The organism is Ktedonobacteraceae bacterium (assembly GCA_035653615.1).
Taxonomy (GTDB): Bacteria; Chloroflexota; Ktedonobacteria; order Ktedonobacterales; family Ktedonobacteraceae; genus DASRBN01.
This window is the reverse complement of sequence record DASRBN010000031.1, coordinates 115,343-230,685: the sequence shown is the minus strand read 5'-3', so window position 1 is coordinate 230,685 and position 115,343 is coordinate 115,343. Positions and strand designations below refer to the sequence as shown.

Annotated in this window: 98 protein-coding genes and 1 tRNA gene (2 of these 99 running past the window's edge); 42 read left to right on the top strand and 57 right to left on the bottom strand. The window is 52.5% G+C overall.

Translation table 11 applies throughout. The annotated features are described in order from the left end of the window. On the top strand, positions 1-1,311 hold the final stretch of the coding sequence (locus VFA09_17375) for an FtsX-like permease family protein (protein ID HZU69050.1). 4,935 nt of this gene lie to the left of the window's left edge; the window shows 1,311 of its 6,246 coding nt (coding positions 4,936-6,246); the start codon falls outside the window, past its left edge; it ends in the stop codon at positions 1,309-1,311. A 138-nt stretch (positions 1,312-1,449) separates the two neighbouring features. On the opposite strand, the gene VFA09_17370 is transcribed toward VFA09_17375, so the two are convergent. Beyond that, positions 1,450-1,788: a transglycosylase gene (locus VFA09_17370; GenBank protein HZU69049.1), complete on the bottom strand. Its 339-nt coding sequence runs from the start codon at positions 1,786-1,788 to the stop codon at positions 1,450-1,452. Between the two features lie 96 nt (positions 1,789-1,884). Next, positions 1,885-2,712 (bottom strand): phosphatase PAP2 family protein, encoded by an 828-nt coding sequence (locus tag VFA09_17365; GenBank protein HZU69048.1) that lies wholly within the window; start codon positions 2,710-2,712, stop codon positions 1,885-1,887. A gap of 159 nt (positions 2,713-2,871) precedes the next feature. On the opposite strand from VFA09_17365, the gene VFA09_17360 reads away from it, so the two are divergent. Continuing rightward, positions 2,872-3,315, top strand: a complete 444-nt coding sequence (locus VFA09_17360; protein HZU69047.1) for an SRPBCC family protein — start codon at positions 2,872-2,874, stop codon at positions 3,313-3,315. 1 nt (position 3,316) lies between these two features. Here the strand turns inward: VFA09_17360 and VFA09_17355 are convergent, their stop codons facing one another. Continuing rightward, the gene (locus VFA09_17355) at positions 3,317-3,931 is read right to left on the bottom strand and encodes a hypothetical protein (protein ID HZU69046.1); all 615 of its coding nucleotides are present in this window, start codon (positions 3,929-3,931) and stop codon (positions 3,317-3,319) included. Positions 3,932-4,012: 81 nt separating this feature from the next. Between VFA09_17355 and VFA09_17350 the strand changes: the two genes are divergently transcribed. Together VFA09_17350 and VFA09_17345 are read left to right on the top strand one after the other, a co-directional pair. After that, a complete protein-coding gene (locus VFA09_17350; GenBank protein HZU69045.1) occupies positions 4,013-4,621 on the top strand; it encodes an alpha/beta hydrolase in 609 nt (202 codons plus the stop codon). A gap of 120 nt (positions 4,622-4,741) precedes the next feature. After that, positions 4,742-6,043, top strand: a complete 1,302-nt coding sequence (locus tag VFA09_17345; GenBank protein ID HZU69044.1) for an MFS transporter — start codon at positions 4,742-4,744, stop codon at positions 6,041-6,043. 184 nt (positions 6,044-6,227) lie between these two features. Here the strand turns inward: VFA09_17345 and VFA09_17340 are convergent, their stop codons facing one another. Further along, positions 6,228-7,202 carry an alpha/beta hydrolase gene (locus tag VFA09_17340; protein ID HZU69043.1) on the bottom strand — a complete coding sequence of 325 codons (975 nt, stop codon included), beginning with the start codon at positions 7,200-7,202 and terminating at the stop codon, positions 6,228-6,230. A gap of 252 nt (positions 7,203-7,454) precedes the next feature. After that, on the bottom strand, positions 7,455-8,918 hold the full coding sequence (locus VFA09_17335) for an ISKra4 family transposase (GenBank protein HZU69042.1): 1,464 nt from the start codon (positions 8,916-8,918) through the stop codon (positions 7,455-7,457). 219 nt (positions 8,919-9,137) lie between these two features. On the opposite strand from VFA09_17335, the gene VFA09_17330 reads away from it, so the two are divergent. Continuing rightward, the gene (locus tag VFA09_17330; GenBank protein ID HZU69041.1) at positions 9,138-9,593 is read left to right on the top strand and encodes an SRPBCC domain-containing protein; all 456 of its coding nucleotides are present in this window, start codon (positions 9,138-9,140) and stop codon (positions 9,591-9,593) included. Positions 9,594-9,611: 18 nt separating this feature from the next. Here VFA09_17330 and VFA09_17325 read toward each other — a convergent pair whose 3' ends face one another. Then, the gene (locus tag VFA09_17325) at positions 9,612-10,904 is read right to left on the bottom strand and encodes an MFS transporter (GenBank protein HZU69040.1); all 1,293 of its coding nucleotides are present in this window, start codon (positions 10,902-10,904) and stop codon (positions 9,612-9,614) included. Between the two features lie 128 nt (positions 10,905-11,032). On the opposite strand from VFA09_17325, the gene VFA09_17320 reads away from it, so the two are divergent. Beyond that, the gene (locus VFA09_17320) at positions 11,033-11,932 is read left to right on the top strand and encodes a LysR family transcriptional regulator (protein HZU69039.1); all 900 of its coding nucleotides are present in this window, start codon (positions 11,033-11,035) and stop codon (positions 11,930-11,932) included. A 172-nt stretch (positions 11,933-12,104) separates the two neighbouring features. Then, a complete protein-coding gene (locus VFA09_17315) occupies positions 12,105-12,329 on the top strand; it encodes a DUF433 domain-containing protein (protein ID HZU69038.1) in 225 nt (74 codons plus the stop codon). A 435-nt stretch (positions 12,330-12,764) separates the two neighbouring features. Here VFA09_17315 and VFA09_17310 read toward each other — a convergent pair whose 3' ends face one another. Both VFA09_17310 and VFA09_17305 read right to left on the bottom strand, forming a co-directional pair. Then, positions 12,765-15,323 (bottom strand): polynucleotide kinase-phosphatase, encoded by a 2,559-nt coding sequence (locus tag VFA09_17310; protein HZU69037.1) that lies wholly within the window; start codon positions 15,321-15,323, stop codon positions 12,765-12,767. Positions 15,324-15,401: 78 nt separating this feature from the next. After that, complete coding sequence (locus tag VFA09_17305) at positions 15,402-16,409, bottom strand: 3' terminal RNA ribose 2'-O-methyltransferase Hen1 (protein HZU69036.1); 1,008 nt, start codon at positions 16,407-16,409, stop codon at positions 15,402-15,404. 333 nt (positions 16,410-16,742) lie between these two features. On the opposite strand from VFA09_17305, the gene VFA09_17300 reads away from it, so the two are divergent. Beyond that, positions 16,743-19,292, top strand: a complete 2,550-nt coding sequence (locus VFA09_17300) for a DNA methyltransferase (GenBank protein ID HZU69035.1) — start codon at positions 16,743-16,745, stop codon at positions 19,290-19,292. 106 nt (positions 19,293-19,398) lie between these two features. Here VFA09_17300 and VFA09_17295 read toward each other — a convergent pair whose 3' ends face one another. From VFA09_17295 to VFA09_17285, 3 genes are read right to left on the bottom strand one after another with little or no spacing between them, the layout of a single operon-like run. Then, entirely contained in the window at positions 19,399-20,343 is a 945-nt protein-coding gene (locus VFA09_17295) for a Rieske 2Fe-2S domain-containing protein (GenBank protein HZU69034.1), read from the bottom strand. A gap of 49 nt (positions 20,344-20,392) precedes the next feature. Beyond that, a complete protein-coding gene (locus tag VFA09_17290; GenBank protein HZU69033.1) occupies positions 20,393-21,334 on the bottom strand; it encodes a methyltransferase domain-containing protein in 942 nt (313 codons plus the stop codon). A 2-nt stretch (positions 21,335-21,336) separates the two neighbouring features. Continuing rightward, positions 21,337-22,644, bottom strand: coding sequence for an amidase (locus tag VFA09_17285; GenBank protein HZU69032.1), 1,308 nt, complete (start codon positions 22,642-22,644; stop codon positions 21,337-21,339). 521 nt (positions 22,645-23,165) lie between these two features. Here VFA09_17285 and VFA09_17280 point away from each other — a divergent pair. Next, positions 23,166-24,140 (top strand): polyprenyl synthetase family protein, encoded by a 975-nt coding sequence (locus tag VFA09_17280; GenBank protein ID HZU69031.1) that lies wholly within the window; start codon positions 23,166-23,168, stop codon positions 24,138-24,140. Positions 24,141-24,153: 13 nt separating this feature from the next. Here the strand turns inward: VFA09_17280 and VFA09_17275 are convergent, their stop codons facing one another. The 4 genes from VFA09_17275 to hpnH are packed head-to-tail and all read right to left on the bottom strand — an operon-like array spanning position 24,154 to position 27,810. Beyond that, on the bottom strand, positions 24,154-24,975 hold the full coding sequence (locus tag VFA09_17275; GenBank protein HZU69030.1) for a phytoene/squalene synthase family protein: 822 nt from the start codon (positions 24,973-24,975) through the stop codon (positions 24,154-24,156). Between the two features lie 23 nt (positions 24,976-24,998). Next, positions 24,999-25,670: a hypothetical protein gene (locus tag VFA09_17270; GenBank protein HZU69029.1), complete on the bottom strand. Its 672-nt coding sequence runs from the start codon at positions 25,668-25,670 to the stop codon at positions 24,999-25,001. A gap of 19 nt (positions 25,671-25,689) precedes the next feature. Beyond that, entirely contained in the window at positions 25,690-26,736 is a 1,047-nt protein-coding gene (locus tag VFA09_17265) for an NAD-dependent epimerase/dehydratase family protein (protein HZU69028.1), read from the bottom strand. A 33-nt stretch (positions 26,737-26,769) separates the two neighbouring features. Then, positions 26,770-27,810: an adenosyl-hopene transferase HpnH gene (gene hpnH / locus VFA09_17260; protein ID HZU69027.1), complete on the bottom strand. Its 1,041-nt coding sequence runs from the start codon at positions 27,808-27,810 to the stop codon at positions 26,770-26,772. Between the two features lie 316 nt (positions 27,811-28,126). Here hpnH and shc point away from each other — a divergent pair, with 316 nt between their 5' ends. Together shc and VFA09_17250 are read left to right on the top strand one after the other, a co-directional pair. Continuing rightward, positions 28,127-30,037 (top strand): squalene--hopene cyclase, encoded by a 1,911-nt coding sequence (shc, locus tag VFA09_17255; protein ID HZU69026.1) that lies wholly within the window; start codon positions 28,127-28,129, stop codon positions 30,035-30,037. Positions 30,038-30,297: 260 nt separating this feature from the next. Further along, complete coding sequence (locus VFA09_17250) at positions 30,298-31,062, top strand: Sir2 family NAD-dependent protein deacetylase (protein HZU69025.1); 765 nt, start codon at positions 30,298-30,300, stop codon at positions 31,060-31,062. Here VFA09_17250 and VFA09_17245 read toward each other — a convergent pair. The 5 genes from VFA09_17245 to VFA09_17225 form a co-directional block, all read right to left on the bottom strand. Further along, the gene (locus VFA09_17245; protein HZU69024.1) at positions 31,052-31,693 is read right to left on the bottom strand and encodes a DUF1684 domain-containing protein; all 642 of its coding nucleotides are present in this window, start codon (positions 31,691-31,693) and stop codon (positions 31,052-31,054) included. The genes VFA09_17250 and VFA09_17245 overlap by 11 nt on opposite strands. 60 nt (positions 31,694-31,753) lie before the next feature. Then, positions 31,754-32,200, bottom strand: coding sequence for an OsmC family peroxiredoxin (locus VFA09_17240; protein ID HZU69023.1), 447 nt, complete (start codon positions 32,198-32,200; stop codon positions 31,754-31,756). Positions 32,201-32,387: 187 nt separating this feature from the next. Beyond that, on the bottom strand, positions 32,388-32,597 hold the full coding sequence (locus VFA09_17235; protein HZU69022.1) for a hypothetical protein: 210 nt from the start codon (positions 32,595-32,597) through the stop codon (positions 32,388-32,390). Between the two features lie 117 nt (positions 32,598-32,714). Further along, on the bottom strand, positions 32,715-33,149 hold the full coding sequence (locus tag VFA09_17230; GenBank protein ID HZU69021.1) for a response regulator: 435 nt from the start codon (positions 33,147-33,149) through the stop codon (positions 32,715-32,717). 59 nt (positions 33,150-33,208) lie between these two features. Then, a complete protein-coding gene (locus tag VFA09_17225) occupies positions 33,209-33,346 on the bottom strand; it encodes a hypothetical protein (protein HZU69020.1) in 138 nt (45 codons plus the stop codon). Between the two features lie 273 nt (positions 33,347-33,619). On the opposite strand from VFA09_17225, the gene VFA09_17220 reads away from it, so the two are divergent. Then, positions 33,620-34,453 carry an alpha/beta hydrolase gene (locus VFA09_17220; protein ID HZU69019.1) on the top strand — a complete coding sequence of 278 codons (834 nt, stop codon included), beginning with the start codon at positions 33,620-33,622 and terminating at the stop codon, positions 34,451-34,453. A gap of 154 nt (positions 34,454-34,607) precedes the next feature. Here VFA09_17220 and VFA09_17215 read toward each other — a convergent pair whose 3' ends face one another. The 3 genes from VFA09_17215 to VFA09_17205 all read right to left on the bottom strand — a co-directional run bounded on the left by VFA09_17215 (position 34,608) and on the right by VFA09_17205 (position 36,956). After that, positions 34,608-35,423 (bottom strand): hypothetical protein, encoded by an 816-nt coding sequence (locus tag VFA09_17215; protein ID HZU69018.1) that lies wholly within the window; start codon positions 35,421-35,423, stop codon positions 34,608-34,610. A 71-nt stretch (positions 35,424-35,494) separates the two neighbouring features. Further along, entirely contained in the window at positions 35,495-36,388 is an 894-nt protein-coding gene (locus tag VFA09_17210) for a hypothetical protein (protein ID HZU69017.1), read from the bottom strand. Continuing rightward, the gene (locus VFA09_17205; GenBank protein ID HZU69016.1) at positions 36,360-36,956 is read right to left on the bottom strand and encodes an HD domain-containing protein; all 597 of its coding nucleotides are present in this window, start codon (positions 36,954-36,956) and stop codon (positions 36,360-36,362) included. The genes VFA09_17210 and VFA09_17205 overlap by 29 nt, the downstream gene beginning before the upstream one ends. 170 nt (positions 36,957-37,126) lie before the next feature. Here VFA09_17205 and VFA09_17200 point away from each other — a divergent pair, with 170 nt between their 5' ends. The 4 genes from VFA09_17200 (at position 37,127) to VFA09_17185 (ending at position 41,391) form a co-directional block, all read left to right on the top strand. Further along, positions 37,127-37,588: a VOC family protein gene (locus tag VFA09_17200; GenBank protein HZU69015.1), complete on the top strand. Its 462-nt coding sequence runs from the start codon at positions 37,127-37,129 to the stop codon at positions 37,586-37,588. Positions 37,589-38,050: 462 nt separating this feature from the next. Further along, positions 38,051-38,695 carry a beta-phosphoglucomutase gene (gene pgmB, locus VFA09_17195; protein ID HZU69014.1) on the top strand — a complete coding sequence of 215 codons (645 nt, stop codon included), beginning with the start codon at positions 38,051-38,053 and terminating at the stop codon, positions 38,693-38,695. Between the two features lie 28 nt (positions 38,696-38,723). Next, positions 38,724-40,964, top strand: coding sequence for a hypothetical protein (locus VFA09_17190; GenBank protein HZU69013.1), 2,241 nt, complete (start codon positions 38,724-38,726; stop codon positions 40,962-40,964). A 350-nt stretch (positions 40,965-41,314) separates the two neighbouring features. Beyond that, a tRNA-Glu gene (locus tag VFA09_17185) sits at positions 41,315-41,391 on the top strand. 55 nt (positions 41,392-41,446) lie between these two features. On the opposite strand, the gene VFA09_17180 is transcribed toward VFA09_17185, so the two are convergent. Next, complete coding sequence (locus VFA09_17180) at positions 41,447-43,693, bottom strand: GAF domain-containing sensor histidine kinase (protein ID HZU69012.1); 2,247 nt, start codon at positions 43,691-43,693, stop codon at positions 41,447-41,449. 677 nt (positions 43,694-44,370) lie between these two features. On the opposite strand from VFA09_17180, the gene VFA09_17175 reads away from it, so the two are divergent. From VFA09_17175 to VFA09_17150, 6 genes are all read left to right on the top strand, one after another. Further along, entirely contained in the window at positions 44,371-44,757 is a 387-nt protein-coding gene (locus VFA09_17175; protein ID HZU69011.1) for a plastocyanin/azurin family copper-binding protein, read from the top strand. Between the two features lie 187 nt (positions 44,758-44,944). Continuing rightward, complete coding sequence (locus tag VFA09_17170) at positions 44,945-45,712, top strand: hypothetical protein (GenBank protein ID HZU69010.1); 768 nt, start codon at positions 44,945-44,947, stop codon at positions 45,710-45,712. Between the two features lie 118 nt (positions 45,713-45,830). After that, positions 45,831-47,429: an aldehyde dehydrogenase family protein gene (locus tag VFA09_17165; GenBank protein ID HZU69009.1), complete on the top strand. Its 1,599-nt coding sequence runs from the start codon at positions 45,831-45,833 to the stop codon at positions 47,427-47,429. Positions 47,430-47,513: 84 nt separating this feature from the next. Beyond that, a complete protein-coding gene (locus VFA09_17160) occupies positions 47,514-48,173 on the top strand; it encodes a LysE family transporter (protein ID HZU69008.1) in 660 nt (219 codons plus the stop codon). Further along, the gene (locus VFA09_17155) at positions 48,170-48,466 is read left to right on the top strand and encodes a prolyl oligopeptidase family serine peptidase (GenBank protein HZU69007.1); all 297 of its coding nucleotides are present in this window, start codon (positions 48,170-48,172) and stop codon (positions 48,464-48,466) included. Before VFA09_17160 ends, VFA09_17155 begins: the two co-directional genes overlap by 4 nt. Positions 48,467-48,635: 169 nt before the next feature. Next, on the top strand, positions 48,636-49,646 hold the full coding sequence (locus tag VFA09_17150) for a hypothetical protein (GenBank protein HZU69006.1): 1,011 nt from the start codon (positions 48,636-48,638) through the stop codon (positions 49,644-49,646). A 160-nt stretch (positions 49,647-49,806) separates the two neighbouring features. Here VFA09_17150 and VFA09_17145 read toward each other — a convergent pair whose 3' ends face one another. Then, on the bottom strand, positions 49,807-50,490 hold the full coding sequence (locus VFA09_17145) for a GNAT family N-acetyltransferase (protein ID HZU69005.1): 684 nt from the start codon (positions 50,488-50,490) through the stop codon (positions 49,807-49,809). A 466-nt stretch (positions 50,491-50,956) separates the two neighbouring features. On the opposite strand from VFA09_17145, the gene zwf reads away from it, so the two are divergent. After that, positions 50,957-52,543: a glucose-6-phosphate dehydrogenase gene (gene zwf, locus VFA09_17140; protein ID HZU69004.1), complete on the top strand. Its 1,587-nt coding sequence runs from the start codon at positions 50,957-50,959 to the stop codon at positions 52,541-52,543. 187 nt (positions 52,544-52,730) lie between these two features. On the opposite strand, the gene VFA09_17135 is transcribed toward zwf, so the two are convergent. Continuing rightward, on the bottom strand, positions 52,731-52,895 hold the full coding sequence (locus VFA09_17135) for a hypothetical protein (protein ID HZU69003.1): 165 nt from the start codon (positions 52,893-52,895) through the stop codon (positions 52,731-52,733). Positions 52,896-53,221: 326 nt separating this feature from the next. Between VFA09_17135 and VFA09_17130 the strand changes: the two genes are divergently transcribed. Next, a complete protein-coding gene (locus tag VFA09_17130; GenBank protein ID HZU69002.1) occupies positions 53,222-54,595 on the top strand; it encodes a PQQ-binding-like beta-propeller repeat protein in 1,374 nt (457 codons plus the stop codon). Between the two features lie 16 nt (positions 54,596-54,611). On the opposite strand, the gene VFA09_17125 is transcribed toward VFA09_17130, so the two are convergent. Further along, positions 54,612-55,553, bottom strand: a complete 942-nt coding sequence (locus VFA09_17125) for an ATP-binding protein (GenBank protein ID HZU69001.1) — start codon at positions 55,551-55,553, stop codon at positions 54,612-54,614. 134 nt (positions 55,554-55,687) lie between these two features. On the opposite strand from VFA09_17125, the gene VFA09_17120 reads away from it, so the two are divergent. After that, the gene (locus VFA09_17120) at positions 55,688-56,077 is read left to right on the top strand and encodes a metalloregulator ArsR/SmtB family transcription factor (protein HZU69000.1); all 390 of its coding nucleotides are present in this window, start codon (positions 55,688-55,690) and stop codon (positions 56,075-56,077) included. 305 nt (positions 56,078-56,382) lie between these two features. On the opposite strand, the gene VFA09_17115 is transcribed toward VFA09_17120, so the two are convergent. After that, the gene (locus VFA09_17115; protein ID HZU68999.1) at positions 56,383-56,790 is read right to left on the bottom strand and encodes a metalloregulator ArsR/SmtB family transcription factor; all 408 of its coding nucleotides are present in this window, start codon (positions 56,788-56,790) and stop codon (positions 56,383-56,385) included. A gap of 165 nt (positions 56,791-56,955) precedes the next feature. Then, positions 56,956-57,360, bottom strand: a complete 405-nt coding sequence (locus VFA09_17110; protein ID HZU68998.1) for a response regulator — start codon at positions 57,358-57,360, stop codon at positions 56,956-56,958. A gap of 152 nt (positions 57,361-57,512) precedes the next feature. Here VFA09_17110 and VFA09_17105 point away from each other — a divergent pair, with 152 nt between their 5' ends. Both VFA09_17105 and VFA09_17100 read left to right on the top strand, forming a co-directional pair. Beyond that, positions 57,513-58,586, top strand: coding sequence for an alpha/beta hydrolase (locus VFA09_17105; protein HZU68997.1), 1,074 nt, complete (start codon positions 57,513-57,515; stop codon positions 58,584-58,586). Between the two features lie 12 nt (positions 58,587-58,598). Beyond that, entirely contained in the window at positions 58,599-59,594 is a 996-nt protein-coding gene (locus VFA09_17100) for an LLM class flavin-dependent oxidoreductase (GenBank protein HZU68996.1), read from the top strand. A 77-nt stretch (positions 59,595-59,671) separates the two neighbouring features. On the opposite strand, the gene VFA09_17095 is transcribed toward VFA09_17100, so the two are convergent. The 6 genes from VFA09_17095 to VFA09_17070 form a co-directional block, all read right to left on the bottom strand. Next, positions 59,672-59,926 (bottom strand): CsbD family protein, encoded by a 255-nt coding sequence (locus VFA09_17095; GenBank protein HZU68995.1) that lies wholly within the window; start codon positions 59,924-59,926, stop codon positions 59,672-59,674. A 222-nt stretch (positions 59,927-60,148) separates the two neighbouring features. After that, positions 60,149-61,945, bottom strand: coding sequence for an oligoendopeptidase F (gene pepF, locus VFA09_17090; protein HZU68994.1), 1,797 nt, complete (start codon positions 61,943-61,945; stop codon positions 60,149-60,151). A 292-nt stretch (positions 61,946-62,237) separates the two neighbouring features. Beyond that, positions 62,238-63,185 carry a glycosyltransferase gene (locus tag VFA09_17085; protein ID HZU68993.1) on the bottom strand — a complete coding sequence of 316 codons (948 nt, stop codon included), beginning with the start codon at positions 63,183-63,185 and terminating at the stop codon, positions 62,238-62,240. Positions 63,186-63,255: 70 nt separating this feature from the next. Next, positions 63,256-64,920, bottom strand: a complete 1,665-nt coding sequence (gene ggt, locus VFA09_17080; GenBank protein ID HZU68992.1) for a gamma-glutamyltransferase — start codon at positions 64,918-64,920, stop codon at positions 63,256-63,258. Between the two features lie 129 nt (positions 64,921-65,049). Continuing rightward, complete coding sequence (locus VFA09_17075; protein HZU68991.1) at positions 65,050-66,114, bottom strand: mannose-1-phosphate guanylyltransferase; 1,065 nt, start codon at positions 66,112-66,114, stop codon at positions 65,050-65,052. A gap of 315 nt (positions 66,115-66,429) precedes the next feature. Continuing rightward, positions 66,430-67,824, bottom strand: coding sequence for a bifunctional UDP-sugar hydrolase/5'-nucleotidase (locus VFA09_17070; GenBank protein ID HZU68990.1), 1,395 nt, complete (start codon positions 67,822-67,824; stop codon positions 66,430-66,432). 301 nt (positions 67,825-68,125) lie between these two features. Between VFA09_17070 and VFA09_17065 the strand changes: the two genes are divergently transcribed. The 5 genes from VFA09_17065 (at position 68,126) to murJ (ending at position 74,460) form a co-directional block, all read left to right on the top strand. Then, positions 68,126-69,022, top strand: coding sequence for a DUF2232 domain-containing protein (locus tag VFA09_17065; GenBank protein ID HZU68989.1), 897 nt, complete (start codon positions 68,126-68,128; stop codon positions 69,020-69,022). Then, entirely contained in the window at positions 69,019-69,870 is an 852-nt protein-coding gene (locus VFA09_17060; protein HZU68988.1) for an energy-coupling factor transporter ATPase, read from the top strand. Before VFA09_17065 ends, VFA09_17060 begins: the two co-directional genes overlap by 4 nt. Then, on the top strand, positions 69,867-70,760 hold the full coding sequence (locus VFA09_17055; GenBank protein HZU68987.1) for an energy-coupling factor transporter ATPase: 894 nt from the start codon (positions 69,867-69,869) through the stop codon (positions 70,758-70,760). Before VFA09_17060 ends, VFA09_17055 begins: the two co-directional genes overlap by 4 nt. Positions 70,761-70,766: 6 nt before the next feature. Then, positions 70,767-71,804: an energy-coupling factor transporter transmembrane component T gene (locus VFA09_17050; GenBank protein ID HZU68986.1), complete on the top strand. Its 1,038-nt coding sequence runs from the start codon at positions 70,767-70,769 to the stop codon at positions 71,802-71,804. A gap of 193 nt (positions 71,805-71,997) precedes the next feature. Beyond that, positions 71,998-74,460 (top strand): murein biosynthesis integral membrane protein MurJ, encoded by a 2,463-nt coding sequence (gene murJ / locus VFA09_17045; GenBank protein ID HZU68985.1) that lies wholly within the window; start codon positions 71,998-72,000, stop codon positions 74,458-74,460. Positions 74,461-74,574: 114 nt separating this feature from the next. On the opposite strand, the gene VFA09_17040 is transcribed toward murJ, so the two are convergent. The 3 genes from VFA09_17040 to VFA09_17030 all read right to left on the bottom strand — a co-directional run bounded on the left by VFA09_17040 (position 74,575) and on the right by VFA09_17030 (position 76,493). Next, entirely contained in the window at positions 74,575-74,976 is a 402-nt protein-coding gene (locus VFA09_17040) for a nuclear transport factor 2 family protein (GenBank protein HZU68984.1), read from the bottom strand. 111 nt (positions 74,977-75,087) lie between these two features. Beyond that, the gene (locus VFA09_17035; GenBank protein HZU68983.1) at positions 75,088-75,897 is read right to left on the bottom strand and encodes a glucose 1-dehydrogenase; all 810 of its coding nucleotides are present in this window, start codon (positions 75,895-75,897) and stop codon (positions 75,088-75,090) included. 170 nt (positions 75,898-76,067) lie between these two features. Next, positions 76,068-76,493 (bottom strand): hypothetical protein, encoded by a 426-nt coding sequence (locus VFA09_17030; protein ID HZU68982.1) that lies wholly within the window; start codon positions 76,491-76,493, stop codon positions 76,068-76,070. A 410-nt stretch (positions 76,494-76,903) separates the two neighbouring features. Between VFA09_17030 and VFA09_17025 the strand changes: the two genes are divergently transcribed. From VFA09_17025 to VFA09_17010, 4 genes are all read left to right on the top strand, one after another. After that, positions 76,904-79,222: a TIM-barrel domain-containing protein gene (locus VFA09_17025; protein ID HZU68981.1), complete on the top strand. Its 2,319-nt coding sequence runs from the start codon at positions 76,904-76,906 to the stop codon at positions 79,220-79,222. Positions 79,223-79,534: 312 nt separating this feature from the next. Next, the gene (locus VFA09_17020) at positions 79,535-80,362 is read left to right on the top strand and encodes a sulfite exporter TauE/SafE family protein (protein ID HZU68980.1); all 828 of its coding nucleotides are present in this window, start codon (positions 79,535-79,537) and stop codon (positions 80,360-80,362) included. 226 nt (positions 80,363-80,588) lie between these two features. Beyond that, the gene (locus VFA09_17015; GenBank protein ID HZU68979.1) at positions 80,589-81,491 is read left to right on the top strand and encodes a transglutaminase-like domain-containing protein; all 903 of its coding nucleotides are present in this window, start codon (positions 80,589-80,591) and stop codon (positions 81,489-81,491) included. A 229-nt stretch (positions 81,492-81,720) separates the two neighbouring features. Continuing rightward, positions 81,721-82,998, top strand: a complete 1,278-nt coding sequence (locus VFA09_17010) for a choice-of-anchor P family protein (protein ID HZU68978.1) — start codon at positions 81,721-81,723, stop codon at positions 82,996-82,998. Positions 82,999-83,189: 191 nt separating this feature from the next. Here the strand turns inward: VFA09_17010 and VFA09_17005 are convergent, their stop codons facing one another. Together VFA09_17005 and VFA09_17000 are read right to left on the bottom strand one after the other, a co-directional pair. After that, positions 83,190-84,458, bottom strand: coding sequence for a glycosyltransferase (locus tag VFA09_17005; protein HZU68977.1), 1,269 nt, complete (start codon positions 84,456-84,458; stop codon positions 83,190-83,192). A gap of 67 nt (positions 84,459-84,525) precedes the next feature. Beyond that, a complete protein-coding gene (locus tag VFA09_17000; protein ID HZU68976.1) occupies positions 84,526-85,368 on the bottom strand; it encodes a class I SAM-dependent methyltransferase in 843 nt (280 codons plus the stop codon). A 162-nt stretch (positions 85,369-85,530) separates the two neighbouring features. Between VFA09_17000 and asnB the strand changes: the two genes are divergently transcribed. The 3 genes from asnB (at position 85,531) to VFA09_16985 (ending at position 90,567) form a co-directional block, all read left to right on the top strand. Then, positions 85,531-87,426, top strand: coding sequence for an asparagine synthase (glutamine-hydrolyzing) (asnB, locus tag VFA09_16995; protein ID HZU68975.1), 1,896 nt, complete (start codon positions 85,531-85,533; stop codon positions 87,424-87,426). Further along, complete coding sequence (locus VFA09_16990) at positions 87,423-88,160, top strand: methyltransferase domain-containing protein (GenBank protein ID HZU68974.1); 738 nt, start codon at positions 87,423-87,425, stop codon at positions 88,158-88,160. Before asnB ends, VFA09_16990 begins: the two co-directional genes overlap by 4 nt. A 406-nt stretch (positions 88,161-88,566) precedes the next feature. Continuing rightward, positions 88,567-90,567: a hypothetical protein gene (locus VFA09_16985; protein ID HZU68973.1), complete on the top strand. Its 2,001-nt coding sequence runs from the start codon at positions 88,567-88,569 to the stop codon at positions 90,565-90,567. 10 nt (positions 90,568-90,577) lie between these two features. Here VFA09_16985 and VFA09_16980 read toward each other — a convergent pair whose 3' ends face one another. The 17 genes from VFA09_16980 to VFA09_16900 form a co-directional block, all read right to left on the bottom strand. Further along, a complete protein-coding gene (locus VFA09_16980) occupies positions 90,578-91,567 on the bottom strand; it encodes a glycosyltransferase family 4 protein (protein ID HZU68972.1) in 990 nt (329 codons plus the stop codon). A gap of 235 nt (positions 91,568-91,802) precedes the next feature. Continuing rightward, positions 91,803-92,747 (bottom strand): FkbM family methyltransferase, encoded by a 945-nt coding sequence (locus tag VFA09_16975; GenBank protein ID HZU68971.1) that lies wholly within the window; start codon positions 92,745-92,747, stop codon positions 91,803-91,805. Positions 92,748-92,797: 50 nt separating this feature from the next. Beyond that, a complete protein-coding gene (locus VFA09_16970) occupies positions 92,798-94,534 on the bottom strand; it encodes a polysaccharide biosynthesis C-terminal domain-containing protein (protein HZU68970.1) in 1,737 nt (578 codons plus the stop codon). Then, positions 94,531-96,762 carry a D-glucuronyl C5-epimerase family protein gene (locus VFA09_16965; protein ID HZU68969.1) on the bottom strand — a complete coding sequence of 744 codons (2,232 nt, stop codon included), beginning with the start codon at positions 96,760-96,762 and terminating at the stop codon, positions 94,531-94,533. The genes VFA09_16970 and VFA09_16965 overlap by 4 nt, the downstream gene beginning before the upstream one ends. Before the next feature lie 24 nt (positions 96,763-96,786). Next, on the bottom strand, positions 96,787-98,139 hold the full coding sequence (locus tag VFA09_16960; protein ID HZU68968.1) for an O-antigen ligase family protein: 1,353 nt from the start codon (positions 98,137-98,139) through the stop codon (positions 96,787-96,789). A 156-nt stretch (positions 98,140-98,295) separates the two neighbouring features. Continuing rightward, positions 98,296-99,006 (bottom strand): CpsB/CapC family capsule biosynthesis tyrosine phosphatase, encoded by a 711-nt coding sequence (locus VFA09_16955; protein ID HZU68967.1) that lies wholly within the window; start codon positions 99,004-99,006, stop codon positions 98,296-98,298. A gap of 62 nt (positions 99,007-99,068) precedes the next feature. Then, positions 99,069-101,141 (bottom strand): DUF4012 domain-containing protein, encoded by a 2,073-nt coding sequence (locus tag VFA09_16950; protein HZU68966.1) that lies wholly within the window; start codon positions 101,139-101,141, stop codon positions 99,069-99,071. Between the two features lie 12 nt (positions 101,142-101,153). Then, positions 101,154-102,884, bottom strand: a complete 1,731-nt coding sequence (locus tag VFA09_16945) for a Wzz/FepE/Etk N-terminal domain-containing protein (GenBank protein HZU68965.1) — start codon at positions 102,882-102,884, stop codon at positions 101,154-101,156. 57 nt (positions 102,885-102,941) lie between these two features. Further along, on the bottom strand, positions 102,942-104,126 hold the full coding sequence (locus tag VFA09_16940) for an SDR family NAD(P)-dependent oxidoreductase (GenBank protein ID HZU68964.1): 1,185 nt from the start codon (positions 104,124-104,126) through the stop codon (positions 102,942-102,944). A 24-nt stretch (positions 104,127-104,150) separates the two neighbouring features. After that, complete coding sequence (locus tag VFA09_16935) at positions 104,151-105,326, bottom strand: DegT/DnrJ/EryC1/StrS family aminotransferase (GenBank protein HZU68963.1); 1,176 nt, start codon at positions 105,324-105,326, stop codon at positions 104,151-104,153. A 40-nt stretch (positions 105,327-105,366) separates the two neighbouring features. Then, positions 105,367-106,074, bottom strand: a complete 708-nt coding sequence (locus tag VFA09_16930) for a sugar transferase (protein HZU68962.1) — start codon at positions 106,072-106,074, stop codon at positions 105,367-105,369. 93 nt (positions 106,075-106,167) lie between these two features. Beyond that, a complete protein-coding gene (locus VFA09_16925; protein ID HZU68961.1) occupies positions 106,168-107,457 on the bottom strand; it encodes a glycosyltransferase family 4 protein in 1,290 nt (429 codons plus the stop codon). 43 nt (positions 107,458-107,500) lie between these two features. Then, entirely contained in the window at positions 107,501-108,550 is a 1,050-nt protein-coding gene (gene wecB, locus VFA09_16920; protein ID HZU68960.1) for a UDP-N-acetylglucosamine 2-epimerase (non-hydrolyzing), read from the bottom strand. Further along, positions 108,550-109,977 (bottom strand): nucleotide sugar dehydrogenase, encoded by a 1,428-nt coding sequence (locus tag VFA09_16915; GenBank protein HZU68959.1) that lies wholly within the window; start codon positions 109,975-109,977, stop codon positions 108,550-108,552. Before VFA09_16915 ends, wecB begins: the two co-directional genes overlap by 1 nt. Then, positions 109,974-111,011, bottom strand: coding sequence for a Gfo/Idh/MocA family oxidoreductase (locus VFA09_16910; GenBank protein ID HZU68958.1), 1,038 nt, complete (start codon positions 111,009-111,011; stop codon positions 109,974-109,976). The genes VFA09_16915 and VFA09_16910 overlap by 4 nt, the downstream gene beginning before the upstream one ends. After that, complete coding sequence (locus VFA09_16905; protein HZU68957.1) at positions 111,002-112,117, bottom strand: DegT/DnrJ/EryC1/StrS family aminotransferase; 1,116 nt, start codon at positions 112,115-112,117, stop codon at positions 111,002-111,004. Before VFA09_16905 ends, VFA09_16910 begins: the two co-directional genes overlap by 10 nt. A gap of 159 nt (positions 112,118-112,276) precedes the next feature. Continuing rightward, complete coding sequence (locus VFA09_16900; GenBank protein ID HZU68956.1) at positions 112,277-112,873, bottom strand: acyltransferase; 597 nt, start codon at positions 112,871-112,873, stop codon at positions 112,277-112,279. 194 nt (positions 112,874-113,067) lie between these two features. Between VFA09_16900 and VFA09_16895 the strand changes: the two genes are divergently transcribed. The 3 genes from VFA09_16895 to VFA09_16885 form a co-directional block, all read left to right on the top strand. Next, complete coding sequence (locus tag VFA09_16895; GenBank protein HZU68955.1) at positions 113,068-113,409, top strand: DUF2171 domain-containing protein; 342 nt, start codon at positions 113,068-113,070, stop codon at positions 113,407-113,409. A gap of 501 nt (positions 113,410-113,910) precedes the next feature. Beyond that, the gene (locus VFA09_16890) at positions 113,911-115,014 is read left to right on the top strand and encodes a sigma-70 family RNA polymerase sigma factor (GenBank protein HZU68954.1); all 1,104 of its coding nucleotides are present in this window, start codon (positions 113,911-113,913) and stop codon (positions 115,012-115,014) included. Between the two features lie 159 nt (positions 115,015-115,173). Next, on the top strand, positions 115,174-115,343 hold the 5' end (the start) of the coding sequence (locus VFA09_16885) for a zinc ribbon domain-containing protein (GenBank protein HZU68953.1). 832 nt of this gene lie beyond the right edge of the window; the window shows 170 of its 1,002 coding nt (coding positions 1-170); its start codon is at positions 115,174-115,176; the stop codon falls past the right edge of the window.

Here is a 115,343-nt window from a genome sequence, read left to right as displayed (position 1 = left end):
CGTTCCCCACGCTACACCCTGCGCACAATCTTGTTACCCGCATTCGCTATTGCCTTCGTTATTTTCACCCTGATATTCAACGCATCGCAGGCACAACGCGTCATCGATATCGCCAGCTACGAAGTAGGAGCCGATTTTAGCGGCGATATTCCTCCCGACGCCAATAATTTGACCCTGCAAGATGAAATGGCCGTCTACCATGCTATTCCAGGTGTTACCTCGGTAACCCTCGGGTATACGACGCAGGGTTTTGTCGCCGGATCATATCCATCCATACCCGTACAGGTTATGGCGGTAGATGCCGCTACCTATGCACGCACGGCCATCTGGAATCCACAAAACTCTTCGCAACCACTTACTGCGCTCATGAAACAACTACTCACGTTACGTAGTCAGAGCGCCCATAGCAATATCATTCCTGTCATTGTCGATGCAGCTGCGGCCAGCAGGCTGCACCTGAATCTCGGATCTCTGCTAAACGTGGTCATCAATAATCAGACATTCAATCCTATGTATTGCCAGGTCGTGGCACTGGTACAGCATATTCCGTCCATCAATAATAGCGCCGGTACCAGCAACGATACATCGCCGATCGGCGTGTTGATGGATTACCAGACATACTTCACGACGTATGGGAAGAGTAGCAAGCAGTTAGGCTCATACGCGCCGCCGGTTCCTCCCGCGCCTCCAACACCATTTAATCACATCTGGCTGCGCGTTTCAGATAGCCCGGCGGCAATCGCGCCGGTTCGAGCAGCATTGCAGACAAAGTACCTCTACCTCAATAATCTGCTTGACAGGCACGCCATCATCGACGCATTGAACAATGACCCATTGTCTCGCAATCTGACCGCCTTCTTCATCCTCGGCACAATTACCACGCTGCTGCTGGCCTTGCTGGGAGACTTTCTTGCATCGTGGCTTAGCGTGCGCACCCGCCTGCACCAGTTTGTCGTGTTCCGCTCGCTAGGAGCAGACCCCAGGCAGGTCATCGGCATGCTAACATGGGAACAAGGCATCGTGCATACAGCGGCAATACTACTTGGGGGGATTTTTGGCGCAATCTTTGCCATTATAGCCATCCCTGCCCTGATTGTAGTCAACATTCCTGCCGGCGCCTCGTCCGGCAATGTGAGCAGCGCCCAGTTTTACATACTACAGCAGGTTTTACCTCCACACATTATCATTCCCTCGTCATTGAGCGTTATTCTCATTGCCTTGCTTGTCATTGTCATCGTTGTCCTATCAGCGATGATCCGGGTGAGCTTACGACCGGCGCCTGGCCGTCTATTACGAGTGAGTGAGGATTAATGTGATGGCGATAACGTTGGCAGCTAATTCTCAGCATCAACGTTATCGCCACCAGGACGAAAGCAAAAGGGATTGTATCCCGTAGGAACAGCTGCTTGTCCCTGCCCGCGGCCGTTATCGTCCTCAGGACGCCGGAAACTAAAGCCAGCGCCTGCGCGGACGGCGCACATAGCCACCGCGCCTATAGTAATAGCGAGAATAGTAGCGGTGGGCGTGGTGATAGGCAAAAGCGCTCCAGATGAAGACCAGAATTGCGGCGGCAATAATGGATGTGATCAAGGGAACGCCGTTCAGGGTTGGCTCCCCGACGATATGGACATGAAAGACTCCCACCACCAGGAAAATGGCAATAAAGCCCAGCACGATCGCTCCCACCAGACCAAATGGCGTGCGCCGCCGGGCGATCAATTCGCCAACAAAACCAACAATTGCAGCAATAATAAGCCAGATAATCAGATCTCCAATTGTGATCACCATAGAAATTGCTCCTCCTCTCAATAGCTAAAACCCTCATGAGTTTTACTACACACTACCTACACGTAACACAAGCATTTTCATATACAAAACACGTCTTTATTTCGTGGCCTGATAAGCCTGCTGATGCTTCTCCGCTTCCTTCCTTCTAAGGCGATATTGTATCCAATCGAAAGTGTGATTATACAAAAAGATCAGCAATGAGAGGAAAATGGCCCCAGAGAGATAGCCACCCAGTACATCGGTTAACCAGTGAGAACCCTCTAGAATGCGCGAATAACCTATGACAGCGATGATAACGAATGCTACAAGTTGGAACGGAATCAGTATCCAGCGATAGCGCCAGTGACGAACCGGGGGTGTGAAGCTGAGGTACAATAGCATGCCATAGAAGACCAGATCATTCTCAGCGTGACCGGATGGAAAGCTATGATACGGTTCCGGCATATAGACATGAATGAGCGGCGAGCTGGGACGGGGTCGTCCTACAAGCAGACTGGCCAGGCCGTTGAGACCATCCATGACACCGGTCCCTACAGAGACAAAGATGCCGGCCATAAACCAGCGCACCGCTGCTTTGCCCAGACGCCAGGCAATAATGCCAATCAGCATCAGGATCACAAACCATGATATGTACTCAATAAGGGAGACAAGTGGATCATTCATCAGGCTCGCAAAGGTAAGCACAGCCATAAAGCCCGCCCACAAATGGAGATGCTGGACGGTGATAGTAGTTTGCAGGTCAAAGGGCCACGGCGCGGGATGAAAATGGACGATGACGCAGGCAATAACAAAAACCACAACAGCAATGCCCCAGAGCGCGTACTGGAACACGCGCCAGTTATGCTGATCCCGGTATGCTCTGCTACGAGGGATGGTAGCCGGGGCATTGGATTGCAATCCCCTGGGATTAGTCGTGCTCGACATGATTTCTCCTCCAATCGTATGTTCTGCTTGCTTTATGTAAATACACGTGCGGATTAGCTTAGCAGGATACAAAGAGGATGTAATCCACAACCAATCTGCTTTCCGTACAGCTTATATGATGATAAAACAGCGAGCTAAGGCGGAAAGGAGCTTATCACGATGACACGCATTTACACTCCTATCTTCATACCCTTGCCTGTGGAAACAGTTTTTAACTACGTAACAGACCCGGGCAACTGGCCCCAATGGCACCCCTCATCACTCGGCGTAAGCGGCGCGACAGGTCACTCCCTGGAAATAGGCGAGCAGGTCACAGAAGAATTTCTTGTGGCAGGCAGGCACGGGAAAGCCACCTGGACGGTACGCGAGCGCGTCTTCCCCCGGCTCTGGCGTATCGAAGGAATTATCTCAGGCAGCGATAGTGGGGGCACTGTGAAATACAGCCTTCGCCCGCAGGACGGCGGCACCTTCTTCGAACGAGAGTTCTTTTACTCGATGAGTAGTCCACTGAGTGCTCTGCTCAATCTTCTCATCATCCGCCGCCGCGTCCTGGCCGAATCGAAGCTGGCGGTGCGCCAGCTCAAACAGGTTCTACTGCAATAGATTATTCTTTGGAGCGCGCCCTCACGACAAGGTACCCTAACCCTCCAACAGTGGCAGCGAGTACGGCTGCGCCAATAAGAAGTGGCGATCCCATCGTAGTCGTTGGCTGTGGCGGAGCTGGAATAAGGGCCTTTTCTTGAGGGCTGGACGCGTGACGGCGCGCAATTTCAAGCTTCAGACTCTCCTCTCCTTTTGCCATTGCCCAGCGGTGATTAGCGGAAAAAATCGGTTTGATCAGGAAAGAGAAGTAACGTAAAAGTGGCTTCTCAGCTTTAATCTTCCAGTCATACACAACATTCACCCAGGGGCCATCTTGTTCAAATGTCCAGATACCGCGCCCATCAAAATCACCCCATGCAACTAAGGTAAAGCCATCCTCACGTACCTCTGTGACACGAAAGTCCCAGCTCAGCGTATAGGGTAACCAGCCCTTCGTGTAAAGGCTGACTACTTTACCCAATCCACGCTCATCACCTGGTTCGAATACCTTCACATCCAGGTAAACTGACGGCCACCACCGCACGAGGTCGGCAGCATCAGCTAAAATCTCCGAGACTTCCTTTATCGTACTCCGCACGCGCCATTTTGTAATAAAGTGATAATTGTTGCTGGCCATTGTAAGCTCCTCCTTCTCATTAAACCAATTCATCTTCTATGGTCGAGATATACATAGCTTACGGAAGAAAAGAAATTTGGGATTACTCCTGGTTTTGGTCTGACTCCCCGTCCCGATTGGATGCGCGACATGAGCGACTACGTCCTCTATTTCCGCGATCTGCTTGACACGCTCGAACTTTCGCAGGTCTACCTGGTTGGTCACTCACTGGGCGGGTGGATGACTGCCGAAGTAGCGGTCTGGTATCCTGAACGAGTTGCAAAGCTGGTGCTTGCTAACGCGGCAGGTATTCGCGTCAAAGGCTATCCCATTGCTGACCTCTTCGCTATGAACGCGCAGGAATTGCTGATGGCTTGCTTCGACGATTTCGCGGCAGCCACTCCACTCATTCCTCCAGAAATCACGCCTGACTACATGGTTGAACAGTTCCGGCAAATGACCACGCTGGCTTCACTGGCCTGGAATCCGAGTTATGACCCGAAGCTGGAACGCCGTCTGGAGCGCATCACCTGTCCCACACTCGTCCTGTGGGGCGAAAACGACCGCCTGATACCCCCGATTTATGGCGATGTCTTTCACGAACGGATTGCAGGATCACAACTGGTCAAACTCTTCGGCACAGGTCATATGCCCATGTTTGAGCAGCCGGATGAATGGAGCAACGTCATTAGCGATTTCTTACGGCAATAAACGCCAGTCGACAAGCGAAATCAGGAGCAATTGCATGAATAAGCTGACCTTTCACTACTTTCACTTGATGCCCTGGCCGTATCTGCCGCCGGATTTTGACGAGAAATACGACTCGGATGGGTGACGCTCCCCAACTCCATCTACGACCCGGAAAAGGGACATGAACTCTACAACCGCTATTTTGACGAGATCGAACGCGCCGACAAGCTGGGCTGGGACAGCGTGATCGTTAACGAGCATCACCAGAACGCTTACGGCACCATGCCCTCGCCCAATATCATGGCCGCCGTTTTGACACAGCGCGTCAAACGAGCGAAAATCGGCATTGTGGGCAATGCGCTGCCTTTGCACGATGACCCGCTGCGTGTTGCTGAAGAAATCGCCATGCTCTGGGTACTGGGCTTCGTCGAAGGCATCATCCTGGTGGCAACGCCCGCGATGGTGCGCGATTTTTCGCCGCGCCTGGGACGGGCTACCGCGATGGCTTTCTGGACCATCGGCCCGGTTGGTGGCAGCCTGCTGGCAACAACAGTAGCGAGTACCACTATCGGCATGTTTGGAAACTGGCAATCTCAATACATCATCGCGGGCATCGTGGGATTGATAGTGGCAATCGTTTGCTTTTTCAATATGCGTGACCTCTCGCCTGCCCTGCGCGCCCAGATTATGATTTCCTTACAGGAGAAAGCGTTACTGGAAGCACGGGCGCAGGGTATCGACGTCGATAACGCGCTGAAACACCCCTGGAGGCAGATGCTGCGGCCTCGCATCATCCTGAGTGCGCTCGGCGTCAGCTTCTTCCTGATGCTCTACTACGCGACGGTCAGCTATTTCCCAACATACTTTAATGCCATCTTCCACTATTCGCTGCCACTGGCAAACGGTCTGCTCGGCATCTATTGGGCGGTCGATATCCTTTCCTCTATTGTCGGCGGCATACTCTCCGACAAATTCGAGGTACGCAAGCCCTTTATGTTGATCGGCACGCTCGGCAACTTGATCGCCACGTTGATCTTCATCAGCCGCGTTGGTCAGCCGACCAGTCCGGTCTTTATGGGTATCCTGCTTGGCCTCTCAGGCCTGTTCGGTCCAGTTGCCTACGTCGGTTGGATGGCAGGTTATACGGAGACGGTTGAAGATGTGAACCCGGCGCTGGTGGCGACAGGTATCGCGGTCTGGGGTTCGCTGATTCGCCTGTTTGTGGTGGTGTACACCATCGCCTTTGGTATGGTCGTTGTCAACATCCTGGATGGCGGGCAATGGGCAATCTGGTGGTGGGCCTGCGTCGGCAGCATGCTGGCCTTCATCCCAACCATTTTCCTGGCCTCCGGCTACTGGAATCCTGTCCGCGCCCGCTCCACCAACGAAGCAAAACTGCGCGCGGAAGGTCTCAGCCTGGAATCGAGCGCCGAACCCGCGTAATAATGTCTTGCCTGTCATGCTGAGCGCAGCGAAGCATCTCTGGTCGCGACACACGAATCACTCGGCACCAGAGATGCTTCGCTGCGCTCAGCATGACAGGGGGACATGGCCGATTTTGCAGGTCAAACATAAATCAATATTGCTCGCTGGTGTTTTTTATATGTTGGCAAACTATTCCGCTATCTCATCTTTCCGCAAACACCAGTGATTTGATGGCATTAATCACTAATTCTGGCTGGTCGAGCTGAATGTAATGGCCGCTCTTCTCAGCAATGATCTGCTGACTTTGCGGAGAAAGGGTACATAAATCGCGTTGCAGTTCGTGCCAGTTGTCTGCCGCCTCTTGATCTCCAAAATCGGTCTCGGCACGTTGAGAGAGAATGGTAACGGGAAAGGAGAAGCCATCTCTACTTGCTCGTACTTGAGCCATGCTTTCCTCCATAGAGGCATAAGCGCGAGCAGTAATGTGCAAAAAACGTGTTTGCGAGAAAAAGCTTTTGAGGCGAGGTAGCACCTCCGGTGGGTAGGCAAGTTGTCCCACGGGAGTGAGTCCGGCGGAGAGCAACAGTCGCATCATGCCGAAAGGGGTAAGCCAACTGAAAAGCTCCATCTGCCGCCGCTCTTTTTCCGCAAGCCGCGCAAGGTCCGGCTGAACGCGGTATAAGTCCTCATGGGTGCTATCTAACAGAACGAGACCAACGACCTCCTGAGGATAACAGGTGGCATAGAGACGAACCAGTAGTCCGCCAAAGGAATGCCCAACCAGGACATAAGGAGCAGGAGTATCCGATTTGACCAGCAAGGTATGCAGTTGCTCAACCAGGTCTTGAGCTGTGTACCCGTGAGGCCCCGTATCGCTATAGCCAAAGCCAGCCCGGTCATACGAACAGACCTGCGTGAATTGAGCTATTTCGGACTGGACCTTTGACCAGTCGAGATATGTCGAGGGTAGGCCACCTTCCAGCACTACCGATGGCCTCCCAGTAGCTTCGCCCATGCAGTAAAGGTGCAGGCGGTACCCTCCCACGTCGATAAGTTGGCCAGGCGGAACAAAGCGGCGGCGATCAAGGACCTGCGCTACTTGCTGATACAGCAGACCAACGAGAGGCACACCGAGACCTATAGCACCCAATAACTTGAAGATGGAACTCCTATTCATCGGTCTATCCTTCCTCGACTTCGGAGCAAATAAAAGAGGCTGACTGGTTTCGTCGCTCCTGAGAAGTCTCTTTGTTCTCATCCCCTAGTGTACTATGTTCCCTTCTTGTTTACCATCGTAAAAACGCCTCACTGACGTTTTGTTCTTTTTTAGGCATATGAGTACGCGGGAAGAAGATTGCTTTCTTTGTGACACACATATTGAAGATAGCGCTGCCTGCGTAGCGCGGGTGTAGGAATTAGTTGTAGGCAATCAGGCAAGTGCATGAGAGCGTCGTTGCCAGAAAGCATCAAAAGAGCCATTGAGGACGGCGGTGCGCAAGGGTAAGAGGGCATCGAGACCCTGTGGGGTCCAGCGCATGCCCGAACGCTTCGTGCGGGTGCTCACGACGCTCTTGCACGCCGCCTCAGCAATGCCACTGCCGATCTGCATCCCCTGGGCTCGGAAGGCTGGATAGCGCATGCGCTCGGCAGTGCTGCTAAAGTAGCCGATGGCCTGTTCGGGAACACTCTTGGACTGTCCGGCGGGCGGAGCAATCGGCGGGAAGGCCGTGATAGCTTTGACGAGGACCTCGATCTGCCCATGCACGAGCCAGTGGCAGCCTTGCTTGGCCCAGGCGGCGCCCTGAGAGGTGCCGCGACCAAAGACGGCATGGGCCACCTCCCAGACGTGCTGCTGGGCGTGCCAGAGATCCACAATCTGCACCGCACCGGGAAAATGCTCTTCCACCAGCCGCCAGAGCCAGCGCGCTCCGTCCCCCAGCACGACGACCTGGCTGGCATGCAGCAAGCCCCCTTGCACGGCTACGGCGTAGAGGTGGCGACCAAAGTCGCCGAGGGCCGTGCGCTGGGCCACATAGTGCAAGCTGCCTGCTTGCGGCTCGTCCACGTAGACCCCAGGAACCAACTCCGATTGCTCACGTCCGCGTTGGCCGACAAAGACGGCCCCCACTTTGATCTCGCGGTAGACATCCCCGCCTCGCTGCTGCTCCTGCGGCTCCAGCGGCACACTGCCCCGCCGCAGGCGGGCCATCACTCCATCCAGTTCGATGTAGAGCCGCTTGATGCTTCCGCTGGCTGGCTCCTCGCCTCCTCGCAGCGCGCTGGGCTTCTCAGCAGCCTCTTTCCACAAGGCTTCGACCTGTTCCTGCTCCAGCATGGCGAGCGCCTCCCCCACTGGCTGCATCAGCGCGAGGGCTTCTCGTGCCGACATCTGCCAGGGGAACAGTCGACTGAACGTCGTTGCCGCTTCCTGCAAGGTGAGCGAGGCACACAGGTAGCTCACCGCCTCCTGCACCCCGGCACTGGTGCGCCGCTCTTGGATGCCCCACACTGCATCGGCAGGAGCCTCCCCGTGACTACAGCCTGCCTCCCCATCGTCCACGGACTCCCTTGCCACGTGCAGACACTGGTAATAGCCTCGCTGGATAGTGATTGGCCCAAGCAGCGTCAGCACCTGCTTAGGCCGACGGCTCACCAACCGCTGCTGATGCCCACATGCTCCTTCTCGACGGGCCTGACTCGGCACGTGCGCGATTTGGGCCTGCATGATCTGCTCCAACACTTTGCGTCCCAGGGCAAACATGCTGCTGAGTACCTGCTGTTCCACTCCTTTGAGGTCTCCCACCTCCAGGTGCTCTACTCCCGCCAGTAAGTGTCTTACCTCCGCTTCCGCTTGCTGCATCAGTGTCATTTGTAACGCCTCATTCGTTTCCATTCCAGGGGTCTCCTCTCGGCTTGTTGATTTTTGTAGAGGATACCCCTTTTTCGCTCGTTTGCCTACAACTATTTCCTACACCCTCCTGGCAACATTCACTTGACATAGAACACAAATTCCAGTATAGTCAGTTTAACAAAACACGGCCATCGGCATTAATCCAATATATTCATCACATGTCGGAAACACTACCATTTTATCGCTCGAGGAGAAGCCTCTATGAACACTATCATTACCCATTCCGCCCGGCTGCACTGCAACACTCATCACGCCTTCGAAATGTTTACCTTGAACCAGAATCTTGAATCGTGGCTGACAAATTACGCTGAGGTCGAACCTGTCGCGGGAGGCAAATATGAACTCTACTGGGATACAGCCAACAAAACGCGTAACAATACCCGCGGCTGCAAGATCACAGCCATCGAGCCGGATAAATATCTCTGCTTTGAATGGAAAGGCCCCTCGGAGTTCGATGGTTTCATGAATAACGCCGACCCTCTCACCCATGTAACAGTTTTCTTCATTCCTTGCGACGAGGTCTTAACAGCCTGCACCGATGTCTACCTTGTTCACTCCGGCTGGGGCAACTCGCCCGAATGGGAAAAAGCCAGGAACTACTTCGTGCGCGCGTGGGATATAGCATTTGACCAGCTTGAAGCGAGAATAAACGGTTAAGAGGCCATGAGAAGCTTCTCAAGTGGTAACATCGTCTGTTATCCTAACCCCAGTGAAAGATATTTCTTCTTGCTCTTTGTGCGTTAACTTGACAGATGTCTCAGCGAATCCAAATCTTGCCAGCCCTGCTATACCAACTGCCGCCATGATAGACGCGCAAAGAGCAATTCCTATAGGAACCTCTACAATAGTAAAGAGCGGAACGGCTAATAACAAACCTAGCGAAACACCCGCACTTTCAAGCATCATCAGCAAGCTATAGACCTTTCCTATCTGATTGGATGGCAGATCAGTCTGTATCATCGTTAACAACATAATATCGCCCATGGGGCCACCAATTGCTGCCAGCGCCGAACCCAACAATGCTACCGGCAGAGAAGGCGCGAAAGCCAGCAAGAAAAATCCGATGCCCAGAACCAGCTTCCCTATGAAAATCGTCATAACCCGGCGATGGATGGTCAAACTACCAATGACAAGATTGCTTAGAACATTGCCTACTCCATAAGCGCCGACAATCAGACCATAGGCACCAACATTGCCGCCCAGCACGCGCGCAGCTAATAATGGGACGCCGACGGTAAAGCCGGTACTCCAGGCAACGCTGATAATGGCAAGACTTACGAATATCCATGGCAGGGAACGATGAACGCGTACCAGGCGCATCGCTCCCCCAATCTCCTGTAATACGCCCCTGATACCATTTCCTATCTCCCGATTCCGCTCAGGCTTCCAGGCAAAGTGCCGCCCCAACGAAAATACTGCCAGCGCGGAGATGACAAAACTGATCGCGTCCAGCGTAAAGAAATGGGCGAGGGGCAAGAAAATGATCAATACGCCGGCAAGGCTGGGGCCGAGGGCGCGAGCCAGCCGCCGCGTTATATCCATCAGCCCGTTGGTAGCCTGCAATATCTGCGGGTCTCCGGCCAGCGCGGGAAGACTGGCCTGAAGTGCTGGATCGAATAAGGCTCCCAGTCCGCCCACAATGACTGCCACCACAACCAGGTGCCATAGCTGCAAAGCTCCGGTCAATGCCAGGATAGGCAATATTCCAACAGCCAGGGCACGCAGCATATCCACCGTCATCATCGTTGTGCGGCGATTCCAGCGATCCGCATAGACACCTCCAAACAGGCCAAAGAGTAGCATCGAACCTGTTTCCGCCGCCGCGACAATCCCTGCCGCACTCCCCGCTACCTTGACCGCGATCCACATCACCGCAATCAAATAGAAAAAATCACCCATCGCTGAGAGTACCTGGCTCGACCAGAGAATGGCGAGGTGACGTAAGCGCAGCACTTTTAGAAAACTCATGATCTCTCCCTGCTCCTTTTGTCCTGGCATAGAGCCTTATCTAAAGTGTAAAGGAGGAACGGACATAGTTCAAGCTGATAGCTGCTATAATTGCTATTGAATTTTTCTATGGATGAAAGGAGCGAACAATGGATATAGATCAGCTACAAGCCTACGAACGTATTGTGCGCGACGGCAGCTTCAGCCGGGCAGCGCGTGCATTGAATATCACGCAGCCCACAATCAGCGCACGTATTCAAGCGTTGGAGCAAGAGGTAGGAGGCAAACTTTTCACCCGCGCAGGACGGAAGGTAGCGCTCACTGAAAGGGGCGAGAGCTTCTTGCCATATGCTCGCCGCGCCCTGGAAGTGCTAGCAGAAGGAGTCGAGGCAGCGCAATTGACTCAGGAGGGCAAACGAGGCCGTGTGACGGTCGGGACTATCGAATCGCTGGCAGGAGGTTTCCTGGCGTCCTCCATCGCGAGCTTCCACGATACTCATCCTAAAGTGGATTTCTTTGTGCGAACAGGCCATAGCGACCAGGTAGTGGAAATGCTCTACGATGGCGTAGTGAAGCTCGGTTTGATCAGCTGGCCTCTTTTCAATCCCGATTTGATACCACTCCTGCACTTCCGTGAGCCGCTTATACTGGTCGCGCCGGCAGGCAGTTCTCTGATAGGGCGCGGAACGGTAACGCTAACGGAGGCACAACGAGCAAAAGGCCACCTGCTGAAAGTGCAATGGCAATGGGGGCCACCTGTGAATATAACATTGTTGCGCATTACCGAGCAGATGAGTCCAATGGTGGAGCTGCCTTTTGAAACTGTACGTCATCTATTGCTCGATGGAATCGGAGCGGCATTCCTCACCCGCGCATTGGTGGCGGAGGATTTGAAGTCAGGACGGCTGGTCGAGGTTGAAGTGGCCGATCTGCCCCCAGCTTACAGGGAAAGCGCCCTGGTCTACCTGGCACATCGAGGACCTCTCAACGCAGTGCTGGCCGACTTTGTAGAGGTGATGCGGGAGGAGGCCGGGGAACTATGTTATTAGCGATAGACACATCCGTTAGAGTTAGAAAGGAAGCACAGACAAGAACCTCCCTGGCAATGGAGGTCCCGTAGGATATAATAGAATCGTCTGGTTCGACACGAGGCCCGGATACGGAAGTTGACTAGGCTCTATATTCTTCTAGAAGTACCGCCTGGCGAAAGGAGTAATACCTATGTTACAACAGCAGCCGGATAGAAGAGTCCTATCTCCCGGTATCGTTTCTGACACTCAAATCAATGGGGGGAAGGCAATCGTGGAAGGGACACGTGTTCCTGTGAAAATCATTCTTGTTGATCTCTCTCAGGGAATGTCAGTACAGGAAATTTGTGAGGAATATGATCTGACAGAAGAGCAGATCAAGAATGCGCTAAACTATGCAGCAGCTTTAGTTCCATAGGGAGAAAAGAAAGGTATGGTACCTCCTCCCAGGGCATTTCTCCTTGATGAGAATATGCCTAAACGTGCGGCAAACGCACTGCGAATCGCAGGTTATACTGCCGTCCGTGTTATATGAGGTAGGATTACGGGCAAAGAAGGATCCAGCTATTTTTGCCTACGCTTGCCGCCATGGTCTTATCATCATCACACGAGATGCTGATTTTCTTACTTCCCAGTACCGGCCTCCTCATCCGGGTCTCATTCTCCTTTCCCTACCGGGAGTACCGGGACGCGCTGTCGTCGATCCTCTCATGGTAGCCATCACTATACTTCGAGATCAAGACCTCTCAAACACAGTCTATCTTATTGATCAGAGTGGACTCAAAAGGGTGGGCTGAGAGGTTTTGTTTTGCCACCCCTATTTCTACCTATGTATCGCTCATTAACTTATCCATTACAGCCGTGGGTCAACAGGCTCACTTTCAAGCGCCAGCACGCCAAAAACGCACTCATGCACTCGGCGCAGGGGTTCTCCGCGCACAAAACGCTCCAGGGCCTCAACGCCAAGGGAAAACTCGCGCAAGGCTAGCGAACGTTTCGCGCCTAATCCGCGTTTGCGCAGTTGTTCCAGATTCTGGGGAATGCTGTACTCAGGCCCATAGATGATGCGGAGGTATTCCGGCCCGCGGCATTTGAGGGTGGGCTGTACGATTCCTCGTTTTCCTCTTATGATGAAATCCAGCGGCTTGACCACCATTCCTTCGCCGCCGCGCCCGGTCAGCTCCCGCCACCAGGCAATGCCCTCTTCAATGCTTGCCGCATCGGTGACATCCACAATTTTGAATGGCGTAGCGAGCAGCAGCGCTTCATCAGCACGGCAGATCTCGGCAAGCGTCTCCATATGCCAGGCGTGATCCTTGTTCGTATAAACTTTGCCCTGAGTCGCCAGCAGGTGAAACGGGGCAAGTTTGAGGTCGGTCACAGCATGTACGGGCCAGCAATACTGTCGATAGGCATGAACATACTGTGTGACGAGCTTTTGCTTGTTGCGATAGGTCGCCAGCAATTCCTCAACATCGCGGCCCTGTTCTGCCGCCAGTTCGAGGCTCGCCACCGCACCAGCGATCGCGGCACGAGCGGCAGCGCCGACGGAGGCATACTGCTGGAGCAGCAGCGCCTGGGCCTTAACCGACCAGGGCATCAGTTCGCAGTCCATGCACACCCATCCGGTTGAAAACCGCTTCCAGAAATCAACGGCATCCAGAGCAGAACGAACTCGTGCAAGCATCTCCACTTCGAGTGTCGCATCGTCGAAGAAACGCCTACCGGTACGGGTATAGCAAATTCCGATGCCTTCACCCGTTACACCGAAATGCTTGCGCGCGGCCTCCTCATCTCGGCAGACGATCACCACCGCGCGCGAACCCATATGCTTCTCTTCGCAAACAACTTTCGGCACCCCTTCATGACGATAATAGGCAAACGCCTCCGCCGGATGTTCGAGCAATCCAGGCTCACTGCTCGTCTCGGAAGGAGACATCGTTGGAGGAAGATAGATGAGCCACCTGGGATTTGCCGCGAACCGGCTCATGACCTCCAGGGCAGCAATAGCATTCTCCTCCTGAATGGTGATATGCTGCTGCAAGCGCGTCGAAATGATGCGTTTGCCGGATACATCCTCCATATCCAGCACATCATCGTTCTGTTGTTGCGCCGTAAGAATAGGTGCTTGATCTACAACGGAGAGAAACGGTTTTGCCGACTCCCAATAGACACGGGCAGCAGGAACAGACACCAATTCTCTTTCAGGATAGCGCAGCGCCGTCAGTTTGCCGCCGAAGACACAGCCGGTGTCAATATTGATAGTGTTATTCAGCCACTCGGCCTCCGGTACCGGTGTATGACCATAGACAACCATTGCTTTGCCACGATATTCAGCCGCCCAATTGTAGCGAATGGGCATGCCAAATTCGTCGGTTTCGCCTGTCGTTTCACCATAAAGAGCAAATTCGCGTACTGCGCGGGAAGCGCGTCCCTGCATCGATTCCTTCAAACCGGCGTGAGCGACAACCAGCTTCCCATTATCAAGCACGTAATGGCTGACCAGGCCATCGATAAACCGCGCAACCCTCTCGCGAAACTCCGCCGGCTCCTTCTCCAACTGTTCGATAGAGGCGGCAAGGCCATGTGTGAGTTTTACATCTCTGCCCTTGAGCTTGCGTAACAATTTCACGTCGTGATTGCCCGGTATACAAAGCGCATCGCCAGCCTCTACCATGTCCATGACCAGGCGCAGTACTCCAGGGATATCTGGCCCGCGATCAACCAGGTCGCCCAGGAATAGAGCTTTCCGGTTCGCAGGATGATGCACATAGAATTTTTGCTCGTCTTCCCGCATCTCATAACCAAGTTGCTTCAATAGCGTCTGTAGTTCATCGAAGCACCCATGGACATCACCGATAATATCGAAAGGACCATGTTCATGCTTCAAATTGCTCCATAATGGTTGTCGCACAATCTTGACGCTATCAATCTGCTCCGGTGAGGAAAGGACAAAGACATTGCTGAAACCCTCACGTTCCAGGCCATGCAGAGAACGCCGCAACTGCATCGTCTGCTGGCGCACAACATGCGGCCCAAAATCGCGGTCAGAGCGATACCGGTTACGCTCCTGGCACAGTTTCTCAGGCAGGTTAAACACGATTGCTACAGGCAAACAATGATACTCGCGAGCCAGCGCAAGCAAAGGTTTACGGGCCTCCTGCTGAACGTTCGTCGCATCAATCACTGTCAATTTTCCGGCACCCAATCGCTTAGCGGCAACGAAGTGCAGCACCTCAAAGGCATCCTTTGTGGCACTCTGGTCATTTTCGTCATCCGAGACCAGGCCTCTACAAAAATCCGATGAGAGGATCTCGGTGCTTTTAAAGTGTTTATGGGCAAAAGTTGACTTGCCGGAACCTGAAGGCCCGATGAGGATCATCAGTGAAAGCTCAGGAATCGTAATGTTCATGACAGGTAACGCATCCTTAACCACAATAGCAGATCATTTAAGATTTCTTTGTCCAACCAGCTTATCTTTTAGCATGTATCAATTGACTATCTCACGCGAGAAAATCGCCATCTGCGAAGGCGCACCAACCAGCGAATCCTCTGACCCTACAGGAAGGAAACGCACAGAATAATTGAACCGTTCTGCAACTGTATTCGCCCATGCCTGAAATTCCTGGCGCGTCCATTCGAAACGATGATCCTTGTGGCGAAACTGGCCGGTGGGCAATGTCTCAAACTTGACATTATATTCCGAGTTGGGCGTCGTTATTATCACCGTTGCGGGTCGGGCAAATTTTTCCGCCGTATCCTCATCAGGAGCATCCTCAGCCGTTAAGCGTGCGATGGCATCGCGCGCCAAACTGCGCTTGTGCTTCAGATAGCGATAGGCGATCTGTTCGCGTTCCGGGTGAGTTTCTAGCCATCCCTTGCCCCGGCGCAACAATTTTTCGACCTCATCATCCCCTATCCAATAGTGCTTGTCATCATCCAGCACCGGAACAAGCACATAGAGATGCGTCAAAAGATCACGCAAACGACAACTGGCTTCCAGGGTGACCGTGTAATAAATGCTCATGCCCCATTCAGGATAGATTTCATCCAGCATATGAGGCATGGCGGTTACCGTATAACCCAATGGTTCAAAGAGACGCTTGAGGAGGCCTTCTCCACCACGACATGGCAAGACGGCAATCTTCGCCCGCAAAGGAATGTCCATTTCGGCCAGTCCCTGGCGAGCTGCACTATGCCCATTCAGAGCCGTTCCATAGACCTGCGCAATGGCGACACTGAGAAACGAGGAAGCCACATAAGGGCGGTCATTGACATACTGCTCCAGCGAAGCCGCGCCATGCGAACCGCATACTAACTGCACCGGATCGACATCCAGCAGCAATGCCGCAGTACAGCATTCGTCACTGACCTCTGGATAGAATACATGAGCCTTGCCGAACGAAAGCGCGAATGATTGCACTCTAGCCGGATTTTTATGCAGCAAGTAACCCAGATCAGTAGCCGGTTGATAAGTTGTGGTGATCGTCAGTAACATATATCTCCCCAGGAGGCTTTGTCGTGGAGGCATTGTAACATTGCTGGGTTCTATTTACAATACATCGCCTCTGCCTCCTACTTTTCCCCGTGGTGATTCCCCAGCAGTCCGTCGGCTCAGCTGCATGAAAGGGGCGAGAGATGCTTCGCTGCACTCAGCATGACATGCCCCGCCCTGTCATGCTGAGTGCAGCGAAGCATCTCTCGCCCACTTATAGGGAAACACCAGTTTTCCCCGCCTTGACGCCCTTGTTACAATTAGCTCGGCATCTTAGCACAAATATCTCTCTATTTTTGATGGCTATAGGAAATTTTTGGACCGAATGCGGTTGATATGAGCGGATCAGTATATTTTCCTCCTGGCGTAGTCCGCCTTCCCAGGCGTTTCTCAAAACTTTTCAAAAGCGAGTATAGCGCTTTTCACCAATCCATTCAGGGCTTTGCTTCTGAGAGCGACCGAGCACAGTATGCGTCCCTGATGCTGATCCGGCTCATGTTCGTCTACTTCTTACAAAAGAAAAGCTTGCTGGATCGCGATACTAACTATCTGCGCAATCAATTGCTTTCGATGCACGAGAATAGTCAGGAAAATGCCTCTTTCTATCGCCATTTTCTTCTACGTTTTTTCCATCATGAATTGACCGGCAATGAGCGTCCAGGATCAAGAGATACACTTCCTGCCAGCATCCCAGCGCTCAATAGTAATCTGTTCGATGTACCCGAATTAGAGCGCCGCAACGCCAATATCGATATACCCAACGCGGCTTTCGCCAGGCTCTTTGCTTTCCTCGATACGTTTGAGTGGCAGATCGAGGAATCTCCTACCTGCTCCGGCAATGCGATCACCCCAGGTATGCTCAGCTATATCTTTGAAAAGCTCATCAGCCAGAAAGAACTGGGCGCTTATTATACGCAAACGGATATATCTGAATATATCGCCAGGAATACTATTCTTCCTTTCCTCTTGCATGCCGCAGAAAAAAAGTTCCCCGATGCTTCTCATGCTGGTGGATGTATCTGGCAATTGCTTGGCAATGATCCAGACCGTTACATCTATCCCGCGCTCAAAAAAGGACACGAATTTCCTTTACCGGAGAGTGCCTCTGGGCAGACCGGGTGGAACACACCGGCAAGCGAGCCATTTGCGCTGCCCGGTGAGACCTGGCATGAAGTCATCGCCCGCCGCAAGCATTACGAGCAACTTCATTGTATGCTGGAGTCCGGCCAGGTGCGCTCTATAGACGAGTTGGTGACAAATAATCTCAATATTGCCCAATTTGCGCAGGATATCATTGAACATTGCGAGCAACCGGCGTTATTGTTAGCTTTTTACGAAAACCTGGCCCAGCTCACCGTGCTTGATCCGACCTGCGGTTCTGGAGCTTTCCTGCTGGCGGCACTTTCTGTCCTTGAGCCGCTCTATGATGCCTGCCTCTCCCGGATGGAGGCTATGCTGAGTGCTTGCGACCCGCAAACTGGGCCAGGGAAATCCGCTCATCCAACAGTGAACGAACCTCAACGCTCCGTCTTCCGCGTCATACTCAAGCAGATGCGGTTCTATCCCAACCGGCGCTACTTCATCCTCAAATCCATCATCACCAACAACCTGTATGGAGTAGATATCATGCAGGAGGCGGTTGAGCTCTGTAAACTGCGCCTGCTGCTCAAACTCCTATCTCAAATTGAGCGGGATGAAGCTGTGGAGTCACTTACGGCTATCGATTTCAATATCCATACCGGCAATATTCTGGCCGATCATAGCAATGAAACAGGCATACTTGTCGGGTACGAGCGAGATCCAGAGCGATTATCATGGTTCACCGAATTCTACAGCATCATGCAAAACGGCGGATTCGATGTAATTATCGGCAACCCACCTTACGTGGAGTATGAGACTGTCAGCGCCTCATATAAAGTGAACGACTATCGAACCGTATCGACCGGCAACCTTTACGCGCTCACCATCGAAAGATGCTCCGCGCTACTGGCGCGAGATGGCCGCTTTGGCATGATCGTTCCATCCTCAGCAACCTGCACCAGCGGCTATTTGCCATTGCAGAAAATCCTGCTGGAGCAAGCATCGCTGCATATCTCCTCATTCAGCGACCAGCGCGGCAAGCTCTTCGATATTCCTCATCCACGGCTCTGCATCATTCTCTACACGAAATCTGCCCATCCGAAACGCGTCTACTCCACGCCCTACATAAAATTGGGACGCGAACTGCGCGAATCGCTCTTTCAACGGCTGGCCTACATCGAAGTCACCGACCTGGTGAGGCCGGGTATTATTCCGCGTTATGGCTCCTCTATTGAACGCACTCTGCATATGAAGATACATAGCCAGGCACGCCGGTTGGGCGATTATGTCGTGAAAGCAGGCAGCAACATAGTTTATTACACGCGCAAAATGAGCTGGTATGTCCAGGTAACCCCTTTTATCCCTCAAATCCTCGATGAACACGGCCATGTCCGCCATCCCTCGGAACTGAAGACGCTCGTCTTCGCATCATCTGAACACGCCAATATTGCCTTCGTCTCCCTCAACTCGAATCTGTTCTACTGGTTCGTCACAACCGGGAGTGATTGCCGCAATCTGAACATGCGCGAGGTGCTGGGATTACCGCTTGACATCGAAAGGATGGAGCATACTATCCGGAGCGATTTATCTAAGCTAGCGATTGATCTCGCCCAGGATTTGCAAGCTCATTCGGAGTACCGGAAGATGAATTTTAAGGATGTGGGGAGGCTCACTATCCAATGCATCTTTCCGGGCAAGTCTAAGCCTATCATTGATGAGGTTGATCGTGTGCTGGCACGACATTATGAATTTACGGATGAGGAGTTGAATTTCATTATCAATTACGATGGGAAGTACCGGAACTAAGCTTGTAGCGCTATTTCGCACAGGCTCAGAAAAGACTGGCTAGCCGGTGAGGCATGAGAAGCGCAAGCTGTTTCTTGCATTGTGCCCCTCATGCCTCATCAATTTTTTAAGCGTGATCCAGCCGCCTCAACTCAATTTTGCCATTGCGGACGCGCAAGGCGAAGTTTGCCTCAGCATACACGGCTGGGCCAGTAACTACGGCCCCATCGCTCATTCTGAAACACGAACCATGCCAGGGACATTGCACGACGCCATCTTTAACCGTGCCCTCGTCGAGTGGACCGCCCATGTGCGTGCAGGTGGCACCGATGGCATAGATCGTACTGCCCTGCTTCAAGAGAACGGCAGGAATACCGGCGACATCGACACGCGTCAGTTTGCCTTCGACCAGGTCTTTCTCGTCCATAACGGCGACGTAATCATCGGAGCCGCCTTCAAAAGCAACATGATTTACTCCCACGGCCTTGGCAAAGCTGAGTTCGCCGCCTAAATAGGCCGAGAACAGCGAGGTCAAATAGGCTGTCGTCGAAAGAGCTATTCCAGTACGGCGACTGCCGGTCAGTCGCGAAACCCAGGAGCCAACATTCAACGCAGTAATGCCAAGATTGAGCAACCCATGCATCATACCTACACGGCGGTCGGCACCAATCTGGTCGCTCCAATCAGCAGCACCTGTTACCGCCGAACCCACTGCCCCCAACAGACCCAACACCAGCGTTGCATCCGCCCCGCGCGCAATCCCTTCATCCTCATCAAATAACCAGAGAAGATCAAGCAGCATTGTAGCTGACCAGGAACCAATGGGCACATCGGTGAAAACAGGATGTAACGCGTGCCCCAACCATGTTCCATTCAGTATATCTTTGATCTTGCGATTGGGTTCGCCCGGTTGCCCAAAGAGTTGCAATAGCCAGTTCTGGAGAGGGTCAGCTACCTTGTCGAGCCAGCTTTGATTCTCAACAAACTCGCTGACGGCATGTCGAAGCGGTGGATTAGCGGGCGGTGTATCGGCCCAACTTTTTGTTTCACCTGAGACGACTTCTGAAGACATCGATCCCATTCCTTTCTCAACGAACGGGCAAGGCGGGTCGTCTTGCCCGTTACTCGACAGTAAGCCAACAATAATCACACGGCGGATTCAGGCCCAATACAGAAAATGGAACCCCTGGCTGCCGTCGTTCCAGTATATAATTAGCGACCTGCTCATTACCAGCATAGAAGCGCCTGGCACAGCGCAACGCGCTCTCTAATGAGCGGAACTGCACGTACATTTCCCCCTGTACCGGCAATGTGATATGCTCAAACCCGTGCCGTGCCAACCACTCATAATCCTCGACACGCGGCCAGATAATCACAATTTTGCCCCCGCACTTCGTCACTCGCCGCATCTCGGCCAGTCCTGCCTCACCCCCTTCTGCCGGATCGGCAGTAAATGCCGAACAGGAGAGTGCCGTATCGACGCTTTCATTTTCCAGAGGAAGTTCCTCGAAGCTCCCATGCAAAGGAATGATGCGCCCGGCCTCCGCACCTTTCGCCAGCTTCTTTTGCAAAATTCGTAACAGGCCAGGTGAAGGCTCCACGGCATAAACCTTGCTGGCGCCATAACGAACGCACTCGAACGAGGCTCTTCCACTGCCTGCTCCTGCATCCAACACAATCTTATCACGAATATCAGGCTCTAATTGTTTAAAGATGCCCGGGTGCAGGTGCTCACCCTCCGTAAGTTCATTATATAACTCAGGCGTCTTCCAGTAAGTCAGTTCCCAAAAGAGTTTGTCCAGTACATCGTGACGAGCCGCCTCTACCTGATGTTGTGAATACGGTCGGCGCAGCGCTTGTAGAAAATCTGATCGCCGCGCTGATAGCATTATATGCTTGATGCGCTCTACCAGCTTATCCGGCGCACCTTGAAGGGCGATTGCCAGCGTTTCGATTGAGAGACCGAAGCCATTGCAGCCAAGTATGCCCCGCATTGTTTCGTCATCAAAGACCAGCAAGTCTTCCATGGAAAAAGGATTTGCAAACAGAACATTGCTCGTCATAATTAAGCGTCCTTCAGTATTTCACCCAGCTTTCCCGCCCAGGTCAGCACACGTTCATCGTTCATGTAAGCTCCTACGCATTGGAAACCCAGGGGCAGGCCGTTCTCCGCCCGTCCTGCCGGCAACGAGATGGCAGGCAATCCAGCATGTGTCCAGGGCAAGTTCATGATAGAGCTACCTGTTGTGGTAATTCCCTCCGGCGCCGGCCCGGGAGCGGAGGGGCATACCCATAGATCAATCTCATTTTGCTGCATCACTCGCTCCAATTCTTGCCGCAACAACAGGCGACCGGCCCTGCATTCCGCCAGCTCCTCAGCGCTCACTCCCTGTCCCTCACGAATAGCCTCCGCTGTTCGCCGACCATAAAGGGGCGCATATCTCGCGAACCAGTCCGCATGTACCTGAGACATCTCGGCTGCAACCATGCGCATGTGCCGGGCATTAATGGCCTCGATATCTTGCATGACAGTGACTCGCCGTACAAGGTAGCCCGTGGATGTGAGAAGAGATAGCTGCTTCTCGAAAGCCGCTAATCCCTCGGGCGACGCCTGGGCAAGATAAGGACCATCAGGCACGCCAAGGACCGGTAATGTGGCGGATTCAGGAACGCTTACCGCTTGCCAATCCTTGCAAAGCAATGAGGCAACCAGCATTGCGCCTGCGACATCCTGCGTAAAAAATCCCACCGTATCTACCGATTCCGCGCACTTAATCAGGCCGAGTGTAGAAATACGGCCAAAACTGGGTTTAAAGCCGATAACCCCACAAAACGCCGCCGGGCGAATAGTCGAACCAATCGTCTGAGTGCCAAGAGCCAGCGGACAGAAGCCCGCCGCGACAGCAGCAGCGGAACCACTGCTCGATCCACCAGGGCTGTACTCTAAGTTATACGGATTGCGCGTCGGTCCAGGTTCAAAATACGCAAACTCTGTAGAGACTGTCTTGCCCAAAATCAAGGCCCCAGCATGGCGTAGTGTCTGAACACACTCGGCCTCGGGACCGGCAAATAATTCTGGAGGAAGTTTTGACCCGGCGCGGGTTAGGAAGCCATCAACACGAAACATATCCTTGATGCCCACCGGAATGCCGTAAAGAGGAGGACGGTTGGTAGGATCTGGAAAGCGCGCCTGCAATGCCCGGGCATCGGCCAGCAATCGCGAGCGACGTTCTGGTTCAGGCAATAGCGCGTGAATACGCGGTTCAACGGCATCAATGCGATCGCAAATTTCATCGATATAGGCTTGCAAACTCACCCGATCGGTGCGCAGCGCAGCAGCGATTTCAGCCAGTGGCGCAGGAGCAATCAACATAGCAACCCCTCTCAAGCTGTGCAAGTAAGTGCGTTGATAATTCCGTCTATAAGGATACACTAAGGATGGAAGCAATAGCAAAAAGCAGAAAATAAAGAGACTGGGCACCTCTTGTCATTTCCCCTTATTTCTTGGTATAGTAACTTATAGAAGGCCTGGCACCAGGGTTGCCTTCAACGTCGAACGCAAGCAGAGCGTCTATCTGGAGCATGGGGTGGTAGATGCTCAAACAAGGACCGGCAGCCAATATTTTTTCATGGAAGCCATAGTATAGCCCCTACTATATTGTCCTTTCAAGATAGGATCACTTTATTACGAGGGAAGAAAAAGGAGTGAGGGACATAGATGCAAGGGCCGACCGTCTCTCTTAGCCTATGAATGTATCTTATAGTAGCATAAACAGAGTCTTTCAGCGTTACCAGCAGGAGATCCTTCAGGAGCTTCGCCGGGCACTTCTCAGCCCAGACACAACTCATCCAGAAACAATCAATCACGATATCCTTGCAAATGTCTACGGACAAATGCAATATCATCTTGGTTGGGTCGATCAGCGGTTTCATCATTTAGATGACCACGCGGGCAAATTGATACGCCCTAATCTTCTGCTACTCAGTTACGAACTGGCCTGGGCGCAGGAACAGCATTCTTCGACCAATCTCCCTGCATTGTCTCTGCGACCGGCGCTTCCCGCCGCCGCGGTAATAGAACTGGCGCATAATTTTACGCTGCTGCATGATGATATTGAAGATGGAGATGTCGAGCGTCGCCACCGCCCCACAGTCTGGGCCATATGGGGAATACCCCAGGCAATCCTTGCTGGAGATGCTATGTTCGCGCTGTCTCGCCTCCATATCTGGAAGGTATTGGATGAGGGAGTAGAGCCTGCAACAGCCCTAAATCTGGCGAAACTATTTGATACAACTTTACTCAAGCTGACAGAAGGTCAATATCTTGATATGTCCTTTGAACGGCAGTTGCAGGTTTCTCTCACAAGCTATGAGGAGATGATCTGCCGCAAAACAGCCTTATTGATGCGCTGTGCGACGGAGATGGGGGCTATACTCGGAACCCGCAACCAGGAGGTCATCGAGTGCCTGGCTCGCTTTGGCCAGGCATTGGGGTTTGCATTTCAGGTGCGAGATGATATGCTCGGAGTCTGGGCTACCGAGGAAGAATCTGGCAAACTGCCACTCGGCGATATCTACCGGCGCAAGAAAAGCCTGCCCATCCTGCATGCTTTCCACCACGCGCAGCCCGACGATCAGCAGGCAATCACAAAGATATATGACCAGGATGAACCGATCACACAGGAACAGGCACAAGAGATTCTAGCCATTTTTGAACGAACACAGACCCGCGAGTATTGCAAGCAATTTCTTGCGCAACATTGTCAGGAGGCACGAAAGGCACTTGCTCTGGTGGCCGCTGACAACGAGCTTGCCAATCGTGCCCGCTCTGACCTCGAAGCAATCATCGATTTTATTCAGGAGAACTGAATGGTTCCCATGCTTATTGAACTACCGGCCTCCCCTCGTAGCATTGAGCCACGATCTCAAGTACGGCTTTGCGGCTAAGCTTGCCATCACCTCTAGCCATAGAATCCAGGGTCGCATAGGCCAGGGCAAGCGGAAGCCTGCAAAATTCTAACACGGGTCCGGCAGGAAGCGCATCAGTATAAGTATCGGCCAGAGCCAGATTGCGCCGCGCGTAAGCATCCATGTCCCCGGTACGCCAACCGGCGGGGAAAAAGTCTACACCACGCTTCATGTCTTCTTCGTGGTTGCGCAGGATATTGACGGCCTGCAAGCCACGCCCGAATCCAACGGCATGCATACGATTTGTCTGCGTCCCGTTGTACCAGCCCCACAGATCCGATAGTAACAGGCCCACCGAGCCGGCGACCCCAAACGTGTAACGGTCCAGGTCTGCCTCCGTTTGAATCGTCCAACCACTTTCCGCCCAGTGCGCCATGCGGTCCGCCATGGTTGCCGTAGCCTCCCATATGCGCGGGGCAATGGTCAGGGGTGCGAGCATTGCCCATTCAGCGATGCGAAGCGTTACCTCTGGAAGCTCCCGTTGGTAGTGGCCAAATGCTATTTCAAAATCGCCAGCAGTAAAGGTTGTTTGCAATATCCGGCTGATGGAGTGCAATACCGTTGCCTTCGCCTGATTATCCAGGTCAGGATGGTCTTCTACTTCATCGATAGCGCGAAGGCATAAATAGCCCGACATGACCGCATCCTGCAACCCGGCGGGTAAGTGACTTATAGGGATAAAGAATGTCCTGCTGGTTTCTCTCAACATATCCAGTGCATTTTCACCACTACTCACTGTACTAGCTCCTTTACTAAACTTTATTCAGCAAACGTATTGCCCGGCTCATCGCAAAGCGCAACTTTCAGCACACGCGCTGCTCTCAGCGCATACCTGGGAGCCGCCCAGCTGAGCCAGAACAACTCTTTCCAGAGCTTCGGCTGCAGCATTGCCTTTGTTGGCCGCAGCCAGTCCGAGGAAATGCCACGCTCCGGTGCATCCAGTACAACACGGATTGTTGCCACTCGCAGGTTCCTTCCCGCGAGCAGGCCCGTCTCCATATCGGCAGCCACGAAGCCCTTCTGAGACCATGTGTTACGGTCGCTGCCAAGAATCATGGACGGGGCGGTTAGCAGCGGCCCACTATCAGGTTGAAAGTGCAACGTGCGTGCGGCTTTCAGCAGTGCCTTTACAAGAGCGGGATCGCAGCGCATACTACTCCCATCGGCAAGCCCGATCCAGTCTGGTATCAGAACAGTCCCAGGAGGGATGCCAGGCGCAAGCGCTCCTGCCAGTCCAGACACAACCACGATGGAACCCTCGAGCGCACCTTTCCATCGCATCAAGCGCACACCCGACCAGCTAGCTCGAGCAGGTGGAAGTACGCTACGTACTGCCCAATACTCAAGAAATGTGGGGGCAAGAATTTCGGCACGATACCTGGCAGATGACGATGAGACAGGCTCGCTATGTGCTGCGGAACGATGCTCCAAGCAAATACCCCTATTCTTGTTACGTGGCATATCCGTTATCGCTATACCATCGCACGGCCCGTTCCAGGGCCGCGGTCACGGATGTCGCCTCATAACCAAGCTCAGATTGAGCCTTGACGCAACTGACGTACATATGATGACGAGCCATGCGCACACCTTCTAGAGGAATGAGCGGCGCGGCCATGCCACCTTTTCCGCCACGTAAAAGTTTGCAACGGAATTCGTCCGCCCAGCCCAGTGAAAGTGCCAGGTGATAGGGAATGCGAGCCGTTGGAGCAGGGCGACCGCAAATCTTAGCCAGGCGTTCCCACAGTTGCGATAAAGTGAGATTCTCACCGCCTACCAGATAGCGTTCCCGTGGACGACCCCGCTGCAACGCCAGCACATGTGCCCTCGCCACATCTTCCACCGCCACCACATTCATTCCACCACCCAATGTGGCAAAAATGCGCCCGCGCATAAAGTCCACGATCATCTTGCCCGTCGGTGTAGGCTTCCAATCTCCCGGACCAACAGGCGCCGTCGGCAAGACAAGTACGACCGGCACCTGGGCAGCTAGCGCTACTCGCGCCTGCTCCAGCTTAGAACGATGGTACGCTGAGGCATCCGTTTCAACATCCCAATCATCCTCGGTCGCGGGACGCCCATTATGACTCGGCCCAACGGTGGACGAACTTGAAGTGACAACCGCACGTTCCACCCCTGCCAGGTGGGCAGCTTCAAGCAGCCCGGCACAGCCAACCACATTTGTTTCAAACATCTTGCGGTGCATGCCCGGCAGGAAGGAGTAAAGGGCAGCGACGTGTACGAGATAGCGGCAGCCGTTCATATGCTGGATAAGCTCACCAGGGCGTTCGATATCACCCACGATAGCCGTACAGCCCTCTAGCGGGGGCAGCGGCCTGGAACCCGGACGTACCAGCGCGCGCACGCGATATTGAGCCACCAGTAACGCGCGAAGGACATGACTGCCTACAAAGCCACTGGCTCCCGTCAAGAAGACCTCTTCTCCCGCGCCGCTCACTTCCTGTAACTGCTCAGCCATCAGTTTTGTATTGCCATTCATCTAAATTCTTGCAAACTTACGCAATCCACGTGACTACTTTTTGTGAAAGCTCGTTTGCAGGCCATCACGTAGCACATCAACTGTAGCGCGTATCGTCTCGCGGGGCGAATTCGTGGTAGCTATCACCGCGGTTGGCTCATAGCCGCAGTGCGCCATGCAATTGGCGCACCGGGGGTCCCTGCCGCGTCCATAATTTTCCCACGGCGTGGTCTCGATCAGTTCCTGGTAAGAGCTAACATATCCATCCGCCATCAGATAACAGGGTCGCTGCCAGCCCAGTACCGAGTAGCTGGGAATACCCCAGGCGGTGCAGGCAAAATCAACTTTGCCCTCCAGAAAGTCCAGGAAGAGCGGGGAGTGGTTTAGACGCCACTTCTTGCGCCTGCCATCCGCGAAGGCCTGGCGAAAGATCTCACGCGTCCGCGCAACACCGAGAAAATGTTCCTGATCGGGAGCTTTCTCGTAGGCATAGCCGGGCGAAATTTGCATCGCATCTACCTGCAAGTCGTCGTTCAGGAAATCAAGTACGTCACGGATGCTGCGCGCATCGTCCTGGGTAAAAAATGTGGTGTTGGTGGTCACGCGAAATCCCCGGCGCTTGGCTTCCTTGATTGCCGCAATCGCCTTATCGAATACGCCTTGCCTGGCAACCGATTCGTCATGGCGCTCCCTCAAGCCATCGATGTGAACCGACCAGGAAAAATACGGCGAAGGTTTAAACAGATCGAGCTTCTTGCCCATGAGGATGGCGTTGGTACACAGGTAGACAAAGCGCTTGCGCTCTATCAACGCCGCCGCGATTTGATCGATCTCGCGATGGATCAGCGGCTCTCCCCCGGCGATAGAAACGATTGGCGCGCCGCACTCCTCAACCGCGTCGATACACTGCTGCACCGACAGCCGCCGCGCCAGGATGTCCTGTGGGTGCTGTATCTTACCGCAGCCCGCGCAGGCCAGGTTGCACTGGTAGAGCGGTTCAAGCTGTAACACCAGCGGAAACTTCTCGCGACCCTTCAAACGCTGCTTGATAATATACGCCCCAATTCGTAGATTTTGTCGTAACGTGACCGCCATAGCTCGCTCCTATCTCCTTTGTGAATAAACAATAACGCTGCCTGAGACGACAACTTGCCATTCCACGTATTGCTCAAAATGGCATAAAGTTACCACATCTCACGCTTTCTGGCTTTTCCACTGACCCCATGGGAAGAGAAAATATATTCTCTTTCCTGCTATAATAAAAAATGAAGCAAGACTTGTAAATAACCTATCATACGCAATCAGGGTATGCAACCTGATCAGCACATAAGCGGTAGAGATGATTGCCTTCTATATACGTATGATAGATGAACAATGTTAATGGATGGTAAAAGCACGAAGGACCTGATAGATGGAAAAGCATGTGCTGAGCAAGGAAAACGAATCTCAGTTGCAGCAAGCACTTGATCGCGCCGTACAGTGGCTTTTAGACCACCAGGATGCCGAGGGCTGGTGGTGCGGCGAACTGGAGACAAACGTGACGATGACGGCAGAACACGTCCTGCTGCTGCGCTTTCTGGAATTAGAAACCAACCTGGATCGGATCAGAGAGGGAGCCATCCGGCATATTTTGCACAATCAACGTGCTGATGGCTCGTGGGCGCTTTATTTCGATGGACCCGCGGACCTGAGCACGACAATCGAAGCCTATGTCGCGCTCAAAGTCCTGGGAGTCGATCCCGCTAATGAAGCGATGCGGCGGGCGCTGGCAATCATACATCAACTGGGGGGTGTAGCGAAGGCCAGAGTCTTCACCAAAATCTGGCTGGCGCTATTCGGCGAGTATCCCTGGTCCGGAATCCCGACGATGCCGCCGGAGTTGATCTACCTACCGCCAAATGTGCCGTTCAACCTCTACGACTTCGCTTGCTGGGCGCGCGGGACTATTGCTCCGCTGCTGATCGTGATCTCTCGTCGCCCGGTAAAACCGTTGGGCTGCAGTGTGCCCGAACTGGTCGTTCCGGGAACTGAGGGCATGCTGACACGCGTCCCGGGGTCAGGAATCTTCTGGTGGGCCGATAAGCTCCTTAAACTTTACGAGACATCGCCATGGAAGCCTGGTCGGAAACGCGCCAGGCGCATGGTGGTCGATTGGATCGTAGAACGCCAGGAGGCGGATGGAAGCTGGGGTGGTATCCAACCGCCCTGGGTCTATTCGCTGATTGCCCTGTACCTGGAGGGCATGGATGTCGATTCCCCGGTCATGCGCAAAGGAATCGAGGGACACGAGGTTTTCTCACTGGAAGACGAGACGGGGTGGCGTTTTCAAGCCTGTATGTCTCCGGTCTGGGATACTGCCTGGGCAATGCTGGCTCTACGCCACGCCGGTATCCAGCGCGATCATCCTGCTATGAGGCGCGCGGTCCAGTGGCTCCTGCAGGAGCAGATTTTCACGGGTGGTGATTGGCAGGTGCGTTGCGGCAAGTTGCCATGTGGTGGCTGGGCATTTGAATTTGATAATGATATTTATCCCGATATCGACGACACGGCGGTTGTCGTGCTGGCACTGCTCGAAGCAGGTGAAGAGGCAATCGTGCGGAATCCGGTGGAGCGCGCGGTTCAGTGGGTGCTGGTTACGCGGTCGAGCAATGGAGCGTGGGGAGCATTCGACAAGGACAATACGCGAGCGATTGTCTACAAGTTGCCATTCGCCGACTTTGGAGCACTGCTGGACCCGCCCACTGAAGATGTTACGGCTCACGTACTGGAAATGCTGGCGCACGTAGATGCCCAGGACAAGGAGCTTATCATACGAAAAGCCCTCAAATACTTGCGCCGCACGCAGCGCCCGGATGGCTCCTGGTTTGGACGCTGGGGCGTTAATTACATTTATGGAACATGGTGCGTCATCTCGGCGCTCGCCGCATTGCGCGATACTGGATATAGCGTGCAGGACATGATCGATAGGGGCTGTGCCTGGCTGCTGAAACACCAGAACGATGATGGCGGCTGGGGCGAATCCTGCTACTCGTATGTAGACAGCTCATTCGCGGGTATTGGGAAAAGCACAGCATCGCAAACGGCCTGGGCCATCATCTCTCTACAACTGGCCGGATTGGGCCGGCATACAGCCTGCCAGCGCGGACTGGACTATCTGCGCGCTACACAGCAGGCAGACGGCACATGGGAAGAACGCGAGTTCACTGGTACCGGTTTCCCGCGCGATTTCTACATCAATTACCACCTCTACAGGCACGTGTTCCCGACGATGGCGCTGGCGGGAGCGTGCAATACGGATGAGAGGAATCATCGTCCTTTATAGGAAAGGCTCAGAATATCCGTTCTTCTTTGACTGAGATACCAGTTCGATACATCAGAAAGATGAAGTTTGCACCTCAGTATAGTCGTTTCCCCTAAAGGCAGTTCTTGAAAAACTTCTCCTTTAGGGGAAACAATCATTATCGAGCAACCGGTTGAAAAGGATGATATTTTGAACCTTGCGCAATTTTCCAGCATCACAGTATACTATCGGCATATATTGTTATTCCTATTTGTTTGAAACACAGGTCATCATTCATCATCATGCTAAGTCTTCAGGAACAGCTTCAGGATGCAATCGAACTGATGCAGGCGGCAAGGCGCATCGTTGCGCTGACAGGCGCGGGCATCAGCACCGAGTCAGGCATCCCTGATTTTCGCAGCCCTGGCTCCATCTGGCAGCAAGAGTCGCCCGTCAGCTATTTTGACTTTTTGCATAAGCCGGAGGCACGGCAAAAATACTGGCAAACGCGCCGCAGTCTCTCGGGACAGGTCGCAGCAGCACAGCCAAATGCAGCCCACAAAGCGCTGGCCGAACTCGAACGCCGCGGTATCTTGCTTGGCATCATCACTCAGAATTTCGACGGGCTGCACTTCGATGCAGGCAACCAGCCTGAGCGCATCGTTGAATTGCATGGGACATCACGAGAGGCCGCATGTACCCTGTGCGGTCGTCGCTCCTCCATCAAAGAGCTGCAGCAACGAGTCGACGCGGGCGAGATCGATCCGCGCTGCTCCGAATGCGGAGGATTCCTCAAGGCGGCGACGATCTTATTTGGGCAGAAGGTTCCAGAGCAAGCATTGACTCGCGCGAAGGAGATGGCAACATCCTGCGATCTTTTTCTGGTCGTCGGTTCGTCGCTCAAAGTCACACCCGCCGCGGCACTACCAAGGCTGGCACTGAGCCGCGATGTGCCTTTCATCATCATTAATTTGCAGCCGACACCGCTGGATGATTACGCGGACGTAGTTATTCACGAACAAGCAGGGCTGGTTCTTCCACAAATCGTGGCCGGCCTCAGTGTTTGAAATTCATCTCGCCCGCGCGAATTGGGATGTTGAGCCGGTTTTCCAGGGGAGCTAATGGACAGACCCATCTATCGTTATAGGCGCACGAGGGATTGTAGGCGTAGTTAAAGTCAAGCACGATACGTTCTAATCCGGTGCTGCCTGGCGCGGGCAAAAAATCGCTGCCCTTAATGGTGTCAAAGAGATAACGGCCACCACCATAGCTTTCAGCAGGACAGCTAGCATCACGAAAAGGCAGGAATAGGCCACCACCATAGATGTTCAGCCAGTAGAAAGCCAGGACAACATCCTGATTCTCTACTGTGAAATGGAGGCGGCCTACCCTTGTCATCGTCATCGACTCCTCGGCATCCATGGGCACAGTTAATTGCACCGGTTCTACGTTAGTATCGACCCCGGCAATTACACATAGCGCCGGATTGTAGGGGAAATAGCGCAGACCCTGGAAATTGCGGCGCTGCTCCTCGCTTAATGCCGATTGTGGATGATGCGCGAAGAGATCATCTTTGGCCTCATGAAAACGTTTCCAGACACCGGCAGCATCCTCACCGGCCAGCAGCGCCTGCGCCCTTGCCCGGTACATCGCGGCAACACGCGTGCGATAATCATAAAGGTACAGGTAGTCTGACATCTTTTCCCCTCCTGGCGCAATGCATGCCCCCTCTACAACATTGCTTGCTCGAAGACCGTTTTAGCTTTCGAGGTGAGCATTGAGCCGAATCTGTACATTATTGCGTAACGCATTCGATACGGGGCAACCTTGTTCAGCCTGCTGAGCGGCCTTTTCAAAACTCGCCTCGTCCATGCCTGGAACCTTACCCTTCACATCCAGGTTCATAGTCGTGATCTTGAATCCGCCCTCGACCTGCTCGAACGTGCAGGTTGCGTTCACATTCAGACTCTCAGCCGGTGTTCCGGCCTGTGCCAGAGCATGTGAAAATGCCATCGCATAACAGGCCGCGTGCGCTGCCGCGATCAACTCTTCAGGACTCGTTCTCCCATCAGAACGCTCGGTACGCGAAGCCCAGGTAATCGGTAGTTGCCCTATCGCTCCACTGCCGACCTCGACAATCTTCCCATTACCTTTCACAAGGCTACCTTGCCATTCAACTTGCGCATGTCGCTCTGCCTTTACCATAGATTCACTCCTTTCACTTCACACTCTTACTAACTCAAGCTATTCCCAAAAGGAATACGCCAAATAGCTGAGATGGACATCTCAATATGCCGGTAAAGCGCTTACAAGGACGCTAACCGGCACCAAAAGGAGTGTATCACTCACGCCTGTCGATGGGCAAACGGAACCATTACGTGTGATGCTGCTCCTACATTGGTCTCGAATTATACCTGCGCACAACAACAAAGATAACAACGCCCACCACTACAGCAGCAATAAAAAACCAGGGAGATTGCCGGGCAGTTGTGAGCCAGTCGCCAATCGCCAGCGCCGCTGCTATTAGCGCAAGCGCTGAAATATTCAACAGTTGATTTTGCTGGCGTGGAGGTGGTGATTTATACTTCGTCTTCTTTTTCAAACCGTTACCTATCGCCCTCCTCTAGTTGTTACTTACCAAATGCAGCACGAGTTGCTCCCTGACTTTTCTCTACAGGGAGACGCAGACAGCTAGAGAACTCATGCTCTCATCTGTATTTTACGATATAGCACAACTGGCCGGGTTCAACAGGTGGATATGATCTTCAATGGCCTGAAATAGATTATCCAGGTCGAACGGCTTCTCAAGGGATGCAAGGTGACGTTGCGCGAAAATAGGCCGGAGCGGTTCGTCGTCCATGGTTAAAAATATGGCAGGTATGTCTTCAAATCCATGTATTGCAAGGATCTGGTCGTAGAGGTCAAGACCATTCCCTCGTTGTAAATGACAATCGATGAGCAGCAAGTCTGGTTTGACTTGCGAGATGATTCCAAGAGCTTGTCTACTGGAACGGGCCACTACAGGTTGATACTCGCTCTCTTGTGTAATAGCCAGGGCAAGAAGTTCGCCAATGCTTTCGTCATCTTCGACAATGAGGATGATCTTTCTTGCTCGTTGACCACCATGTAAAGAGAGGTGCGCTGGATGATTCATGGCTCTCTCCTTCAGGTAAACGAACATTCCACTTTCCATAGAATTTCCCCAAACAAATTCTAACATACTTGTGCTGAGAATAAAAGACTTCCGGTACCAATTTCTTCAGGGTTCACCACATGATAGGCTTTTTCATCGATGATTCTTCCGAAAATCCCCAGGCGATTTTCATCAGTAGGAGTGCGACGCAGGCGCATGACGTTTCCCCAGCGGTCGGGCGGCTCAGCTGCATGAAAGGGGCGAGAGATGCTTCGTGGCACTCAGCATGACAGCGTGGGGCATGTCATGCTGAGTGCCACGAAGCATCTCTCGCCCGCTTATAGCGAATCATCAGTTTTTCAAACTGGATTCCAGGCGGTTTTCTGTGTTACAATAAATCAGAATTCACGCCCGCACTCAACATTCTCTTCCCAACAGAACAATCCTGGATAGCTGGATCAGATTATTTTTGAGTGAGTGGAGGAACACCTATGCATCCGGCAGAACCTGATGAACAGAACATACGGGCTGCCTCTAACGCCAGGACAATACGGCTGGCTTATGGGCCTGAGCCACTCAATTTCGGCGAGTTGTATCTTCCAGAAAGCGCAGGGCCGCATCCGGTAGTCATACTTATCCATGGTGGATACTGGCGCGCGCGTTATGGGCTTGATCTCATGACGAGTCTTGCAGAGGACCTCGCACAACGAGCAATCGCGGCATGGAATATCGAGTACCGGCGTGTGGGTAACGAGGGAGGCGGATGGCCAGGAACCTTTGTTGATGTGGCTCTTGCCGCCGATTATCTTCAGGAAATCGCGCCCGCGTATAACCTGGACTTGCAGCGCGTGATTCCTGTTGGCCATTCCGCCGGGGGGCACCTGGCATTCTGGCTGGCGGCGCGACCGCGCCTGGCACCAGATAGCCCTCTGGCGACCACAACCAGGCCGCTCCCTCTGATAGGAACCATCAGTCTCGCCGGCGTTGTTGACCTGGAGTTGGCATGGAAGTTGCGCCTCAGCAACGGGGCCGTTATCGAACTACTTGGGGGCGACTTCGATGATCTGCTAGAGCGCTACAGGGATGCCTCACCCGCAGCCCTTCTGCCGCTGGGCATTTCGCAGGTGGTCATTCACGGGACGGCTGATGATAGCGTTCCCTTGCAAATGAGCCTGGATTACGTGGCAAAGGCCAGAGCAGTCAACGATCCGATTACGTTTATTGAACTTGAGGGCGTCGATCACTTCGCGTTGATCGATCCAGAATCCGGCGCGTGGGCCATTACCGTTGAACAGCTGGAGAAGTCACTTGCTGGCTACGGATGAATCAACGCGTTGACCAGGCATTATAACGAACCTTTTGTGTAGTCTATGAGGTAAGAACTTTTCTTCTGGCTACCTGGCGGTGGGGCTTCTGGTCGTTGTGATCGTATTGAACACGCAGTTTAACCGCAAGCGATGACCTGAGTTGCCAGCAGCATCATTCAATCTTTGTAATATACTGCGACGGTAGATCGACCAATGGCACAAACGGATAGAAAGTTGCCAGTATGGGAAAGCCTGCCGGTATATTACTGATCTGTTTAGCATACAAGCCCGTCTGTGAGGCATAAACGTCAAAGGTGCCATTGCCCGGTTCAAAGACGGCATTCCCGTAATAGGCGTCGACAAAAGGTGAGAACCACTGGCGATCGCTTTGCATGGTCTTGAAGAAATTATCTTCGCCGCCGTTTAGTTCCACGACTGTATGTTTGGAGTTGCGCTCGAGATTTGGATCCTGATAGCTTCCTTCCAGCCGTGTGAGCTTATAGCCCGCGTGAAATCCTAAAATGTTCATCCAGGTAGGAAATTTGATGAAATCAGCCTGCAACATCCACTCGTCGCCCAGCACAGAATAGTATTGGTCGGATGTCACATGACCATCCTGATTGTAAAGAATCAGTTCAACGTTCATCTGGTGTGGCGCATTTGAAAACATATGGGCCTTTACCTCTGCTACCTTAATATCCGAAGTATAGCCCAGGTAACTCTGCACCAGGAACGTCAACCACAACAGCGAAACCGCAACTACCAGTAAGATAATCCCACCGATACCATGTTCCCAACGAAAACGACGTCGGTACCAGCGACGGCGCGGCCACCTTCCGGTACGCCTGTACTCTTCCTTCTCATCTTCGCTCGGGTATGACCTATGTGGAAGCAGGCTTCTGATGGCGGAGATGAGCAACACAAGACCTATGAGAGCTACTATTAATTCAATAACCTGCGGCAATCCTACGTTGATGGGAAAAGTCATAGTAATCTCCTGCCTTTCGCCATGCATTCCAAAGAAGATGTCTATCTACCAGCCTTTTTTAGTAACACGTATTACTCAGCAAGTAAGTTTTGCGCAGGAGAAAAACAGGCAGAGAAGATGCCAGACAGCCACTCTAGCGCCTCTGGATAATGCTGGCAATCGAGGATAAATTCCTGCCCCTGCGCGACGGTCTTTAACAAGGCATAATCCTGTTCAAGTTTCCATTGGTTCGGCTTCGCGTGATAAGTAAGGCAAGATTCTTTTCCTTCAGGATAAAACCATGATGGCAGCCGCCATATACTTCTGGACATGCCCCCGGCAGTCAGGCACAGCAGAGGATGAAATCCTGGAAAAATTCCTGCTCCTGGCAGATCAACGCTTATCCCCGGCAGTCGCAGGCGATCAGCCGCAATATAGATCGAATCGATGTTAGACCGTTGCTTGCGTATACAATGCGCGTGATCTAAAGCCCATACAGGAATCTCCGACCGGTTCTGTACAGGGATGCGCCGTTCGATTTGCAGCCAGCCGAATATGACGTGCTGATCAGGAGCACTTTTCACGTAGCGAAAGGCGCCATGATGTAGCTCGACTCGTTTGAACCAGCCATAGAAAAGAAAGATATCCCCGGCTTTTACGTGATGATTTTGCAAGTGACTTTCCGCCGCATTCGCCTGCCCAAAAATGGGCTTCCAACCGGGTCGCCGGGGAATGCTGCCGGCATATAGATCAGGATCGAGGTGCGCACTCTCACCCGGACTGATACGGCCTTTTGTGAGATCACGAACAATTACGCCCAGCTTCAGGTCACCAAACTTGATATCTTCATAACACCTTGAGAGATAACCAGGAACGCTTTCAGGTATCGGCAATGAGCAGAGTTCTCCAGAAGGAAGAATGGGGCTGGGTACTTTTCCAATGCTCGAATCAAAACCTTTACGGCTGTGGATGATCTTCAATGCCATGCCCTCCGGCAAGATGTTCAATTTCCGCTACTACGCGATCTAATTCATCAACTAAGGGCGTCGCGCCAGCCTCGCGCAATGCGTCAACCACCGCGCGATAGTACCAGAGCGTTCCCTCTTTCCCACCATTGAAGCGCTTCCAGAGGGCTTCTCCCACGATACGATAATCCTCCAGGATGGCGCGGGCGTTATGCAATTTATCGGCGGCGGAAACCAGGCGTACAGAGGCCGGAGCCTTGCTGATATGGGCCAGATAAGCCTCCTTGCGCTGCCGCCAGGGGGGTTTCGGAAACACATCGGTATCCGTGCAGCCATCGACGATCTGGACGACATTCTCGCCGAATCGCCGGCGAATCGCCTCACGAGTGGATGCCCCGCCCTGATCTTCAATCGAGTCATGTAGCAGCGCGGCAATCGCTTCGTCCTCACCGCCGCCATGTTCAAAGACAAGCGCGGTAACCGCCAGCAAATGCGCGATATATGGAACAGCTGTACCCTTGCGCGTCTGTTCAGCATGCAGCCGTGTCGCAAAGACCAGCGCTTCCTCAAAACGTGTTGAAAGTTTCATGCGGCCAACCTCAATCTATTGTGCTCTGCTATGGCGGAATTATAACATACTTCCCTACGTTGGAAGAGATAACGACTCTTTTTGGCCGTTGACACACCGATTGCTGGCTGGTATACCAGTCCTTGTACGGTGCTTATTCCTGGCCAGCTTATACAGATAGGAGACAGTGCATGCACTATTCCACAAAAATCGGCCATGCGCACCTGAAAGTGCGCGACTTACAGCGTTCCATCGATTTCTATACGCGATTTCTGGGATTACATGTAACGGAACAGGTGGACAATGCCTATGTATTCCTGACCGGTGGCACGTTCCATCACGAGATTGCCTTACAAAATGTTGGACCCAACGCGCCACAGCCTCCCGCTCACGGAACAGGATTATATCACGTCGCCTTCGAAGTACCGGATAAACGCTCGTTCGCGGCAGCATACCGCACCCTCAAAGATGCCGGCATTCCGGTAGCTCCTGTCGATCATTACATTAGCTGGGCGATGTATTTTGATGATCCCGACGGCAACGGCCTGGAAATCTATTGGGACACGCGCAACGAACCAGGCGGGCATCCACTATGGCGCGGAGAGAACACGCCCTTGCCAGATGAAACGATACTGGCAGCGCTGGAGAAATAAGCAAGGAAAAGCTCTCGATCCATTCCATCATCCAGGAACCTGGTCGTCGCGAAAATCCGTCGGATCGACGAACAATTGGACGAAGCCACATTGTGTACAGACGAGCGGAATCGTTATAGTACCCATGATCTGATGTTTCTTGGAAATAATGTGCGTATAGGCATTATTGGCAAATCTGGACCATATACGCGATTCCGCACTCGCGCCGCATACGGGGCATGGTTGCGATGGAATATTCCAGTTCTCGTTGTCCTGGCTCAAAGCTGTCCTCCGGTACTACAATATCTAATGAATCGACCCGGTGGTTTTGTAGCATTATATAATTATATGAGGCGCGCCTGCATACTACTTTTGCATGCTACCTTCTCTCAAGATGGCACGTGATTGAAGTAACGGTAAAATTGATATCACTTAACACCTGCTATCACGCGCCAGTCAAATTAACATAGGAGCATTCTTACCATGAAAAAACCAAAGGCCATTCTCTTTGACCTGGATGGAGTCCTGACCGATACTTCGGAATATCACTATCGAGCATGGAAGCGGCTGGCAGATGAAGAGGGGATTCCTTTCACGCGCGAGGAAAACGATGAGCACCTGCGCGGCGTGAGCCGGCGTGAGTCCTTAATGTATATCATTCGCGGTCGCACCTACTCTGAAGACCAGATTCAGGAGATGATGGATCGGAAAAACAGGTATTATAACGATATGATCAAGGATATGACGCCAAATGATTTGGTGCCGGGAGGTAGAAAGTTGCTGCAAGAGATCCGGGACGCGGGAATCAAAATTGCCATTGCTTCAGGCAGCAAAAACTCTCGCACGGTACTCGAACACCTGGATATTATGGGGTATCTCGATGGCGTTTCCGATGGCTACTGCGTTGTAAATAGCAAACCCGCGCCCGATCTTTTCGTTTTCGCGGCAGGCCTTGTCAATATCCCTACGGTCGATTGCCTGGGCGTCGAGGACGCGGACGCGGGTATCGAAGCCATTAAGACGGCGGGCATGCAGGCGCTCGGTATCGGACCGGAGGACCGCTTCCACCGGGCCGATAAGGTGATTCCCACGCTCGCCAACAAGAGCTTAGAAGACATGCTGGCATAGTTGAATATACCTGCGGAAGGGGCTATTTGTGAACGTCTGGCAAATACAACAAGATAGATTTGACCCTAAAAAGCTCAACGTTGACGAAACCGTTTATACGATAGGCAATGGTTATTTCGCCACGCGTGGCTCCCTCGAAGAGGGACACCTTGGAGCCACCCCTGCCACACTGCTCTATGGGGTGTTTGACAATATTCCTATCGGAAAAGAGGAACTGGCGAATGTTCCCGATTGGCTGCGTATTGTGCTTTTCGTCAACGACGAGCGTTTTCGGCTGGATAGAGGAAAGATTCTCGAATTTTCACGCACGCTCGATTTGCGGAACGGAGTTCTTACCCGCCATGTACGCTGGGAGAGTCCTTCGGGGATTCGCATCAAATTTGATATAGAGCGCTTCGCAAGCCTGGCCGACGAACACGTGGGAGCAATTCGCTACAGCGCCACTGTTGAGCAACTACCGGAGGGCATGGTAGAAGCTAACATCACTGTACGCGCGTCCCTCAATACCGCCGTCGGCAACCACGACATACTGCACTGGGAAACCATCGATCAGGGTCACGATGGCAATTTGATCTGGCTGTACAGCCAGACGCGCCATTCCCATGTACGGCTTGTCCAGGCTATGAGCTTCGATACCGCAACGCCCGGTTTTCACAAAAACCTCATCGAATCCGACATCGCCCCGGCCATCCATCTTGGGGGCTGCCTCTCAACAGGTGAGACGATCACAGCGGAAAAGATTGTGGTGATGTATACTTCTCGCGATGTGTCCGACCTGCTCCCGGTAACAATGAAGCATATACACCAGATTCTCAAGATGGGCGATGCCACGGAGACCACTGAAGCGGACGCTCAAGACCATGCGGCAGCGCAGGATAAAAGAATTGATCCCTACCTGTCCCTGCGCGCAAAAAACGACGAGGCCTGGCAAAAATACTGGCAGCAGTCGGACATTATCATTGAGGGAGACGATAAGGCACAGCAGGCCATCCGTTACAATATTTACCAGCTGCGCATCAGCGTGGCGCCAGATGATAGCCGTTACAGCATTGCGGCGAAAGGCCTGACCGGTTTTGGCTATCGTGGCCACGTCTTCCACGATACCGAAATCTTCATGCTGCCTTACTACATCTACGAACATCCAGATATCGCGCGCTACCTGCTGCTTTACCGCTATCGCCTGCTACCTGCTGCCCGTGCCAAGGCCGAGCATAACGGCTACCAGGGCGCTCAATATCCCTGGGAAAGCACGCTCGATGGACAGGAGGCTACCCCTATATCGATTGTGCATCCAGAAAGCGGCGAACTTATCCCGGTTTTGAACGGTCACATAGAAATACATATCACCGCCAGCATCGCCTTTGCTACCTGGCACTACTGGTATGTTTCAGGCGATGATGAGTTCATGCGAGATTATGGCGCCGAAATACTGCTCAACACAGCAAAATTTTGGGGCAGCCGGGCAAGCTATAATGCCGAGCGCGACGATTACGAAATCAATGACGTGATTGGCCCCGACGAATGGCATGAGCACGTCAACAACAATGTCTACACCAACTACATGGCAAAGTGGAACATCCAGACAGCCATGGATGTTCTGCACTGGCTGCGCAAAACCAGCCCCGGCAAAGAGCGGGAAATGGAGCGCAAGCTCGATTTAACCGATGAGCGCCTGAACCATTGGCGCGAGGTTGCTGAAAAGATGCGCATCCCGCAAAACGAGCAAACGCACGTTTTCGAGCAATTCGATGGCTTCTTCGACCTGGAGCATCTCGACCAGCAGGATTACAAGGGTCGCACCGCCTCCTACCAGGCGATTCTGGGCATGAAGCCGGTGCAGCAATACCAGATCATCAAGCAGGCCGATGTGTTGATGTTGCTAACGCTCTTGCGAGACCATTTCGACCTGGAGACCAAGCGGGCCAACTGGGAATACTATTATCCCATCACCGATCACGACTATGGTTCCTCGCTTACGCCGGCCCTGCATGTCATCCTGGCCTGCGAGCTAGGCTATGTCGACACTGCCTACAATCTCTTCATGAAAGGAGCGCTGGTCGATCTGGAGAATCCCCGTGGCAATAGCGCCGAGGGCATTCACCTGGCATGCTGTGGCGCGGTCTGGCAGGCCACCGTTTTCGGCTTTGCCGGTCTCACCGTGACAGACGAAGGCTACACGACCAATCCATGCCTGCCCGAACACTGGACACGCCTGGCGTTTAAATTCCTACGCCACGGCGAAGAACATTTCGTCGACCTGCACAGGTAGATACACCTGGCGCTGGCAAGGAGTACCTTGTCGGCGCCAGGGATGTTCAACACGTTCAACCACATTTTACGATGATTCTTCCGAAAATCCGCCACGCGATTTGCATCGGTGGGAGTGCGCCGCAGGCGCATGATGTTTACCCATAAGTAGGCTGGGTGGCGGAAGTCGAGGCAGTTGCACGGCTTCACACCAGGGATTCTTCGCTGCGCTCAGAATGACACACTCGCCGGCGAGTGTGTCATTCTGAGCGCAGCGAAGAATCCCTCGCAACTTATAGATAATCACCAGCCATTTTCTATTGACAAGTAGCGTTGTTAGGGTTATTATAGGGTCACAAGCAAAAAGGATATGGCGCATTCGTCTAGTGGTCCAGGACGCCGCCCTCTCAAGGCGGAGATCACGGGTTCGACTCCCGTATGCGCTACCAATCGTGAAATAGGACGGTCCCAGGCCACTATACAGTTGCCTGGGATATCTCATTTTTAAGCACTTGCGGGATCAGGGGCTGCGTAGACGCCTGGTAATGCCACGGAGAAAGCTGTGCCCTGCCCTTCTTTGGACTCGAACCAGATACGCCCATGGTGCCGCTCGATGACTTCCCGGCAGAGATAAAGCCCCAATCCCGTCCCCCCGATCCCGTAGCTTTCGGCGTTGCTGGCACGCGCGAATTGACCAAAGATGCGAGCCTGGTCCTTTTCAGGAATGCCTATCCCACTGTCACGGATGCTCACGCAAGCCCCATGTGTGTCAACTACCTCAGAGATTGTAATCTCTACCATACCACCTTCTGGACTATATCTGATGGCATTGCTGAGCAGATTGGAGAGCACCTGCTCGATGCGCACCGGGTCGGCATTCACCACCAGTGACGGCACTGTGGTCACCAGAGTAAGCATATGACGGTCGGTCGTCACCTGCACCTGCTGCACCATTCGCTGTACCAGCACTACCAGGTCTACCGGTTCGCAGTGCAACTGTACCCCTCCACCTTGCAGGCGTGTCACATCGAGCAAATCTTCAGACAGCTCTACCAGCTGCGCCGTAGATTGATCAATGCTTTGAAGCGCTTCCTCCTGTCTGTCGAGGAGTTTAGGCCATTTGCCACGTTTGTTTTGCCGGAGCAACATCTGCACATATCCTCTCAGAACGGCCACCGGGTGGCGCAGTTCGTGCGCTGCCGTCCCGATGAACTTATCTTTCAACTGATCGGCCTCTCTCAAGATGGTGACATCCTGGTAGTTAACAAGCGCTACATATGGCGGTTCTTCCATCGAAAATCCTCCTGGTTGGAAGAATGTAAGCTTGAGACGATGCGCGTCAAGCGGAATCGCATTGACCAGTACCGAAAGAGTCGTTCCATTGGGTTGGCGGATAATAGACTGCACCTGTCGTACCGTCTCGCCATGGCGTACCGCTCTCAAGGTCGCGAGTTGCTCAAAAATTAGAGGCTGTTCATGCATGTCGAGCAGGCCAACGCCATTCTGCGCCAGAAACTCGTCCATCGGTTGTCCCTGCGGCCAGGTAGCTTCCCAGATGGTGGTCATAGCACGATTGGCTAACAGCAGCCGGGCGTTATGTCCGTAGACCAGGAAGACGCCGCTGGGAAGCTCGTCCAGGATCAATTGGAGGGTGGCGAGGCGGTCTTCCATCTCAGCACGCGCCTGGCGCTCGGCCTCGCGAATACGTCGCTCTGTCACATCATGCCAGAGTACTACAACGCCCGGTTCGCCACCCTGCGCTCGCCTTGCTCCTGGAGCAGAGGATAGTGATCCCATGGATCCCAGTGAAAGAGGGAGAAGCGAGGCAGACACAGTATATTCTCTCACGTCGCCATGCTCATCCTCCAGGTGTACCAGGATATCCTTCACCACTTCTTGCCGCAAAGCGCGTTGTGCCGGGGTGTAGAGGAGGGCTTCGATGGCCTGCTTCCCTCCAGGCATACTTGCGAATTGCTCGCGCACCAGGCGCGACGCGGCATTTTCATACAAAATATTGCGCCGCCGGTCAACGAGTATGACCCCATCGCTTAGACCGGCAAAGATCCGTTCTACCATAACGGCCTGTCTGCGCGCAACCTGAGAGAGCCGGGCATGTTCCAGCGCCATAGCTGCCTGGGTAGCCAGGCTCACGAGCAGGTCTTTATCCTCAACGGTAAAGTGTCCAGGCTCGCTGTGTCCCAATAGCAGTCCACCACGTACTTCTCCCTGGCTCGTCAGCAAGGGCACTTCGAGAAAACTCCGTAGCAGGGGATGCTCTGGCGGAATACCCGCTGAACGCCTATCTTCCACAGCTATATCTGGGATGGCAGCGGTCTGGGCCGGCAGTCTGATAGCATCGCCAGGATCGGATGACGAGGATACTTCAGAGGGGACAAGGGTGGGTACATTATCCATCAGGACCGGGACACCCTGGCGAAAGAGAGAAGCCAGTAATCCTTCTCGTGCCAACAACATGTGGCGCAAGAACACTTCTTGCTCAGGGCTGATCCCCACTACGGCCACCATGTGAAAGAGATCTCTCTCCGAAGACATCCTTACCTGACCTTCTTCATGCACCGGCCGTAGGCTCAATGCCGCAAAAGTGGCACCGGTTACGTCACGAGCCGTTTTGGCAATGAAATGCATGAGGTGAATTTCATCCAGTGCGGTCAGCAGTCTAACCCCTACCTTACTCAAGGCGGCGATCTTCTCAGTGGTCGATAACTTTTGACGAGTTTGCGTGCCTATCATCGTACGGTTTTCTCCTCACCCTCTATCTTTCATCTTTCGGCAGAGACTTCAACCGGCAAAGCTACTTCCAGGTTGGTTAGTCAGCAGCCTCACCTCTTGTATCACTTGCTGCTGCATGGCTTGCATCCTTCACAGGTGAGCAAAACATAGTACCCCTTCTACCCTTGCAGTATAAAGAGAAGGTATCATGAAAGCGTCACGAACCTCGTCATGAGGAATGGCTTCAAAAGATAGAAAACTTCAGCGACCACCAGTGAAGTGCTCAGGTTGAGCCCTCACTCTGGCACCTTGCAACGTTGTGGTAAAATATGCTTGCTGCTAGATGTAGCGAGGCAAGGGCATCATCGTTCCTTGTCTCTTTTACTTGAAAAGCACCGTGCCTGAACAGCAACAAATACTGGTAATTACCCAGAAGTCGGGCGACTCAGATGAGGTGGCTCAGTTACATGGAAGGCGCCAGAGATGCTTCGTTGCACTCAGCATGACAGCGTGGGGCATGTCATGCTGAGTGCAACGAAGCATCTCTGGCCCACTTATAGGTAATCACCAGAACAAATACTCTGGCACGCTCGCAATGATTCTGCTATAGTAATTACTAGAAGCACCACGAAATTATCTTCTAAAGAATCCGGTGCAGAGAGTCTATGTGCGGAAAATAAACTTGAAAGGAAACCCCGATGTATAAAAAGGTTCTCGTAGGCGTCATTCTATTCGGTCTGCTGACCGCGCTATTGGCCGCATGTTCGATCAGGGAAGAAACGAGCTCTAGCGGCCCGGTGGTTCATATGGGCGGGTCCAATTTCCTCGTCCCCTCGATCACTATCAAGAAAGGGGATACGCTCACTCTGATTGATGATGCGCCTGTCCCACACGAAATTTACAATGGCAGCTGGGTCAGTAACAGCAACGCAGTCAAAAAGGTAGAACCGGGCGCTCCGGTTGCGAATGACATTAAATTCGCAGGAAATGATAGCGCGCCACTCGGTACATTTAATACGGCGGGCACGTTCCATTACTACTGCTCTATTCACCCAGGCATGAATCTGACTGTGATAGTCCAGTAAGAACAATGCGGCCTCAAGCAACAGGGCAAAGGAGGACGGCCTGGCGGATGGGTATGCCTATCCGCCAGGCCGTCCTCCTTTGCCCTGTTATTCAATTCAGAGTTCCCCAAACAGTTATTTCTTTCCTCAGATCGCGTTTATTTTTAACAGTACCTACCCGTAAAAGGCAACCAGGGGTAGTACTTTTTTGGTAAAAATCGCGCGTTATGCAGTATTTAAGCTCGCTCGTGCTATACTGATTCACGAATATGATAAACAGATAGATAAAGGTGGTTCTTATTCGATGTGGTCGCAACACTGGAAACAATGGCAAAAAAATACTTCTGTCTCTTCTTTGATAAAATGTGGGGCTGTCGTCCTCTTCTTTTTACTGAGCATCCTCGTGGTCTCTTGTGGCAATAGCAACGCTCAGTTCGCTTCGACCAACCCTGTCGTCACGGTCACCGTCAATTTAGGGGTGGTCAATGGCTCGCCAACACCGGCATTTCCTGATTACGCCTGTGGGGGATGGGCAACCAATACATCGCCGCCATATAGCCCATCAAGCACTGTAGATGTCTACGCCAAATTTACGCATACCGTTGACGGTAACCCTGTTGGGGTCGCAGGAGCAAGCGGAACCGCTGTAGTGCTATGGCCGGATGGCAGTACTACTACATTAACCGCTACTACCGGCAGCGATGGGCTGGCAGTCTTTCCCGTAGCATTGAAACCCATTGCTCTCAACAAAATAGTGCTTGTTCAAATTTCATTCCAAAAGCAGGGGGTTCCAGCCTGCACCATCCCGCAGGCAGCCTATTTCACGGCGATTCTTGCCTCGCCAACAGCCCCGGCAACACCATCGTCTACGGTATCGCCGTCGCCAACACTCCCAGTTGGTGGCACACCTACAGGGACGCCGACCGGATCACCTTCGCCCACGCCTAAACCAACCAAAACACCTAAACCGCATTGAGCTTTTGAGCTTTTGACCTCGAGCGGCGGCCTATGCTATAGTAACAGCATATGGCCGCCGTTCTCTTTAATACATTTGAAATAAGAGCTTGCATCGTGACGAATGGAGAAAGTTCCACATGGCAATCGAACAACAGCCCTCAAATACTTCGCACATCGCTTCCAGTATCCAGGAAGGGAAGCAACAGAATCAGGAAAATACCTCTAATAATGTTCTTGCGGCCTATAACGCGACTACCGGTAAAGTGATTGCGGAGCTTCCTGTTGCTGACGAGACAGCCGTAAAAGAGGCCGTCGCGAATGCGCGTGCCGCTCAAGCAGCCTGGAGCGGGCTGACATTTAAGGAGCGCGGCGAATATTTGATTCGATTTCGTGACGCCATGCTGAAACGTACAGACGAAATCGCCAACATGATTTCGCAGGAGGTAGGCAAACCGCGCATCGAAGCACTGTTGAATGAGATCATGGCGGCTGCCGATTTCATTAACTATTATGTCAAGCATGCGGAGAAAATGCTGGCGGATGAACCGGTTCCACTGCACCTGCTGAAGCATCGCAAGAGCTACATCCACTATGCTCCCCTGGGAGTCATCGGCATCATTTCGCCCTGGAACTTCCCATTCGTACTCGGCCTCTCTGAGGTCGTCACCGCGCTTATCGCGGGCAATGCAGTCATCCTCAAACCCTCGGAACTGACACCACAATGCGGCCAGGTCATCGCCGACTTATTTGCCGCCGTCGATCTGCCGCAGTACGTTTTCCAGGTTATCCATGGGGATGGCAAAACCGGCGCCGCGCTGGTGAAAAGCGGGGTCGACAAAATTTGCTTCACGGGAGGCGGCGTAACGGCTCGCCATATCATGCGCGCCGCCGCCGATAATCTGACACCGGTGATCTTCGAACTGGGCGGCAAAGACCCTATGATCGTTTGTGCTGACGCCGATATTGAGCGAGCGGCGCAGGCAGCTGTCTGGGGCGCATTTGCCAACTGCGGGCAGATTTGCGCATCGGTTGAGCGCGTCTACGTCCACAAAAGTATAGCCGACGCCTTTATTGGCCGCACGATTGAGCTGACACGGAAACTGCGCGTCGGCAATGCCGCTGCTGGCGAAGATGTCGATATTGGCTCTATGGTGCATGAACGCCAGGTTCAGGTGGTCGAACGCCAGGTGCAGGACGCGGTCAGTAAAGGGGCCAGCATCTTGTTCGGCGGACACCGGCCCGAGAATCTCACAGGCCCATTTTACGAACCAACCATCCTTACAGATGTCAATGCTGATATGGAAGTGATGCGCAATGAAACCTTTGGACCGCTCCTGCCCATCACGGTGGTTGAGGACGATGAAGAAGCTATCCGCCTGGCAAATGACAGCAACTATGGCCTGGATGCCTATGTCTTCAGTAAGGATAGCAAACACGCGGATAGCATCGCCAGGCGCCTGGAGGCAGGCACTGTGATGATCAACGATGTGATCGCGGCCTATTCAGCGCCGGAGGCTCCCTGGGGTGGTGTAAAGCAATCGGGCATCGGACGCGTACACGGCGGGGCAACAGGTCTGAAGGAGTTCTGCCAGGTACGCCACATCATGGGTGAGCGCATCCAGCTGCCACTGAAACGCGAACTCTGGTGGTTCCCCTATCACCAATGGCAGTTGCCTCTCTACAAGCAGGTAATCAAATTGCTATTTGGCTTCAGCGGTAGAAAACGAAAGAAATAACCAGGAGCCACATCGAATACAGACATTACAGGATTACCGCCGAAATACGAAAAGCTAAAACATACGATGGAATGAGGACCAAAGATGATACCAATCACCCTGATTGCTACAGCTATTGGGTTGGGCATTGCCTACGCCGCCGCACCGGGCGCGGTTAATACGGAAGCTATACGTCGTGGGATCGCCTGGGGCAGCCGTTCAGTCCTGCTGGTTGAAACCGGTTCGCTGATCGGAGACTCGTTGTGGGCAATACTCGCATTAACCGGTGTAACATTCCTGACCCGCTACCTGGCGGTTGAGATAATACTCGGGCTCACCGGTGGCTTCTTCCTATTACGCCTGGCATGGTTAGCGCTCTCCGAAGCCTTTACACGCCAGCACGTTTCCTCAGATAAGGTATCCACCACGCGGGGAGATTTCGCCACCGGCGTTGTGTTTGGTCTGGCCAATCCGGTAGGACTCGCGTTCTGGACAGGCCTGGGAAGCAGTGTCGTTGCTTCAGGGATAACCGGCTGGCAGTTTTTGTATTTCTTCGCCGGTTTCTTCCTGGGGGCGGTACTCTGGTGCATCGGAATCAGCGCCATTGTGCGCTGGGGACGCAGGTGGATTCATCCGGCCCTATTTCGCTGGATCAACGCCCTGTGTGGCCTTGCGCTCGGCTATTTTGGCATTCGTGTTCTCTGGATTACCGTGCAAGACTGGTTAGAACACCAGCTTCTGCCTGCCTTAAAACCCACACGTTGAGTCCCCTGCTGGGTAGGGCCATCCTGTATCTGGTGATTACCTACAGGCACCCACCTATCCTGCTCATTCACGGCATGAAAGACGAAGCCGTCCCCATCAGCCATGCCTATCAAATCGCGAAGCAGGCCAGAGCTTGCGGCATTTCTCTTGAAACATATCTGGTAGAGGATGCCGCGCATTGTGATGCATATGCGCATGACCCGCAAGGATATATTCATGTGCTGCAACAATTCCTCGCCCTGCACCTCGGCAACGATTTTCCCCACGGGCATGGTTGCTTGAAAATGGCTTGAAATAGCAGCGCAAGAGTTACAATTCCAATTTATCCAGGAAAAAGCCTTGCAAAATTCCAATTATCTATGCATAATTGGAGCAGGGAGATTTTTTACCGTAGATGCAAGTTGCGCATGTCTCGCGTGCATATGCTGCTACCTATTGTCAGATAACCATGCAAGGGAGCCGATGATGTTATCGCCGGAAGATACTACCGATACTACAACAGGACCGTATGACCGATCAGCACGTATTGCTGCACGCCGGGAAATCATCAACGAGAAACGCCAGAGGCAGACAGACATCCTGCCGCGCATCAATAGCGAAACGCCACCGGCAGGAAAACTGGCCGCACGTCAACTGGCCCATCTGCGTGAGGAGAACAAGCGCCTGCGCTGGGACCTGGAAGATATGGAGCGCCTGCTCGCTGAGTATAAGCAAGCTATAAAACAGCTAGAGCGGGAAAACGCTTCGATTCGCAATACGCAGCAGGTGGAGATCGAACAATACCAGGAACAACTGCGCGATATGATGGAAGAGCAGAAACAGTTGCAGGAAATCAACGCGAACCTGGAGCGCCGCTACCAGGAGCTTTACCACTCTTTCCATCAAAAAGTTGAAGAGGAAGCTCAGTCACTGGTATCAGAGGCCGCCAGCACGCTGGTACTCTCTCCTGATCACACTCCGCCAATATTGCATGATGTGGTAAAGACGCTGGAATTGCAAGTCAAACAGATCGAGGACCAGCATGTAGCTGAGGTCCTGAGGCTAATGCGCCAGGCGCAGCATAAAGCCCAACTACTTGAGCAAGAACTTGCAAGCGAGCGGGAAGCTATTCACCAGGAGCGACAGAATCTGATTAAACTCCAGAACAGTATACGCGAGCAGGCGCTGCTGCGTCATAAAGTGCTGGAGAAACAACTGAAAATCCGCTGGGTCGCGGGTTTCACTTTAATCGCGGCCATCATGCTCCTTGTACTACCTACCCTGCAATTGATTTTACACGCGTTAGGCCTTCCGCTCGCATTCTATCTATTCTTACCGGTTGCGCTTTGTATCGCTCTGACCTATTATCTTGCAAGTACGCGCGTTATGAACCGTACACGTGGGGCAAGCAAAAAACAGAGCGACAAAGTAACGGTGAAGTTGCCCAATCCAAATCTCCCTGATAAGTCTCCCGTGAAGGCAGGAGCTAAGTAATATTACCAAAAACCTGGCAGCCCATCTATAGTGCTGCCAGGTTTTTTTGTGCCGGGTAGCTCGCCTTCTCAGGCATGAGATCGACGTGGATAGCATCCGGATCGATAATAGTCAGGTCTATCGTTCTTCCATGACCAATAGTCTCCTATCTCGCATTTCATCACTCAAGCGTCGCAATCTTTGCGAAAGCCCGGTAGCCGGCTGCATCAGCCAGGCGAAGCGAAGCGGTATTGGAAGCATCGGCACTGTAAATCGGAACCAGTCCTTCTTGCAGGATCGATTGTGTCCACAGAATAGTGGCTGCTAGCCCATATCCCTTCCGGCGCGCTTCAGCAAGCGTATCTATCCCCAATTCACAGGCTTCTAAAGTGCGTCGGGAACTATGAGCCAGGCTCACAAGTTGCCCTGCAATGACCACGCCGATAAGTGGTTGCCTTTGGGGATGAAAGTAGTAATCCTGAGAACCAGGATCGAACGCCTCAATCAGCGCTTGATCCTTTTCAGTTAAAGGACGGGCAATTGTGGCGGCAGTTGCCTTATCAAATCGCGGGGCGGCAACCAGGGAAAGAGCCACCTCGCGATGTACTTCTGATAGTGGAACACCAACCGATGAGGATGTCAGGGCTTCGTCCGCTCTCAAGCGTAGTACTTCCCGTTCAATAGCGGTCACACCGGGTCTCCATATATACACGCGGCCCGAAGCCAGGTCCGCCACACAGAGATTCCAGAAAAGTTGTGAGTCTTCGGCAGATAGCTCAACATCATTGAGCACAGGGGAAGCAAAATGTACGTCCCAGACGGCCTCGACGTGCAAGCGCAGTAATATACGATCGGTCAATTGCATGATAATCCTTTCTCAATGGTGAAAGACAAAAATCCTTTCGAGAAGAAACGTTTCCCATCAAGGGCCTCCAATCATTGAGATGAACTGCCAAATCAGACCGCGCTGGCTCGTATCTTACCAATCTTTCAATATCCAGGCAAGCGATTGGAAGTTTGGTGATTACCCATGAGTTCCCTGGACGAGGCGAGTTCACCTGGGTTCAGGAGTGCGCGAGGGATTCTTCGCTGCGCTCAGAATGACACGTCTGCTCGTAGGCCTGTCATTCTGAGCGCAGCGAAGAATCCCTCGCGCACTCCTGATGAGTAATCAGCAGGAAGGTTGCTCACACAAATTGCATGCTGATACGTGATAATTATGAATCCTTCTTGCTGCTGGCAAGATAAAACAGACGAGATTGCTATACGCAATGTGCCGGAGTGAGGTATACTCTGGATAGCGGCATAAATTTTCTGTAAGGAGAGTGAATATGGTACAAGAAGTTAAGCCGGTAACACAACTGAAACAACATACGGTATTGAAGCAGCACACGATCTGGCAGAACGGCCAACAGCCCGAACCATGTGTGATCGTCATATTCGGTGCCACGGGCGACCTGACGCAGCGCAAGCTTTTGCCTACCCTGGCCCATCTCTGGCACGACCATCCCCTACCCGAGGCATTCTCGATCATTGCTTTCGCGCGCCGCCCCTTGAACGATGAGCAATATCGCGGTATGGCCATCGATTCGATCAACAAATATATGCCCGATGATGATAAGCTCGATAGCAAAGCGCAGCACGAATTTGCTCAGCACATTTTCTATTGCCAATCCGATTTCAATGATCGCGAGGGATTCCAGAAGCTGGCGGATATGCTCGAGCAGCTGGATAGGGATCGGGGCACACAAGGAAATCGCATCTACTACCTGGCAACACCGCCTTCCCTCGACTCCGAACTCATCCATCAACTCGGTGGCGCCGGCCTTGCGCGCTCGCAGGCTAATCAGGAAGGCGAAGAGGGATGGGCACGCCTCATCATTGAAAAACCCTTCGGGCGCAACCTGGAAACGGCGCAAAAACTCAATCGCGAACTCGCTCGGGTCTTCCGTGAAAATCAGATTTTCCGCATCGACCACTACATGGGTAAAGAGACGGTGCAAAATATTCTGGCATTTCGTTTCGCCAACGGTATTTTCGAGCCACTCTGGAATCAGAAATACATCGACCACGTGCAAATTCTGGTAGCAGAGAGCCTGGGTATCGGCACGCGTGCTGAATATTACGAAGAATCAGGCGCGATACGTGATATGGTGCAGAACCACATCATGCAAGTGCTCTGCCTGACCGCCATGGAACCACCGGTTGCATTCGACGCCGAGGCCATTCGCGACGAGAAGGTCAAGGTCATGCGCGCCATTCCGTTGTTCACTCCAGAAAAGGTGAAACAGAATACGGTGCGCGGTCAGTACACAGCCGGTGTAATCGACGGACAACAGGTGCCGGGCTATAAAGAGGAGCAGGGGGTTGCGCCCAACTCGACGACCGAAACGTATGTCGCTCTGAAACTGTTCGTCGAAAACTGGCGCTGGGCCGATGTTCCTTTCTACATCCGTACCGGCAAACGCTTGCCAAAACGCAGTACCGAGGTCACTATCCAATTCAAGCGTGTTCCACACCAGCTCTATAATCCGAATGAAACGAAGGGGCTGGTGCCTAATCGCCTGACCATTCGTATTCAACCAGATGAAGGGATGAGCCTGAAATTCGCCGCCAAAGTGCCCGGCGCGGCCCAGCACCTGGCAGATGTGAATATGAATTTTTCCTACGAAAGCGCCTTCGGCATCGAATCCCCCGATGCCTACGAAAGATTGATTGCCGACTGTATATTAGGAGACTCGACACTCTTCATACGTCGTGACGAGGTAGAAACTTCCTGGCGCATCATCGACAGCATCACCAATGTATGGAAGGATATGCCTCCCGATACCATCTATCCCTATAAAGCCGGAACTTGGGGGCCTGAAGAAGCCAATGAATTGATCCAGCGCGATGGAAGAGAGTGGGATAACCCGTAACCTCAACGCCCATAGGATATGGAATGAGGGAGAGAGCGACCACAAGGACTTGCATAAGTAGATTTCTGGGAACGGGACGGACACCAGTAGCCGAGGCCGCTTCCAAAAACCTCCGCGTATGAACCCTTGTGGTCGCGCCCTCCATAGGCTCTCTCGGCTAAATCGTCCGATCTGTTGCTAGCAGCCACTAATGCCATCGATGGCTTTGTAGCAGGTGCCCTTTGAATTTATTCAGGAAGCGCGTCCTGAAGCCACAGGTGCATTCAAAAGGATGAGCAATACGATGCACTATCTGCCACACGAAAATGATCGAGAATATTGTTGTGACGAACAGGTAGATGATGATGAGCATCTCTCTCTTTTTCCTTTGAACGAAATCCCTCCATCATACGAAATTCAATTCAATCAATATTACTAGACGAAACTAAGCGATCAATTTAAAATCTCTTTGTACATTTCTTTTTCTATACCTACGATTACAATTATTTATAGTACCGATGTTCTAAAGGAAATTCTTTCAATCAGTATATTACCCATATGTAGGGATTTAAACGACAAAGCATCCTGTTAAGGTCTTGTCATAAACCCTTATATCTCTTATAGTACCTATGAAGGTGCCTTTTACTTACCGAGTAGCCAGATAGGTAACTAGCCTCGCTTGAAGTAAGGAAGAATGCTATGAAAGCAGACGAGAACAACTTACCCGGTCAAGACGAAGTCGAGATTACAGATCTGGGCTCTCCAGAGCAAACTTCCAATTCTCTCATTGCGCGCGCGGCAGCGGGGTTTATGCAAAAAGTCCTAACTCCACGTAAAAGACTTTTCATATGTTTGATGAGCGTCCTGATATTATTGCTGATCTTACTGCCCGTAATCCAATCGGGTTCATTTTCCATATCCAGGCCAACTGTTTCTAACCCGGGGCGTGCGAGTGCCCCATCTCAACCTCATCTCAATGATATATCGGTTGCGGACGGAAGGGCTTATATACTGGCAGCAGATGGCACGCTGGAAGCGCACCGGACAAGCGACGGCAAGCTGCTCTGGCAACATCAAGTAGGCTTCCCCCCAACGGCTTATTTATGGGCAGTGTACGATATACTCTACATTGCATGGCCCACAGATACAAATGGGGGTGTAGCGGCCCTGCGCGGCAGCGACGGCAGTTTTCTCTGGGAACATCAGACCCCTCCTCCTGGGCCATCATCTTTGCTGGTCAAGGATGGGATAGTCTATGTCAATGGTCAGGGCGGCAGTGTTGAAGCGTTACGCAGCAGTAATGGTTCTTTTCTGTGGTACTTTATATCTGGCCTGGATATGCCCCTGGATGGCTTCTTATCGGTTGCGAATGGAACGGCTTCTATCCTGACCAGAGATAGTATGGTCTATGTACTGCGAGCAAGCAACGGCTCCAGGATTTTGCGCTATCAAGCAGATCCCAGTGATAATAACCCCTGGGCGCCTTTCATAGATGGTGACACGATGTATATAGCCCGCGGCACGAATGAGGTGCAGGCGCTGCGTATGAGTGATGGGAAACCCCTCTGGCAGTACACCTCTCCAGGAAACGCACTTGAGCTTCTGACGGTCGCGGACGGAATAGCTTATATCAGCACAACGAGTGGGACAATCGAGGCTTTGCGGGACAAAGATGGTTCATTGCTCTGGCAGTACCAGACAAGGGAGGTATTTGGTGGAGCGCCACTGGTAGCGAATGGCGTTACCTACATTGCTACATTTGATGGCACGATCATCGCTTTACGGACAAGCGACGGCTCCCTGCTCTGGCAACATCAGGTGGATGCCCTTGGCTTTCGTTATTCCCCTATACTCCAGGATGGAATCCTTTACGTCGCACTAAGTGACGGTTCGCTTGAAGCATTGCGACCAGGAGACGGAAGTATTCTCTGGCATTATACTTCAAAAGCTACAATTCTCTGGTATCCAAGGGTGGTTGACGGGCTTATGTATGTCCGGCACATCAATGGAACGATGGATGTCTTGCAATCAAGCACAGGAAAATTCCTGTGGCGCTATCCTGCTACCTCGTAGTTGTTGATCTTTTCCTTTATGTCTCATCCGCCAGGGGAAGCGTGAACCAGAACGTAGCGCCTTCCCCAGGCTGGCTTTCGACGCCAACCTGGCCACCATGCTGCTGAATGATGGCCCGGGTGATGTATAAACCAAGCCTCAGCCCACTTCCCGAACCTGCCGGACGCCTCTGTCCCTGTCCGAAACGCTCCCATATCATATGCTGCTCTGAATCTGGGATTCCCGGTCCCTTGTCCTGCACCGCGGCACGTGCCTGCGAATCATTTACGGCCAGCAATACCTTAACTGGTTGATCGTTGGGAGAAAACTTGAGCGCGTTCAGAAGGTAATTGGTTAATGCCTGCTTGATGCGATCAGCATCGGCAATCACCGCTACCAGGTCATCAGCAGGCAGTTCCTGCTCGATGACTTTTTGACCGGCAAGTTCTTGCAGGCTTGAGACAGTTTCGCGCACAATTTCGACCAGATTGCACCATGCCGGGGAAAGTTCGAACATGTTTGTTTCAATGCGAGAGGCATCCAGCAGGTTGCCCGCCAGCCGAATCTCTGCTGCGACCTGTCGTTCTGCGCGTACCAGCACCTCCTGAAGCCTTGCGAGTAGATCTACTGCCGTATCTGGTAAAGGCGATTCTAGTGCGCGTTGAAGCAGACGGCGCGCCTGGTGTAGCGTGCCTCGTGTCGTGGCAAGCGGCATGCGCAATTCCTGGCCAAGCGCATTCATCAACTCTACCAACGCCGTACCGGTTGGAGCAAATTGTCCAGGAGAAATGGTACTGAACTCCTGAGATTGCCGTCGACGCTGAAGTAAAAATGCCTCGAAATCTGCGTCTTCAATACGGTAGCCCGCTCGCCCAAAGGGAGTACCTTTGAGTTCACCGCTGCGTAACCAGCGCCGGACGGTATCGAGACTGACACCCAGACGTGTAGCCACATCTGCTGTCGTAAGATAGGATGGCATATCAACCTCACCCTTTCACCTGGCATGTTATCATAAGACATGATAAGCGGTTATAAGATATAGACAGGGAAGAGTTTTGTTCTTCCGCCTGTCAGAAAGTTCCCCATTTCTTACGAAGGGAGCGTAATAAAGCGATGCCTCGGAAAAAGACTGCCGCCGTAAGGCTAAACCGCGCACATTCCAGCATCCTGCATCGTTCGTCAGAATTAGATGCGTTTGTGGATCAATTTCTATCCATAGTATGCGACACGAGCCGCCGCTATATTCTGGAGCTGCTTGCCGCACCCAACGACAATGACCCATCCGTCCCTACGGAGCTACGCTCTGGAGAAATCGCTCAAGAACTCGGATTGAGCAGCGCTACCACCTCTGAGCACCTGCGCCAGCTCGCCAATCTCCACATGGTTACAACTCGCAAACAGGGAACCGCGGTCTACTATCGTTTGTCAAATCACTTGCTTGTCCAGGCCTTTTTAGACCTGCTGCGAACGCTGGAACAGTATTATCAGAAGCAGCTGTCCTGAAGCATTTCAGGTTATTCTCAAGCGGCTTCTAACATCCTCTCTCTTACTCCTTTAACATCCTTTTCTTGTTCGGTAATAGGCGAAATATGGGCCTTAACTATGACACGGATGAGAAATATGTCCTGTTTCTAATTCCATTCCTGACCAATAGAGCAACAGAGTTTCCTCGGTTAGCACCGAAATACTGCCTTATTATGTGAAACGTATGGTACAGGTGGACGTATCAAGAAGAAGAAAAAAGGTGGAAAACGGGGTGATTACATGGTGACTTATGCGAAAATAAATCAGCTGCAAGGAAAGAAAACTTATTCTCCCGCAGCTGTTGGAGACTCCATAGCCGCGCTCTGGGCGGTATAATGGGTTTCCAGCGCACGTAGCAATTCATGGAAAGCCCGCACCAGGTGACGATTGCGCAGCCTGTAATAGACCATCGTACCCTCTCTACGCGTACTTACCAGGTGCATTTTGAGCAACTGGTGCAAGTGCTCCGAGGTTGTAGATCGAGCCAGCCCTAATTGCCTGGCAATATCTCCCGCGCGCAGCTCGTAGGCCTCCGGGGAATCCTGTCCGTCAGGCGGAACAAGCAGCTCTAGAATGGCACGCCGGCTCTCATCACAGGTAGCATCCAAAAATTGATTGATATAGTGATCTACCTGGTAAGGCCGGCGTCGAGAATGTGCTGAAAATGCAGATGTACCCTTTTCCCTCGCCATAATGCTATCCTTTCTCCATACTCGCAGGTGAGCATGGTTACAATCTTTCTTAATCTCATCACGAGCGAGTTGCTTTTTCCGTTTCAGCTCTGCTTATAAGTACTGGCGAGGCTGCGTTCCTGTACCGGCTGTATATGTGCCCTTCGTTGACACGTTCCACATCAACTAAGATGGCGCAAATAATTGATCAATAGCAGCGAGGAGTTCGCTAAGATCAAATGGCTTCTGCAATAGAGAGATTTGCCGGGCTTTCACCTCTTTTTGCACGCGCAATGTTTCGGCAGTGATTATCAACACGGGTATATGTTCCAATTCCTTGTTTGCATGGACTTGATCATAGACCTCGAGACCGTTCATACCGGGAAGGCTATAATCCAGAATGAGCAAATCTGGCTTCAAGGTGTGCAACATCTTTAAGGCTTGAAAGCCATCGGTGGCCAGCACTGCCTGGTAGGGTGTTTCTTGCTGAATTGCCTGGACAAGAAAGTTGCCAATGCCCGCGTCGTCTTCAACAATCATCACCGTTTTTAGCTCGCTGGGGTCTGATTGAATAGAGTCGTCACTGTCCATGCTATACCACCAATCTATTTCGTTTTTTACCGAAGAAATATCACTAATAGCATACACGTTCTACTCAACCAAACAGAGACAAGCTGCTTGCCAGCATAGGACAGAAAGATGGTACAATAACAAAAAGTTTCGCACAGGAGGTTATTTCAATAATGTCACCTACACCATTACTTCCAGGAATCGTCCAAAATAAGGTCAGAACTGACCGGCTCGAGGTCGCTTATCTCGAAGCGGGTTCTGGAGATACACCCATTGTGCTGGTGCATGGCAATACTGCGTCGTCGCTCTTCTTTCAGGATTTTATGCTGGTGCTGGCAGCAACCGGTCGCTACAAGATTTTTGCGCCGGATATGCGAGGCTACGGTGATACCGAGGCTCTACGAATCAACGCAACGAGGGGCGTACGCGACTTCTCAGATGATCTCTATGCGCTGGTTCAGGCGCTGGGCCTGCCTGCGTTCCATTTGTTTGGCTGGTCACTGGGTGGCAACGTCGTAATGCAATACGCGATAGACCATTCCAATACGCTGCGTTCTCTGACACTGCAAGCCCCCGGCTCGCCCTTTGGCTTTGGCGGTACGAAGGGAGCGAATGGCGCTCCTATCTGGCCCGACTTCGCGGGCAGCGGCGGCGGCACAGCCAATCCTGAATTTGTGAAGCGCATCGGGCAGGGAGACCGGGGCAGCGATCAACTCTCGCCGCGCACCGTTATGAACACCTTCTACTTTAAGCCTCCTTTCCGCGTGGCCCCCGACCGCGAAGAGATATACGTGACCTCGATCCTCTCCTGTAAAGTCGCGGAAGGCATCTATCCGGGCGATATGACGGCATCGAATAACTGGCCCAATGTCGCGCCAGGCGTGCAGGGACCCAATAACGCACTCTCCCCGAAGTACCTCAATCAGGCAGCATTCGCTACGATTAGCAATAAACCGCCTGTGTTATGGATACGCGGCGCCGACGATCAGATTGTCTCCGATACCTCATTGTTCGACTTCGGCTTTCTCGGACAAATTGGCGCGGTCCCCGGCTGGCCCGGAGCCGAGGTCTATCCACCGCAGCCCATGATAACGCAGATACAGACTGTCATGAATGCATATGCTGCCAACAGTGGCGAGTATACAGAAGTGGTGCTGCCAGATTGCGGCCATTCGCCACACATCGAAAAGCAGGACGAGGTCTTTGAGCTTTTTGACACGTTTGTACAAAAGCATGATGGAAAATAGTGGGAGGGTCATATGGCACGTGTAGCAATGTACCTGCAAGATAAACATGAAATCCGCGAGGGGATGGCCTATGCACAGTATGCCGAGCAGCGTGGCTTCGAGGCGGTGTGGCAGGCAGAATCGCGCCTGGTACGCGATGCGATTGTACCGATGGCGGCATTTGCCGCGGTGACGTCGCACATCAAAATTGGCAGCGGCGTGATTAATAACTGGACGCGCAACATTGGACTGCTCGCAGCAACCTTCCTGACGCTAGATGATCTCGCGCCGGATCGCATTATTTGTGGTCTCGGCGCATGGTGGGACCCGCTGGCAAAAAATGTGGGTATCGAGCGCAGGAAACCCTTGAAAGCTATGCGCGAGACCATCGAGGTCTTAAGGCGCTTGCTAAACATGGAGCGCGTCACCTTCCACGGCGAATTTCACCAGGTGGAGGGCATCGAGCTTGATGTAGTCCATGGCCGCCGCGAACCCCGCAACGTGGCGATTTTCATTGGCGCAACGCACATGGGTATGATGGAACTGGCAGGCGAAATTGCCGATGGCGTGGTACTGAATTATTGCGTGCCGCCTGAATACAACCTTGAAGCCCTGAAACACATTGAAATCGGCGCCAAAAAAGCCGGTCGCAAGCTGGAGGATATAGATTGCCCGCAACTCATCGTGTGTTCGGTCGATTATGATCATCATGCGGCAGTGCAGGCGGCAAAGGAACTGATTACCCAATATCTTGCACAGCAGCCACACATTGCTGAGGCAAGCGGTACGCCTCCAGAAACCGTGCAGAAGGTGCAGAGCATCCTGGGCTGGCCCGCAACCAGAGAACAGATTCACGAAGCCATGCAGTTCGTGCCCGACGATTTGATCGAACGCATCACCGCAAGCGGAACTCCTGATGAAGTGCGCGCGAAGGTGGAAGAGTACAATCGCAATGGTTGCACCTGTCCGATTCTCTATCCTTTGGGAAACGACGTGAAGCTGATGATCGATACTTTCGCGCAGGCGTAACAAACTGATTAAGAAAGCACAGGCCCCCAGTTTCCGCGGAAACTGGGGGCCTGTGCTTTCTTAATCAGACCCTGATTTTAAGGGTTCGTATCCTGATTTAGAGCGTTATCAACCTTTTGCTCAACCTGGCCACCCTTATCCTGCACCTTGCCACCCATCTGCCGGGCATCGCCTTTCAACTCCGTTGACTTATCGCCCGTTACCTGGCCGACCTTCTCCTGAACTTTGCCAGCTGCCTGGTTGACCTTGCCTTTCACTTGATCCGCAACACCTTGCGCTCCAAGGTCATTCTCATTGGTATCGGTATTGGTGTTGGTCTGGTCGTCTGCCATAGATTACCTCCTGATCAATCTACACTAGCCAACTTATTCAACCCGGGGCATCAACGAGATCATTGTTTGCTACCCCAAGAGATGAGTCCGTCACCTCTGATATTGACACTCATGAGGACATGCAAACGTATACAGCACCTGTTTGTAATAGATGCACAAAAGAGAAAGGGCGACCACCAGGGTGCGCCCTCTCTCAGTCCATCCGTCACGAAAAAGAGATTACTAGCCGATCAATTCTTCCATCTGCGTCAGGTGCGCATCAAACAATTGCAACGCCTGGCGAATTGGCTCCGGTGAAGTCATATCTACTCCGGCCTTTTTCAGCAATTCGATGCTGTAATCGGAGGAGCCGGAACTGAGGAACTTCAGGTAGCGGTCAACAGCTGGTTTGCCTTCGTGCAGAATCTGCTGCACCAGCGAGGACGCGGCTGAAATACCCGTCGCATACTGGTAGACATAGAAACTGCTGTAGAAATGCGGGATGCGCGCCCATTCAACGTCGATCAGTTCATCGACCACCGCTACGCTACCATAATATTTTTCATTGAGAGCGTGGTACGCGGCGCTGAGCGAATCGGCAGTAAGCGGTTCACCTTGCTCGGCGCGGCTATGTATCTCCCGTTCGAATTCCGCGAACATCGTCTGGCGGAAGAGTGTGCCACGGAAATCTTCCAGTGAATGATTGAGAATCGCGAGTTTCACAGCGCGATCAGCATTTGTCTTCAACAGGTACTCGGTCAGCAATCCTTCATTAAGCGTTGAGGCGACTTCGGCCACGAAAATGGTATAGTCGCCGTACTGGTAGGGCTGGAAATTGCGCGTAAAGTACGAATGCATCGAGTGCCCAAGTTCGTGTGCCAGCGTATACATACTATCGCGTTTGTTCTGGAAGTTCATCAGGATGAATGGCAATGTGCCATACGCGCCACCGCTATATGCGCCGCCACGCTTGCCAGGCGTCTCGTACACATCAATCCATCGATTCGTGAAAGCCTGCTTAAGGGTATTCACATAGTTTTCCCCTAATGGCGCTAACCCGGCCAGTATCGTATCGCGAGCCTGCTCATAGCTTACTTCATCATGCACATCCTCAACGATTGGCACGTACAGATCATACATATGCAGTTCATCGAGCTTGAGGATACGCTTGCGCAGTTCCATATAGCGATTGAGCAACGGAATATGCTCGCTGACCGTCTCGACCAGGTTATGGTAAACACTGACCGGAATATTGTAGCGCGCGAGCGCGCGCTCAAGGTTGCTTGTGTAGTTACGCTGGCGGGTATAAAAGATGTCATTCTTTACCTGCGCCGAGAGGGTTGCCGCGATGGTATTGCGCTGTTTGAGGAAGGTGCTGTGCATGGCCTCGAAAGCCTCTTTGCGCACGCGACGATCCGTGCTGCGAATAAAGACGAGGTAGTTGCCCTTCGTCAGTTCGACCTCCTGGCCCTCTTCATCATGGATCGTGGGGAGCTTCAGGTCAGCATTGTCGATCATCGAAAAAATAGAATCGGGGCCTTCGGAAATTTCTCCCGTGGCAGCCAGGATAGCCTCTACTTCGGCGGAACGCACATGAGGACGCTGGCGATTCAAGTCGCGCAACTGTTGCCCATAAAGTTCCAGGCCTGGGTTCTCGCGCACGAATTGATCCAATGTCTCTTGTGGCAGCGCCAGGATTTCCGGTTCGATGTAAGAAGCCACGGTTGAAGCGTGAACATAAAGCTGCATAGCACGATCATACATGCCTTGATACAGGCTATTGGTGGTATCTTCGTCCCTGCGCATGGAAGCATACACAAACAGGCGCTCAATCTGCTCAAACAGCTCGTCACGTTTCCGCAAGACGTGTAAGAGGGCCTGCCCGCTTTCGGCCAGCGTGCCCTTAAGCGCTTCCAATTCTGGAAGGCGTCTTTGAACGGCCTGGAAATGCTGTCCCCAATCTTCGTTGGACGGAAAAATACTTTCCAGGTCCCATGTATATTCTTTTGGGATATCATTACGCTTGGTCAATGTTTGCAATGTGTTCTCTCTCCTTAAGAAAGTGTTTAATCAGGGGCTGTGGTGCCAGAACGAGACGGCCAACGGGCCTTTGACCTGTTCTCGTGCTTGAGGAGCTTAACCCACGAGCATGTTTATTGGCACTATTGTATCACGGTTGAGGAAAAAAATGAAGCAGAGGGACCTCAAGATTTTATCAAGAACTCGATAAGCAAAATCAATAGAAATGCCGCGTGACGATACATGATGCAGAAGCTCCTGATCTAACCTCTGCATCATGCTTATTGATCACAATCGTGACCGCCAGATCATCTCAGTCTTCGAGCAACAGGTCTTCCCTCTGTCCCCATTTTTGCAGAAAGCGATAGTAGTTGCGTTTTATCAAACGTGTGCGCTCGGCATCAGACAAGTCTGCACGCTGCTGAGCAGGATGGCAAACCAGTGGCAGATCGGGAGTCACTACCGCGCGAACACCTGTATCTCTTACCGCGAAGTTGAAATCGATATCCATATAGTATGGGAAACGATAGCGCTCATCGAAAAGTCCCGTTTTCCTGAGCAACTTGCGCGGAAATGCCATGCATGCTGCGCTTATGGCCTCCACTTCTGCCGCGGAACTCTCTTCAAAGTGTCGCAGGTCGTCGGTAAGCAGACCATGCAAGCCCGTTATGCCGGTAGTGCCACTTGATAGCGAACGCAGAAGCGGTGTAAAAACATCGCCATTCAGTTCTATATTGGCCTCGAGCAACAGAATATACTTGCCTGTACTCTGCTTCAAGCCAATATTGCGTGCCTCCGCCTCACCTGCCTGACGCGATATGCGCAGGATGTGCAGGTTGGGGATATCACCCTGCGCTGCTTTCGCCCAGGTATATACTTCATCCTGTGAAGCATTATCGACCAGCATAATCTCAAATGTATGTTCACCCGCGAAGCGCAGAATGCTCTCGATACAGCGTCTCACCTGTTCAAAATTGTTACGCGCCAGGACATTCACCGAAAAAAGACAGCGGTCCGGAATCTGAAGTAGTGAAGGCACCCGGCCAGTAGTGCGATAAACCTCCCCATCAATCTCAACGCTGGGAAGAATAACCAGGTGCGCGCCATGAGGATTATCTTTGATGCCATACCCGGCCTCCTCTATCTGCTGTTTGAGTTCATCGGCCCGCGCATATTTGCCTTTCTTGCGCAGAGAATCGCGTTCGTGGGAAAGCGCCAGAATGTCTTCGGGAATGGCATGGTGAGAAGATTGTAGAGCCATTATTTTATCCTTCTTTCACTACTCATTTTTTTCAACATAAAAGTCCTGTAGGGACAGCACACAAGGATTATTACCAACCAAGAGCGAGGCCATCACAACGAGGGTCAGCACCTCCTTCGAACACATGGGTGACAGGGTCGATGCGGATGGCTTGCGCATGACCCATGTCATCCTCCCATGCTCCCTCAACGATAGTACGATGACCAAGGATATCAAGCAGGAAAGGCACATCACGCGGAAAACGATTCTCAAGCATGACCACTTCAGTCACACTTCGCTGATCATATCCATCTACACCGCGCTGAAAATGTATCAGGTCCTGCTGGGCGCGTGTTGTACCAATGGGCATTACCCCACTACGCCAGCGTGGGGCCGCTATCGCCTGCTGTACGTTCTTGCCAAAATCAATCATTGCCGAGAGGAGCTGTACATGTATTTGCGGCTGCGCGTCCCCTCCCATCGAACCAAGCGCCATATATGGTACTCCATTGCGCAGCACCATCGCCGGTGTCAGCGTATGCATTGTACGCTTGCCAGGCTGCAGGTAATTGACATGCCGCGGATCGAGCGAAAAGTAGGCACCCCGGTTATGCAATAACACCCCGGTATCACCTCCGACGATGCCACTACCGAAGCGGTTGAAGAGGCTTTGAATCAGTGAAACGACGTTACCCTCGTTATCTGCCGTACAGAGATACATCGTATCGCCTTCTTTTTCAAGGCCTGCTGCAACATTGTGCGCTGCCTTCTGCGAATTGATGCGCCGGCGCTGTTGCTCCGCATATTCCTTGCTCAGGAGCCGCTCGACCGGCACCTCGACAAAATCAGGATCGGAAACGTAGCGGTCGCGGTCGGCAAAAGCTAGCTTTTTGGCTTCCAGCAACACATGAATATATTCAGCAGATTGATAGCCGAGCGCTTGCAGGTCATAGCCTTCGATGATATTCAACATTTCAAGGGCGGCGATGCCCTGTGAGTTTGGTGGAAACTCGTAGACATCATAGCCCCGGTAGTTCGTTGAAATCGCTTCAACCCAATCGGAATGATGCTCCTGCATATCTTCCATACGCAGAACCCCACCACTTCGTTGCAGGTAGTCGGTGATTGAGCGCGCAATCGGACCGCGATAGAATGCATCCCGGCCCTCTTTGGCGATCATGCGATATGTGCGAGCCAGCTGCGGCTGGCGCAAAATTTCTCCGGCGCGAGGCGGTCGATTGTCCGGCAGGAATATCGCCGCACTGCCCTCCCATCGTTTCAAAAGCGGAACTGACGAACGAATCCACCCACTCAGTTTACTGGTGACCGGCATACCTTCTTCAGCATATGCGATAGCGGGCGCAAAGATCGTTTCGGGCGCGAGCGTTCCAAACCGCTCTATGGCCTCAAACCAGCCATCGACGGCTCCGGGAACATTGATGCTGAGCGGACCTCGTTCAGGAATCTGCTTCATACCTTTCGAGGCAAACAATTCGGGAGTCATACCCTGGGGCGCGCGGCCACTACCATTTAAGGCGTACAAACGCTGCGTTTTGGCATGCCAGATGAGCATGAAAACATCGCCGCCCACCGAACAGGTGGATGGGTAAACAACGGTCATCGCGGCATTTGCAGCAATCGCCGCATCTATCGCATTGCCACCCTGGGTGAGTATTTGCAGGCCTGCCTGGGTCGCGAGATAGTTCGCGCAGGCCACCATACCACGAGAAGCGAAGACAGGCTGGTCGGAGAGCATTGTGGAAGTCTCCATTTCTTAACAATGAGGTACCGGCGTTCCGTTGTGCATTACTGATAGTATATCACCAAAGGCAGGATGACACAGCATGACCTTACCTGATAGTCCGGGTCATGCTGTGTCATCCTGCTATATATTCTTTTTCTGGCTTTCCGCCAATTCTTTCACACGCTGTACCGAATCTTTATGGCAAATGACGGTCTTATCGGCCATTTCGACCACGATCACATCTTCCAGTCCAATAGTGAAAACCTGGCGTTGCGTCTCGTTATAGACGAAGATGTTTTGGCTTCCCAGTTCGTAATGATGCCCGACGCCTCGCACTCCCCATTCGTTCACCGGAAATAGCGAGCCATACTGTTCCCAGTTGCCCACATCATTCCAGCCAATATCGGCGGGAATCACCGCAAACTCTTTTACCTTCTCCATCACACCATAATCAATGGAGATTGTTTGCAACGAAGGCCACAGTTCATCAAGAACGAATCGTTCTTGAGGTGTGCCTGTGGCTTCCACAATCATGTCGATTTTTCGCATTGACTCAGGGAGATGCGCGCGCAGTTCGGCAAGGATTCTTTCAACCTTCCAGATAAACATACCGCTGTTCCAGACATAATGACCATCCTGCACATAGCCACGGGCGGTTGCCAGGTCTGGTTTTTCGACAAAGCGCTCGCCGAGAAACGCCTGATGATCAAATCCTTCGGTCAATTGAGCGGCATAACGAATATAGCCATAACCAGTCTCAGGAGCAGTGGGCTTGATTCCCAATGTGACAAGATAATCCTGTTCTGCCAGTTTAGCAGCGAGTTGCAGCGCGGAGTCGAATACATCCACTTTCGTAATCATATGGTCTGCCGTTAAAACGGCCATGATTGCCTGCGGGTCCTGACGCTCGATAGTTGCGGCGGCCCATCCAATGGCGGCGGCGGTACTACGACCAACCGGCTCACCGAGAATATGGGTGCGCGGAACCGAGGGGAGATGTTCATGCACCAGTTCAGCCATACTGCGTCCGGTCACTACCCAGGCCTGCTCAGGCGTGATAAGCGGCGCTACCCGCGCCAGCGACTCTTGAATCATACTATTCCCATTGGGCAGCGGTAAAAATTGTTTAGGGAAGCTGGGTGTGCTGAGCGGCCAGAGGCGAGTGCCACTTCCGCCGGCCAGAATAACGGCATTGAAATGTTCCATACGCGATTTCTATTCCTTCTCATCATTTTAAAAGATACCGGCATTTTCACGCCCGGCACATATCTTTGATGCAAGGATTGTATATGGCTTCAGGCTTCATGTCAAACGTCTGAAGTTTATCTTTTTCAATAGGAAGATGCATCATAATGAACTTTCACCAGCACAATCAGCCATGTCATTCTGAGCGGCTAGGAAGATGCATCTTGATGAACTTTCACCAGCACAATCAGTCTTGTCATTCTGAGCGCAGCGAAGAATCTCCGGGGCCATGGATACGGATTCTTCGTTGCGCTCAGAATGACAATGGCTATAATCTTATCCTAACCGTCCCATCCGCACGCGAATTGGGCTATGCTTCTTTAGATATGGCTCCAGTGCCTCACGTAAGATAGCAGGCGCATCATAGCGTGGACGCAAATGCCAATCGGTATCAATGTAGCCTCCATAAGACTCGAGTTCCCAATCACTTCCGGCAACACGATACTCGCGTTCGAGTTCGAGAGGGTGGCTACCCACAAGCAATTGCCCCTCGTGTATTGAGGCGCCGCTGAGATGAAGGAGGCCACGAGCCAGGCCACGAAAGGCCCGTGGCGTTTGTTTAGCAAGATTCAGGTCAAGTCCTCGTTCTATCACCGTTTTCAACTGAGCGCCTGTCATCGTTACTATGCCAGGATTCGCGGAAGAACTACACACATCCCATAGCGTCCCACGACGCAGAGACCCCGGCGGAAGCGGCCCGGTAAAAGCTACGCTGGCCGTAATGACAGCCACGTCAGCAGCCATATGCTCGCGAAGCATGTCCGCCATCAGATTCGCTACTCCACATTCCCGGTCGGTAGCAAAATCGAGTGGTTCGCTCAGTTCTCCCACGACCTCATCCAGATAATGCTCAATCTCGGCCTCAATCACTTTCGTTTCTGACAGAATACGCGGTGCCGGTTCTATCGCATCCGTTATTGGAAGAACACTGACGTGTTGTACTACCAATTGCTGATCATCCCAGAGTATGTCCAATCGGCCAAGATATTCAGCGTAATTACCAGCCTGGACAATCAGCACCCGCCCGAGGCGCTCGCCTTCGGGTAAAAGATGATGACTGTGCGCACCAATGATGATCTCTATCTCTTCTTGAAGCTCTGATGCTAACTTGCGGTCTGCATCCAATCCCATATGTGAAAGCAGGATTACGGCACCGGCACCTTTTTGACGAAGATCCGCTGCCAACTCTCGAATGACCTCAACGGATGGTAAAGCTCTCAGGCCGAAATACGTTTCATATACGCTATCTCCATCAATTGAGTCAGCTGTGATGCCAATCACGCCCAGGTGTAGTGAGCCTACCTGTAACAGAGCCGTAAGCTGAGCACCCGGTAGCGGCGTGCCATCCGGCATGCGTAGATTCGAGAGTACCAGAGGATAGCGAGCTGCGCTGGAATAATCCCGCAGCACCTGGTAACCATAGCGCATAATCCCACCATTGCCGGCCGTCACAACATCACAGCCGGCCAGGCTCAATAGCCGATGCATGGCAGTACCTTTCGTGAGGTTACTCAGCCTGCTAGCGGTTTCTTCAACATCACCGGCATCGATAAACAATACAGGTTTATCAGGATTTTCCGTTCTAATCTTCTCAACCAGTGTCGTAATGCGTGCCAACCCCTCGACCCGCCCATGAATATCGTTTGAATGGAGAATAATAAACGATTGCATGCTTGTTCCTCTCATACCTGCTTTTCCCGCTGTGCAGTTGGCATCAGATGCCTACCATATTCGTAAGAGTGGATACTATACCGTTCCCTCTCCAGTCAGTATATAATACAGAAGAGTGCTGCAATCAGATTTGTAACAAACCTGATCTGCGTGCTGCGTCTAGCGCGCTCAGGTGCATCGCAGCATTTCACTGGAGTGCATGCCGGAAATAAGCGTTTGCAATTACAATGAACGTAGATTCGTCCTTAACGAATAAGATTATAATACTGAAGAGTACAAAACTAAAGAGGAGTTATCCCGGTTGATTGAAGAGGTCCCGGAAGATGAACATATCACGCCAGCGGATAGCCACCAGGCAGAGCAACGAGCCAGCAAAAGGCACCGGTTCCAACTATCGGCCCGCAGATTGACCGCGCTCGAAATCGCGGAGGGAGCGTTACTGGCCGATATCGGAGTGATCTTGCAACTGACAGCCATCTACCTGCCCGTCGGCGGAGATATACTGCGATTGCTAATTCCCATCGTTTTCGCCATCATTGTGCTGCGCCGCGGTCTCTATGTTGGCAGTATGAGCTTCTGCGTTGCCCTTTTCCTGGTAGGAGTAATTACAGGCCCGGCCAATATTATTCTCATGCTGCTCGAAGGACTTGCCGGCCTCTTCCTGGGCGTCACGATGAAATATCGCATCAACCAGCTTGTCATCGTATTCCTGGGTACCACCAGCAGCGCATTTTTACTGTATGGCCTTTTCGTGCTGATCGACCTCTTCTCCGGCATTCCATTAACCGACCTCATCCAATCGCTACACCAGGCTTTCAACGGTTTTATCTCTTTTATGAATGGCGTCGCCTACGGAGTCGGACTGGGAAGCTGGTGGCAGCACGGGCTACTGCCAGAGGTTAACATGGTTGCACAGCTGGCTTTTACCTACTGGTGGGCAGGATTTTACCTGCTGATCTGGGTAACGACTTTGCCGGTCGTGATTGCTGTCTATTACATTACCAATCTTTTCGTGCGCATGCTTGGCTATAAGGTGACTCCTTTCCCGGGCGGCATACTGGAAAAGCTGCTCAACTCGTGGCAGCGTAGATCTCTCAAGCTCATTCCCAAACACAGCATCAGTAGGCCTGGATTGGCACGCGCATACGTCAGGGAGACACGACGACAGAGCATGGCAAGATATAGAGAAAAATCGTGAATACACCTGCATTAATTGATATACAATCCATTACCTATACCTACCCGGTTCACGCTCAGAAGCGCAATACACCATCCATTCCGGCGCTGCAAAACGTGAGCCTGCAAGTTCAAAAGGGAGCATACCTGGCAATCCTGGGTCACAACGGCAGCGGCAAATCAACCCTGGCCCGTCACTGTAACGCCTTGCTCACGCCTGATACTGGTCGCGTCCTGGTAGCGGGCATAGACACACGAGACACGGAAAAGCAGCGCGCTATCCGAGACATGGTTGGTATGATCTTTCAGAATCCCGATAATCAGATCATAGCCACGGTCGTCGAGGATGATGTTGCCTGGGCGCTGGCTATACGTGGACTACCAGCCACTCTGATTACTGAGCGTGTCGAGGAGGTAATGGAGGCTGTAGGCATCTCACACCTGCGGGGCAAACCACCACATCGGCTTTCCGGCGGCCAGAGGCAGCGCCTGGCCATTGCCGGAGTGCTGGCATTGCGGCCACAGTGCATCATTGCCGATGAAATCACAGCTCAACTTGACCCATTGTCACGACAGGAAATCGTGGCACTTCTCCACAAGCTGCATAGTGAATATGGACTCACGATCATCCATGTTACACACCTGCTCGAGGAAGTTGTCCAGGCGCAGCGCATCATCATTATGGAGCAGGGTAAGATCGTGATGGAAGGCACACCAGGCGACATCTTCGCAGACCTGGACAGGCTGCGACAACTGAAATTACTTATACCTGAACCTGTCGAGCTGGCCGCCCGCCTGAGAAATGCCGGTCTGCCAATCTCGCAAGCAGCGCTCACAGTAGAAGATATAGCCCGGGAGATCGCGCGTTGAAAGATGCTATCATTATCACCCAGCATTTATCGCATATTTATGCATCAAATATGTCAAATGCCCTACAAAAAGCCGCCCTGGTCGATATTAACCTGGAAATTGAACGTGGAAGCTGCGTGGCGATTATCGGCATAACGGGATCAGGTAAATCAACGCTCGTGCAACATTTCAACGGTTTGCTGCGTCCCACTTCGGGTAAGGTGCTTGTTAATGGGGTGGATATTAACGCGAAGGGGGTAGACCTGAAAAGACTGCGGCAGCGTGTTGGCATGCTCTTTCAATTCCCCGAGGCGCAACTTTTCGAGCGCACAGTCTTCGCCGATGTCGCTTTTGGCCCGCAGAGGATGAATCTCTCGCGTAAAGAGGTACGCAAGCGGGTCACCGCCGCGCTGGACATGGTTGGACTACCACACCGCGAATTTGGGCAGCGCTCGCCATTCGAGTTGAGCGGCGGACAGATGCGGCGCGCGGCCCTGGCAGGAGTGCTTGCGATGTCCCCATCTGTCCTCATCCTCGACGAACCCACAGTTGGGCTTGATGCAAGCGGCCGGGCGGAGTTCTACTCCTACCTGCGGCGTATCAAAGAGCAACAGGGTGTTACTATCGTCCTGGTTTCGCACGATATGGCAGAAGTGGCAATGTTAGCGAACTGGCTCTTCGTCCTGCACGATGGCCACCTGGTCATGCAAGACACGCCACACAGCATCTTTACGCAAGGTGAAATTCTGCATAAATGGGGACTGGCCGCGCCACCACTGAACGAATTACTCAGATTAGTGCGCGAACGAGGAGTCCCAATTCCTGATACCATATTCACGCTTGACGAGGCTTTTCGCTGGCTGAAAGATAAAATCTCTGAAGAGGACAGGCACCAGGCGCATAGGAAATAAATCGCAATGATAAGGAATATATCGCTGGGAATCTATTTTCCCGGCAAAAGCATCCTGCACCGGTTACAGGCCAGAACCAAATTGCTGGTCATATTCTGGCTGGTTATTTTCTTGACGATTGCGAACCAGCGCGAATGGCACTTCGCGCCTTACCTTGTTGTTGGAACGCTGCTGGTTGCCGCTATCGCTCTATCCAGCATCTCGTTTCGAGTAATGTGGCAGCGCCTGTGGCTTCTTATACTGCTCGCGTTTCTCGGCTCAATTGCCAACATTTTCTTTCCCTCAAGCAGCAGTAACCAGGTGCTTTACGCACTCGGTCCCGTCTTCATTCCCTACGCGCTGCTCTATTGGGCTACTGTCGTATACAGTCTGCTCATGATCGCGTTTCTGCTCTTACCTTTTCTTCCCATGCTACCTGCGAGACAATTGAGGAAACAACGCTGGTTCAAGCGCATCCGCGTACTGGTCATACTCATCGAGATAATCGCGCTGGCCTTTTTCTGGTTCACGCGCGACGCATCCATCAATAGCACGCTTACAGTCGGGCCTGTGAACATCACATATGATGGTGTATGGCTGGAAATGAGTTTCTTTATCGTCTTTCTCTTCCTCTACGCCTTCTCGCTACTCCTCACCATGACGACCACGCCGGTCGCGCTGGTCGAGGGAATGAGCATACTATTGAGGCCATTGCGCCGGTTGAGGCTGCCGGTCGATGATTTTGCCCTGATGACTTTGATTGCGCTGCGTTTTATTCCGACACTGACAGATGAGACTGGGCAACTGATAAAAGCGCAGGCGGCGCGAGGTTCGGACCTCACACATGGCTCGCTACGCCAACGTATACAAAGCCTGGCAGCTTTATTTTTACCGTTTATACACGCGACGCTACGGCGGGCCAGCGAACTCGCAACAGCATTAGATGCCCGCGGCTACCAGTTCGATGGACAGCAGACATACCTGCACGAAAAATCTTTGAGCACCACTGATTACCTGGTAATGGGAACAGTCGTACTGGTGACAGCCGCGACATTATTTTTGTAGGAAAGGCTGGTGGGTGAAGCAAGCTCCCCAACTCAGCCGCCACCATAACCCCCGCCTCTACTGAAAGCACCTCTTTTGGCGGGAAAGATGAACAATTTGCAGCCAGGCGCGTTGCTAGAACGTTATGATTGTGATATGCTTTGCAAACAGGTAAGGCAGGCGAGTTTTGTAGTAAAATTCTTTGAGTGAGACAGTGGCAAACGAAGGACAACAACCGCCGGTGCCGCCACAGGGGCCACCGGAACAGCAAACCTATTATGGCTGGCAGTATGATGGGGAGGAACCAGGGCAAATCGCGGGGCAACCACCGGTTCCACCAGCTCCCGCGCCACCACCCTATCCACCACAGCAATATTCTCCTGCCTATGTACCGCCAAATCAGGCAGTTCCGCGCCAACCAGGACCACCTATGGACCGGGGAGGGCCGCTGCCTCAACCTTTGCCGCCCCCAAATCAGGGGCCTGTTCCCTACCCATCACCCCAACAGAATAGGGGAGGCGTCCCTAAACCTCTACCACCGCAGTACCAGCAACCGCTGCAGGATATGGGAACCTCGCTTGGCTATGGTCAGGGGATGGAGTACCAATACTTCAATGCGCCCCAGCCATCTCAACCCATGCGGCAATTAAGACAGGCCCGCCTGCAACAATTACGCGAAGAACGTATGCGCAATAACCAACGCCGCATGCGGCCAGATATCACTACCCTGCTACAGCGTAAGGTGTCTAAGCCACCTTTCAATGGCGCGTCCCCTTCGCCTGTTCTGCCATCGCAGATGTCACCGGCGATGCCGCTACCGCCATCAGAGGTATCGCCATCGCTTATACGCCCGCCTGCGCCTCCGCCGGGATTACAACGCAGCCCTTCAGGGCCTCCCATTGAGATGCAGGATCAGGGACAACCTGCCGCGGCCCCGGCCCAGGATACGGGCATGATACAAAAAGTGCGTATTGGTAGAGCATCGATGATCTTGCAAACTTCATTCATCGCCAGTCGCATTCTCGGCCTTCTGCGCTCGTCCCTATTCGCCTATATATTTGGCACAACGATCATTTCGGATGCCTTTTTACAGGCATTTCTGGTGCCCGACCTGATTTTCAATATCGTTGCCGGAGGAGCGCTCAGTTCTGCTTTTATTCCCGTCTTCACGCACTATATGATAGGCGAACGAGACGAGAAATCGGCCTGGCATATTGCCAACTCGGCCCTTAATCTCGCGCTTGCCATCATGATGGGGCTGGCACTGATCGCCATTATCTTCGCGCCCTGGCTTGTGCCTATCTATAACCCGGGTGTGCCCCCTCAAGAACTCAGTCTTATCATCTCGCTCACCCGCATCATGTTGTTGCAATCGATTATCCTTGGTGGGGGTGTCATTCTCAATTCGGTATTAAATGCGCAACAGAACTTCATGCTGCCTGCGATTGGAACGGTTCTCTACAATGTTGGCCTCATTACAGGACTTTTGCCTGGATTCGTGATGGCACTGCACGGCCAGCGAGGTGGGGCAGCTTCAGATACTGCCATTTATTTTGCCACGTGGGGAGTCGTGCTAGGGGCGATATTGCAAGTCGCCGTACAGGTACCGGGCACCATTAAAGTCGGTATGCATTACCGGTTTACTTTCGACTGGCGGCACCCGGGTGTTATTCAGGTGGGTCGCCAGATGGTACCCCGCATCATCAACGCGGCCATGCTCTACTTCTCAACCTTCGTTGACCGCAGCCTTATCTTGATCATGGCGGCAGGCATTACCGTCGGTATGACAGCATCCCAGGCTTCAAACGCAACTCAAGGCTCCATTACGCAGTACTACCAGGCACTCCAACTTGTGCTATTACCGCTGGGCATCTTTGGTATGGCGGTCTCCACGGCAGCCTTCCCCACCCTGGCGGAAAATGTCACACGCGGGCGATTGGATCGAGTGCGCACCATTATTACCGACACGCTGCGCAGTATTCTATTCCTGTCGATACCCTCCAGCGTGGGGCTCATTGTCCTGGCATTGCCCATCATTCAGGTGCTGCTTGAACACGGGGCTTACAGCCTTGATGATGCCATCCATACCTCCTTCCCACTGGTATTTTTTGCCATAGGACTGACGGCACTTTCAGCAGTAGAGATACTGACACGCTCATTTTATGCTTTACGTGACAGCAAGACGCCGGTGATTATCAGTATAGGGCAGTTCATTTTCAAAATCGCGCTCAGCCTGATATTGATCAATATCGCGGTCTACGGCGCTCAATGGGGCCTGGGAGCGCTGGCCCTTTCGACCTCTATTGCGGGAACGCTGGAGGCTTTCGTTCTCCTGTGGGTACTTCAGGAAAGAATCGGCGGCCTGCAACTGCGCGCGCTTGCCAATTTTGCCGCGCGCGTTTTCTTTGCCTCGGCCATCATGGGGATCGCGGTTCTGCTGCTCCGCTTCGTGCTTGATTTGATTTTGCCGACAGGCAGCTTGCCGGTGCTGGGGACAGAGAGCCAGCAATCGCTGGGAGTCATTGGTACCGGTTTCGCCATTATCAAGCTCCTGATCGAGCTGGCAGCCGGCCTCTTCATCTATATTCGCGCCACGCGTTATCTTGGCATCGAAGAATTCTGGAATCAAGGGCCGGTGAAGCGCCTGCTGGATCGCTTCAAGTTGTCGTGGCTGTAATAAACAGCATGAGGGCTGAAGCTCAGGGGCTTTCAGCGACGGAGTTAGATAAGCTGATTCGACCTGTAGCGTTATATGGGACCGGTGACTACGTAAGTCACCGGTCGAAGCAGCTCAGGATCGCGCGAAAGACGGAGGCTGGCCAATATTGCAGAAGTGCAGACTGGCCAGCTGCCATTGCCCATGTTGGTGTGCAAATACCAGCGTGGTGCGCATCTGCACGTTCATGGGATTACCCTGATAGGTCGCTTGCTGGGTAAGACGGCCAATCACGATAGCTGCCTCGTTGTAGGCACGTACCTTGATCTCGTCCAGGGTGTGAGCGGTGTACTTCATGTCCCCACTCTGGTGCCGCGCAAGCCACTGCTGCTTCGTCAGTAAGAATCCCAGCGGCCCGACCCCAATGAAATCACCTGCCAGGAGATGTTCCAGGAACGCGGTATCACCCTGTAATTCAGCACTGGCCCAGGTGTTTGCCAGCTGTGCCACTTCTTGTTCCGTCTGCTCTTGATTCATTGTCTCATTCCTCTCTATCTCTATCGTTCGTTGTTGATCTTTTCACGGGTAAGCTTATTGTTCAGCGCAATCGGTACATATTCTGCTCGGTTTATCTGACATCTCCCCTTTTTAGGGAACGATATAGCCGCCATCCACCGGCAACGTCACCCCTGTGACGTAGGAAGCCGCATCCGAGCAGAGCCAGAGAATAGCCTCAGCAGCTTCGCGTGGATCGGCCACGCGTCCCATGGGGATCACGCTTGTCATCCGTTGTCTGATCTGCTCATTGGCGTACCAGCCCTGGTTCACCTCGGTAAGGACGGTGCCAAAGGCGACTGCATTGACGCGAATGTGCTGTGCGGCGTATTCGAGGGCGGCAGCTTTCGTCAGGCCGACAACGCCATGCTTACTGGCAATGTAAGGAGCAAGGCCGGTTCCATGGCCTCCGTGACCCACCAGTCCCACGGTGGAACTGACATTGACGATAGCTCCTCCTCCCACGGCAAGCATGGCAGGAATCTCATACTTCAGGCAGAGGAAAACGCCCTTGAGATTAATCCCCGTGACCTGGTCAAAGGTCTCTTCGCTCACCTCTACCAGCGGCTTGTTGCCTCCAGCGATGCCAGCGTTGTTGACCGCGAGATCCAGTCTGCCATACTTCTCAACAGTGCGCTTGATAAGCTTCTCGACTGAATTCGCGCCGGATACATCGGCTTGAACAGCCACCGCTTCCCCTTCGCCAGCCCTGATCTCTTCTGCCAGGTGTGCTATGGCCTCCTTACTGCGCGCGGCCAGCACCACCCGTGCCCCCTCCTGGGCAAACAGACGGGCTGTCGCCGCGCCGATTCCACGGCTCGCGCCGGTAATGAGCGCTACCTTCCCTACGAGGCGGGAGGCTGCCCCTTGTTCAAACGGGGTCAATTGTGGTCTTGTACTCATAATAAAATCTCTCTTTTCATTTTTATAGAGCGTTCAAAGCAAACACGCCTGTTTGCCGACCAGTGATATTTATATATATGGACTATACAATGAAATAACAAAAAAGTCAAGCCTCTCAGAATTCATATGCTTTTCTCTCAACGCCTCGCTCATTTCAGGCGAGAGCAGGCTCACCTCTCCCCGCTTTTGGGTTTGCCCCAGGTAATCCCACCAACTACGCTGAAGGTGAGCAGGCCATCTTGCGCAAAAGGCAACAGCAGCGCCTGCATCTCCATGTCGAACTGCTTTGCCTGTTCAGCTGTCATGGTGTCGAGCGAAAGAGTGCTGCGCGCATGTTGGGCAGCAATGTAATCCTCAACCGTTTGCTTGACCACCACTGGAGCAGTCTGGCGCTCGCCCAGTTTTTGGAAAAACCCTTCCTTCTCTGATGCGGTAATCCAATCGAAAGGCTGGTAGGCGGGGTTATTGGAGAAACGTTGCTTGATCTGGTCTGCGCCTTCGCTCCAGGGAGCGGACCTGCTAGTCTGCCCCTCAACATAGGCAATCGCGAGCATGCCATGCGGCGTCAAGATGCGTGCGAGACGCGGCAGAACCACATCCCACTCCATCCAGTGCAGGCTCTCGCCCGCCGTTACCAGGGCATAGGGTGGCTACTGAGAGATGCAGAGACATTGAAAACTGCACACAGGCAAAATGAACCCGCTCCAGCCTGCTATAATAAGCACAAAAAACCGGAACTCGCAAGTACTTGCGAGTTCCGGCTACCCGAACAACAGGAGAAAGACTTTTCATTCTCCCTATGTCGTTCCCCAGGACAATGACCCGTATGCTGAGCCACTGTTCGTATGTCCCCCCCAGGACATCCCCCATGTGGCTTTCCCCCGTGATCAATAATAGTATTTGCATGGTATGAATCAGGTTGATGGTTCGTTGAGAAACCTATGAGGATACAACAATGTAGGTTAAGAAAACTACATCAACTCTAGTAGAAAGAAGGAAACTACTCATGTTAACAACCGTCCGGCAATTCTACTATCAATGCAGGAAAGGAAGCGAGCATATCTGGCACGCGGAAGAAACTGACCCCGCTGAGTGCCTGCTCGCGGGAGCCATCCTCGACAGTAATACCATTCGAGTACGTTTCGTGCGCGGTGGCATACTGGATGAAACGCGCTATCAACTCGTCGATGGCAGACCCGGCACGCTTCCCTATCATTCCTGGATTGTCACAAAAGGTGACGAAGAGTGGCCTCAATTCCTGGACGAGGAACAGGCGCGAGCTATTATCGAGCCGTATCTACACGGCTTTTCCTTCTCATCCACCGCCATTCGCCTGGCACGCTCACTCGCCAGCGAGGAGCGCATCTACGGATTGGGCGAACGTACCGGCGATATGAACAAGCGCGGGCTGGCATTCCCAGTCTGGAACGTTGATCCACCACAGTTCCACGGACCGCAAACAGTCACGATGTATACCTCTATCCCTTTCTATCTTGGCCTGCATCTCGATGAGGGCAGGGCTTATGGCATTTTAATCGATCATACCGGATTGGTCGATATGGACCTGGGCAAAACGAACGAATCAGAGGCTACCATGACCATACAAGGCGATAGCATGGTCGTCTATTTCTTTACAGGTCCACAACCCGCCGATGTCATGAGACAATATGCCGCATTGACCGGGCACATGCCTTTACCGCCCAGGTGGGCCATTGGCTATCAACAATGCCGCTGGGACTATAAAAGTGAGGAAGAAATCCGCGAACTGGCAGCAAAACTTCGCGCCCGCCATCATCCCTGCGACGGCATCTGGCTGGATATTGACTATATGAACGGCTATCGCTGTTTCACATGGGATGCCCAGCGCTTCCCTGATCCTACACGCATGGCTAACGAGCTGCACGAGCAGGGAATACACCTGGTTACTATTATTGATCCAGGCATAAAAATCGACGATGATTACTCCGTCTACCGGCAGGGAATGGAGCATGACTACTTTTGCCGCCACGAAGATGGAAAGCTCTTTACTGGCACCGTCTGGCCAGGTGAGTGCGTTTTTCCCGATTTCTCCCGCAGTGAGGTACGTAGCTGGTGGGGCAATCTTTACTCGGGATTGCTCGATCAGGGAGTTGATGGTATCTGGAATGATATGAATGAACCGGCATTATCGAACTTACTTTCAGCGCCAGATGAACCATCAGCACATGGAAAGACGATGAGCAATGACGTGCTGCACCGCGCTGGCGGGGATAATCCTACCGGACCTGATGGCCCACCAGTGCTGCATAAATTTTTCCATAATGCATATGGCATGGAAATGGCTCGCTCGACATTCGAAGGATTAACGCGCCTGCGACCGGATACGCGGCCTTTCGTCCTCTCACGCTCCGGCACTGGCGGCGTACAGCGCTATGCCGCAATATGGACGGGCGATAATACGAGCGCCTGGGATAACATTCTGATGGCCATACCGATGTGCCTCAACCTGAGCATGAGCGGCGTACCTTTCATAGGCATGGATATTGGCGGATTCTGGAATGCCAGCAATGGAGAACTACTGGTACGTTTTGCCCAGCTCGGCGCTTTACTACCATTCTGTCGCAACCATAATGCTACAGGCAATCCCGACCAGGAGCCGTGGGCTTTCGGCGAACCTTATGAAAGCGCATTCCGCGCCGCCATTGAACAACGTTACCGCCTGCTGCCCTACATCTATACGCTCTTCCACGAGGCAACGGCTCAAGGCACACCCATCATGCGCCCGCTGTACTACCATTACCCAAACGACGAACTGGCTTGCGACAGCCAGGATGAATTTCTCCTGGGCGATAGTCTCCTCTCCGCGCCTATCTACGAGCAAGGGGCCACAAGCCGTAACGTATATCTACCGGCTGGAACCTGGTTCGATTATTGGGACGGGACAGCATATCCCGGTTCGGGCACAATAGAAGTGGCGGCACCACTCGAGCGCTGGCCGTTATTCGTGCGCGGCAACAGCATTCTCCCCAGCGGCCCTGTGATGCAATATACAGACCAGCGGCCAACCGATCCCCTGACTATTACCTGCTATATGTCAGGAGATGGATTGGCAAGCTACACGCTCTACGAGGATGACGGCTCAACCCTGGCTTACCGGAAAGGCGCGTTCGCCCTGACACATATTAGCTGCCGCGTTGACAGCGATCTTGCCGCTGTCGAAATCGAGGAGCAATACGAGCATTACCGCTCGCAGCGCGAGTGGTATGACCTGGTTGTCTTCACCGGTGGTCAGATTCGCCAGCAGCGCGTGAGGGCCGGTCAAAGCAAGGTAGTCATACGGCTATAAGAAATCCCTGAGCGAGGAGGGATAAAAAATCTGCTCTTATCCCTCCTCTGCTCTTCATTATAAGATTGATAACCTCAAGTTATATGTAACTGACATTTCATTTCAATTTGTAACGCTTTCTCCACCGGCATCTTTCTTGAGGCTGTTCCTCTAGCAATTTCCTCTCACCCTGGCATTTTTGCCATTGACTTATCGCGAATCTCATGGTATGCTCTTCCTCAGAAATTGTAACAGCGGTTTCAAACATACGACTGTTTTAAAACATTTCGACGTTGTTCAAGTTGTATCAGTAGTGTGTTAAGAGGTGCCAATTTGGATTACCGTATTTCAATTATTGGATTGTTTATCGGTTTTCTCGTAGGTCTGACAGGCATGGGTGGCGGAGCTTTATTAGCCCCTATTATGATCCTGGTCTTGCGCGTTCCACCAGTATGGGCCGTTGGTACAGATTCCGCTTATTCCGCCGTCACGAAGGCGCTGGGTTCAATCGTGCATTTTCGCCAGAAAAGTGTGAATTTCAAGGTTGCGCTCTGGCTGGGATGCGGCAGCGTTCCCGCTACAATTCTAGGGGTCAGTATTGTCCAATATATTCGTTTGCATTACGGGGATCTCATCAATGGGATCATCATTCACGCTATTGGTTTCACGCTGCTGCTGGTAGCCGTGCTTTTGCTGGTGAAACCTTTCATCATGCGCCGTGTTGAACGCAAGAACCTGGAGGCCCAGAAGCAGGCCGCGCTTAAGGGCGAAGCGCTTGCTCCTGACGGCACAACGCGCTGGGAAAAACGCTACCGGCCACTGGTGACAATCCTCATCGGTGCATTTGTTGGCATCCTCGTCGGACTTACCTCGGTTGGTAGTGGTACGCTGATCATTGTGGCCCTGGCCTTCATATTCCCCCGGCTTTCAACGAAAGAGCTGGTGGGAACCGATATCGCTCATGCTGTCATGCTGCATCTCGCGGCGACCATGATCTATTTCAATTCAGGTACCATCGACTGGCGGCTTGTTGGACTATTGCTGATCGGTTCGCTGCCAGGGGTTTTCATCGGCAGCCGGTTGAGCAAGTACATACCCGACCGCTTCATGCGCCCCGTGCTCGCGACCGTCCTGGTGATATCCGGCTGGAAATTGATTTAAGCGTCGAGTTTTCAATCGAATAAAGTCCTTAAAAACCTCTCGACGCACGATTTTTTTTAGTGTAAAATAGCCAGGGAAGATTTTCCCTGGCTTTATGGCTATTGTTCTATTTTATTAGATGCATCCAACGAACTTATAGCGGTCTTCTTACTTCCCTGGTTGGATTACCCTGCTCTATGGTCTTATTTTAGCCGGAATTGCCTTATGGTAATCCAGAAAAACAGGCATGTTGCCAGAAGAATCGAACAACGACACAGCACAAAAGCGTGCCCGCAGGGCATTTGAGGCTCTCATCTCAGGGGAGGATGCGGCCATTGATCTGGCAATGGGGGCATTGCTGATTGCCGCCGAAGAATATCCTGACCTCAACATTGCTCATTATTTAACGCAGCTCGACCTGTTGGCTCAAAAAGTAGCGGAGGCATCAGGCTTATCTTCTTCTGCTTTCCAGAACGCCACGACACTACCGTCCAATATCGACCCACTGCAAGTAGTTCAGGCTATCAACAAGGTTCTCTTCGAGCAGGAGCGCTTTCATGGCAACCATGCCGATTATTATGATCCTTGCAATAGCTTTCTCAATGATGTTTTAGAGAGGCACAAGGGTATCCCTATTACGCTCTCGCTCATTTATATGGAAGTTGGCAGGCGTCTGGGCTTGCAGGTCGTGGGGATTGGATTACCGTTTCACTTTATTGTTCGCTGCGAGCTGCCGGGCAGCAGTATTTATATCGACCCTTTCGAAAAGGGACGTATGCTCAGCGAACAGGATTGCCGCGAGCGCATCAAACGCCTCTTTCGCGGAAGAATTCCTTTCAACCCGCTCTGGCTAGAGCCAGTGAGCAATCGGCAACTGCTGACACGTATGCTGGCCAACCTCAAAAACATCTACATCCGCAATGGCGATTATCGCCGCGCGCTTTCCGCCTGTGACCGCATTGTAATGCTGGCTCCAGATACTGCTATCGAGCGAAAGGATCGCGGCATCGTTCATCTCCACCTCAAGCACTATACACGAGCCATACGTGATTTCAACGTGTACCTGGAACTCGCACCTCTCGCCGATGATGCCGAAGACGTTCGGCGACAGATTAAGGCTATCCGGCAAACCATCGCCATGTTGAATTAAACGTAGGTGCAAGCTATAGATGCGACTCCTGTATTCCCTGCTGACAAGCAGGGCTTTTTTTGTAGCAACGTGAAAAAGCTCAGCATCTATTTATTGCTAGCCGGATTTATCTATGTTTATCCCTATCCTCCTGACGATTATTTTCAAAAGGCAGATTTGCCTCGTACTTTAGCGTCCTGCTTATATTTATGCATGCACATGCATAACACCAAGCAAAAAGGAGGGAAACATGGTGAAACGCCTTATCATCGCATTAATCGCCTTAAGTGCGTTGCTGCCGTCAACAGTAGCAGTTGCCAACGCAGCCAGCGCCATTCCGAGGTCCAGCCTCTTTCCGGGCGTTCCTAATGCATATGGCTATGCCGTCTATGTCCTGGCGCCTTCAGGCTCAGGTGGTACCAGCTACGGTCCCAGCGTGCCGGTCGGGTTAAGCTGTACTACTCCACCGGGGACGAACAGTATCACGAATTCCGGTCCTGCTTTGCCTGCCGACCCATTGATCCTCTCCGGCACAGCAAACGCCAGCATCACGTTAAATCGCACGCAGGGAAGTCTCACCATTCAAACAAGCGAAGATATCCACAACCTCAGTTTGCTAGGCGGTGTGATTGCGGCTAACGATATTCATGCCTTAGTAACAAGTACATCCTCGCCAGCCGGCGCATCGAGTACAAATAGCTCAACATTCAGCGGATTGATGGTAAACGGAACACCGGAGAACAATAATCCCGCGCCGAATACAAAGCTATCGCTGCCTGGCCTCGGCTCCGTTATACTGAATGAGCAGAGTGGGCCATTTAACGGTTCAAATTCGACCAGCATCGGCGTCGTCGCTATGGATATCCAGATTTCAAGCTCGAATTCGCTTGGGATTGCTACAGGCACTCGAATCGTACTTGCTTTCGTACAAAGCGCAATTGCGCCAGCCGCTGTAACTGCCACCACTTATGGCCTTTACGGTTTGGGTCTTGGCGGATCAACCCCCAATGTCGGGCCAGGAGCAGTAGCAGGCATCAGTTGTAAGGGTGGTTCCTCATCAAGCAGTTCAAGCGGGATCAGTTCATCAGCAATCGGTAGTACGGGAACAGAAGCCAGTAGCGCCTCTGGTCAGCTTACCTCGTCTAGCGCCGTTGCGAGCAGCCAGAACAGCATTTCAAACCTGAATCTGTTGAGTGGCTTAGTTTCCGCAAACAAGGTGACTACCCTGGCCAACGCCAGCTGGAATAGCTCAGGCAGCAGTTCCAGGTCAGGCTCGGCTACATTCCAGAATGCATCCGTAGATGGAACAGCATTGCCTACTAACCCCGCACCCAACACCCGTGAGAATCTTCCAGGTATCGGCTACGCACTGATTAATGAACAGTCCGGGAGCAACGATTCGTCGGGTGCGAACGAAACGGTCATTGCTATAGATATCTATGTCACGGTCGCAAATAACTCTCTGGGCCTGCCTGTGGGGGCGCGTATCATTGTAAGCCTTGCATCAGCCGGTGCAAGCAGCTACTAGCATCATGTCCTGATGAACTTTGACAACCGAATGGGGCAAGCCGTCTCAGGCCGTGTCATTCTGAGCGCAGCGAAGAATCTACACCCGTCGCTGTCGAGATTCTTCGCTGCGCTCAGAATGACACGGCTCACTCATGCTTGTCGATTTTGCCTGTAAAAACTCCGTAGGGACAGCGGCTTGTCCCTACGGGATTACTCGATTCGTTTGGAAAAATTCATCAGAGGCGGCAATTGCGTAACATCGCGGTAGAAATCAATGAGCCTGCGACCTTCGTTCTCCCAACAGAGATCATGCCGGGTTGCGGCTTTAGCATTGCTTTTCATACGCGCCAGAGCATCATGATTTGCCAGCATTCTGTTGATAGCTTGCCCGATATCATCAGGTTCAAGCGAGTCAACAATACATCCAACATTATAGGTTGTGATAATATCAGCAACTGCATCGAGGCGTGAAGCAAGAACAGGCAAACCGGCCATCAAATACTCAAACAGCTTGTTTGGCAGGCACATCTGGATATTCGGTGTAATAGTCAGCGTGGAAACAGGTGAATAGACCACGAGGCCGATATCTGCCGAAGCCGTCCAGGTCAAGAGTTCTGCATAAGGAACAGGGGGAATAATCTTGACACGCTCACCTACTCCTTCGCGGGCAATCAATGCCTCAAGATCGGCCTGGTTAGCTCCCTGGCCCATCATGACGATCACAATGCCCGGATCAATGAATCTGGCCGCGTATATTAACAGGTGAAGCCCACGACTGTCCAGGTTCCCTTGATACAGGGCTATGCGTATGCCCTCATCCAGCTCAAGATACTGTCGCAGTCGATTACTGGAGATAGGCGCTTGATAGGCGGGAATATTACGGATCAACTGCGCCGTGCGACCACCATAGAGTCGCTGCAATTCACGGACAATGGGGGGAGAGACAGTGATAATACCGGTACAGCGCGACATCATGCTCCTGAGTAAAAGGGCGGAAAGGCCGCGCAACAGGCGCCAACGCGTGATATTGGGTTCAACCAGGGGTAGTTCATGGGCATCAAAGACCAGTCGCTTCCGCCGCAAGCGGGCCGCAATATAGCACGCGGGAAGCGCTGTATCATCATGAGCATGATAGATATCAGCAGGAACATTCACCAGCGCTATTGCACCACTCAGAAGAATCAGGAACAGCTTGACCAGAAACCAGGGCTTGAAGCGCGCCGGAACAAACCATTGTGGCATCATGATATGTTTTACATGGATACCGTCGATTTCCTCTTCGCGTGGCCGTGTAGGGTCGCCCTCGATATCAACTATCGAAACCTCCATCCCGGCTTGCTGAAGCGTCGTCGCTTCGCGCATCACACGAACGTCAGTGCGAGCCGTTCCCAGGACATGCATGCAGACCTTTCCTCTTAGCTGGCTCGTCTCATGTATCGTCTTTAGTACCGGGGGAACGGCATACATTTTTTGTTCCACTTCGATAAGATCCTCCACACAATCACAGCCGGGATAATGCTGTAGGGACAGGGCCTGGTGCCTGTCCCTACAGGAGTTTCCGCGCGAACATAATTTTGGCAGTGGGGGCAAGGCTACCGTTAAAAAGGCGGCACGCGACTTGATCCGCCTTGACGACACCCGGCCCTATCAATCCAGAGCATGTATTAGAACGCCCCCATAATCCGGTCCCTTTCCACCACGCTGATAGCGCCAGAAAAGCCAGGCGGTTGGGAGCTTCCAGAGGATTACCAAGCAGCACTGTGGCCGGGCGTATTGAGTCAATAACAAACCCATTCGCTGCCAGCACCTCGCGATACTCGTCAACCCGGCGCACCTTGTTAAATACTGCGTAAGCGCGCTCAGGAACATATCCCTGACCCTGCACAATTGCATCGGAGATAACGAGCCAGCCACCGGGCAGGCAGTGATGCGCTAGATTGGCGATAGCCCTCCGAAAGTTATCCGGGTCCACGATATGCAGCAGAACATCAAAAGCAGAGATCAAGTCGAAGCGCATATTGTCAGGCAGTGGCAGAGGCGCTTTACTCACATCAGCCTGGACAATGAGGTCATCCGGAAACTGGGTTCGAAGTGCTTCAATGCTGGGCTGAGCGAAATCCAGTCCCACCGCGGCTTCCACCCCATGGCGGTGCCAGAAATCCAGCCAGATACCGGTTCCTGAACCGACGTCGAGAACTTTGCGCCCGGTAAGGTCAGTAAGCCCATACTGGCGCAGAGCCAGCTCAACCTGGCGCATGCGAGAACGATACTGCTGCTCTAAAAATCTGGTAGAGCGACTGGTATAGCCAACTCCTTTAATGCCGGGGTATGCCTGCAGGTGCTGCTCCCAGTAGTACAGGGGATCAAATGTTTCTTGACGTTCTACCATACTTCCATCCTCCCAGATAATCCATCATGCTCTTCTGGTATGTATTATACGGATAGACAAAAAAGAGTTCCGTTTGCTGAGTTTCGTATACTGTTAAATGAGGTACTACACATTTTAAAGGGAAGCATTGTTTGGCATCGAGGGTTGGGAGGTTGGCCATGTATGTGCGGAATAGCAGCTATCCTTAAAAATAGTGAGATATATATTCCACCGGGCACACTGGAACGTATGGCCGCGAGTATCAGTCATCGAGGCCCAGACGATGAAGGAACCCTGATTCTCTCCTCTGATTCTAACGGGAAATGGCAGTCTACGCGTGAAACAGAATCTAGCTGGCGCGTAGCCCTCAGTTCTCGCCGCCTCTCGATACTGGATATAAGTCCGGCAGGTCATATGCCTATGGCCTATCGCGACCGCTTCTGGTGCGTTTACAATGGCGAAGTCTACAACTTCATCGAAATCCGCTTTGAACTCGAAAAGCTGGGATATCGCTTCCGCTCGTCAACAGATACAGAGGTGCTACTCGGCGCATACGCGGAGTGGGGTACCGATTGCTTCCGGCGCTTTCGCGGTATGTGGGGATTGGTGATAGTAGATTGTCAGCGCAATGAGGTCATTGTCTGCCGTGATCGCCTTGGAATTAAGCCGCTTTACATGTGGCAAGGGAATAGCATCATTGCGCTTGCCTCCGAAATCAAGCAATTTCTGTACGTACCTGGCTTTACTGCACGTGTCAATCACGAAGTCGTAGATGAGTATCTTCGAACAGGATACGAGGACGCGGATAAGAGCTTTTTCCGTGATGTACAGCCTATCCCCGCAGGAACCTGGCTTACCATTCCACTCGAGACACTACTACCAGCTCCTCCCACCGGCTACTGGCATCCTGAGTACATTCAGGCCTCGATCACCAATGCGGCGGAAGCAGGTAACTTATTTGCGGCAAAATTGCAGGAAAGTATCTCCCTACATCTACGCAGTGATGTACCCGTTGGTTGTGCATTGAGTGGAGGGCTGGATTCCAGTTCGATTGCCATGCTGGTAAACAAATTGAGCGATCATCGCGCTCCACTCCATACATTCACATCCACTTTCCCCGGCGATGCCAGCGATGAACGGGAATATGTGGAGGCCATTGTCGCCGCTATCCATGCAGTACCGCATTACATTACACCGGCCCCTATGACGTTCCTTCAAGAGATGGATGCTTTTCTGCGTATTCACGATGAGCCGGTGGGTAGCCTTTCAATCTATGCCGGATACTGTATCGCGCGCCTGACCAGAGAAGCCGGGGTTCCGGTGACCTTGAATGGGCAAGGCTGTGACGAAATTCTCTCCGGTTACTGGCAGTCCTACTTTCTCTACTTGCGCGAGCTTGCCAGAAATGCCGCAATTTTTCCCCTGCTCGAGCATATCCTGGGAGCTGGCATAGGGAAGGGCAATCGCACGTTGTTGACTCAAATACCGGTTATGCTGCGACGCTATTTAGCGCGCAGAAAGCCGACCGGACTTGTGCGCCTACGCAAGCAGCATAATCGCATGGAAAATACGTCTACTATCTTGCGGAAAGTGCTCGCGCTGACTGAGCAGCAATTGCGCGTGGAGGAGATCCGCTCACTCTACCTGCCTCGCCTGCTTAAATGGGATGATCGCAATTCCATGGCCTTCTCTGTTGAAGGCAGATATCCTTTTCTGGATCACGAATTGATTGAGCTGTGCCTTTCATTCGCGCCCGCGGCGCTCTATCATCATGGCTGGACAAAGTGGCCGCTTCGTCTCGGACTGAACAGCATCCTTCCAGAAAAGATCCGCCTGCGACGCTCAAAATTTGGTTTCGAAGTTCCCCAGGACAGCTGGCTGTGCGGTCCATTACGTCCAGCGCTGGAAAACTGGCTGCGACAAGATCGACCGCTCTGGCAGTATATCGAACGAGCGGATGCTCAGCGGCTGGCGGATACGACATGGCGACTTGATGGCAGGCAGGATGAACAAGGACAGGCGCTGTTCCGTCTCTTTGTTTTTGATCGTTGGATAGAGCTATTTGGAGTAAAAGAATGACGGGAACGTATGACCAGCAGAGGCATACAGATGTAGCACAAGAGATCAAACGCATACGGGTAGAATATCAACGCCGGGCAAGCAGCGCCGAATTGAGCGGCCGCTACAGCCTTTTTAACGAGGCCGCTCTTCTCCAGTCGCATAGCCTTGAGCGGCGCCTGCTGGCATTGCTCAAACGGCACGCATTTAATGATCTCGGTGACAAAAAGATACTGGATATTGGTTGTGGCATGGGTATGCAGCTACAACGTTTTACAGCATATGGAGCTAAGCCAGGTAATCTTTCAGGGATTGATCTGCTGAACGAGCGAATCGAGATGGCGCGCAGCCTGAATCCAGCCATCGATTGGCGAGCAGGCAGCGCTCACCAGTTACCTTATCCTGACGCAAGTTTTGACCTGGTCACGCTTTTTGTCGTGTTCAGTTCCATCCTCAATGACGAGCTTTGCGAGAAAATTGCCGGCGAGGTCTGGCGCGTCCTTAAACCAGGTGGCCTCATCCTTTGCTACGATTTTGCCTATTCCAATCCACGCAACCCGGCAGTGAGAGGCTTCTCGCGCCGGCGTATTTTACAGTTGTTCAATCGACCGGGAGCCAGCTATACGTTCCGGCGGCTGACGCTGGCTCCCCCAATCGCACGGATAATCGCACCGCGAGCTTACTGGCTGGCAAATATGCTGGAGCAGCTAAAATTCCTCAATACCCACCTTCTTTGTGTCATTAGCCTCGACTAACACAACAGAGAAGCGCCGGAAATGGGCATGGCGCAAGCGCTTTCGGGTAGCAGTTTCTTCACCTTCAGGTTGGTTTATGTTAACCGCTCTATGACGCAAAGAAAATCGCCTGGCAGAAAGTGACAGGTGAAATTCGCTGCCTCTCGCTGTCACCGGAATTTTTCCGGCTTCATTCGTCACACCATGGATATCCTTCACATTTTCAGGGGATAAAAGATCACCCGTTCTCTTTTCTCTCTCCATAGATTCTCAAAAATTAACCATATTCACATCTTTCGATAAAAACATGCATTGATTTACCTGAAAATTCGTGTTACATGTAATAAAGCTCCTGGAAAGAGCAAGCTAATGGGGGTACAGCCAGGGCGTCTCACAGTAATCTCTTTTTGATCGAGGTGGCCAGATCATGCCTGACAAGAAATGGAATCTGTCTTTTCAGTCAAAAATTCTCTTCCTCTTGATACTCTTCTGTTGCGCCAGTTCGCTACCTCAGGCCGTTTTCGCTCTACCAGCAAATACGATACTTCCCACGTTCAATGTGACAGCTTCTTCCCTGGAGCGTCCTCAAACGGCAGGATACCAGTATCTTGGTCATGCACAGGGTCAGGGAGCTATACAGAACAGTATGGTAGGTCCGGGCCAGTCAGCATCTCACCAGTTGTATTATGTTACCTATACCTATATCAATGGCACAATGGACCTCGTCGCCATTGATCCCAATACGGGCCAGGACAGGGTCTACCCATCACCGGTTAGTAGTGAAGAAGCTGCGTGGGCGCTGACCGTTGGAGCAGACCATAATATGTATCTGGGCAGCTTGCCAAACGCTCACGTGTTAAAGTTCGACATCACGCAGGGAAAATTGATTGACATCGGCCAGGCTCCTCGCGATCCCAAAAGTGGAGCAGCACAAAGCTATATCTGGCAGGTCACAACCAGTCCCTACAACCACAAAGTGTATGGATGTACCTATCCATCAGCCGATCTCATCAGCTACGACCCGCTCGATCCCTATCCGCAATTGCTGAATCTTGGGTCAATGGATCCTGCTTACCAGGAACAGTATGCCAGGTTCTGTATTGCAGACCCGGATCCGAACTCGCCTTACATCTATGTCGGCCTTGGTTCTGTATCAAGCCGGGTTATTGCCTATAATGTTGCTACGAATAGCATCACGCCGCTTATTACTGCCTCAAGCGCCGGTATAGCCTGGGTCTATCTGGGCCTGGACAGCGCTATTCACGCGGAGGTATGCGGAACTTCTCCTTGCCAATACTACAAACTCAGTGAGGGAGACTATACGCAAATCAACTCCTATGTTCCCCCGGCAGCAACAAATATCTTAAACGATGGTGGTACCATCTCTGTAAGCACTTCACAAATAACCGTCATCCATCCAGGTAAGGGTACCAGCATCTTTCCGTACACCTACACGGGGAGGAATCTCTCTATCTTCCGTTTCGCGGCAGGACCGGATGGTAAGGTTTACGGAGGAACAGTATTGCCATATGATTTCTTCAACTTTAATCCTGCCAATCCCACGGCAGGAGTGGTAATGAATGGACAGATAGGAAATGGAGAGCCATACGCGCAACTGGCCTATAATAATCTCTTCTATGTGGCGTCTTACACCTCACCATCCCTGGAAATTTACGACCCCTCAAAACCTTTTAATGGAAGCACAAATCCCGCCGTTATCTCAAGCAACAACTTTCAGAGCGACCTCCGACCTGAAGCGATGATAGGGGCAGCAAATAATCACCTCTACATAGGCGCTATTGCCTCATATGGCAAGCTGAGCGGCCCCCTCGTCACCTGGAACACACTCAATAATAACGATATCCAGGAGTACTTCCCAATCCAGAATCAGGGTGTTGTTTCTCTGACAACCACCAGGGGAAACTGCCTCAATAGTGGTGGAAGCTATTGCGTCATCGGTGGCACAACCATCTACGGCGGAGGTGGCACAAATCCCTCAACCTCCTCTGCACAACTATTCAGCTGGGACGTGACAAACAATACTGTTATTCACCGCTACTTTATACCAGGCGTAAGCAACCCGAATACAATCACCAACCTGCTTGTCAACCCGGCCAATGGCTATGTCTATGGTATAGCGACAAACAGCAGCGGGAACTACCTCTTTATTTTTAATCCTGCCACCGGGACATTTATCAACAATGGCAGTAAGCTCCCCTTCTCAAGTCCTATTTACAACAGCGCGGCTATTTACAACGGAAAAATCTGGGGATTATCGTCTCAAGGGGTCTTCAGTATCAGCTTGCAAAATACGAATCAGGTGACATTGATACCGTCCAGTGTTACGATTACGGCAGGCTTTGCCATGATCGGCCCAACGATCTACTTTGCCTCTGGCAGTAACCTTTACTCCTACACGACTGTATAAAAGTGGAGACCTATATGATGGTCTGATAAAGTTTTTCCAGCCTGGCCGCAAGGATGCGCCTTTCATGATGTTCTATGATCCACGCGCGCGCGCGTTGGCCGATTGCTGAAGCCTCCTCCGGGTGCTGGAAAAGGTTCTCAAGTTGCCGATCCACTTCCCCGGGCGTTTGAGCCTGGCATAGTGGGGGCGGAGACGAGTAGGCCGATGTGTAGCGAAACGAGGCAATGACCGGCCTGGCGCAACTCATGGCCTGTAACTCCGACAGCCCTATCGCGCCCAGTGCGAACTGGCCAACAACAACGTCTGCCGAGCAGATCAATTGCTGCACTTCCTGTGACGCGACCGGTGGAACAAACTCAAAACGGTCTCCATACAGGCGTTTGTACCTGCTTTTAAGTAGTCCCCAGTCCAGTAGCTGTACGCGAACACCTGGATGACGCTCAACGAAGCACTCAATACCCTGTATGGCAATATCAGTACCTTTGTCAGGGTCCAGGCGAGCAAATAGCAAGATGCACCAGGGATGATCCTCTTTTTTCTCTAGAGGTGCGAATTGCTCTGTATCGATAGGAGCGGGTAAGAAGATAGCATCAGGGCGAATGGCCCGCACAATAGGGAGTAAATCAGGCGTAATGCACAACACAGCCCCAGCTCTGCGCAAAATGGGACTTAATAATGGGCGGAAGAAAGGGTTCTTCAAGCGATTTCGCACATCATCCCCGTGGCATTCAACAACATAGGGGACGCGGCTCACCAGGCCAAGCGCGCCATATGTGGCCCAGTGAATATGCACGAGATCAAAATAGTTCGAGTTCAGTTTGCTTACAATGTTCCGCAGGCTGATAACACGCGCAGGCATGAGTGCAAGTTTTACCGGCAGGGGTGCAGCTCCCCCCACAAGGTTGGGTTCATAGAGATCTACCGGGTGACCGTGCTGAGCCAGCATTTTACTATAGGTCTCAGCTACCCGGTTGATGTTATGAATATAAAGAATACGCAAGCTTTTCCCCTTTCTACAGGCAGGAAACAGCGATCACAGGCTGAAGAATTTCTCTCCGTCATTATCAATTCCCCTATCTTTTTATCTTCACAGCATTTCATTTGAAAAGGCCCAGGGAATACACTGCTGCTTTAAGATACCGGGTTAAACAGCAGTTTTCCCCGGCATGGATGCTTCCACGCAAAACGACAATGCATAGTCCGGCTATGTTAAACTCATCTTCTTCTAACTACAATTATCGCTTCTTGCCAGGAACAGGTAGTCCTGGAGCAACAAAGAGATAGTCACCAAATTCACCAGGTACATTCTCACAGGAAGTATCTAGTAGTTGCAGATATTCCAGGCGCGCGAATCCGACGTAGTAGTGAATGCGGTAACAACTGTAGCCATAGTTCCGCAAAGTCTCTTGTAGGGCAGAATGAGGAATACCCAGTTGATCGAGCAAAGGTGGATTGAACTCGCTGATGAGATACGAAATACGCTGCTCACTTAGCAATTGCCGCATCCCATCAATCGCGGCTACCTCACCTCCTTCCAGGTCCAGCTTGAGAAGCCTGATCGACGTAATGCCCGATGATGCCACATACTCATCTAATGGGCAGGCAGGGACTTCAAATCGCGAGCCGTCCCGCAGTTGTGCCAGCGTCGCAAGCCGGTCGAGTGTTTTACCGGTGCCAGCATCAACAGGCAAGGCAAAACATAACGCTCCCACCTTCTGTGCAAGCGCCAGGGGATTAGCGCGAATGTTAGAGCAGCCATTCAATTGTATATTCTGCTTGAGAATCTCAAATGTCGGCGGAACAGGTTCAAAAGCGTGGACGCAGCCATATCTGCCAATGCACTTGGCTGCCAATAACGACATATACCCAATGTTCGCTCCTCCATCTATCACGGTATCTCCAGGACGCAAGAGCAGCTTACACAGGCGTGTGAGATGAGCATCATATACGCCTGTGTAATAGCTCCGTCGCTCATATGGCTTGCCCAGGTCCAACAGCATCTTGAAACCACTTGCCATCCATACCACCTTCGATGGACTGGCCGGGGATTCTAGCCTGTCAGCAATGACGCCTGCCAGTCGCCACTTCTGCGCTGGTGGTATAGGCAGGACTCTCAAAGTACTTGTCGCTAACCACCTGGCGCTCTTATGCCACCATGTTTCTACTCTTGCAGATGTCATACGTTTTAACCTCCTCCACGTTCTAAAGCTGATCGGTAAACAATAATGCCTTATCCGTTTCGTCCTGGTACGTGCCGGTATGGAAGTTTCCCCAGCAGTATCAGGATACCTGTATAAAGGCCAACTGCTATTGCGAAGATACCCAGGGAGCTTTCTGTTACCCGAAATCCTACCAGGAATTCACTGCCGAGATAGAGGACAGCGCCAACCAGCAGAGCAGCAATGAAGATATCAATCTCAAAAGGGATAGGATAGATGCGCTGGTTCACTACATAGGCTATCGCGGCAAGTACAGCGTATGCGACTAAGGTTGCAAGAGCAGCTCCCATCGCGCCATCCTGTGGAATGAGAACCAGGTTAAGGGCGGTATTGACGATGGCCGCAATGGTCACAAACACGCCGCCTAACCAGGTTTTACGCGTAATGTTTGCTCCTATCATGAAGATGAAATAGACGCCATAGAACGCAATTGAGACGGCGACGACAGGAATAATCAGCGCTTCTGCATGGTAAGCCGGCGGGAAGAGCCAGTCCAACAGTACCTGGCCGGCAAGCGACAGGCCAAACGCGGAGAAGAGCAGCACGATACACAGCCAGCGAAATAAGAGCCGGAAGGCTTGAGACGCATCGTCACGCTTAGCAATCGCAAACATCGCCGTAGGCCAGGCCAGTGTGAAAGGCGCGATGACTACCACAGACAGGGCCGACCCCAGCGTATAAACTACCGCGTACATGGCAGTCTGGGCGAGCGAGCCAAAGCGACTCAGCAGGTAGCGATCAAGCACCTGCAGCACCCAGTAGGAAATCACATTGAGAACAAGCGGCGCTCCAAATGATAGCATGCTCCGCGCGATATCAATACGTATCCTGGCACCCGCATGCAGCAGGATAAACGGCATCGTGCAGAGTACTGTGCCGCTATATCCAAGGCCCATAGCAATCAGCGATCCCGTGATACCCCAATGAAACACGCCTACCAGGACCAGGTTGGCTATCAAGGTGATAAGCACATTGCTGACCGACAACAAAGAATAGAAAAGCGCGCGACTTTCCGCGCGCAGCCAGGCGAAACCCGGAACGGATAGATTTTGTACGACTAATACACCCGCTGCTATGACGATAAGACTCCCAGGCACTGAACTCCCCAGTAAGAGATCCGCCAGGTAGGAAGAGCCGATTGCGGCTCCAATGGCGACCGGAATTGAGATAAGGCAGAGCAATAGAGTGGTGGTCGCGAGAACATAGCGTCGATCACCGGGAGATGTATAGTCATAGTTGTAGGCACGGAAAAATGCCGTTGCAAGACCCATTTGTGTGATGCCCGCACCAAGAGAGATGGCAGTGCTAAGGATGGTAAGAATACCATAATCAGTAGGCGAGAGCGAGTGCGTCAAAAATGGCGCAAGGGCCAGGGAAATTAACGGACCGGCAATCGCAGATAAGGCATAAACACCCGAACTCTTCACCAGGTTGCGTATAAGCAGGATATAGCTATCCACATCGGAGGCGCCGGCTGCCTGAACATCTATCTTAGCTCTGGGGATATGTTTTGCATGGACGACCGGCAAATACCAGGTTTGCATATCATAGAAAGGCAAACTATCCTGAGTCCCATACCCATGCCGGTGTGCGTTTTCGTTCGTTAATCTAACATTCAGTTGTGATGGGATTTGCTCCATTCCGAATACAGGAACCGGCAGCGTAGGTAACTGGTCAACGTAGTCATCCTCGAAAGCGTAAGTACCGGTGACATTCTCCCGGCTGTACTCGTCCCCTGATACATTCATTGTCTCTCAACGCTTTCAAGCTGCAAAGACTCATCCAATGACGACCAATGGGTTACGCGCAGTAAGGATCGCCTCAATGTTATGGCGCTATGGTAAGCCGCCACATAGCTTCTGGCCCTGCTCCCCATCAGGCGGCACAATTGCCCATTATGTATCAGCGATACAAGAGCATCGCTTACCGCTCTCGCATCGTCTATAGGCACGATGATGCCACGCCCCTCTGCCAGCATATATTCGTTGGCCAGGGGATCATTTGTGGCAATGACTGCGCATTCAGATGCCATTGCCTCTAGAATCGCCATAGGATAGCCTGCTCCCCGTCTACTCGTATACAGGAATATGTCACTTATACCAAGCAGCGAAATGACATCTGCTTGCGAAGCCTGGCCCCACAGCAAACATACCTGCTCAAGCTGCCGTCCGCGGATATCCTCCTCAACCTCTGCCCGCAGCGGCCCATCGCCCGCGATTATCATGCGAACTCGCCCTCGCAATTCTGGAGTAAGCGAGGAAAGCGCCAGGCTTATTGCTTCCAGCGCGGTGTCTATTCCTTTCTCAGGAGCGAGGCGACAGATCATAGCGATAACGATAGCGTTCCCGGCAATGCCGTATGCCTCACGTGAACGTACCCGCGCCACTTCATCGGGAATGACATGGCGATCCACGTCTATCATATTCGCGAAGCGCGTAATCCTACTTTGCTGCACGCCAAGTTGCGCGAGTACGTCTTCCGTCCCATCACCAGGAACGCCTGGAATGAAATAATGATCGACAAAACGAGCGGAAAGCCACGCAAGGATGGAAAGCGAAGGCCAGTAGCACTTAAACAAGATGCGCCTCAGCAACCGCGAGGGCCATCGCATCTCAGACAGCGTTTGCAGGCGCTCGGCGCGATAAACAGGGCTGTTGAGCAATCTCAGGTTGCCATGGTCGATGCATACTATCCTCACACCGGCTAATCTGCCCAGAAGCGCAGTAAAAGCAGAAGTGAAGACACCATCCTGCGTCAAAATAAGATCGTAACGGGCGCCATGAGCCATAAGCGAACATAACTTTCGAGCCGCCGCGAGCGAATAGAGCCAGACAGCAGGAAACTGCCAGGGAGCCATCTTCGCTGTACCGAACTTATGGATAACCAGGCCATCAGGATTTGGTCCCACAGCCTGCGCCAGGTACTCCATGCGCCAGATATCGGAGGTCACCCGCGCTATCTTTGCCAGGACACTATGCATGCCACCCATAACGGGCATTGCAGTAACCGGCACACAAACACGCAGGATAGACGAAGTTTGAGCTTCGGGGAAAAGAGCATCGCGTACTCTTCCCCAAATTGCACGACTATAGAGGCGACAATAACTTACAAGCTGGTAACGCAGGCGAGAGCCGAATTGATGCTGGTACCGACGCCAACGTGCAACCAGCCGCAAGCAATGATCGCAACCAGAAAGCCTGGCAAGAGCCGCAAGCAGTTCAACCTGCAAGACCAGCTGCGCCGGTGTCGCAAGATCACGGTGGAGCAGATCAAACCGCGTCCAGAAACCAGCATCAAATTCAGCGATAAGGCCGTGCATCGTCGCGAGGCCCCGTGCAATCAGCTTCTCAACTTCAACGTCTCCTGTGACTGCCACATACTCATAGAGTCCCAGCAGTCCAAAGATGAAACCGCTCAGGGAGTGTGACGCAGGATAAATGGCCACCTCTTCGAAAAAGACGCCTTCTTTACCTATTGGGACACTTACTCCACCATCAAGTATATCTCGCTCGAAAGTACGAGCTACACGTTGCGCGCACTCAAAGAATTCTTCTTTTTGAGTAAGCTGATAGGCGCGCAGGAGAACAGAGATTGCAGTTCCCTGTGCTGACGCTGACAGCCAGGAATCTCCACCAGGAAGCGTAGGATGCGGAAAAGAGATCGGCCATCCGCCAGCATCCTTACCAATGCGCCGCTCGTTCTCAATAAGCCAGTTTGCGCTTACCAGGAACTTGCTACATTGCGATTCAGCAGCATTTGTAATGTATTGGTTCCAATGAACCAGGGCATGTTGTGCGACAATGGTTGGATGACACTCAACAGGATGAATGCTCCTTTTTTCTCTGCTAAAGCCTGAAGTATCCTTTTTGTCCTGCATTAGAGGCGCTAAGTCAACAGGATATTGAGCTAATATAGCGTTATTCCGGGCCTCTGTGAGTCGGAGCTTCGTTTCTATTTTGCCAGTCCATCTACTCATGGGAATAAAGACTCTTCTCATCGACTACGTATTCTTCTTCTCCGTTTCGACAGCCTGATTTTTGAAAGGCAAAGGAGAAGAGATGATACCAAGAATCAACCAGCCTATCACCACCAGGGGTGGGAGAGTCCATCCGGGAATGAACATGCTATTAACGCTTAAAGCAACTACAAGAGCCAGGCCGCCGGCATATAACGAACTTGCCTGCCCCTTTATCCGGTGCCAGTTGCGAACTCCCAGCCAGAATGTAAATGCAAGCAGCGCCATAAAAATGAGTAGGATTGGCACACCACCTAAAGCCGCGAGTTCGATATACGAATTATGCGGATGGGCCAGAGGCCGGTATTGTTGTGGTACTCGATAGGGGTCTGCTCTCACAATATAGTCATAACGACCCAGGCCTATACCCGTTAAAGGAAAGGCACGGATGACTTGTATTCCCGTCTGCCATGCGGCTTCGCGTAACGAGGCCTCGCTCGGAGTAAGCGCATGCTGGATTTGCAGGTTGATTTGCTCAGGGAAAAAAGTTATTAATGCAAAGATAATGAGGACAAAGAAAAATGGCAGTAGCAAACGGTAGCGGTTATGACCAACAAATAGCATAAAAACCAGGAAACCAGCTGCTGCTGCCACCCACCCGCCGGTACTATACGTGAAAAGCAATGCTACTAACATCAGCAGCAATTCGGCAAGGTAGAAGAGTTTCCTGGGCAAAGAACGACTGCAAAAAAAGAGGCAAAGGGGAACAAAGATTACGATGCCAAAGAAACTGCCGCTCGAATCAGGGTTCACAAAAAATGATCCCGCGCGCTGGATATCCGAATAAGCCAGTGTATAATCTGACACCAGCGCCAGGTAAGCGTTAAAGCGCGATGAAGCAAGCAGAAATATACCGGTCGTAGCCTGAATGATGGTATGAATAGCCATCAGTGTACAAAAGGCCGAAAATATCTCGAAAAAGCGTCGAACAGATGCAATATTTCTGGCGAGAACTAATCCTATCCAGAATATCATGAACGAATTAAAAATAACATTGAAATAGTAGTAAAAACCATCAGAAAGGGTAATTCCCTGGGTCGCGGGCAATAGACTGACTGCTAGCAATAGCCCCCAGAGCCATAGACCTTGCGGAACCGTCCAGTGGTACCTGGCTGTTCGAGCTAAAAAGAGGGCGCCCAGTAACAGAAATTCCATGACCAATGCGGCTAAATTGTATCCCAGATACCAGTCTATGTAGAGATGAACGGCAATTACCATCACTACAGCTAATTCATGCTGTTGTAGGATAAGCACAAGCGCGAATAAAATAGCCCCGGCAATAAACGCATCTGTAGCCTCATCTCTTCTCCCCAGTATAACAGCCAATACGACCGCCAATAGCAGCCCCATCAGAGGAAAAATAGAAGAGGGAGATAATAGACCTGTTCCTTTTTCGCCTATAGTTCTTTGCCCGAATATACCGCTTTTCAACACCACTCTATTTCCTATCGAGCCTGTTATATTAGCAAGCAACCCTACACCGCTACAACCACATTACCTGTTACTCACAATTGCTGCCGGCTGGCCCTCTATCATGCGATAGATAGAAGACCTGTCAAGCAATTTCTCGGCGCACTGCAAGCCCCGCGCAACGCCGGGCACTCGCTTCCGCAGCCCATGCGCGTCGCTGGCGATACAATGAATCAACCCTTTCTTGAGAAGCATTTCGGCGCAGCGCCTCGTCGTTCGTCCCTGCATACCTATCAGACTGCTGGCCGTCAATTGGGCTAACACTCCCTGCCGCTGTAACGCAGCTAGACGAGATGAGTCCTGCTGGATAGCGCGATAGCGCTCGGGATGAGCAATTACCGGCACAATACCGCCAGCTCGCAGCTCAAAAATCACGCGCTCCGTTTCAGGCAGCCATGCATTGTTCCACAATTCCAGCAGCAGGTAGCGACTGCCATTGAGCGTCGCGAGCCGGCCAGCCTGGATATCTTCCAGCAATCCTGGCTTGATAAGCGCTTCGTGACCGGGAAAGAGACGTAATGGGATACCGCTACGATTCAGCGCGTATTGCATATCATAGACACGGGCTGCAATTTCCGCAGCCGAGCGCCGCGGGAACTCATCGTTATAATGGGGGGTCGCAATTGCGGCGGAGATACCCTCCTGCACCAGCACGCGTGCCAGCGCCAGTGCTTCCTCCAACGACTCCGGCCCATCATCAACGCCGGGCAAGATATGCAGGTGCGTATCGATCATGATCCCTTTCCCCACCCCACTTTCTAATTTACAGTTTACTTATCGCCGCAAATCTGACCTCGTCATCCGCAGGCCTGATAATCAAGCCCTACATTGATATCTTCATTCCAGGCTTCACTCAGTATAGCCATATGGCCGTCCTCGGATACGAAACCCACGGATTTGCCGGCGATGATGCTGCATGACGGGAGTACTAGCTGCATTTTTAGCAGGCGCTGCGTCCCGGCTTGCCGTTGTAATAAATCTTGATAGTTCCAGCCGTTCGGGTCCTTTTTAGCCACGCCAGGGCTGGTCCAGACCAGGGTAATCATACGGGTCTGACCATAGACCAGGGTAAAAAATCCGGCCCAGACCTCGCTGCCAAAAGCTTTACTGGTTCCTTGTGGCAGCCAGCCATGCTGGTCAGTTAAGATGCTATCCAATGGGGCATAGACGCGCGTATAGTCGCGGTAGGTAGGAGAGCCATAGTTTTTTCCCGGCAATGTCCAGGCATAGCTGATGCTGGTACGGTGATGCGCATTCCCCTGGGCATCAATAGTCACCTGGTCATTCACCGTCGTCACAATAAAACTGTTCGCTTTATTGGGTGAAATATTGGCATCTACTATGAACAGGTGATCTCCCGGCGGCGATTGAATCGTCCCATCCACACCCAGGAGTTGCAGGATATGCTCCGCGCCGGCGGCGTTGAAATACATTTGAATATCTTTGGTGCGCAACGAATTCGCCATCAGCTGCAGGAACTCCGGCAATGCTTTGGCGGAAAGTTGCTGAACACGAGCAAAAAAATGCTCCGCTAATAACTCTGTAAAGCGTTTGCGCAGCGATGAATGTCCATCGGGCGAGGGAATCAGGTCGCTTCCTTCGCCGGCGGCGCTTCCTCCAAGCTGGTGAAAATGGATCAGGGCAACAAGGTTCTGGGCGCTAACCATCTCTTTGTACTCGGGGACGTAGATCGGGCCGGTGATAGCGAGCGCCTTTTGAATGAGCGCGGGGGTAATGGCAATCACGCCCTGTACAGCAATATTGCCACCTTCCTGTTTGTACGTTGCTTCCCCATACCTGGCAGCCGTTGGGAAATCGGCGTCGAGATTGGAGTCGCGAAAACTCCAGGTAGACGGAACCAGGTAATGCTGAAACCAGGTATATGATAGCGGGTAAGCGATACGATGCCCGGCCATTTCGTAAGGCTTATCAAGCAAATCTACGTCGGTGATGTGGGTAGAGGCCAGCCGCCCACCGGAAAGCGTGGCAATACCATAGTTGCCAATGAAACCACCCGCCGGCCTCAATTCGGTCGAATCAAGCACCTCGATCAAGTAATTTGCCGGAGAGCTGATGCCCAAAATTGCGGGCAGCACAGGGAGAAGATTCCCAAGCGCATCCAGCCAGGCCTTAAGCATGGGTACATTCCTCTGGAATGTCGCAAATGTGGCAGCGATTTGTGACATGAACTGCACGTCGTTGGGATGAACCTGGCTCACCTCGCCAAGCGCCTGGCCAAAAGAGGCTTTCACCTGCTCAAAATCGCGATCTATCAGGCTCAAATTCGCCATCGTCAACCCATGCGCCTTTGTGTTCAATGGATCGCTAAAGGCTGTCGTGACTACGCCCAGGATTGTACAGCCGATCATCCCGGCTTGAGATAACGCTGCCGCGGCAGAGGCCAGGTGTAAGGCCGTACTCAAGCGCACCCCGTAGACGGGGATAAGTGTACTTACTCCCGGAATTGATTGCAGGTCGCCCTCTAATTGAGCAAACAAGGTATGCGCGGCAGCAAATTCTTGCCGGGCGGATTTGATAGTACCGGCGTCAAAAGGCTTCTGAGGCAGCGATTCTAAAAGAGTTTCCGCCGAGCGCAGGTGTTGCATTCCCGCCTCCGCCAGAGAGAGATACTGCTGATAGTCCGAATGATAGATCTGATTTCCGGCGACCCCCAGTACTGATAGCAGCAGGCCCAACAACAAAAGCACTAAAGCCAGGAGATACAGCTTTCTGGGACCTTGCCATCTCCCTTTCCTCACGTACTGGCGCCCCAGTAGGGACAGCGGTTGGTCCCTGTCCTTGTACTCCGACCGGGACAGGGACCAACCGCTGTCCCTACTGGGGCGCCTCATCTGGTTGTGAAAATTCATTCCTGGCTCTCCTCATCGCTTGTGGGCCACGCCGAAAATACTCACGGGTGAAGTGGGAGCCTCAGAAAGCTGGGGAGCCTGGCTCTGCCGACCATTACGCTTTTGCTCATCACCATGATAGTAATAGTAGTAGGAGTAAGATTTATCGTGACGGGCCTGGCGCTGCTTATTGGCAACACAGCCGACAATACGCGCGCCCGCCTGCATCAAAATAGCCTTCACCTGCTTGAGATTCTTCTTATTGGCCCGATTGATATCCGCGACGATCAGTACTCCATCTACTTTTGAGGCCAGAATGCTGGCATCGGATAAACCCAGTATCGGTGGGGTATCAAAGATGACCACTTCAACTCCGTAATTCTCAATTGCCTTAAAGAGACGGTCCATAGCCTTCGAGTCAAGTAATTCCGAAGGATTGGGCGGAAGCGGACCAGATGGCATAAAACGCAGGTTTGGAATACCTACAGAGTGGACAAAAGGATCAAGCGCCGGAGAGGCTATGGAAACAACACCCTGTTGCCTGGCAAGCCCACCAGGAACAGCATGTTGCTGTAGAGGAGATTGAGGGATTGTGGCAGCACTAAAGGCCAGAATAGCATTGCTCAAGCCCATTTTGTCCCCTGGAAAATCAAACTTCTCGTGCAAAGTAGGGAGACGCAGGTCTGCATCGACAAGCAGCGTATTCTTGCCGGCCTTTGCCATAAAAATCGCCAGGTTGGCAGCAACAACGCTTTTACCGTCGCGGGGAACCGCACTGGTGATTATCAAAGAACGCAGCGGTTTATCAATCCCTGAGAAACCAATATTGGTGCGTAAGATACGATAGGCCTCGTTATTAGCATTGTGGCCGGTCGGATTAATCACATCTTCCCGGTTGTTACTTGTAGCCCGCCAGATGGTTGCAAGTACGGGCAAGTCCAATAATTCGCCCAGTTCCTCGGTTGAATGCACGCGGGTGTCCAGATTCTCAAAAAGTAGCGCCAGCAATATACCCAGGAATAAACCGGCCACCAGACCTGCCGCGCTATTCAGAAGCACATTTGGCTGCGCAGGCCTGGTGGCCGGTTGGGCGGGCTGAACGATACGTAAGAAATCTCCACCCTGTGCCTGCGTTAACTCGAGTTGTGCCAGGGCGGTTTCCCACTGGTTATAGTGTTGTTGCAACCCGCTGAGCTGGGCTTGCAGGGCAGCGATACGGGTGTGGTTTTCTCCCTGCGCCTGCAATGCTGCTATCTGATTGGAGACATTGCCGATCTCTTGCTGCGTATTATTCAGGTCCTGCTGCAGTTGTTGCTGTGCAAGGTGGTTGTTTTGCTGCACCAGCTGCAACTGCTGCTTGATCAAGGTCTGCGCAACATCATTTGCCAGGTCTGAGGCCCGCTTTGGACTTGCATCCAGCACATCGATCTCGAAAAGCTGTGTATTGATTTTTGTTGTTGATGTTACTTCGCCGGCGAGTTGTTGCTCCGTTAAACCAGGATAATGCGTAGCAACCTCACGCAGTACGGAATCACTGGTCGCTAACTCTGCCTCCGTTTGAACAAGCTGATCGCTCGCCAGCAAGCTATTGTAATCGGCCTGGCTGCTACCCGTCTGGATAGCAACCTCTACAAGCACGGATGATTGGTAGAGGGGAGTCATAAGCTTACTGACGATAAATGTCCCCAGCCCTACCACTATGAAGCAGGAAAGAATCAACTTCCACCGCTTTGTTATCACCGCCCAATATTGTGCAAAGGTCATTTCTCTCACTCCTCATTACCGGGTGCCACCGTTTCTACAGGAATTGACACTGCTTTTTTATTTTGTGGTCACCAACTCATGAACCTGCACCATCTCAAAAAGCTGCTCGCGCAGTTGCTCCAGGCTCTCGCTCTGCAGGCTCTTCTCCAGAGTCTGCATCCACTGCGTAATCGTCGAGAGCGCAGGCAGCTCATGGGTATGAACTACTCTCAGGATTTTGCTATGAATCGTGGGAACAGGCTCTTCGTTGGCCGCCACTAACGTCTCGTGAAGACGCTCACCGGGACGTAAACCCGTATACATGATGGGGATATCCAGTCCTTCGCGCAAACCACACAGGTGAATCATCTTTTTCGCGAGATCCAGTATGCGAACAGGCTCTCCCATATCCAGCATATAAAGCCCACCCTGTTCTGCTATAGCAGAGGTCATAATTACCAGGCCACAGGCTTCGGCGACGGTCATGAAATAGCGAGTGGCTTCTGGATCGGTGACAGTTACTGGCCCACCGCACTCGATCTGGCCCGCGAAAATAGGAACCACGCTTCCGCGGCTTCCAATCACATTGCCAAAACGCACGGCACAAAATTGCGTATTGTAGCTCGCCGATTGCGCGAACGACTGCACAATGACCTCTCCCAAACGCTTTGATGCGCCCAGCACGCTGACAGGGGCCGCGGCCTTATCGCTCGAAATATAAGTGAAGCGCTCCACTCCATATTTCTGTGCCGTTTGGCAAAGCTGGTAAGTAGCAATGGCATTCGTTTGCACAGCCTGGTCGGGAAATTGTTCGAGCAAGGGCACATGCTTATAAGCCGCCGCGTGGAAAATGATCTGAGGGCGAGCTTGCGCAAACAGGCGAGATATCCGTAGAAAATCCTTTATATCGCCGATAAATGGAAATAACAACCCTCCATTGGCATAGGAACGCACGCTATTTGCGAGATCAAAAAGTCCGGTCTCATTGGTATCAAGCGCAATCAACATTTCTGGCTCATACTCCAGCAATTGCTTGCACAATTCTGAACCAATTGACCCCGCTGCCCCGGTTACCAGAATGACTTTTTTCCTCAAAACTGCTTTCGCCTCGCCCGATTGAAGAGCAATGACTTCTCGTTCCAACAGATCGGCAAAATCCATATCGAGTAAGCGCCTATCACCAGAAACTCCTTTCGAGTACAATCCCGGCATGATCGTCTTTATCAGGCCCCGTATAGCCCTTCCCCCTCTCTGCTTATACATGCCTTCCACCACTCACTCCTTTCACTATTTTCCATGTGCTTCAATGACGCGTTCCACCGCTGCGATGACATCCTCAATATCACCGGTAGTCATACCGGGATAAATAGGTAGCGAGATAGTGCGCCGGTATGCTTCCAGAGCCACGGGGAAGTCGTCGGGACTTAGCCGGTACGTCTCTCGATAGAAAGGATGCAGGTGGAGAGGAATAAAATGAACGCTTGTCCCGATATTTGCCCTCGTTAGTTCCCGGATGAATTCGTCGCGTGAAATAGAAAGACGCTCCGGCCTCAGGCGCAACAGGTAGAGATGCCAGGCATGCTGGATATGCTGCGGCTCAGGCGGGGTTTCCAGCTCAGGCCAGCGCGAAAATGCCTCTGTGTAGCGATGCGCAATCGCCCGTCGCCTTTCCCATAACCACTCACTGCGCGCCAGCTGATGCAACCCAATGGCAGCCGCGACATCGGTCATGTTATATTTATAGCCAGCACGCAGCACTTCATAATACCAGGAGCCCTCGGCGCTATAGCGTTTCCAGGCGTCATGGCTAATACCATGAAGAGACATCATGGCAGCATGTTCCGCATAGGCAGGATTTGCTGTAGTAAGCATACCCCCTTCGCCTGTAGATAAGGGCTTCGTCGCATAAAAGCTGAATGCGGTAAAGTCCCCTATCGAACCAATCTTGCGCCCGCGATAGCTGGCAGGAAAAGCGTGCGCGGCATCCTCGATGACCGGTAGATGATTTTTATGCGCGATAGCCAGTATTTCATCCATCTCTGCCGCTAAACCGGCCAGGTGTACCACGATGATTGCCCGCGTGCGCGGCGTGATGCAGCTCTCCAACCTGGCAGGATCGAGATTACAGGTGACAGGGTCAACATCTACGAACACGGGACGCGCGCGAAAGTAGCACACCACCTCCGCACAGGCCGTGAAGGTATAGACCGGCACAATCACCTCATCGCCAGCTTGCAGGCCAATCGCATCAAGGGCAAGATGCAGCGCGGCTGTAGCAGAATTAACCGCGATGGCATAAGGAGCGTCCACTTTCCGCGCGAACTCGCGCTCAAAGCGTTTTGTCTTCGGCCCGGTCGTTAACCAACCATTACGCAGCGTATCGACCACTTCATCAATTTCCGCCTGAGTAATATGCGGCATAGCAAATGGTAAAAAAGCCCCGCGGGGCTTTCGTCTACTCATCAGGGAAGTTCCTACTTTATTCCTGATCGTAGGGCGATTCTTATCTTCCATGAAAGCGTAATACCTCAACTAGTGTTTTCAAAATAATGACAACATCGAACCAGCACGAACGATGGGCGATATAGTACAGGTCATATTGCAGCTTGTATAATTCGCTATGATCTCCCTCCCCATAACCGAATTTGACCTGCGCCCAGCCCGTTAACCCAGGCTTGACCAGCAAACGATCATGATAGGCAGGATCAAGCATCTCCATTTCGCGCGCGAATTCTTCTCGCTCCGGACGAGGCCCCACCAGGCTCATCTCGCGGCGTAGAATATTGAATGCCTGTGGCAGTTCGTCCAGGTGCGTGGCACGTAGCACCCTGCCAACCCGTGTGATCCGCGTATCATGCCTGGCGGCCCATATTGCCCTGCCATCGCTCTCAGCATCTGGACGCATTGAACGGAACTTGTAAATGCGAAAAGGCTTCCCCATATATCCCAGGCGTTCCTGGCCGTAAAAAATGGGGCCTGGCGAATCCAGGTAAATGAGCAGCGCCATAACCGGCAAAATCAAGAGGAGTAGCAGAACACCAAGCAGTCCAAAGGCAAAGTCTACCGCGACCTGCCAGCAAGCATACATAAAAGAGGTGCGTGGCACAACCGATCTTGCCCCATACGGAAGGTTACGGTTATATTCAATTGAAAGCTTATTGCCAATGATTTCATTCATGCGAGCGTTGTGTTCTTGAAGATTGGGCAGCATATCTTACCTCCTTCCCTTTCCCCTTCTTCCTGATAGATAGTTACCTGTTTTCAGTATAAAAGTGTCTAAAAAGTTAAATACTTCATTGCACAGCTAACCTCTCCGAGTCCCGGTGCCTGCGGAAACCGGCTCCGCTGCCTCGATAGCTGCTTGCTTCCTGCCAGGCAATGCCTCAATTTGTGCTTCCAGCGTCTCGCAAAGCTTTGCCCGGTCATAACGTGACGCGACAAATGCGCGCCCGCGTCGACCTAATATCCCGGCAATTTCTGGATTCTGGCGCAGGGAAAGAATCGCAGATACCAGCGCAGCAGGATTTTCGGGTTCCACATACATTGCTGCTCCAGCTTCCTGCTCCGCAAGCCGCCTGGCCTCTCCATCGACGCCTAACAGGATAGGGCGAGCGCAGGCCATAATTTCGTATATCTTGGACGGCAGCGCTCCCTCAAATAAAGGAATCCTGCGTAGAGGCACCAGGCACACATCTGCGGCCGCAAGAAGTAATGGCATACGCTCATGCGACTGCGGCTCCAGAAACGAGACATTTTCCAGGTGCCATATGCTGGCCTGAGTCATCAAATAGGCTTTCTCAGCGCCATCACCGGCGAAAACGAAACGCACATCTGCATTGTCCTGCATTCTCCGGGCCGCCTCGAGTACTGTATTCAGCCCTTGTGCCACTCCATGCGTCCCGGCATAGAGAACGGTAAAGCGATTATCCCAGCCGAGTTCGGCACGTGCCTGCGCGCGAGACAGCGGGCGAAATTTGTTGATATCGACGCCATTTGTCAGGAGAAAAACACGTTCGGGGGCAAGACCGCGCTCGATAAGTATATCGCGAATACCTTGCGTTACCGCCCATACTCGCCAGGCTCGCTGATACGTCGACCACTCCAACCATTCGGCCAGCCTGATTGCCACGCGATTCCGCAACATACCCAGCTGAACAGCAGATTCGGGCCAGAGATCGGCAATGGTAAAAATGTAGGGGCAGCGCTTGCCCCATGCCAACAGGCGCGCCGCGATAGCATCAAAGAGCGGTGGAGATTCGGCAATGATCAGGTCCGGACGACCAACGTCTTTCCACCCAAGCAAGGGCGCGATACAACCAAATGAAAGCTGCCCCAGAATACGCCGGAAAAATCCCTTGTTTGGTGTGATGTAGCTCCAGGCACGCACAATCCGCACTCCATTACGAGCTTCATGTTGAATGAAGCGGCCCCGGTATTCCAGCGGAACAACACCTGATGGAAAGTTAGGAAAAGTAGTTAAGATGGTAACGCGATGGCCCCTCGTCACCAGTTGCTGTGCCATTTCGCTAATGCGTATAGCAGGCGGGGTTTTCTCCGGCGGATAATATGGCGTTACAAACAGTATATAGCTCATCTCTCATCTTCTCCCTCCCAGGACGCTACATCCCTCATAGTAGCTATAAACCGCGTGCTATACGCAGCGCAGCATCCCCCTTACCAAATGGATTGATGGCACATGCCTCAGGTTCTAGTCTGTTTACCGCTTCCAAAATAGCCTCGACCCTGCAACCGGCCAGCATATTCCACCCGCTTTCAACCGTCTCGATCCATTCCGTCTCCTCACGCAGTGTGACACAGGGCACACCCAGCAGAAATGCTTCCTTCTGCACGCCGCCTGAATCCGTAAGCACACGAAACGCGGACTTTTCGAGCGCCAGCATATCCAGATACCCCACCGGCTCGATAAACCTGATATAGTCCCCCCACTTGATGTCGTACTCCTTTATCAGCTTGCGCGTGCGTGGATGCAGGGGGAAAATAACCGGCATATCCAGTCTATTCAGCGCCTGTGCAATACTGCTCATGGCTTCAGGATCATCGGTATTGACGGGCCGGTGTACCGTGAGCAAGAGATAGCCTCGCGGCGAGACACCATAGGTGGATAAAAGCGACCGGGTACGGGCCTCCAGTTCTGGCTGTACGCGCAGCAGCATATCGTACATCACATCCCCCACCAACTCGACACCTTGCGTAATACCCTCGCTCTCCAGGTGCATGCAGGCCGTTTCGGTCGGGCAAAAGAGCCGGTCTGAAAGATGATCGGTTACAACTCGATTGACCTCCTCCGGCATAGCACGGTTAAGGCTGCGCAGCCCTGCTTCAACATGCGCAATGGGAATATGCAGTTTGGCCGCCACTAACGCACCCGCGAGTGTAGAGTTCGTATCGCCATAGACCATGACCCGGTCGGGACGTTCCTGCATTAGAACCGGCTCGAGGGATTCAAGCATGCGTGCGGTCTGTATAGCGTGGGAACCGGAGCCAACTCCGAGGTTATAGTCAGGCACCGGTATTGCCAACTCATCAAAAAACTGGGCCGACATGCGATAATCGTAGTGCTGCCCCGTATGAATGATGATCTCCTCATGTAATTGACGTAACGCGGCACTGACCGGCGCAAGCTTTATAAACTGCGGGCGCGCCCCCACAATCGATGCTACCCGCACTATTCGCTCCTCCTGATAAGTGAAATCGCGGAGACGAAGCTATGATTGCTTTTTAATGATTTAGCTCTTCTGTAGCACCCATCTCCAATACTCAGATACCGCAATCCCTGGGACTCAATGTTCTCGCGAGAGAAGGCGCGTCTTCCATCGAGCAAGAGTTCACAGTGAGTAAAGCGGCTAAAATCGAACGATTGATAGGCCTGGTGATCGGCCTGGAGAATAATAGCGCGTACCTCATCCTCAAGCCCTTCACAAAAAGGGGTAAATCCGAGCGCATGTAATTCATCTTTAGTGAAGAGGGGATCATCCAAATAGACAGTTGCCCCATGCCTTACCAGCGCGTCCCGTATCAATCCTGCGCTGGTGTACGCCGCCTCCCGCACATTTCCTCGATACGCCGCGCCCAGGATCAAGACAGACAATCCAACCAATGATCCAAGGATATCTTCGACTCTGCGCACCGCATATTCCGCCATCGCGTCATTGACCTGGCGGGCATACTGTGGCAAAAGCAACACCGGCAAACTGGCACCGGCCAGCGTTCGCAGAACTGCCTTTTCAACCCCATTGAAAAGAAAATAAGGATAGACTGGAATGCAATGGCCGCCGACGCCAATGCCAGGAGTATGAATATGGGAATACGGCTGTGTATTGGCAGCCGCTATAGCCGCGTTCACGTTCAACCCCTGCATATCGGCGTAGCAAGCGAACTCGTTTGCCAGGGCGATATTGACATCGCGGTAGGTTGTCTCGATGAGTTTCACAAACTCGGCCTCATCTGTTGAAGCCATGGTAATAATTTCTGTATCCAGCACAGAGCGATAAAACGACTCTGCCGCGGCCAGGCTACTCTCGTCGATAGCACCGATTACCTTTGGATACATACGCAGGTCTCTGAAGATATGCCCGGATGCCACCCGTTCCGGGCTATACGCAAGGTAAAAATCTTTACCCGCCTCGAGGCGTGAAGCTCCTTCAAGCATCTGGCGAAACCGTCGAGCCGTAGTGCCCACGGGCAAAGTTGTTTCGTAGATCACCAGCGAGCCGGGTTGCAGACCTGCTCCAATGGCAGCTGTGGCCACATCTATCGCAGCGAAATGTATCTCGTGCCAGGCATCAACAACTACCGGCACAATTATGACGACCACCTGGGACTGGCGAACCGCATTCGTAGTGTCCGTCGTTGCGCGGAGCAAGCCCTCCCGTACCAGCCTGGGAACCTCAAAAGCAAGTTCCGCTTCCTCCTGGATATGCGTTCGCCCGGCGTTGACCGTAGCAACTACCTCGGGATTAATATCGCAACCAATCACCTTTCGTCCGTGCATGGCATATTGCACAGCAAGCGGTAAGCCAATTTTGCCGAGCCCAACTACGGCCACCGTTTGAATCGGGTCGCCCTTACTCTCTTCACCCATCCTGCTCATCATAATTCGGCATTCACTTTCACAGTTGCATGGATTTGCTGTTTTACGTCCACCCCTGGGAGTGAGGCGCCGGAAAGTTGCAGTGCAACTTTCAATACGGCAAGCCCATCCTCACCGGTAACTGTTGGCAGTGTATCGCTGCATAGCGCGGCAAACACATCTTCGTATTCCAGGCGCAGCGGCTCCATTTTTTGTACCTTGAGGCGGGTCATTGTCCCCTCGCTCACGCCTTTGAGGGTGCGCAATGTATCCCAGTTGGCCGGAGAATAGTCGTTCTCATAAAAATAGAGGTCCTGCATCAGGTAGTTGACGAGATACATGCCTTTCTCGCCGGTAATACTCAATTCGCGCACTTTCGTAGGGGTCAGCCAGTTGACATCCAGCATCCCTATCGCCCCGTTTCTAAAGCGCAAGATACCGAGGATCGCATCCTCATGGCGGTCGTGGACACGCCGCTGCGTTTCAGCGTAGGCCCGCTCGACCTCAGAATCGGCCAGGTAGCGCATGACATCGATGTCGTGCGTTGCCAGGTCAAGCGTGACTCCGACATCGCGAATACGCTGGGGAAATGGGCCAAGCCGGCGCGCGTGCAGGTGAAAGATTTGACCCAGTTCTCCACCGGCAAGACGCTGCTTTAGCTGTATAATGGCCGGGTTGAAGCGTTCAATGTGTCCTACCGCTATTTTCACTCCACGGACGCGAGCAAGCTCATTTAGCGCCGACGCTTCCTCGATAGTACCGGTCATAGGCTTTTCGATGAAGACATTGATACCGCGGTCCAGGATAAAAGAGGCAACCTCATAGTGCAGGTGGGTTGGTACAACCACCGCGACCAGGTCTGGACGGGTCTTTTCCACCATTTCACGATAATCGGTATATCCTGCGACATAGAAGCGCCCTGTTGCGCGCCGCAGCGTGGGTTCGTGCGCTTCCGCTACACCTACCAATAGTACCTGTTCATCGCTGAAATCCCGCAACACACGCAGGTGATTCATGCCCATTGAACCGGCACCCACAACCGCTACCCTCAATCGCATAGCGCTAAAACCTCCGTCGCGATTTTCTTCAGTTCTTCCATCTTCAAGGCCGGATGAACGGGCAACGATAGCACCTGTTGCGCGGCAACTTCCGCAACCGGCAATTGCACCCCGGAAACACTCTTCAAGGGACTCCATACGCGAAATAAACCAGGAGATGATGCGTAAAATGGTTGCTTATGAATCGGGCAGGGATAATGTATTCCGGTGCCGACACCGCGTGCCTGCAATCTCCTGGCCCATTCATCGCGATCCTGGCCCTCCGGCACCCGAATCGTATACTGGTGAAAGACGTGACGATATTCCGGATAGACCACCGGTACCTGGACGAATTTACTCAGGCACTCCGTCAAAAACATGGCATTGGCGATACGCCGTTCCGTAAATTGTTCCAGCTTTTCAAGTTGCGCCAGGCCCAATGCCGCCTGCATCTCGGTCATGCGAAAATTGTAGCCCTGTGCTACATGGCGATAGCGTTCTGCCTGCCCATGGTTGCGCAGCAGGCGCACGCGATTGGCGATAACGGGATCATTTGTTGTAACCATGCCGCCTTCGCCTGTCGTCATATTTTTGGTAGCATAGAAAGAGAAGCAACCCGTGCCATAGCTCCCAACCGGCTTGCCATGTATGCTCGCAGCGTGTGCCTGACACGCATCCTCGATAATCAGCAGGTTATTAGTCACGGCAATCGCTTCCAGGCGCTCCATATCGCAAGGATGGCCGTAGAGATGCACGGGTAGAATTGCCTTCGTGCGCGGTGTGATTGCCGCCTGAACCTGCGCCGGGTCGATGTTGTAGGTCTCGGGGTCGATATCGACAAATACGGGGGTTGCGCCAGCCAGCAAGATGACATTAGCGGTCGCGGCAAAACTAAAAGGCGTGGTAATCACCTCGTCACCGGCCCCAATGCCGTGCGCTAAGAGGGAAAGATGAAGCGCGGCCGTGCCCGAAGAAACCGCTACGGCCTCCTGCACCTGGCAGAGCGCGGCAAAACGCCTTTCGAATGCGGCAACCTGTTCTCCCTGCGCCAGCTGACCCGAGGCTAAAACATGCGAAATAGCTGCTTCCTCTTCAGCGCCGGGAAGAGGATGGGCAATTGGAATCATATGCTTGTTCCTTTATCAATCCACTCTGTAGGGACAGCGCCTCGTGCCTGTCCTCGTCGGGGCACCAGGACAGGCAAAGTCGCTGTCCCTACGGGGATTTCCTTCAAACAAAAGGTGTTCGAATATACCAGTTGGGGCGCACCTTTGTGGTCGCCCGCCTCATCTTTCAGGAAAGGGTATCTTCACATGCCTGTCGCAAGAAAGGCAAAAACCATCCAGATTTGAGGAGATTTGTTCGACGCCCAGCAGGCGCTGGCCGCAGTGACACACGTAGCCATGCTGCCGGGCCGGATTGCCATACACAAGCGCGTGCGCCGGAACCGAACGAGTCACGACCGAGCCTGCGCCAATCATGGCAAATGCACCGATAGTGACGCCTGGTAAAATGATCGAACCCGCCCCTATCGATGCGCCTGTACACACCCGTATCAACCCGACCTCCCAATCATCCTGTCCCTTGAGCAGGCCATCAGGAGTAATAGCGCGAGGAAGCTTATCATTGGTAAAGCAGGCATGCGGGCCGATGAAGACTCCATCCTCGATGGTCACACCATGATAGACCGAGACATTATTTTGAATTTTCACGCGCTCGCCAATCACCACATCAACATCAATGTAGACATTCTTGCCAAGATTGCAATCCGCACCAATACACGCGCCATTGCACACCTGCGCTTGATTCCAGATACGTGTTCCCTTCCCAATACGGGCGCCGGGAGCAACATCTGCCGTTGGGTGAATATGCACATCTTCCACGTTTTACCTCCACAACCGCCTTAACCTATGAAGATTTTTCTAAACATGTCTATTTCCAGTATATGACTCAGATCAATCGAAGAAGTTTTATATATCCCCGAACGCCTCATACCAGCAGTACCTTGAAACTTTCGGTTATAAAAAAACGTGGAACCTATCAGAACAAATCATCACAGAAAGTGGGTTAAGAGGCTATGCCCAATTGGAACCAGCACGATATTCACGAGCATATGCATGTGTATACCTCCGATGACCAGGATATTGGTCATATCGCGAAAGTGTACGAAGATTCTTTTCTCGTACACAAAGGTTACTTTTTCCCTACGGATCGCTACATTCCCTACGACGCCATCACTTCAGTCACGAATGACCGTGTAAACCTTTCCATGGATGCCGAAACGGCCAGACTGAAGGAATGGCATAAACGCCCCAATTATCAAGATCACCTGGCCGAGCCGTTGCAACTCTTTTATGATCGCGGGCATGGCGTGCATGACCCTTTCGATAATGAGAATCCCAATCCCGATGAGCCTTGATTGACTTTGATATACCCCTGATTACTTTCATGGTCATCATTCTCATACGTCCAGAAAGTAGGCAAACGCACTGTCAAATGAGTTCATATATGTGTAATAGCCGTGATATACCAGTAGATGCCCTTATCAAGCCCGTTGCCTGGATACTTTGAAATCAGCAGTACAACGTAACGATTTGGCATTTTTTTGCGTATTAAGAACAAGTCCTTATCTGGGCTTTTACATGATCAAAACTGTTTATTATGCTGTATCGTATTACTTTATGAACCCGCTTCCATCTCGTAAGATACGGTTAGAACCTGATCTGATCTAGGGTAATCACCTGATGCTATGGTCTGGCCTACTCTATACAATAAGAGAAGAAAAGGAAGGAAAAGGGTAAGCATAAACGCACGTTCAGCACTAGTTTGCTCTCCGGCCTGTGAGTGCTGACCACGAGGCCACACGGAGGAGTCCGACAGCTGATTTTGTCGGTAAGTTTCCCGAAGGGAGCGTGGAATTATGGCAATAGTCGATCCTACGAGCGATGTTTTTAGTTCTATACTGGCTGCGCCCGCGGTATTCCCTGCGACCGCTCAAGAATTGGAAACCCATCTGGATACATTCCTGGTTACATCCACTTCTAAGCGCGATACTGAACCTCTGGTTGCAGATCCTTCTATAGAAGATATGGAAGACACGCTGCTTGATGAAACTGATGATATTGGTGAAAATGAAGTACTGGAAGAACTAACTTTACGCGAACGGCGCACGCGGTCGGCGAGTACTCGCACAGCGCAAGGCTCTGAGGATGCTTTTCAGAGCTACCTGCGCGATATTCGTGGCCTGGGTCTACTCACCCACGCCGAGGAAATCGAACTGGCTCGTAGCGCCGCAGCCGGTGATGAAATGGCGCGCCGCAAGCTGATCGAATCAAACCTGCGCCTGGTCATCGCCATCGCGCGCCGCTATACCAGCACGGGCGTCCCACTTATCGATCTTATTCAAGAGGGCAATCTGGGGCTCATGCGCGCCGCGGAGAAATTTGATTACCGCCGCGGCTGCCATTTCGGCACCTATGCCACGTGGTGGATTCGCCAGGCAGTCAGCCGCGCAGCAGGCGAACAATCGCGCCTGATCCACCTGCCAGAACACGTAGCCACACGCCTGCGGAAAGTACGACGGGTTGCCGCCCAGCTATCACAGGAGAACGGCCTTGATCCGTTGCCCGAGCAAATTGCAGAGGCATGCAACATCAATCTGGAAGAAGTTGTTGATTTGCTTGGTATCATTGAGCAGCCAGTTTCACTGGATGCGCCTGTCGATGATGAGGCGCGCTACTCCCTGGCCGATACATTGGAAGACAGCGCGGCTCCAGCCCCGGCAGAAACCGCCTCGCAACACCTGCTCGGCGAAGAACTACATCGCGCACTTGCGCTACTTACACCCCGCGAACGTGCGGTGATTACTCTCCGCTATGGCATTGGCGATGGACGCAGCCGCACCTTGCTTGAGGTTGGCAAAGAACTGGGCATCTCCCGCGAACGTGTGCGCCAGCTTGAGGTGGTAGCCCTCATGAAGTTGCGCGGTATTAGCGGGAACGCTGCTTTGAGAGAGTGCGTGTGATCGCCTCATTCCCCAGACGAAAAAAACACCAGGATACTGCCCTGGTGTTTTTTCATTTCCGAAAAGTTACCAATCTATCTCGACGAATCGACCAAACTGTGCTACACTGCAATCAGACTAAACAGGCGTCTATTCTCAGTCATAAGGAAGGTGAAATCCATGGCAACCTGTACTTCTTGCGGCCATGATGTTACCGGTAAAAAGTTTTGTCCAGAATGCGGCACACCAGTACAGCCAACAGGAGCCGGCACGGGCGCGAGCAATACCGCCGCAACCAGCACCTGCCCGCGCTGTAGTGGAACGGTGAAAGCGGGGGCCGCGTTCTGTAT

Excerpts from the sequence above, each read along its gene's own strand:
- VFA09_17370 (HZU69049.1), bottom strand. The coding sequence starts at position 1,788 with ATGGTGATCACAATTGGAGATCTGATTATCTGGCTTATTATTGCTGCA.
- VFA09_17365 (HZU69048.1), bottom strand. The coding sequence starts at position 2,712 with ATGTCGAGCACGACTAATCCCAGGGGATTGCAATCCAATGCCCCGGCT.
- VFA09_17360 (HZU69047.1), top strand. The coding sequence starts at position 2,872 with ATGACACGCATTTACACTCCTATCTTCATACCCTTGCCTGTGGAAACA.
- VFA09_17355 (HZU69046.1), bottom strand. The coding sequence starts at position 3,931 with ATGGCCAGCAACAATTATCACTTTATTACAAAATGGCGCGTGCGGAGT.
- VFA09_17340 (HZU69043.1), bottom strand. The coding sequence starts at position 7,202 with ATGAATAGGAGTTCCATCTTCAAGTTATTGGGTGCTATAGGTCTCGGT.
- VFA09_17335 (HZU69042.1), bottom strand. The coding sequence starts at position 8,918 with ATGGAAACGAATGAGGCGTTACAAATGACACTGATGCAGCAAGCGGAA.
- VFA09_17330 (HZU69041.1), top strand. The coding sequence starts at position 9,138 with ATGAACACTATCATTACCCATTCCGCCCGGCTGCACTGCAACACTCAT.
- VFA09_17325 (HZU69040.1), bottom strand. The coding sequence starts at position 10,904 with ATGAGTTTTCTAAAAGTGCTGCGCTTACGTCACCTCGCCATTCTCTGG.
- VFA09_17320 (HZU69039.1), top strand. The coding sequence starts at position 11,033 with ATGGATATAGATCAGCTACAAGCCTACGAACGTATTGTGCGCGACGGC.
- VFA09_17315 (HZU69038.1), top strand. The coding sequence starts at position 12,105 with ATGTTACAACAGCAGCCGGATAGAAGAGTCCTATCTCCCGGTATCGTT.
- VFA09_17310 (HZU69037.1), bottom strand. The coding sequence starts at position 15,323 with ATGAACATTACGATTCCTGAGCTTTCACTGATGATCCTCATCGGGCCT.
- VFA09_17305 (HZU69036.1), bottom strand. The coding sequence starts at position 16,409 with ATGTTACTGACGATCACCACAACTTATCAACCGGCTACTGATCTGGGT.
- VFA09_17300 (HZU69035.1), top strand. The coding sequence starts at position 16,743 with ATGAGCGGATCAGTATATTTTCCTCCTGGCGTAGTCCGCCTTCCCAGG.
- VFA09_17295 (HZU69034.1), bottom strand. The coding sequence starts at position 20,343 with ATGTCTTCAGAAGTCGTCTCAGGTGAAACAAAAAGTTGGGCCGATACA.
- VFA09_17290 (HZU69033.1), bottom strand. The coding sequence starts at position 21,334 with ATGACGAGCAATGTTCTGTTTGCAAATCCTTTTTCCATGGAAGACTTG.
- VFA09_17285 (HZU69032.1), bottom strand. The coding sequence starts at position 22,644 with ATGTTGATTGCTCCTGCGCCACTGGCTGAAATCGCTGCTGCGCTGCGC.
- VFA09_17280 (HZU69031.1), top strand. The coding sequence starts at position 23,166 with ATGCAATATCATCTTGGTTGGGTCGATCAGCGGTTTCATCATTTAGAT.
- VFA09_17265 (HZU69028.1), bottom strand. The coding sequence starts at position 26,736 with ATGAATGGCAATACAAAACTGATGGCTGAGCAGTTACAGGAAGTGAGC.
- hpnH (HZU69027.1), bottom strand. The coding sequence starts at position 27,810 with ATGGCGGTCACGTTACGACAAAATCTACGAATTGGGGCGTATATTATC.
- shc (HZU69026.1), top strand. The coding sequence starts at position 28,127 with ATGGAAAAGCATGTGCTGAGCAAGGAAAACGAATCTCAGTTGCAGCAA.
- VFA09_17250 (HZU69025.1), top strand. The coding sequence starts at position 30,298 with ATGCTAAGTCTTCAGGAACAGCTTCAGGATGCAATCGAACTGATGCAG.
- VFA09_17245 (HZU69024.1), bottom strand. The coding sequence starts at position 31,693 with ATGTCAGACTACCTGTACCTTTATGATTATCGCACGCGTGTTGCCGCG.
- VFA09_17240 (HZU69023.1), bottom strand. The coding sequence starts at position 32,200 with ATGGTAAAGGCAGAGCGACATGCGCAAGTTGAATGGCAAGGTAGCCTT.
- VFA09_17230 (HZU69021.1), bottom strand. The coding sequence starts at position 33,149 with ATGAATCATCCAGCGCACCTCTCTTTACATGGTGGTCAACGAGCAAGA.
- VFA09_17225 (HZU69020.1), bottom strand. The coding sequence starts at position 33,346 with ATGCGCCTGCGTCGCACTCCTACTGATGAAAATCGCCTGGGGATTTTC.
- VFA09_17220 (HZU69019.1), top strand. The coding sequence starts at position 33,620 with ATGCATCCGGCAGAACCTGATGAACAGAACATACGGGCTGCCTCTAAC.
- VFA09_17215 (HZU69018.1), bottom strand. The coding sequence starts at position 35,423 with ATGACTTTTCCCATCAACGTAGGATTGCCGCAGGTTATTGAATTAATA.
- VFA09_17210 (HZU69017.1), bottom strand. The coding sequence starts at position 36,388 with ATGGCATTGAAGATCATCCACAGCCGTAAAGGTTTTGATTCGAGCATT.
- VFA09_17205 (HZU69016.1), bottom strand. The coding sequence starts at position 36,956 with ATGAAACTTTCAACACGTTTTGAGGAAGCGCTGGTCTTTGCGACACGG.
- VFA09_17200 (HZU69015.1), top strand. The coding sequence starts at position 37,127 with ATGCACTATTCCACAAAAATCGGCCATGCGCACCTGAAAGTGCGCGAC.
- pgmB (HZU69014.1), top strand. The coding sequence starts at position 38,051 with ATGAAAAAACCAAAGGCCATTCTCTTTGACCTGGATGGAGTCCTGACC.
- VFA09_17180 (HZU69012.1), bottom strand. The coding sequence starts at position 43,693 with ATGATAGGCACGCAAACTCGTCAAAAGTTATCGACCACTGAGAAGATC.
- VFA09_17175 (HZU69011.1), top strand. The coding sequence starts at position 44,371 with ATGTATAAAAAGGTTCTCGTAGGCGTCATTCTATTCGGTCTGCTGACC.
- VFA09_17165 (HZU69009.1), top strand. The coding sequence starts at position 45,831 with ATGGCAATCGAACAACAGCCCTCAAATACTTCGCACATCGCTTCCAGT.
- VFA09_17160 (HZU69008.1), top strand. The coding sequence starts at position 47,514 with ATGATACCAATCACCCTGATTGCTACAGCTATTGGGTTGGGCATTGCC.
- VFA09_17150 (HZU69006.1), top strand. The coding sequence starts at position 48,636 with ATGATGTTATCGCCGGAAGATACTACCGATACTACAACAGGACCGTAT.
- VFA09_17145 (HZU69005.1), bottom strand. The coding sequence starts at position 50,490 with ATGCAATTGACCGATCGTATATTACTGCGCTTGCACGTCGAGGCCGTC.
- zwf (HZU69004.1), top strand. The coding sequence starts at position 50,957 with ATGGTACAAGAAGTTAAGCCGGTAACACAACTGAAACAACATACGGTA.
- VFA09_17135 (HZU69003.1), bottom strand. The coding sequence starts at position 52,895 with ATGCTCATCATCATCTACCTGTTCGTCACAACAATATTCTCGATCATT.
- VFA09_17130 (HZU69002.1), top strand. The coding sequence starts at position 53,222 with ATGAAAGCAGACGAGAACAACTTACCCGGTCAAGACGAAGTCGAGATT.
- VFA09_17125 (HZU69001.1), bottom strand. The coding sequence starts at position 55,553 with ATGCCATCCTATCTTACGACAGCAGATGTGGCTACACGTCTGGGTGTC.
- VFA09_17120 (HZU69000.1), top strand. The coding sequence starts at position 55,688 with ATGCCTCGGAAAAAGACTGCCGCCGTAAGGCTAAACCGCGCACATTCC.
- VFA09_17115 (HZU68999.1), bottom strand. The coding sequence starts at position 56,790 with ATGGCGAGGGAAAAGGGTACATCTGCATTTTCAGCACATTCTCGACGC.
- VFA09_17110 (HZU68998.1), bottom strand. The coding sequence starts at position 57,360 with ATGGACAGTGACGACTCTATTCAATCAGACCCCAGCGAGCTAAAAACG.
- VFA09_17105 (HZU68997.1), top strand. The coding sequence starts at position 57,513 with ATGTCACCTACACCATTACTTCCAGGAATCGTCCAAAATAAGGTCAGA.
- VFA09_17100 (HZU68996.1), top strand. The coding sequence starts at position 58,599 with ATGGCACGTGTAGCAATGTACCTGCAAGATAAACATGAAATCCGCGAG.
- VFA09_17095 (HZU68995.1), bottom strand. The coding sequence starts at position 59,926 with ATGGCAGACGACCAGACCAACACCAATACCGATACCAATGAGAATGAC.
- VFA09_17085 (HZU68993.1), bottom strand. The coding sequence starts at position 63,185 with ATGGCTCTACAATCTTCTCACCATGCCATTCCCGAAGACATTCTGGCG.
- ggt (HZU68992.1), bottom strand. The coding sequence starts at position 64,920 with ATGCTCTCCGACCAGCCTGTCTTCGCTTCTCGTGGTATGGTGGCCTGC.
- VFA09_17075 (HZU68991.1), bottom strand. The coding sequence starts at position 66,114 with ATGGAACATTTCAATGCCGTTATTCTGGCCGGCGGAAGTGGCACTCGC.
- VFA09_17070 (HZU68990.1), bottom strand. The coding sequence starts at position 67,824 with ATGCAATCGTTTATTATTCTCCATTCAAACGATATTCATGGGCGGGTC.
- VFA09_17050 (HZU68986.1), top strand. The coding sequence starts at position 70,767 with ATGATAAGGAATATATCGCTGGGAATCTATTTTCCCGGCAAAAGCATC.
- VFA09_17040 (HZU68984.1), bottom strand. The coding sequence starts at position 74,976 with ATGAATCAAGAGCAGACGGAACAAGAAGTGGCACAGCTGGCAAACACC.
- VFA09_17035 (HZU68983.1), bottom strand. The coding sequence starts at position 75,897 with ATGAGTACAAGACCACAATTGACCCCGTTTGAACAAGGGGCAGCCTCC.
- VFA09_17025 (HZU68981.1), top strand. The coding sequence starts at position 76,904 with ATGTTAACAACCGTCCGGCAATTCTACTATCAATGCAGGAAAGGAAGC.
- VFA09_17015 (HZU68979.1), top strand. The coding sequence starts at position 80,589 with ATGTTGCCAGAAGAATCGAACAACGACACAGCACAAAAGCGTGCCCGC.
- VFA09_17010 (HZU68978.1), top strand. The coding sequence starts at position 81,721 with ATGGTGAAACGCCTTATCATCGCATTAATCGCCTTAAGTGCGTTGCTG.
- VFA09_17000 (HZU68976.1), bottom strand. The coding sequence starts at position 85,368 with ATGGTAGAACGTCAAGAAACATTTGATCCCCTGTACTACTGGGAGCAG.
- asnB (HZU68975.1), top strand. The coding sequence starts at position 85,531 with ATGTGCGGAATAGCAGCTATCCTTAAAAATAGTGAGATATATATTCCA.
- VFA09_16990 (HZU68974.1), top strand. The coding sequence starts at position 87,423 with ATGACGGGAACGTATGACCAGCAGAGGCATACAGATGTAGCACAAGAG.
- VFA09_16985 (HZU68973.1), top strand. The coding sequence starts at position 88,567 with ATGCCTGACAAGAAATGGAATCTGTCTTTTCAGTCAAAAATTCTCTTC.
- VFA09_16975 (HZU68971.1), bottom strand. The coding sequence starts at position 92,747 with ATGACATCTGCAAGAGTAGAAACATGGTGGCATAAGAGCGCCAGGTGG.
- VFA09_16970 (HZU68970.1), bottom strand. The coding sequence starts at position 94,534 with ATGAATGTATCAGGGGACGAGTACAGCCGGGAGAATGTCACCGGTACT.
- VFA09_16965 (HZU68969.1), bottom strand. The coding sequence starts at position 96,762 with ATGAGTAGATGGACTGGCAAAATAGAAACGAAGCTCCGACTCACAGAG.
- VFA09_16955 (HZU68967.1), bottom strand. The coding sequence starts at position 99,006 with ATGATCGATACGCACCTGCATATCTTGCCCGGCGTTGATGATGGGCCG.
- VFA09_16950 (HZU68966.1), bottom strand. The coding sequence starts at position 101,141 with ATGAATTTTCACAACCAGATGAGGCGCCCCAGTAGGGACAGCGGTTGG.
- VFA09_16945 (HZU68965.1), bottom strand. The coding sequence starts at position 102,884 with ATGACCTTTGCACAATATTGGGCGGTGATAACAAAGCGGTGGAAGTTG.
- VFA09_16940 (HZU68964.1), bottom strand. The coding sequence starts at position 104,126 with ATGTATAAGCAGAGAGGGGGAAGGGCTATACGGGGCCTGATAAAGACG.
- VFA09_16935 (HZU68963.1), bottom strand. The coding sequence starts at position 105,326 with ATGAGTAGACGAAAGCCCCGCGGGGCTTTTTTACCATTTGCTATGCCG.
- VFA09_16930 (HZU68962.1), bottom strand. The coding sequence starts at position 106,074 with ATGCTGCCCAATCTTCAAGAACACAACGCTCGCATGAATGAAATCATT.
- VFA09_16925 (HZU68961.1), bottom strand. The coding sequence starts at position 107,457 with ATGAGCTATATACTGTTTGTAACGCCATATTATCCGCCGGAGAAAACC.
- VFA09_16915 (HZU68959.1), bottom strand. The coding sequence starts at position 109,977 with ATGATGAGCAGGATGGGTGAAGAGAGTAAGGGCGACCCGATTCAAACG.
- VFA09_16910 (HZU68958.1), bottom strand. The coding sequence starts at position 111,011 with ATGCGATTGAGGGTAGCGGTTGTGGGTGCCGGTTCAATGGGCATGAAT.
- VFA09_16905 (HZU68957.1), bottom strand. The coding sequence starts at position 112,117 with ATGATTCCAATTGCCCATCCTCTTCCCGGCGCTGAAGAGGAAGCAGCT.
- VFA09_16895 (HZU68955.1), top strand. The coding sequence starts at position 113,068 with ATGCCCAATTGGAACCAGCACGATATTCACGAGCATATGCATGTGTAT.
- VFA09_16890 (HZU68954.1), top strand. The coding sequence starts at position 113,911 with ATGGCAATAGTCGATCCTACGAGCGATGTTTTTAGTTCTATACTGGCT.